The sequence below is a fragment of the Streptomyces sp. NBC_01244 genome (genome assembly GCF_035987325.1).
Classification (GTDB): domain Bacteria; phylum Actinomycetota; class Actinomycetes; order Streptomycetales; family Streptomycetaceae; genus Streptomyces.
The window spans coordinates 3,826,166-3,941,508 of the sequence record NZ_CP108488.1 but is presented as its reverse complement, the minus strand read 5'-3'; the positions used below and the strand labels follow the sequence as shown (position 1 = coordinate 3,941,508).

94 protein-coding genes, 2 tRNA genes, 1 pseudogene and 1 riboswitch (2 of these 98 running past the window's edge) are annotated in these 115,343 nt (G+C 71.7%); of the genes and pseudogenes, 60 read left to right on the top strand and 37 right to left on the bottom strand.

Annotated features, from left to right (window positions below; translation table 11 throughout):
* A protein-coding gene (locus OG247_RS17440) for an outer membrane protein assembly factor BamB family protein (RefSeq protein ID WP_327253111.1) crosses the window boundary here: on the top strand, nt 1–611 show its end. The gene continues 1,117 nt to the left of window position 1, outside the view; 611 of the gene's 1,728 nt are visible here — the last part of the coding sequence; its start codon lies off the left edge, out of view; the stop codon is at nt 609–611.
* Between the two features lie 116 nt (nt 612–727).
* Here the strand turns inward: OG247_RS17440 and OG247_RS17435 are convergent, their stop codons facing one another.
* Complete coding sequence (locus OG247_RS17435; protein ID WP_442813242.1) at nt 728–1,957, bottom strand: IS30 family transposase; 1,230 nt, start codon at nt 1,955–1,957, stop codon at nt 728–730.
* A gap of 138 nt (nt 1,958–2,095) precedes the next feature.
* Here OG247_RS17435 and OG247_RS17430 point away from each other — a divergent pair, with 138 nt between their 5' ends.
* The 3 genes from OG247_RS17430 to OG247_RS17420 all read left to right on the top strand — a co-directional run bounded on the left by OG247_RS17430 (nt 2,096) and on the right by OG247_RS17420 (nt 5,129).
* On the top strand, nt 2,096–2,785 hold the full coding sequence (locus OG247_RS17430; protein ID WP_327257511.1) for a response regulator transcription factor: 690 nt from the start codon (nt 2,096–2,098) through the stop codon (nt 2,783–2,785).
* A gap of 97 nt (nt 2,786–2,882) precedes the next feature.
* Entirely contained in the window at nt 2,883–3,866 is a 984-nt protein-coding gene (galE, locus tag OG247_RS17425; RefSeq protein WP_327253110.1) for a UDP-glucose 4-epimerase GalE, read from the top strand.
* A gap of 477 nt (nt 3,867–4,343) precedes the next feature.
* Nucleotides 4,344–5,129, top strand: coding sequence for a response regulator transcription factor (locus tag OG247_RS17420; RefSeq protein WP_327253109.1), 786 nt, complete (start codon nt 4,344–4,346; stop codon nt 5,127–5,129).
* On the opposite strand, the gene OG247_RS17415 is transcribed toward OG247_RS17420, so the two are convergent.
* Entirely contained in the window at nt 5,088–5,585 is a 498-nt protein-coding gene (locus OG247_RS17415; protein WP_254385882.1) for a MarR family winged helix-turn-helix transcriptional regulator, read from the bottom strand. The two genes, OG247_RS17420 and OG247_RS17415, sit on opposite strands and share 42 nt — an antisense overlap.
* Before the next feature lie 161 nt (nt 5,586–5,746).
* Between OG247_RS17415 and OG247_RS17410 the strand changes: the two genes are divergently transcribed.
* Nucleotides 5,747–6,649, top strand: coding sequence for a trans-aconitate 2-methyltransferase (locus OG247_RS17410; protein ID WP_327253108.1), 903 nt, complete (start codon nt 5,747–5,749; stop codon nt 6,647–6,649).
* 2 nt (nt 6,650–6,651) lie between these two features.
* On the top strand, nt 6,652–7,047 hold the full coding sequence (locus OG247_RS17405; protein WP_327253107.1) for a VOC family protein: 396 nt from the start codon (nt 6,652–6,654) through the stop codon (nt 7,045–7,047).
* A gap of 75 nt (nt 7,048–7,122) precedes the next feature.
* On the opposite strand, the gene OG247_RS17400 is transcribed toward OG247_RS17405, so the two are convergent.
* From OG247_RS17400 to OG247_RS17390, 3 genes are all read right to left on the bottom strand, one after another.
* Complete coding sequence (locus tag OG247_RS17400) at nt 7,123–8,838, bottom strand: FG-GAP repeat domain-containing protein (protein ID WP_327257510.1); 1,716 nt, start codon at nt 8,836–8,838, stop codon at nt 7,123–7,125.
* Between the two features lie 255 nt (nt 8,839–9,093).
* On the bottom strand, nt 9,094–9,768 hold the full coding sequence (locus OG247_RS17395; RefSeq protein WP_383947427.1) for a TetR family transcriptional regulator: 675 nt from the start codon (nt 9,766–9,768) through the stop codon (nt 9,094–9,096).
* Nucleotides 9,765–10,745, bottom strand: a complete 981-nt coding sequence (locus tag OG247_RS17390; RefSeq protein WP_327253106.1) for an acyl-CoA desaturase — start codon at nt 10,743–10,745, stop codon at nt 9,765–9,767. The genes OG247_RS17395 and OG247_RS17390 overlap by 4 nt, the downstream gene beginning before the upstream one ends.
* A gap of 363 nt (nt 10,746–11,108) precedes the next feature.
* Here OG247_RS17390 and ppc point away from each other — a divergent pair, with 363 nt between their 5' ends.
* Complete coding sequence (ppc, locus tag OG247_RS17385; RefSeq protein ID WP_442813316.1) at nt 11,109–13,874, top strand: phosphoenolpyruvate carboxylase; 2,766 nt, start codon at nt 11,109–11,111, stop codon at nt 13,872–13,874.
* Between the two features lie 93 nt (nt 13,875–13,967).
* Here the strand turns inward: ppc and pth are convergent, their stop codons facing one another.
* The 5 genes from pth to OG247_RS17360 form a co-directional block, all read right to left on the bottom strand.
* Nucleotides 13,968–14,558, bottom strand: coding sequence for an aminoacyl-tRNA hydrolase (pth, locus tag OG247_RS17380; RefSeq protein WP_327253105.1), 591 nt, complete (start codon nt 14,556–14,558; stop codon nt 13,968–13,970).
* A 91-nt stretch (nt 14,559–14,649) separates the two neighbouring features.
* Complete coding sequence (locus tag OG247_RS17375; RefSeq protein WP_327253104.1) at nt 14,650–15,225, bottom strand: 50S ribosomal protein L25/general stress protein Ctc; 576 nt, start codon at nt 15,223–15,225, stop codon at nt 14,650–14,652.
* Between the two features lie 208 nt (nt 15,226–15,433).
* The gene (locus OG247_RS17370; protein ID WP_112451977.1) at nt 15,434–16,411 is read right to left on the bottom strand and encodes a ribose-phosphate diphosphokinase; all 978 of its coding nucleotides are present in this window, start codon (nt 16,409–16,411) and stop codon (nt 15,434–15,436) included.
* Between the two features lie 133 nt (nt 16,412–16,544).
* Nucleotides 16,545–17,993, bottom strand: coding sequence for a bifunctional UDP-N-acetylglucosamine diphosphorylase/glucosamine-1-phosphate N-acetyltransferase GlmU (glmU, locus tag OG247_RS17365; RefSeq protein ID WP_327253103.1), 1,449 nt, complete (start codon nt 17,991–17,993; stop codon nt 16,545–16,547).
* Between the two features lie 108 nt (nt 17,994–18,101).
* A tRNA-Gln gene (locus OG247_RS17360) sits at nt 18,102–18,173 on the bottom strand.
* Nucleotides 18,174–18,327: 154 nt separating this feature from the next.
* Between OG247_RS17360 and OG247_RS17355 the strand changes: the two genes are divergently transcribed.
* A complete protein-coding gene (locus OG247_RS17355; protein ID WP_327253102.1) occupies nt 18,328–19,605 on the top strand; it encodes a sensor histidine kinase in 1,278 nt (425 codons plus the stop codon).
* On the top strand, nt 19,602–20,153 hold the full coding sequence (locus OG247_RS17350; RefSeq protein ID WP_327253101.1) for a hypothetical protein: 552 nt from the start codon (nt 19,602–19,604) through the stop codon (nt 20,151–20,153). Before OG247_RS17355 ends, OG247_RS17350 begins: the two co-directional genes overlap by 4 nt.
* Before the next feature lie 29 nt (nt 20,154–20,182).
* Here OG247_RS17350 and OG247_RS17345 read toward each other — a convergent pair whose 3' ends face one another.
* Both OG247_RS17345 and OG247_RS17340 read right to left on the bottom strand, forming a co-directional pair.
* Nucleotides 20,183–20,707: an SUKH-3 domain-containing protein gene (locus OG247_RS17345; protein WP_327253100.1), complete on the bottom strand. Its 525-nt coding sequence runs from the start codon at nt 20,705–20,707 to the stop codon at nt 20,183–20,185.
* Between the two features lie 5 nt (nt 20,708–20,712).
* Nucleotides 20,713–21,384: a YwqJ-related putative deaminase gene (locus OG247_RS17340; RefSeq protein ID WP_442813315.1), complete on the bottom strand. Its 672-nt coding sequence runs from the start codon at nt 21,382–21,384 to the stop codon at nt 20,713–20,715.
* A 229-nt stretch (nt 21,385–21,613) separates the two neighbouring features.
* Between OG247_RS17340 and OG247_RS17335 the strand changes: the two genes are divergently transcribed.
* The 3 genes from OG247_RS17335 to OG247_RS17325 all read left to right on the top strand — a co-directional run bounded on the left by OG247_RS17335 (nt 21,614) and on the right by OG247_RS17325 (nt 26,231).
* A complete protein-coding gene (locus OG247_RS17335) occupies nt 21,614–22,687 on the top strand; it encodes an SMI1/KNR4 family protein (protein ID WP_327253099.1) in 1,074 nt (357 codons plus the stop codon).
* Nucleotides 22,688–22,694: 7 nt separating this feature from the next.
* A complete protein-coding gene (locus OG247_RS17330) occupies nt 22,695–25,199 on the top strand; it encodes an SUKH-4 family immunity protein (protein WP_327253098.1) in 2,505 nt (834 codons plus the stop codon).
* Between the two features lie 159 nt (nt 25,200–25,358).
* Nucleotides 25,359–26,231 (top strand): DivIVA domain-containing protein, encoded by an 873-nt coding sequence (locus OG247_RS17325; RefSeq protein ID WP_327253097.1) that lies wholly within the window; start codon nt 25,359–25,361, stop codon nt 26,229–26,231.
* Between the two features lie 294 nt (nt 26,232–26,525).
* Here the strand turns inward: OG247_RS17325 and OG247_RS17320 are convergent, their stop codons facing one another.
* Both OG247_RS17320 and OG247_RS17315 read right to left on the bottom strand, forming a co-directional pair.
* Complete coding sequence (locus tag OG247_RS17320) at nt 26,526–27,410, bottom strand: hypothetical protein (RefSeq protein ID WP_327253096.1); 885 nt, start codon at nt 27,408–27,410, stop codon at nt 26,526–26,528.
* A 76-nt stretch (nt 27,411–27,486) separates the two neighbouring features.
* Nucleotides 27,487–29,076 carry an MFS transporter gene (locus OG247_RS17315; protein WP_327253095.1) on the bottom strand — a complete coding sequence of 530 codons (1,590 nt, stop codon included), beginning with the start codon at nt 29,074–29,076 and terminating at the stop codon, nt 27,487–27,489.
* A 353-nt stretch (nt 29,077–29,429) separates the two neighbouring features.
* Here OG247_RS17315 and OG247_RS17310 point away from each other — a divergent pair, with 353 nt between their 5' ends.
* The 3 genes from OG247_RS17310 to mfd all read left to right on the top strand — a co-directional run bounded on the left by OG247_RS17310 (nt 29,430) and on the right by mfd (nt 36,593).
* Entirely contained in the window at nt 29,430–30,206 is a 777-nt protein-coding gene (locus OG247_RS17310) for an ABC transporter ATP-binding protein (protein ID WP_279345861.1), read from the top strand.
* Nucleotides 30,203–32,776 carry an ABC transporter permease gene (locus OG247_RS17305; protein ID WP_327253094.1) on the top strand — a complete coding sequence of 858 codons (2,574 nt, stop codon included), beginning with the start codon at nt 30,203–30,205 and terminating at the stop codon, nt 32,774–32,776. Before OG247_RS17310 ends, OG247_RS17305 begins: the two co-directional genes overlap by 4 nt.
* A 256-nt stretch (nt 32,777–33,032) precedes the next feature.
* Entirely contained in the window at nt 33,033–36,593 is a 3,561-nt protein-coding gene (mfd, locus tag OG247_RS17300) for a transcription-repair coupling factor (RefSeq protein WP_327253093.1), read from the top strand.
* A 120-nt stretch (nt 36,594–36,713) separates the two neighbouring features.
* Here the strand turns inward: mfd and OG247_RS17295 are convergent, their stop codons facing one another.
* Nucleotides 36,714–36,875, bottom strand: coding sequence for an Rv0909 family putative TA system antitoxin (locus OG247_RS17295; RefSeq protein ID WP_327253092.1), 162 nt, complete (start codon nt 36,873–36,875; stop codon nt 36,714–36,716).
* A gap of 110 nt (nt 36,876–36,985) precedes the next feature.
* On the opposite strand from OG247_RS17295, the gene OG247_RS17290 reads away from it, so the two are divergent.
* On the top strand, nt 36,986–37,702 hold the full coding sequence (locus tag OG247_RS17290; RefSeq protein WP_327253091.1) for an HNH endonuclease family protein: 717 nt from the start codon (nt 36,986–36,988) through the stop codon (nt 37,700–37,702).
* A 129-nt stretch (nt 37,703–37,831) separates the two neighbouring features.
* On the opposite strand, the gene OG247_RS17285 is transcribed toward OG247_RS17290, so the two are convergent.
* Nucleotides 37,832–38,533, bottom strand: a complete 702-nt coding sequence (locus OG247_RS17285; protein ID WP_327253090.1) for a hypothetical protein — start codon at nt 38,531–38,533, stop codon at nt 37,832–37,834.
* A gap of 144 nt (nt 38,534–38,677) precedes the next feature.
* On the opposite strand from OG247_RS17285, the gene OG247_RS17280 reads away from it, so the two are divergent.
* The 3 genes from OG247_RS17280 (at nt 38,678) to OG247_RS17270 (ending at nt 43,156) form a co-directional block, all read left to right on the top strand.
* The gene (locus OG247_RS17280) at nt 38,678–40,840 is read left to right on the top strand and encodes an N-6 DNA methylase (RefSeq protein WP_327253089.1); all 2,163 of its coding nucleotides are present in this window, start codon (nt 38,678–38,680) and stop codon (nt 40,838–40,840) included.
* A gap of 172 nt (nt 40,841–41,012) precedes the next feature.
* The gene (locus tag OG247_RS17275) at nt 41,013–41,651 is read left to right on the top strand and encodes a hypothetical protein (protein WP_327253088.1); all 639 of its coding nucleotides are present in this window, start codon (nt 41,013–41,015) and stop codon (nt 41,649–41,651) included.
* The gene (locus OG247_RS17270) at nt 41,648–43,156 is read left to right on the top strand and encodes a serine/threonine-protein kinase (RefSeq protein ID WP_327253087.1); all 1,509 of its coding nucleotides are present in this window, start codon (nt 41,648–41,650) and stop codon (nt 43,154–43,156) included. The genes OG247_RS17275 and OG247_RS17270 overlap by 4 nt, the downstream gene beginning before the upstream one ends.
* A gap of 93 nt (nt 43,157–43,249) precedes the next feature.
* Here OG247_RS17270 and OG247_RS17265 read toward each other — a convergent pair whose 3' ends face one another.
* Nucleotides 43,250–45,625 (bottom strand): YfhO family protein, encoded by a 2,376-nt coding sequence (locus OG247_RS17265; RefSeq protein ID WP_327253086.1) that lies wholly within the window; start codon nt 45,623–45,625, stop codon nt 43,250–43,252.
* Nucleotides 45,626–45,801: 176 nt separating this feature from the next.
* Between OG247_RS17265 and OG247_RS17260 the strand changes: the two genes are divergently transcribed.
* Together OG247_RS17260 and OG247_RS17255 are read left to right on the top strand one after the other, a co-directional pair.
* Complete coding sequence (locus OG247_RS17260; RefSeq protein WP_327253085.1) at nt 45,802–46,422, top strand: SurA N-terminal domain-containing protein; 621 nt, start codon at nt 45,802–45,804, stop codon at nt 46,420–46,422.
* Between the two features lie 30 nt (nt 46,423–46,452).
* Complete coding sequence (locus OG247_RS17255; RefSeq protein WP_442813314.1) at nt 46,453–47,442, top strand: nucleoside triphosphate pyrophosphohydrolase; 990 nt, start codon at nt 46,453–46,455, stop codon at nt 47,440–47,442.
* 48 nt (nt 47,443–47,490) lie between these two features.
* Here OG247_RS17255 and OG247_RS17250 read toward each other — a convergent pair whose 3' ends face one another.
* Entirely contained in the window at nt 47,491–48,675 is a 1,185-nt protein-coding gene (locus OG247_RS17250; protein ID WP_327253084.1) for a globin domain-containing protein, read from the bottom strand.
* 199 nt (nt 48,676–48,874) lie between these two features.
* Here OG247_RS17250 and OG247_RS17245 point away from each other — a divergent pair, with 199 nt between their 5' ends.
* From OG247_RS17245 to OG247_RS17205, 9 genes and pseudogenes are all read left to right on the top strand, one after another.
* Nucleotides 48,875–50,152, top strand: a complete 1,278-nt coding sequence (locus tag OG247_RS17245; protein ID WP_327257505.1) for a cytochrome P450 family protein — start codon at nt 48,875–48,877, stop codon at nt 50,150–50,152.
* Nucleotides 50,153–50,335: 183 nt separating this feature from the next.
* On the top strand, nt 50,336–52,018 hold the full coding sequence (locus tag OG247_RS17240) for a recombinase family protein (protein ID WP_327253083.1): 1,683 nt from the start codon (nt 50,336–50,338) through the stop codon (nt 52,016–52,018).
* Nucleotides 51,988–52,146, top strand: a pseudogene (locus OG247_RS17235) (cytochrome P450); the annotation flags it as partial. The gene OG247_RS17240 and the pseudogene OG247_RS17235, both read left to right, overlap by 31 nt.
* Nucleotides 52,147–52,289: 143 nt before the next feature.
* Nucleotides 52,290–53,447 (top strand): transglycosylase family protein, encoded by a 1,158-nt coding sequence (locus OG247_RS17230; RefSeq protein WP_327253082.1) that lies wholly within the window; start codon nt 52,290–52,292, stop codon nt 53,445–53,447.
* A 276-nt stretch (nt 53,448–53,723) separates the two neighbouring features.
* A riboswitch (cyclic di-AMP (ydaO/yuaA leader) is annotated at nt 53,724–53,895 on the top strand.
* A gap of 2 nt (nt 53,896–53,897) precedes the next feature.
* The gene (locus OG247_RS17225) at nt 53,898–54,593 is read left to right on the top strand and encodes a transglycosylase family protein (protein WP_327253081.1); all 696 of its coding nucleotides are present in this window, start codon (nt 53,898–53,900) and stop codon (nt 54,591–54,593) included.
* Between the two features lie 361 nt (nt 54,594–54,954).
* The gene (eno, locus tag OG247_RS17220; RefSeq protein ID WP_243335222.1) at nt 54,955–56,241 is read left to right on the top strand and encodes a phosphopyruvate hydratase; all 1,287 of its coding nucleotides are present in this window, start codon (nt 54,955–54,957) and stop codon (nt 56,239–56,241) included.
* Nucleotides 56,242–56,340: 99 nt separating this feature from the next.
* Nucleotides 56,341–56,829 carry an FtsB family cell division protein gene (locus OG247_RS17215; RefSeq protein WP_327253080.1) on the top strand — a complete coding sequence of 163 codons (489 nt, stop codon included), beginning with the start codon at nt 56,341–56,343 and terminating at the stop codon, nt 56,827–56,829.
* A gap of 40 nt (nt 56,830–56,869) precedes the next feature.
* A complete protein-coding gene (locus OG247_RS17210) occupies nt 56,870–57,460 on the top strand; it encodes a DUF501 domain-containing protein (RefSeq protein ID WP_327253079.1) in 591 nt (196 codons plus the stop codon).
* Nucleotides 57,457–58,398 (top strand): Ppx/GppA phosphatase family protein, encoded by a 942-nt coding sequence (locus OG247_RS17205; RefSeq protein ID WP_327253078.1) that lies wholly within the window; start codon nt 57,457–57,459, stop codon nt 58,396–58,398. Before OG247_RS17210 ends, OG247_RS17205 begins: the two co-directional genes overlap by 4 nt.
* Nucleotides 58,399–58,467: 69 nt before the next feature.
* Here OG247_RS17205 and OG247_RS17200 read toward each other — a convergent pair whose 3' ends face one another.
* From OG247_RS17200 to OG247_RS17190, 3 genes are read right to left on the bottom strand one after another with little or no spacing between them, the layout of a single operon-like run.
* On the bottom strand, nt 58,468–58,869 hold the full coding sequence (locus tag OG247_RS17200; protein WP_442813313.1) for a hypothetical protein: 402 nt from the start codon (nt 58,867–58,869) through the stop codon (nt 58,468–58,470).
* 26 nt (nt 58,870–58,895) lie between these two features.
* Entirely contained in the window at nt 58,896–59,165 is a 270-nt protein-coding gene (locus tag OG247_RS17195; RefSeq protein ID WP_327253077.1) for a type II toxin-antitoxin system RelE family toxin, read from the bottom strand.
* Complete coding sequence (locus OG247_RS17190; protein WP_327253076.1) at nt 59,162–59,434, bottom strand: type II toxin-antitoxin system Phd/YefM family antitoxin; 273 nt, start codon at nt 59,432–59,434, stop codon at nt 59,162–59,164. Before OG247_RS17190 ends, OG247_RS17195 begins: the two co-directional genes overlap by 4 nt.
* 539 nt (nt 59,435–59,973) lie before the next feature.
* On the opposite strand from OG247_RS17190, the gene OG247_RS17185 reads away from it, so the two are divergent.
* Both OG247_RS17185 and OG247_RS17180 read left to right on the top strand, forming a co-directional pair.
* Nucleotides 59,974–61,362 (top strand): NAD(P)/FAD-dependent oxidoreductase, encoded by a 1,389-nt coding sequence (locus OG247_RS17185; protein ID WP_327253075.1) that lies wholly within the window; start codon nt 59,974–59,976, stop codon nt 61,360–61,362.
* A 197-nt stretch (nt 61,363–61,559) separates the two neighbouring features.
* Nucleotides 61,560–62,900: a cyclopropane-fatty-acyl-phospholipid synthase family protein gene (locus tag OG247_RS17180; RefSeq protein ID WP_327253074.1), complete on the top strand. Its 1,341-nt coding sequence runs from the start codon at nt 61,560–61,562 to the stop codon at nt 62,898–62,900.
* A gap of 107 nt (nt 62,901–63,007) precedes the next feature.
* On the opposite strand, the gene OG247_RS17175 is transcribed toward OG247_RS17180, so the two are convergent.
* Nucleotides 63,008–65,560, bottom strand: a complete 2,553-nt coding sequence (locus OG247_RS17175) for an ABC transporter permease (RefSeq protein WP_327253073.1) — start codon at nt 65,558–65,560, stop codon at nt 63,008–63,010.
* Between the two features lie 55 nt (nt 65,561–65,615).
* Nucleotides 65,616–66,380 carry an ABC transporter ATP-binding protein gene (locus OG247_RS17170; RefSeq protein WP_327257504.1) on the bottom strand — a complete coding sequence of 255 codons (765 nt, stop codon included), beginning with the start codon at nt 66,378–66,380 and terminating at the stop codon, nt 65,616–65,618.
* 566 nt (nt 66,381–66,946) lie between these two features.
* Between OG247_RS17170 and OG247_RS17165 the strand changes: the two genes are divergently transcribed.
* Nucleotides 66,947–67,028: transfer RNA gene (locus tag OG247_RS17165), tRNA-Leu, on the top strand.
* Nucleotides 67,029–67,209: 181 nt separating this feature from the next.
* Nucleotides 67,210–68,067 (top strand): Bax inhibitor-1/YccA family protein, encoded by an 858-nt coding sequence (locus tag OG247_RS17160; protein WP_327253072.1) that lies wholly within the window; start codon nt 67,210–67,212, stop codon nt 68,065–68,067.
* A 127-nt stretch (nt 68,068–68,194) separates the two neighbouring features.
* Here the strand turns inward: OG247_RS17160 and OG247_RS17155 are convergent, their stop codons facing one another.
* Nucleotides 68,195–68,425, bottom strand: coding sequence for a DUF4287 domain-containing protein (locus OG247_RS17155; RefSeq protein ID WP_250736957.1), 231 nt, complete (start codon nt 68,423–68,425; stop codon nt 68,195–68,197).
* Between the two features lie 106 nt (nt 68,426–68,531).
* Between OG247_RS17155 and OG247_RS17150 the strand changes: the two genes are divergently transcribed.
* Nucleotides 68,532–68,942, top strand: coding sequence for a hypothetical protein (locus tag OG247_RS17150; RefSeq protein ID WP_327253071.1), 411 nt, complete (start codon nt 68,532–68,534; stop codon nt 68,940–68,942).
* Nucleotides 68,943–68,961: 19 nt separating this feature from the next.
* On the opposite strand, the gene OG247_RS17145 is transcribed toward OG247_RS17150, so the two are convergent.
* From OG247_RS17145 to OG247_RS17135, 3 genes are all read right to left on the bottom strand, one after another.
* Entirely contained in the window at nt 68,962–69,771 is an 810-nt protein-coding gene (locus tag OG247_RS17145; protein WP_327257503.1) for a hypothetical protein, read from the bottom strand.
* A gap of 314 nt (nt 69,772–70,085) precedes the next feature.
* Nucleotides 70,086–71,306 carry an acetyl-CoA C-acetyltransferase gene (locus OG247_RS17140; protein ID WP_266878111.1) on the bottom strand — a complete coding sequence of 407 codons (1,221 nt, stop codon included), beginning with the start codon at nt 71,304–71,306 and terminating at the stop codon, nt 70,086–70,088.
* A 67-nt stretch (nt 71,307–71,373) separates the two neighbouring features.
* On the bottom strand, nt 71,374–72,459 hold the full coding sequence (locus OG247_RS17135) for an SGNH/GDSL hydrolase family protein (RefSeq protein ID WP_327253070.1): 1,086 nt from the start codon (nt 72,457–72,459) through the stop codon (nt 71,374–71,376).
* Nucleotides 72,460–72,625: 166 nt separating this feature from the next.
* Between OG247_RS17135 and OG247_RS17130 the strand changes: the two genes are divergently transcribed.
* Entirely contained in the window at nt 72,626–74,011 is a 1,386-nt protein-coding gene (locus tag OG247_RS17130; protein ID WP_327257502.1) for a cystathionine beta-synthase, read from the top strand.
* Between the two features lie 358 nt (nt 74,012–74,369).
* On the opposite strand, the gene OG247_RS17125 is transcribed toward OG247_RS17130, so the two are convergent.
* On the bottom strand, nt 74,370–74,759 hold the full coding sequence (locus OG247_RS17125) for a hypothetical protein (RefSeq protein ID WP_327253069.1): 390 nt from the start codon (nt 74,757–74,759) through the stop codon (nt 74,370–74,372).
* 363 nt (nt 74,760–75,122) lie between these two features.
* Between OG247_RS17125 and OG247_RS17120 the strand changes: the two genes are divergently transcribed.
* Nucleotides 75,123–76,052 carry an RNA-guided endonuclease InsQ/TnpB family protein gene (locus OG247_RS17120; protein ID WP_442813312.1) on the top strand — a complete coding sequence of 310 codons (930 nt, stop codon included), beginning with the start codon at nt 75,123–75,125 and terminating at the stop codon, nt 76,050–76,052.
* Between the two features lie 42 nt (nt 76,053–76,094).
* Here the strand turns inward: OG247_RS17120 and OG247_RS17115 are convergent, their stop codons facing one another.
* Nucleotides 76,095–77,426 carry an MFS transporter gene (locus OG247_RS17115; RefSeq protein ID WP_327253068.1) on the bottom strand — a complete coding sequence of 444 codons (1,332 nt, stop codon included), beginning with the start codon at nt 77,424–77,426 and terminating at the stop codon, nt 76,095–76,097.
* 316 nt (nt 77,427–77,742) lie between these two features.
* On the opposite strand from OG247_RS17115, the gene OG247_RS17110 reads away from it, so the two are divergent.
* Nucleotides 77,743–78,585 carry a MurR/RpiR family transcriptional regulator gene (locus OG247_RS17110; protein ID WP_327253067.1) on the top strand — a complete coding sequence of 281 codons (843 nt, stop codon included), beginning with the start codon at nt 77,743–77,745 and terminating at the stop codon, nt 78,583–78,585.
* 58 nt (nt 78,586–78,643) lie between these two features.
* On the opposite strand, the gene OG247_RS17105 is transcribed toward OG247_RS17110, so the two are convergent.
* Nucleotides 78,644–80,053: a diaminopimelate decarboxylase gene (locus tag OG247_RS17105; protein ID WP_327253066.1), complete on the bottom strand. Its 1,410-nt coding sequence runs from the start codon at nt 80,051–80,053 to the stop codon at nt 78,644–78,646.
* A 104-nt stretch (nt 80,054–80,157) separates the two neighbouring features.
* Here OG247_RS17105 and hutU point away from each other — a divergent pair, with 104 nt between their 5' ends.
* The 10 genes from hutU (at nt 80,158) to tnpB (ending at nt 92,579) form a co-directional block, all read left to right on the top strand.
* On the top strand, nt 80,158–81,822 hold the full coding sequence (hutU, locus tag OG247_RS17100; RefSeq protein ID WP_327253065.1) for a urocanate hydratase: 1,665 nt from the start codon (nt 80,158–80,160) through the stop codon (nt 81,820–81,822).
* Nucleotides 81,823–81,857: 35 nt separating this feature from the next.
* Nucleotides 81,858–83,063, top strand: coding sequence for an allantoate amidohydrolase (locus tag OG247_RS17095; RefSeq protein ID WP_327257501.1), 1,206 nt, complete (start codon nt 81,858–81,860; stop codon nt 83,061–83,063).
* The gene (locus OG247_RS17090) at nt 83,054–84,394 is read left to right on the top strand and encodes a formimidoylglutamate deiminase (protein WP_327253064.1); all 1,341 of its coding nucleotides are present in this window, start codon (nt 83,054–83,056) and stop codon (nt 84,392–84,394) included. The genes OG247_RS17095 and OG247_RS17090 overlap by 10 nt, the downstream gene beginning before the upstream one ends.
* 353 nt (nt 84,395–84,747) lie before the next feature.
* The gene (hutI, locus tag OG247_RS17085) at nt 84,748–85,926 is read left to right on the top strand and encodes an imidazolonepropionase (protein WP_327253063.1); all 1,179 of its coding nucleotides are present in this window, start codon (nt 84,748–84,750) and stop codon (nt 85,924–85,926) included.
* A gap of 177 nt (nt 85,927–86,103) precedes the next feature.
* Nucleotides 86,104–86,787 carry an LPXTG cell wall anchor domain-containing protein gene (locus OG247_RS17080; protein ID WP_327253062.1) on the top strand — a complete coding sequence of 228 codons (684 nt, stop codon included), beginning with the start codon at nt 86,104–86,106 and terminating at the stop codon, nt 86,785–86,787.
* A 17-nt stretch (nt 86,788–86,804) separates the two neighbouring features.
* Nucleotides 86,805–87,854 carry a hypothetical protein gene (locus OG247_RS17075; protein WP_327253061.1) on the top strand — a complete coding sequence of 350 codons (1,050 nt, stop codon included), beginning with the start codon at nt 86,805–86,807 and terminating at the stop codon, nt 87,852–87,854.
* Nucleotides 87,855–87,931: 77 nt separating this feature from the next.
* Nucleotides 87,932–89,110: a hypothetical protein gene (locus OG247_RS17070; protein WP_442813625.1), complete on the top strand. Its 1,179-nt coding sequence runs from the start codon at nt 87,932–87,934 to the stop codon at nt 89,108–89,110.
* Entirely contained in the window at nt 89,107–90,411 is a 1,305-nt protein-coding gene (locus tag OG247_RS17065) for a hypothetical protein (protein ID WP_327253059.1), read from the top strand. The genes OG247_RS17070 and OG247_RS17065 overlap by 4 nt, the downstream gene beginning before the upstream one ends.
* Before the next feature lie 135 nt (nt 90,412–90,546).
* Entirely contained in the window at nt 90,547–91,125 is a 579-nt protein-coding gene (locus OG247_RS17060; protein WP_327253058.1) for an IS607 family transposase, read from the top strand.
* The gene (gene tnpB, locus OG247_RS17055) at nt 91,122–92,579 is read left to right on the top strand and encodes an IS607 family element RNA-guided endonuclease TnpB (protein ID WP_327253057.1); all 1,458 of its coding nucleotides are present in this window, start codon (nt 91,122–91,124) and stop codon (nt 92,577–92,579) included. Before OG247_RS17060 ends, tnpB begins: the two co-directional genes overlap by 4 nt.
* A gap of 70 nt (nt 92,580–92,649) precedes the next feature.
* On the opposite strand, the gene OG247_RS17050 is transcribed toward tnpB, so the two are convergent.
* Entirely contained in the window at nt 92,650–94,146 is a 1,497-nt protein-coding gene (locus OG247_RS17050) for a peptide MFS transporter (protein ID WP_327253056.1), read from the bottom strand.
* Nucleotides 94,147–94,646: 500 nt separating this feature from the next.
* Between OG247_RS17050 and OG247_RS17045 the strand changes: the two genes are divergently transcribed.
* Nucleotides 94,647–95,324, top strand: a complete 678-nt coding sequence (locus OG247_RS17045) for a response regulator transcription factor (RefSeq protein ID WP_243335168.1) — start codon at nt 94,647–94,649, stop codon at nt 95,322–95,324.
* Nucleotides 95,325–95,363: 39 nt separating this feature from the next.
* Nucleotides 95,364–96,629 carry an ATP-binding protein gene (locus tag OG247_RS17040; protein ID WP_327253055.1) on the top strand — a complete coding sequence of 422 codons (1,266 nt, stop codon included), beginning with the start codon at nt 95,364–95,366 and terminating at the stop codon, nt 96,627–96,629.
* A 46-nt stretch (nt 96,630–96,675) separates the two neighbouring features.
* On the opposite strand, the gene OG247_RS17035 is transcribed toward OG247_RS17040, so the two are convergent.
* Nucleotides 96,676–97,224, bottom strand: a complete 549-nt coding sequence (locus OG247_RS17035; protein ID WP_327253054.1) for a GtrA family protein — start codon at nt 97,222–97,224, stop codon at nt 96,676–96,678.
* Between the two features lie 241 nt (nt 97,225–97,465).
* Between OG247_RS17035 and OG247_RS17030 the strand changes: the two genes are divergently transcribed.
* The 4 genes from OG247_RS17030 to OG247_RS17015 all read left to right on the top strand — a co-directional run bounded on the left by OG247_RS17030 (nt 97,466) and on the right by OG247_RS17015 (nt 101,607).
* Nucleotides 97,466–98,584 (top strand): 5-(carboxyamino)imidazole ribonucleotide synthase, encoded by a 1,119-nt coding sequence (locus tag OG247_RS17030; protein WP_327257500.1) that lies wholly within the window; start codon nt 97,466–97,468, stop codon nt 98,582–98,584.
* The gene (purE, locus tag OG247_RS17025; protein WP_250736839.1) at nt 98,581–99,117 is read left to right on the top strand and encodes a 5-(carboxyamino)imidazole ribonucleotide mutase; all 537 of its coding nucleotides are present in this window, start codon (nt 98,581–98,583) and stop codon (nt 99,115–99,117) included. The genes OG247_RS17030 and purE overlap by 4 nt, the downstream gene beginning before the upstream one ends.
* Nucleotides 99,114–100,325 carry a dipeptidase gene (locus tag OG247_RS17020; RefSeq protein ID WP_327253053.1) on the top strand — a complete coding sequence of 404 codons (1,212 nt, stop codon included), beginning with the start codon at nt 99,114–99,116 and terminating at the stop codon, nt 100,323–100,325. The genes purE and OG247_RS17020 overlap by 4 nt, the downstream gene beginning before the upstream one ends.
* A gap of 205 nt (nt 100,326–100,530) precedes the next feature.
* The gene (locus tag OG247_RS17015) at nt 100,531–101,607 is read left to right on the top strand and encodes a membrane dipeptidase (RefSeq protein WP_327253052.1); all 1,077 of its coding nucleotides are present in this window, start codon (nt 100,531–100,533) and stop codon (nt 101,605–101,607) included.
* A 7-nt stretch (nt 101,608–101,614) separates the two neighbouring features.
* Here OG247_RS17015 and OG247_RS17010 read toward each other — a convergent pair whose 3' ends face one another.
* Nucleotides 101,615–102,919 carry a glycosyltransferase family 87 protein gene (locus OG247_RS17010; RefSeq protein ID WP_327253051.1) on the bottom strand — a complete coding sequence of 435 codons (1,305 nt, stop codon included), beginning with the start codon at nt 102,917–102,919 and terminating at the stop codon, nt 101,615–101,617.
* Nucleotides 102,920–103,032: 113 nt separating this feature from the next.
* The gene (locus OG247_RS17005) at nt 103,033–104,385 is read right to left on the bottom strand and encodes a UDP-glucose dehydrogenase family protein (RefSeq protein ID WP_327253050.1); all 1,353 of its coding nucleotides are present in this window, start codon (nt 104,383–104,385) and stop codon (nt 103,033–103,035) included.
* A 274-nt stretch (nt 104,386–104,659) separates the two neighbouring features.
* On the opposite strand from OG247_RS17005, the gene OG247_RS17000 reads away from it, so the two are divergent.
* From OG247_RS17000 to OG247_RS16990, 3 genes are all read left to right on the top strand, one after another.
* On the top strand, nt 104,660–105,832 hold the full coding sequence (locus OG247_RS17000) for an acyl-CoA dehydrogenase family protein (protein WP_327253049.1): 1,173 nt from the start codon (nt 104,660–104,662) through the stop codon (nt 105,830–105,832).
* A gap of 137 nt (nt 105,833–105,969) precedes the next feature.
* Nucleotides 105,970–106,620, top strand: a complete 651-nt coding sequence (locus OG247_RS16995; protein WP_327253048.1) for a hypothetical protein — start codon at nt 105,970–105,972, stop codon at nt 106,618–106,620.
* Between the two features lie 114 nt (nt 106,621–106,734).
* A complete protein-coding gene (locus OG247_RS16990) occupies nt 106,735–107,817 on the top strand; it encodes an NDP-sugar synthase (protein ID WP_327253047.1) in 1,083 nt (360 codons plus the stop codon).
* A gap of 63 nt (nt 107,818–107,880) precedes the next feature.
* Here the strand turns inward: OG247_RS16990 and OG247_RS16985 are convergent, their stop codons facing one another.
* Nucleotides 107,881–109,242 (bottom strand): LCP family protein, encoded by a 1,362-nt coding sequence (locus OG247_RS16985; RefSeq protein WP_327253046.1) that lies wholly within the window; start codon nt 109,240–109,242, stop codon nt 107,881–107,883.
* A 187-nt stretch (nt 109,243–109,429) separates the two neighbouring features.
* Here OG247_RS16985 and OG247_RS16980 point away from each other — a divergent pair, with 187 nt between their 5' ends.
* Nucleotides 109,430–109,972 carry an acyl-CoA thioesterase gene (locus OG247_RS16980; RefSeq protein ID WP_327253045.1) on the top strand — a complete coding sequence of 181 codons (543 nt, stop codon included), beginning with the start codon at nt 109,430–109,432 and terminating at the stop codon, nt 109,970–109,972.
* Nucleotides 109,973–110,066: 94 nt separating this feature from the next.
* Nucleotides 110,067–110,879 carry an SGNH/GDSL hydrolase family protein gene (locus OG247_RS16975; protein WP_327253044.1) on the top strand — a complete coding sequence of 271 codons (813 nt, stop codon included), beginning with the start codon at nt 110,067–110,069 and terminating at the stop codon, nt 110,877–110,879.
* Nucleotides 110,880–110,933: 54 nt separating this feature from the next.
* Here the strand turns inward: OG247_RS16975 and OG247_RS16970 are convergent, their stop codons facing one another.
* A complete protein-coding gene (locus OG247_RS16970; RefSeq protein WP_327253043.1) occupies nt 110,934–112,463 on the bottom strand; it encodes an LCP family protein in 1,530 nt (509 codons plus the stop codon).
* 141 nt (nt 112,464–112,604) lie between these two features.
* Between OG247_RS16970 and OG247_RS16965 the strand changes: the two genes are divergently transcribed.
* A complete protein-coding gene (locus OG247_RS16965) occupies nt 112,605–113,630 on the top strand; it encodes a glycosyltransferase family 2 protein (RefSeq protein ID WP_327253042.1) in 1,026 nt (341 codons plus the stop codon).
* Nucleotides 113,631–113,704: 74 nt separating this feature from the next.
* Here the strand turns inward: OG247_RS16965 and OG247_RS16960 are convergent, their stop codons facing one another.
* Nucleotides 113,705–115,343 carry the 3' portion of an LCP family protein gene (locus tag OG247_RS16960; RefSeq protein WP_327253041.1) on the bottom strand. Its footprint extends 59 nt past the window's final position, so only the last 1,639 of its 1,698 coding nucleotides appear in the window; its start codon lies beyond the right edge, outside the window — the gene reads right to left on this strand; the stop codon is at nt 113,705–113,707.

Sequence of the window (115,343 nt, the reverse complement as noted above, 5' to 3'; positions counted from 1 at the left end):
TCGTCTCCACCAAGCCGCTGATCGTCGCGGCGGACGTCAACGACACCTCCAAGAACGCCACCGGCGTCAGCGACCTCTTCGTCCTCGACGACGCGGGCCAGCTCAAGACGCGCATCCCGCTCACCTCGGGCAACTACAACCCCGAGTGCGGGGCCACCGAGGTCGAGGACTGCACCAACATGGTCGTCGGCAACGGCAAGCTCTACCTGCCGACCGAGGAGCACAAGGGCACGACCGAATACGGCCGCACCAACGAGATCGTCTCCTTCGACCTGGAGACCGGCAAGCTGACCACCGACCGCGCCGACGCCGGCGAGCGCTACACCGTCTACCCGCTGCGCATGGACGGCTCCAACCTCATCGCCTACAAGGTCCCGCCCTACGACGGCGGCGGCCAGGTCGTCTCCATCGACGGCAAGACGATGAAGGAGACCGTGCTCATGCAGAACCCGGCGAACAAGGAGTCGCAGCGCGCCGAGACCCAGTTCCTGCCGGACTCCGGCGAATTCCGCTACGGCAACGGGAAGTTCTTCATCGCCCGCACCGCCGTGATGAGCAGGTCCTCGGGCTCCGACCCGTACTACACCTTCGTCTCCTTCACGACGGGCTGACCCGCGGCGCCAGACGCCCAGACCCCCCACCCCCCCCCAAGAACCCCCAGAACCCCCGGAAGCCCCCGGAAGGTCCGGGTGAATTCGAGGGGTCGTTGCAACACGTGGTCGGTTGATCAGGCCGCGAGCAGTTTAGACAGGCGCTCGGCTGGGGTTTCCCAGCCGAGCGTTTTGCGTGGGCGCCCGTTGAGTTCGGCGGCGACGGTGGCCAGGTCCTGGGGCGTGTGCCGGGACAGGTCGGTGCCCTTGGGGAAGTACTGCCGCAGCAGGCCGTTCGTGTTCTCGTTGGAGCCGCGCTGCCAGGGACTGGCCGGGTTGCAGAAGTAGACCGGGATGTTCGTGGCGACGGTGAATGCCTGGTGGGCGGCCATCTCCACGCCCTGGTCCCAGGTCAGGGATCGCCGCAGGTGGGGCGGGAGAGTCTTCACCGTCTCCACGAGCGCGTCCCGGGTGCTGGCCGCCGTGTGGTCGAAGGGCAGGTGGGCGAGCATCACGTAGCGGGTGGTGCGTTCGACGAGGGTGCCGATCGCGGACTTGCCGTCCTTTCCGATGATGAGATCGCCTTCCCAGTGGCCGGGGACGGCCCTGTCGGCGGCCTCGGCAGGCCGGTCGCTGATCATCACCATGTTCGGTATGGCGCGCGGCTTGCGCTTGTAGGACTGGCGGTGTGGCCGGCGGCGGGACCGGCCCGTCCGCAGGGCGCGGGTGAGTTCGCGGCGGAGCTCTCCGCGGCCCTGGACGTAGAGAGCCTGGTAGATCGTCTCGTGGGCCACGTGCATCTCCGGCCGGGCGGGGAACCGTGCCTGCAGAGCCTGGCAGATCTGTTCCGGACTCCATCGGAGTGTGAGGTGGGCCTGGATGAACTGGCGTAGTTCGGCGCTCCGGCGGATCTTGCCGGGCTTGGGGCGGGGGCGCCGTTGCTCGGCGCGGCGGTGGGCTGCGTGGGGCCGGTAGGCCCAGCAGGACGAGTCGCCGCGTGAGGGAATGCCGTTGCGGCGGATCTCCCTGCTGATGGTGGAGGGGCTGCGGCCCAGCTCGGCGGCGATGGTGCGGATCGACGCCTTCTCGCGCAGTCGGTCGGCTATGTGGATGCGGTCCTCTTCGCGGAGGTACCTGGATACGCCAGAAGCCGAAGCCTCCACGGTGATCGGAGGCTTCGGCTTCCCAGACGGCGGCGAGTGCCAACCGTTGCGCCATCTCTTGCCGGTCCGCAGGTTGATACCGACGATCCGGCAGGCTTCTCTGTTGCTGTAGCCCTGCTGCATGAGCCGGGAGTATGCCTCCCGCTCACGCGTCAGACGGCCACCGCCCCCTGGTCCCCGGTTCTCCCGGATCTTGAAATCCATCGCATCCCCTGAGCTGGGGTGTTGCGACGACCACTAGAACTCAAGCCGTCCTTCCGGGGGCTTCTGCGCGGTATCCGCACCGCGCCGTCGAACAAGCGTGTAGCTTGCCGGGTCAGAAGGGCGGGGGTGGGTGTCCCAATGGGCGTACGGGTCATGGTGGTCGACGAGCACCGGCTGCTGGCCGAGGCGCTCGCCTCGGCCCTGAAACTGCGCGGCCACCGGGTGCTGGCGGCCGCCGCCCCGGCCGCGGGCGCCGCCGAACTGGTCATCAGCCGGGCCCCGGAGGTCTGCCTGCTGGGCACCGCCACGCCCGCCGAGCCCGGAGTCTTCGAGCCGATCGTCCGGATCAAGCGGGAGCGTCCGCAGATCGCCGTGGTCGTCCTGGGACCGGTGCCGAGCCCGCGCGGGATCGCCGCCGCCTTCGCGGCCGGCGCCTCGGGGTACGTACGCCACGACGAGCGCATCGAAGGCGTGGAGCGGGCCCTGGCCAAGGCCCGGGCGGGGGAAGTGGCCATCGCGCCGCAGCTGTTGCAGGCAGCCTTCGCCGAGCTGCTCAACCCCGCCGCGCAGCCCGACGACGAGGGCAGCCGGCTGCTGCGGCTGCTCACCCCGCGCGAGGTGGAGGTGCTGGTCCGGGTCGCCGAGGGCGAGGACACCCGGCTCATCGCCGCCGGCATGGCCATCGCGCCGAGCACCGCGCGCACGCACGTCCAGCGGGTGCTGATGAAGCTGGGCGTGGGCTCGCGGCTGGAGGCGGCCGCGCTGGCCGCCCGTACGGGTCTGCTGGACCGGGCCGGACCGCCGCCGTCCGGGGGCGCCCGGCCCTGATCCGGGCCCGGGATTTCCCCGGCGGCGCGGATTCGGGTATGCCGGTGACCAGCACGCGTTCGGTGCGTGCGTTCCCCCGGCGAGAGGCAGCAGGCACGTGAGCGAGACGGCGTCTTCCAAGGATTCCAAATACCTGGTCACCGGCGGAGCCGGATACGTGGGCGGGGTGGTCGTGGCCCACCTCCTGGAGGAGGGCCACGAGGTCACCGTCCTCGACGACCTCTCCACCGGCTTCCGTTCCGGGGTGCCGTCGGGCGCCGAGTTCATCGAGGGCCGGATCCAGGACGCCGCCGAGTACCTGGACCCGTCCTACGACGGGGTCCTGCACTTCGCGGCCTCCTCGCAGGTCGGCGAATCCGTGGTGAACCCCGGCAAGTACTGGGAGAACAACGTCGGCGGCACCCTGGCCCTGCTGGCCGCGATGCGCGGGGCGGGCGTGCGCCGACTGGTGTTCTCCTCCACCGCGGCCACCTATGGGGAGCCCGGCGACGGGCCGTTGACCGAGTCCTCGGTGACCGCCCCCACCAACCCGTACGGGGCCTCGAAGCTCGCCGTCGACCACATGATCGCGGGGGAGTGCGCGGCGCACGGCCTCGCGGCGGTCTCGCTGCGCTACTTCAACGTGGCCGGGGCGTACGGGCGGTTCGGCGAGCTGCACGACCCCGAGACCCACCTGATCCCGCTGGTGCTGCAAGTGGCCCTCGGCGAGCGGGAGTCGATCTCCGTGTTCGGCGAGGACTACCCGACCCCGGACGGCACCTGCGTACGGGACTACATCCACGTCGCCGACCTCGCGGAGGCCCACCTGGCGGCGCTGCGGGTCGCCGCCGGGGGCGAGCACCTGGTGTGCAACCTCGGCAACGGCAGCGGGTTTTCGGTCCGCGAGGTCATCGAGACGGTCCGCAAGGTCACCGGGAAGGAGATTCCCGAGATCGTGGCCCCCCGCCGGGACGGCGATCCGGCCTTCCTCGTCGCCTCCGCCCGCACGGCCCACGAGCGCCTCGGCTGGACCCCGACCCGCTCGGACCTCACGGGCATCGTGACGGACGCCTGGAACTTCACCCGCGCCCGGCGCGGCTGAGCCCTCAGGCGCCCCCGGCCCACCCCTGCCACGCGCGCGCCCCCGCCCCCACCAGGGCGGGGGCGTGCGTGCGTTCCGGGCGCGCCCTCGCCGGGCGCTGCACGCGGGCGCCCGGCGTGCGCACGCCGAGTGAAATACCCCCCGTGCAACTGCCCATGGCACACGACCGGACGGAACGGGCCTTACCCGGGCAGGAAGCAGGCGATTTCAAGCCACCCCGGAGCCCCTCCGGAAGCGCCTCGCCGGAAAATCGCTCGAAAAACTTCTGCAATTCGGCCAACCACGAGTCGACCCCGGCCCTACGCTGATGCGTGACACCGGTGGGGGCCGGTGTTGATTCAGGGGTCGAGACAAGTCGGGTACGACGTCCGGTCCGGGGTAGTGCAGAGATGTCACGGCGGCGGCCGCGGCGCCTGCGGATCACCCGGTCCGGGCGTCGTACCCGCAGCCGTCCGTTCCCCGACCCTTGGGGGTTTTGTGGTCCGTATCCGGGTACTCGTGGTCGACGATCACCGCATCTTCGCCGAATCTCTCGCCGCCGCGCTCGCGGCCGAACCGGACGTGGACGTCTCCGCGGCCGGCAGTGGCCCCGCCGCGCTGCGCTGCCTCGAACGCGCGGTGGCCGAGGGCCGCCGCTTCGACGTTCTGCTCGTCGATTCCGACCTGGCCGCCGTCCCCGCGGGCGTTCCCGCCCAGCGGGAGTCCGCCTCCGTCCCGCCCGCCGCCGACGGGATCGCGCTGGTGGCAGGCGTACGGGTGTCCCATCCCGATGTCCGTACGGTCGTGCTCGCCGAGCGCGACGACGCACGCCGGGCCGCCCTCGCGCTCCAGGCGGGAGCATCGGGCTGGGTGGCCAAGGACTGCTCGCTCTCACGGCTCCTGGCCGTCATCCGCGGAGTCCTGCGCGAGGAGACGCACCTTCCGCCCGCGCTGCTCACGGGAGTGCTCCGCGAGCTGACCGCGGCGCGCAAGCACCGTACCGACAGCGAACGGCTGGTGGAGTCCCTCACGCCCAGGGAACACGAGGTGCTGCGCTGCATGGTGGCGGGGCTGGGCCGCAAGGACGTGGCCGCGCGGCTGTTCCTCTCCCCGCACACCGTCCGCACCCACATGCAGAACGTGCTGGGCAAGCTGGGCGTGCACTCCACGCTCGCGGCGGTCGCCCTGGCCCGGCGGGCCGGGGTACGTCCCGCCGACCTGCCGGGACTGCCGGGGCAGGGACTAGCCGGGGATGTTGTCGAACGGAGCGGTCAACTGGCGTAGCAAGCCGGCGAGATCGGCGCGCTGCGTCCGCGAGAGCTGGGCCAGGATCGCTCGTTCCTGGGCCAGCAGCCCGGCGAGCGCCTGGTCGGCGCGGTCGCGGCCTTCGGGGCTGAGGCGCACCAGGACCCCGCGGCGGTCGTTGGGGTCCGGCAGCCGTTCGACGAGGCCCTTCTTGGCGAGCCGGTCGATGCGGTTGGTCATGGTCCCGGAGGTCACCAGGGTCTGCGTCAACAGCTGGCCGGGGGAGAGCTGGTAGGGCGCGCCCGCTCGCCGCAGCGAGGTCAGGACGTCGAACTCCCACGGCTCCAGGCCGTGCTCGGAGAAGGCCAGCCGTCGGGCGCGGTCGAGATGCCGCGCGAGCCTGCTGACGCGGCTGAGCACCTCGAGTGGTTCCACGTCGAGGTCAGGGCGTTCGCGCCGCCATGCCGCGACCAGTCGGTCGACCTCGTCCTCCATGCGGATCAGTGTAAAGGGTCTGTCGACGTGAAGTCTCTTTAAATCGAGTATCTCGAACTCAAGTATCTTGACATCGAGATATATTTTTCGCCACCATGGGGCATGGAGGGGGCCGGAGCAGCTTCCGATTCCGACCGCACCGCCAGCAGGGAGGCTCGAACATGCATTCCGATACCGCGCCGGCCAGGATTCCGGCGTCGACCACGGGCGACGCGCCCACCGCGCCGACCACCCCCACCACCCCCACTGCCCCCACCGCCCCCACATGGGACCCGCAGCAGTACCTCCGGCACGCCGGCCACCGGGCCAGGCCCTTCCTCGACCTTCTGGCCCGGATACCCGAGCTCCCCTCCCGGGCCGCCCGCATCGCCGACCTCGGCTGCGGCCCCGGCAACGTCACCGCGCTCCTCGCGGACCGCTGGCCCGAAGCCCACATCACCGGCTACGACCTTTCCCCCGAGATGCTCCACCGCGCCGATGCCGAATACGCCGGTTCCACCGGCGGCGGAGGCAAGCTCGACTTCCGCCACGGCAACCTCGCCGACTGGCTCCCGGAGGAGCCCTACGACCTGATCGTCTCCAACGCCGCCTTCCAGTGGGTCCCCGGCCACGCCGGCTCCTTCGCCCCCTGGATCAACGGACTGCGCCCCGGCGGCACCTTCGCCTTCCAGATCCCCGGCAACTTCACCGCCCCCAGTCACCGGATCCTCGCCGAGCTGTGCGACACCCCGCGCTGGCGGTCCCGGCTCGCCGGACACGGAGCCCGCTACATCCACATCCTCGAACCCTCCGGATACCTGGAGCGGTTCACCGAGCTCGGCTGCGCCGCCGACGTATGGGAGACCACCTACCACCAGCTGCTCGAGGGCCCCGACCCGGTACTGGACTGGGTCAAGGGCACCGCACTGCGGCCCGTGCTCACCGCGCTGGCCGACGACGAGGAGGCCGCCGAGGCCTTCCTCGCCGAGTACCGCACCCTGCTCCGCGCGGCCTACCCCACGGGCCCCCGGGGCACCGTGTTCCCGTTCCGCCGGATCTTCGCCGTCGCCCGCAGGGAGGCCTGAACATGCTCGCCGGAGTCGACCACGTCCAGCTCGCCGCCCCGCCCGGCTCGGAGGACCGGCTGCGGGCCTATTACACCGAGGTGCTCGGCATGACCGAGATCCCCAAGCCGCCGGTGCTCGCGGCGCGCGGCGGCTGCTGGTTCGCCGCCGGTCCGGTCCGGCTCCACCTCGGCATCGAGGAGGACTTCCACCCCGCCCGCAAGGCGCACCCGGGGCTCAGGGTGGATGGCATCGAGGCCTACGCGAGCAGACTTCGGGAGCGGGGCGCGAAGGTCGTCTGGGACGACGCCCTCCCGGGCCACCACCGCTTCTACTCCGAGGATCCGGTGGGCAACCGGCTGGAGTTCTTGGAACCGCACGGCCCGGAACGGCACACCCCGCGGCGCGTCGGCCGCTGAACCGCCACGGCGCATACGAAGGCGCCCCGCCACCGGAGATCCGGTGACGGGGCGCCTTCGTACGGGCGGAACCGATCAGAACAGTTCCACGTAGGTGTTCCAGCCGCCACCGATGGAGGTGTTGCCCTGGAAGGTGTTCAGGCCCTTGAGGCCCGTCGCCTTGTACACGAACGCGGTGCCGGCGGAGTTGACGCCGACGAGGTCGGTGCGGCCGTCACCGGTGATGTCGCCGACCGCGGCCAGCTTCTTCAGGCCGTTCCAGCCGCTGGCGCCGATCTTGACGCGGTCGCCGAAGCCGGCCGTGCCGTTGCCCGGGTAGACCCACAGCGTGCCGTCGGTACCGCGGGCGAGCAGGTCCGCGCGGCCGTCGCCGGTCACGTCGCCGGCGCCGAGGAGCTTGTTGTAGATGCCCCAGCCGGCGCCGAGGCGGACGCGGTCGCGGAACTGGTAGCCGTTGCCCCAGCTCGGGTAGAGCCACAGCACGTTGGACTTGTCGCGGGCCAGCAGGTCGCCGTAGCCGTCGCCGTTGATGTCGCCCACGCCGGTGAGGGAGTTGTAGATGTCCCAGCCGGCGCCCAGGTAGTGGTCGCCGATGTAGAGCTTGCCGCCGCCCCACATGAGCCACTGGGCGTCGTTCGTGGCGTTGAAGGAGGAGGCCAGGGCAATGCCGACCTGGTTGACCGGCGCCTCGCCGTTGCCCAGGACCATCTGACGGTCGGCGAAGCCGCCGTTCATCCTGCCGCTGTACCAGTAGAGGGCGCCTGCCCCGGTGCGGCCGCCCACCTCGGCGCGGCCGTGCGCGGGCACGCCGCCCTGGCCGGAGATCAGGTTCTCGTACTCCCAGCCGGTACCCATCAGCTGGCGGTCGCCGAAGCGGCCGGCGCCGTTCGACGGGTAGGTCCACGTCTTGCCGCTCGTGTCGCGGCCCACGAGCCAGTTGCCGCCGGAGTTGTTGGTCAGCACCAGGAGCTGGTTGTACATGTTCCAGCCGGTGCCGCTCTTGATCCGGTCGCCGAAGCCGCCGCCGGCCTTGCCCGGGTACACGTAGAGCGTGCCGCCGGGCGTGGCCGCCAGCAGGTCGGCACGGCCGTCGGCGTTGAAGTCGCCGCCGCCGCCGACGATCTGGGAGAAGCCGTTCCAGCCGCCGCCGAGGGAGATGCGGGCGCCGTACGGGCTGCCCGAGCCGGCCGTGCCGTTGCCCGGGTACAGGTACAGGGAGCCCGCGTACGTGCGGGCCAGCAGGTCCGCGTTGCCGTCGCCGGTCACGTCGCCGACACCGACGACCTTGTTGTAGATGTTCCAGCCGTTGCCGGACCAGCCGGTGCGGTAGGTACCGCCGGTGTTCGCCGACAGGAGGGACAGCTTGCCGGCGACGGAGAGCGTCAGCAGCTCGGGCTGCCCGTCGCGGTTGAGGTCGCCGGCGGGGACGACGTCCTTGAAGTCCCCGTCGTAGCCCGCGCCATCGACGTAGTACTCCGGGTCGGGCTTACCGTCGAAGGTCTTCAGGTACGACGAGTCGTTGAGCCCGCGGTACAGGATGTCGGACCAGCCGTCACCGTCCGCGTCGAACAGCGGCGTCAGCGAGGCCGCCGCCGCCGTACGGGCCGCGGCCTTGGACGACGGGGCCTTCGGCCGGACGCCCGTGGCGCGGTCGTCGGTCTTGGGCCGCTCGACCTTCGGCGTGGGGATCGGCTTCTCGGCGGCCGAGGCCGAGGTGCCGGAAAGGAGCATGCCCGCCGCGAGGGCGAGGGCGGTGCAGGCCGCGATGCGGCCGGAGCGCGAGGAGCGCATGAAAGACAAGAGGTCTCCCTGGTAGTCAGGCGAAACCGGGCTGAACGATCTCGTCCACGGCGCGCGGCAGTGCTGCGCTGCACGTGAGACGGCATTCCCCCCCGGGAGTTACCGAAGACTACCTGTGTGACGCGTGTTGTCTAGACATTAAGCGCGCTATTTTGATCACGTTCAGAACGCAGCGGTGCCCGGGGCCTCGGGCCCCGGGCACCAGGTGCGACGTCCCGCTCACGCACCGCGAACGGGCGGGCGCGCTCACTTCTTGCGGTGGCCCACCAGCCGCGGCTTCGCCTCCAGGTTCTCCAGTCCGTGCCAGGACAGGTTCACCAGGTGCGCCGCCACCTCGGCCTTCTTCGGCTGGCGCGTCTCCAGCCACCACTGCCCGGTCAGCGCGACCATCCCGACCAGCGCCTGCGCGTACAGCGGGGCCAGCTTCGGGTCGAAGCCGCGGGCCTTGAACTCAAGACCGAGGATGTCCTCGACCTGCGTGGCGATATCGCTGATCAGCGAGGCGAAGGTGCCCGTCGACTGGGCCACGGGGGAGTCACGGACCAGGATCCGGAAACCGTCCGTGTAGTTCTCGATGTAGTCCAGCAGCGCGAACGCCGCCTGCTCCAGCAGTTCCCGCGGGTGCCCGGCCGTCAGCGCGCCCGTCACCCCGTCCAGCAGCTGGCGCATCTCGCGGTCCACGACGACCGCGTAGAGGCCCTCCTTGCCGCCGAAGTGCTCGTAGACCACCGGCTTGGAGACTCCGGCCTTCGCCGCGATCTCCTCCACCGACGTGCCCTCGAACCCCTTCTCGGCGAACAGGGTGCGGCCGATGTCCAGCAGTTGCTGACGCCGTTCGGCGCCCGTCATCCGGACCCGGCGGCTGCGCCTGGGCTTCTCGCTGCTGGAACTGCTGCCGTCGTTTCCCACGTCCCCCATCATGCCGCGTTCGACACTTCTTCCTTGCGTCGGGCGTCGATGCGGGCCTCGGACGGCCAGCGGACGTCGGACGCCCAGCCCAGCTGTTCGAACCAGCGGATCAGCCGTGCGCTGGAGTCGACCTGGCCGCGCAGCACACCGTGCCGGGCGGACGTCGGGTCGGCGTGGTGCAGGTTGTGCCAGGACTCGCCGCAGGACAGCACCGCCAGCCACCACACGTTGCCGGAGCGGTCGCGCGACTTGAACGGGCGCTTGCCGACCGCGTGGCAGATCGAGTTGATCGACCACGTCACGTGGTGCAGCAGCGCGACCCGGACCAGGGAGCCCCAGAAGAACGCCGTGAAGGCGCCCCACCACGACATCGTCACCAGACCGCCCACCAGCGGCGGCAGCGCCAGCGAGAACATCGTCCAGAAGACGAAGTCGCGCGAGATGCGGCGGATCGCCGGGTCCTTGATCAGGTCCGGGGCGTACTTCTGCTGGTCGGTCTGCTCCTCGTCGAAGAGCCATCCGATGTGCGCCCACCACAGGCCCTTCATCAGGGCCGGCACCGTCTCGCCGAAGCGCCACGGCGAATGCGGGTCGCCCTCGTGGTCGGAGTACTTGTGGTGCTTGCGGTGGTCGGCCACCCAGCGCACCAGGGGTCCCTCGACCGCCATCGAGCCCATGATCGCCAGGGCGATGCGCAGCGGCCGCTTCGCCTTGAAGGAACCGTGCGTGAAGTAGCGGTGGAAGCCGATGGTGATGCCGTGGCAGGCCAGGAAGTACATGAAGACCATCAGGCCCACGTCCAGCCAGCTCACCCCCCAGCCCCAGGCGAGCGGAAGCGCCACCAGCAGTGCGAGGAAGGGGACGGTGATGAACAGCAGCAGCGCGATCTGCTCCACGGACCGCTTGCTCTCACCGCCGAGGGTCGCGGACGGCACGGACGCGCCGGAAGACGCCGAGGCGTCCTCGATCACGTCGGGACTGATGGTCATAGGTGTGTCCCCTGAGGGTGAGGGAGTCGGCAGGCGCGCCGCCCGGCCACACATCCCTACGGGTGCGTAACCTACGGCAACGTAAGTATGGCAAAGGTCCCCCGCGGGGCAAGAGGAGCGCGCCCGCAGCCGGGTCCATCGGCCCGGGCCGCGGGGCCGTCGTCCCGCCTGGTGACACACGGGCCTGGTCACCGGTACGGGCCACCTATCCTGGTGTCGTCGGACAGCGCGGTCCGCACGGGCAGCCCGAGCTGCGCATCAGGAAGCGGTGGCACCGCCGGACCCAGGTCCGGGCGGGCACCACCGCGCGTATCCGGGGCCCACCTCCCAGTAGCGCTCGAAACACTGCAAGGAGCCGCACCTGTGAGCAGTGCCGACCAGGCCCACTCGACCACCGCCTCGGCGACGTCCTCCGCCGGCGCCGCCAACGCCGAACTGCGCGCGGACATCCGCCGCCTCGGCGACCTCCTCGGCGAGACCCTCGTACGTCAGGAGGGCCAGGACCTCCTCGACCTGGTCGAACGCGTCCGAGCCCTCACCCGCACCGACGGCATCGCGGCCGCCGAGCTGCTCGGCGACACCGACCTGGAGACCGCCGCCAAGCTGGTGCGCGCCTTCTCCACCTACTTCCACCTCGCCAACGTCACCGAGCAGGTGCACCGCGGCAAGGAGCTGCGCGCCCACCGCGCCGCCGAGGGGGGCCTGCTGGCCCGCACCGCCGACATGCTCAAGGACGCGGACCCCGAGCACCTGCGCGAGACGGTCAAGAACCTCAACGTCCGCCCCGTCTTCACCGCGCACCCCACCGAGGCGGCCCGCCGCAGCGTCCTCAACAAGCTGCGCCGCATCGCGGCCCTCCTGGAGGAGCCCGTCGCGGGCGCCGGCGAGCGCCGCCGCCACGACCTGCGCCTCGCGGAGAACATCGACCTCGTCTGGCAGACCGACGAACTGCGCGTGGTCCGCCCGGAGCCCGCCGACGAGGCGCGCAACGCCATCTACTACCTCGACGAGCTGCACGCCGGCGCCGTCGGCGACGTCCTCGAAGACCTCGCCGCCGAGCTCCAGCGCGTCGGCATCGAGATCCCGGCCGGCACCCGCCCGCTCACCTTCGGCACCTGGATCGGCGGCGACCGCGACGGCAACCCCAACGTCACCCCCGACGTGACGCGGGACGTGCTGATCCTCCAGCACGAGCACGGCATCACCGACGCCCTGGAACTCATCGACTTCCTGCGCGGACTGCTGTCGAACTCCATCCGCTACACCGGCGCCACCGAGGAACTCCTCACCTCCCTCCAGGCCGACCTGGAGCGCCTCCCGGAGATCAGCCCGCGCTACAAGCGGCTGAACGCCGAGGAGCCGTACCGCCTCAAGGCCACCTGCGTCCGGCAGAAGCTTCTCAACACCCGCGAGCGCCTCGCCAAGGGAACCCCGCACGAGGAAGGCCGCGACTACCTCGGCACCGCCGAGCTGCTCACCGACCTCACCCTCATCCAGACCTCCCTGCGCGAGCACCGCGGCGCGCTCTTCGCCGACGGCCGCATGGACCGCACCATCCGCACGCTGGCCGCCTTCGGCCTCCAGCTCGCCACGATGGACGTACGCGAGCACGCGGACGCCCACCACCACGCGCTGGGCCAGCTCTTCGACCGGCTCGGCGAGGAGTCCTGGCGCTACGCGGACATGCCCCGCGACTACCGCGGCCGGCTCCTGGCCAAGGAGCTGCGCTCGCGCCGTCCGCTGGCGCCCACCCCGGCCCCGCTCGACGCGGCCGGCCAGAAGACGCTCGGCGTGTTCGGCGCCATCAAGGACGCCTTCGAGAAGTTCGGCCCCGAGGTCATCGAGTCCTACGTCATCTCGATGTGCCAGGGCGCCGACGACGTCTTCGCCGCCGCCGTCCTCGCCCGCGAGGCCGGTCTCATCGACCTGCACGGCGGCTGGGCCAAGATCGGCATCGTCCCGCTCCTGGAGACCACGGACGAGCTCAAGGCCGCCGACGTCATCCTCGACGAGATGCTCGCCGACCCCTCCTACCGGCGCCTGGTCTCGCTGCGCGGCGACGTCCAGGAGGTCATGCTCGGCTACTCCGACTCCTCCAAGTTCGGCGGCATCACCACCTCCCAGTGGGAGATCCACCGAGCCCAGCGCCGGCTGCGCGACGTGGCCCACCGCTACGGCGTGCGCCTGCGCCTCTTCCACGGCCGCGGCGGCACCGTCGGCCGCGGTGGCGGCCCCTCGCACGACGCGATCCTCGCGCAGCCCTGGGGCACCCTGGAGGGCGAGATCAAGGTCACCGAGCAGGGCGAGGTCATCTCCGACAAGTACCTCGTCCCCTCGCTGGCCCGCGAGAACCTGGAGCTGACCGTAGCGGCCACCCTCCAGGCCTCCGCCCTGCACACCGCCCCGCGCCAGTCCGATGAGGACCTGGCCCGCTGGGACGCGGCCATGGACACCGTCTCGGACGCCGCGCACGACGCGTACCGCGAGCTCGTCGAGGACCCGGACCTGCCGGCGTACTTCTTCGCCGCCACCCCCGTGGACCAGCTCGCCGACCTGCACCTGGGCTCGCGGCCCTCGCGCCGCCCCGACTCCGGCGCCGGCCTCGACGGCCTGCGCGCCATCCCGTGGGTGTTCGGCTGGACCCAGTCCCGCCAGATCGTCCCCGGCTGGTACGGGGTCGGCTCGGGCCTGAAGGCCCTGCGCGAGGCCGGCCAGGGCGACGCGCTGGCCGAGATGGGCGAGCGCTGGCACTTCTTCCGCAACTTCCTGTCCAACGTCGAGATGACGCTGGCCAAGACGGACCTGCGGATCGCCCGCCACTACGTCGACACCCTGGTGCCCGACGAGCTCAAGCACGTGTTCGCCCGCATCGAGGCCGAGCACGAGCTCACGGTCCGCGAGGTCCTGCGGATCACCGGGGGCGAGAAGCTCCTCGACTCCAACCCGGTCCTCCAGCAGACCTTCTCGGTCCGCGACGCCTACCTGGACCCGATCTCCTACCTCCAGGTCTCGCTGCTGGCCCGCCAGCGCGCGGCCGCCGAGCGCGGCGAGGAAGCGGACCCGATCCTGTCCCGGGCGCTGCTCCTCACCGTCAACGGCGTCGCGGCCGGTCTGCGCAACACCGGCTGAGGTTTCGTACGGCACGGCAGAGGGCCCGCACACCGGACGGTGTGCGGGCCCTCTTGCGCGTCCAACTGTTGGCCCCTCCAACTGTTGGCCCCTCTAACTGTTGTACGTGGACTGCGCGCGCTCCAGGCCCTCCTGGATCAGGCACTCCACGGCGTCCGCCGAACGGTCGACGAACCAGTCCAGCTCCTTGCGCTCCGTGGAGGAGAAGTCCTTCAGGACGAAGTCGGCGACCTGCATCCGGCCGGGCGGTCGGCCGATGCCGCAGCGCACCCGGTGGTAGTCCGGGCCCATCGACTTGGTCATCGACTTCAGGCCGTTGTGGCCGTTGTCCCCGCCGCCCAGCTTCAGCCGCAGCGTCGGGTAGTCGATGTCCAGCTCGTCGTGGACCGCGATGATCCGGTCCAGCGGCACCTTGTAGAAGTCCCGCAGCGCCGTCACCGGGCCGCCGGACAGGTTCATGAACGACATGGGCTTGGCCAGCACCACGCGCCGGTTCAGCGGTCCCGGCGGGCCCATCCGGCCCTCGACCACCTGGGCGCGCGCCTTGTGCGCCTTGAACTTGCCGCGCATCCGCTCCGCCAGCAGGTCGGCCACCATGAAACCGATGTTGTGGCGGTTGCCCGCGTACTCCGCACCCGGGTTCCCGAGACCCACGATCAGCCAGGGCGCCGCGTCGTCCGACATCAAAAGCTCCTTATACGAAGACGACCGCCGTCCCGCTCCAGTGGAGCCGGACGGCGGTCGTTCAGCAAGTGCTGAGGGGGAGGCGCGAGGCTCAGGCCTCGGTGCCCTCGGCGGCCGGCTCCTCGGCGCCCGCGCCGATGACCTGCAGGACGGCGATGTCGCCGTCGACGGCCAGCGTGGTGCCGGCCGGCAGGACCAGGTCGGAGGCGGTGATGGTGGCACCGGCCTCCAGGCCCGCGATCGAGACGGTGACCTCGGTCGGGATGTGCGTGGCCTCGGCCTCGACGGAGATGGTGTTCTGGAGGGTCTCCAGCATGTTGCCGCCCGGGGCCAGCTCGCCCTCGGTGACGATCGCGACGTCGACGGTGACCTTCTCGCCCTTCTTGACGATCAGGAAGTCGACGTGGGAGATCGAACGCTTCAGCGGGTGCTTCTGAACGGCCTTCGGGATGACCAGCTCGGTGCCGGCGCCCTCGATGTCCAGGGAGAGCAGGACGTTCGGGGTGCGCAGCGCCAGCTGGAGGGCGTGGGCGTCCACGTTGACGTGCTTCGGGTCGGTGCCGTGGCCGTAGATGACCGCGGGGGTCAGGGCGTCACGGCGGGCCTGGCGGGCAGAGCCCTTGCCGAAGTTTTCGCGGACCTTCGCGGCAAGCTTGATCTCGGACATGCTCACTCCTCGTGGGGTGACGGAAATGGACGACAGTCACCCGGCCGGAACACGGCCTGCTACGAAGAGCGCGTCGATAACGGAGCATCCACACCTGTGGAAAACAGGTACGGCCTCCCTCGCCGAGCAACTCAAGGAGTGTACCCGGCGGGGAGGCCGTACCCAAAAATGATCTGACCCCAAAGGAGTCAGCACAGTGCGGAGGTGCTTACTGCTGCTCTTCGAACAGGCTGGTGACCGAGCCGTCCTCGAAGACCTCGCGCACGGCGCGGGCGATCATCGGGGCGATGGAGAGCACCGTGATCTTGTCGAGCTCCAGGTCGGACGGGTCCGGCAGGGTGTTCGTGAACACGAACTCGCTGACCTTGGAGTTCTTCAGGCGGTCGGCGGCCGGGCCCGACAGGATGCCGTGCGTGGCCGTCACGATGACGTCCTCCGCGCCGTGCGCGAAGAGCGCGTCGGCGGCGGCGCAGATGGTGCCACCCGTGTCGATCATGTCGTCGACCAGGACGCAGACGCGGCCCTTGACCTCACCGACGACCTCGTGGACGGTCACCTGGTTGGCGACGTCCTTGTCACGGCGCTTGTGGACGATCGCCAGCGGCGCGTCCAGACGGTCGCACCAGCGGTCGGCGACGCGTACGCGGCCGGCGTCCGGGGAGACGATCGTCAGCTTGGAGCGGTCGACCTTGGCGCCGACGTAGTCCGCGAGGACCGACAGGGCCGAAAGGTGGTCGACCGGGCCGTCGAAGAAGCCCTGGATCTGGTCGGTGTGCAGATCGACCGTGAGGATGCGGTCCGCACCCGCGGTCTTCAGCAGGTCCGCGACCAGGCGGGCCGAGATCGGCTCGCGGCCCTTGTGCTTCTTGTCCTGGCGGGCGTACCCGTAGGACGGGACGATCACGGTGATGGAGCGTGCCGACGCGCGCTTGAGCGCGTCGATCATGATCAGCTGCTCCATGATCCACTTGTTGATCGGAGCCGTGTGGCTCTGGATCAGGAAGCAGTCCGCGCCACGCGCCGACTCCTGGAATCGGACGTAGATCTCGCCGTTCGCGAAGTCGAAAGCCTTGGTCGGCACGAGGCCGACACCGAGCTGGTGCGCGACCTCCTCGGCCAGCTCGGGGTGGGCGCGGCCGGAGAAGAGCATCAGCTTCTTCTCGCCGGTCGTCTTGATCCCGGTCACAGCACTGTCTCCTCAGACGTGGGAAAGCTGCTCGCCCCCATGTGCGTCCGTCCCGCACACGGTGAGCCAGCCGAATTGCGTTCACGTATCACGGTACGCCGTCTCGGGCGTAGCCGTTTCCGGTCAGTTCACCTCAGCGTTCGGCGGAGTCCTCGTGGACCGCCGACTGGGCCGCGGTCGCGGCCGCGCTTCCCGGACGCTTGCGGGCCACCCAGCCCTCGATATTCCGCTGCTGGCCACGGGCCACGGCCAGGGCGCCGGGCGGCACGTCCTTGGTGATCACGGAGCCGGCGGCCGTGTAGGCGCCGTCCCCGATGGTGACGGGAGCCACAAACATGTTGTCCGAACCCGTCTTGCAGTGTGAGCCGACGGTCGTGTGGTGCTTGTGCTCGCCGTCGTAGTTGACGAACACGCTGGCGGCGCCGATGTTCGTGTACTCGCCGATCGTCGCGTCGCCGACGTAGGACAGGTGCGGGACCTTGGTGCCCTCGCCGATCGTGGCGTTCTTCATCTCCACGTACGTGCCGGCCTTGGCCTTCGCGCCCAGGTTCGTGCCCGGACGCAGGTACGCGAAGGGGCCGACGCTCGCCGAGGCGCCGACGACGGCGGTGTCCGCCACCGTGTTGTCCACGCGGGCGCCCGCGCCCACGTGCGTGTCCTTCAGGCGGGTGTTGGGGCCGACCTCGGCCCGCTCGGCGATGTGCGTGGTGCCGAGCAGCTGGGTGCCGGGGTGCACGATCGCGTCCTGGCCGAAAGTCACCGTCACGTCGACGAGGGTGCTCGCCGGGTCGACGATCGTCACGCCGGCGAGCATGGCGCGCTCCAGCAGGCGGGCGTTCAGCAGTGCGCGGGCCTCGGCGAGCTGGACCCGGTTGTTGATCCCGAGGATCTGCCGGTGGTCCGCGCCCACGGCCGCGCCGACGCGGTGGCCGGCCTCGCGCAGGATGCCGAGCACGTCGGTGAGGTACTCCTCGCCCTGGCTGTTGTCGGTGCGGACCTTGCCGAGGGCGTCGACAAGGAGGGCGCCGTCGAAGGCGAAGACCCCGGAGTTGATCTCGCGGATGGCGCGCTGGGCGTCGGTCGCGTCCTTGTGCTCGACGATGGCGGTGACCGCGCCGTCGGCGCCGCGGATGATCCGGCCGTACCCGGTGGAGTCGGGGACCTCGGCGGTCAGCACGGTGACGGCGTTGCCGTCGGCCTCGTGCGTGGCCGTCAGCGCGGCCAGGGTCTCGCCGGTCAGCAGCGGCGTGTCGCCGCAGACGACGACCACGGTGCCGGCGGGCCGGTCGGCGGCGAGCTCTTCGAGGGCCATCCGGACGGCGTGCCCGGTGCCGTTCTGCTCGTACTGGACTGCCGTGCGGACGTCGGCGTCGATCGCGGCGAGGTGCGCGGTGACCTGCTCGCGGGCGTGCCCGACGACGACGACGAGGTGGGTGGGGTCCAGCTCGCGGGAGGCGGCGACGACGTGACCGACGAGCGAGCGCCCGCTGATCTCGTGCAGAACCTTGGGTGTGGCCGACTTCATGCGGGTGCCTTCACCCGCTGCGAGTACGACGACGGCTGCCGGGCGGTTGGCGCTCACGGGTGTGCCCTTCGGCTTCGGGTGGTGGACCCGTGAAGGATACCGGTGGGTTTAAGGCCCTAAACGAGGGTGGGTCCCGACTGTGAAAGTCAGGACCCGGACCGTGCGCTCCCCTGTCAGGACTCGAACCCGAACATAAGGCACCAAAAGCCTCAGTGCTGCCAATTACACCACAGGGGATTAGCCGACCAAACCGGACATTGCGCCCCGATGGTTGAGTCGACGGGACCTACTATGCCGCACCAGGCGCCCTGAATGCGACGGTACAAATCCGAGCCCTTCAGCGGGATTTCCGGTCGCCTCCGGACCGGGGCCGCTGCGTAGGCTGGACCGCATGACCAGTACGGGGGAAGAGCAGGGAGAGGCGGGGGCCGGGCGGGACGGGCCTCTGTGGTGGGAGCGGCGCAGGTCGGCCGTGCTGGACGCGGGGCTCGGCGTGGTGTCCGCCGCCGAGTGCGGGGTGGAGGGCGTCTGGTTCGCCCACGAGGCCGGGATCCCGGTCTTCGCCGGGGTGCTGTTCGGGGTGCTGGTCGGGTCGGTGCTCGTGCTGCGGCGGCGCTGGCCGATCGTCGTGGTGCTGGTCGGCATCGCGGTGGCGCCGGCGGCCATGGGGTTCCTGCTCGGGCTGGTCGGGCTGTACACGCTGGCCGCCTCCGAGGTGCCCCGGCGGATCACCGCGACCCTGGCGTCGATGTCGCTGGCCGCGACCTATGTGGCGATGTACATGCGGACCCGGAACGACCCCGAGATCACCCTCACCTTCGCCGTCACCCTGTCCGTGTTCGTGGCGGTGGCGCTCACCGTGCCGCCGGTGCTCTTCGGCCTGTACACGGCGGCCCGCAGGCGGCTGATGGAGAGCCTGCAGGAGCGGGCGGACTCGCTGGAGCGGGAGCTGTCGCTGCTCGCGGACCGGGCCGAGGAACGCGCCGAGTGGGCCCGTACGGAGGAGCGGACCCGGATCGCACGGGAGATGCACGACGTCGTGGCCCACCGGGTGTCGCTCATGGTCGTGCACGCGGCGGCGGTCCAGGCGATCGCCGCCAAGGACCCGGTGAAGGCGGCGAAGAACGCGGCGCTGGTCGGGGACATGGGACGCCAGGCGCTGACGGAGCTGCGCGAGATGCTCGGCGTGCTGCGGGCGCAGGCGCCGAAGCCGGCGGTCGTGGCCACGCCGGTGGCCCTCGTGGGGAGCTTCGAGGACGGACCGACGCTGAGCGAGCTGGAGGCGCTGGTGGGACAGTCGCGGGCGGCCGGGATGCTCGTGGAGCTGGACGTGCACGGCGAGTACTCCGCGTACGTGGCGGAGGTGGAGCAGACCGCCTACCGGGTCGTGCAGGAGGCGCTGACCAACTGCCACAAGCACGCCGCGGGCGCGCGGGTCGTCGTACGGCTGGCGCACCGGGAGGGAGAGGTGGCCATGCAGGTGGAGAACGGCCCCTGCGACGGCAAGGCGACCGAGCCGGGGCTGCCCAGTGGCGGGAACGGCCTGGTGGGGATGCGCGAGCGGGTGCTCGGACTGGGCGGGGTGTTCGTGTCCGGCCCGACGGACGAGGGCGGCTTCAAGGTCTCGGCGGTCCTGCCGGGCGAGCGGAAAGGGGGAGAGCCGGGATGACCGGGATGACGGTGGGCTGGGATCCGGTGGCGGAGCTGACGGAGGAGGACCGGAAGCTGTTCCAGGGGCGGTGGGAGAAGCGGCTCTGGCTGAACGTGCCGGGGCCGTTCTACACGGGCGAGACGGACACGTGCTGGACCGGGCGGCTGAACGCGCCCGGAAACGTGATGTACGCGGCGAGCACCGAGGGCGCCCTCGAGTACGTCTTCCGGCAGCCGCGGAGCCCGGCCGAAGTGCGCGAGGTGGTCGACGCGGCGGACGAGGAGCCCTTCCAGGAGTACGCGTACGACGGGGACCGCTGGTGGACCCCGGAGACGGTGCGCCGGTGGTGGGCCGGGCGGGGCCGGGTCGAGGAGCACCTGGAGCTCACGCTGGCCGAGTACGCGGACAGCGTCCATCCCGCCGACCGGGACGCCGCCGCGGGGGCGCGGGAGTTCCGGGCGTACCTGGAGGGCGGGCTCGCCGCCGATCTGCGGGCGTACCTCTTCCGGCTGGAGGAGGGCCGCTACCCGGGGGAAGGGGAGCGGCTTCCCGGGCTGGAGGGCTAGGGCCGTCTTGGGCTCGCGGCGTCCGGTGCTCAGCCCGTCGTCAGGCGGGTCGGCTGGAGGCCCGTCAGGAGGAGGGTGAGGGCCTCGTCGAGGCTCGAGCCGAGGTACCAGTCGCCGGTGTGGTCCACGCAGTAGACGCGGCCCTCGCGGTCGAGGGCGAAGTGGGAGCCTCCCCCGGCCGGGTCCGTGTCGGCCTCGACGCCGAGCGGGCAGAGCTGGGTGGAGAGGGCGCGGCCGAGGTCCGCGAAGGTACGGGCGAGGTGCAGGCCGGTGAGCGGGTCCAGGCGTATCGCGGTGGGCGCGATCTGGCGGCCGGGGCCCGGGGCGGTGACGGTGAGGTTCCCGAACTCCGCCCAGGCCTCGACGGCTGCCGGAAACACGGTGTGCCGGTGCCCGGCGGGGGTGGTGTGGTCGCGCAGGGCGTCGGCCCAGTACTCGGCCTGCTTGATGTCCCAGCGGCCCGGCTCCCAGCCGGCGGTGCGCAGGGCGGAGTCCACGGCGACGGGGAAGCGGGTCGCGGAGGAGCGGGCGTACGAAGCGGAGGTGGTCGTCATGGCGGCTACTCGGGGTGAGTGAGGTCGACGGGGCGTACGCCGAAGTGGGCGAGGAGGGCCTCGCAGGAGCGGCAGGGCGGTGCGTAGCTGCCGTGGAGCGGGTCGCCGTCCTCGCGGATGCGGCGAGCGGTGATCTTGGAGTGCTTCAGCGAGCGGCGCGCCTCGCTGGGCGCCAGGGGCTTGCGCGAGGCGCGCTTGCTGCGGGCGCCCTCGACGGCGGCGAGGTGGCGGGAGAGCAGGATCGCCTCCGGACATCGGCCGGTGAAACGTTCGCGTTGGCCGCTCGTGAGGGTGTCGAGGAAGTCCTGTACGAGGGCGTGCAGGACGGGGGACAGGTCGGCCTTGCCGGCGGTCCCGGTGAGGGTTTCGCCGCGTACGGACAGGGCGGCGGCCACGGTGGGCAGGATCCCGTCGCGGCGGAAGCGGAGCGTGGGCACGGCGGGGCGGCCGTCCCCTCCGCCCCAGCGCAGCCGGGGGTCGCCGGGGCCCTGGTCGGCCGCCGCGCGGGCCTGCGCCGGGACGACCGCCGGGCCACCGGATCCCGTGGGACCGGGCGGGTCCGCCGGTCCGCGGGAGTCCGTGGGGCCCGCGGATCCCGAGGATCGCGCGGATCCCAGGGCTCCCGCGCCTCCTGAGTGGGCGTCGGCCGCGTCTGTACGTGTTGCCGTGTTCTGCATGGTGCGCATTCCCTCCCGTGGCCGCGGTGCTGACCGCTGTCGCGCACGCCCCCGTGCTGTGGGGACAGCCTGTCAAATGTCCCGTGGCATGTGGAAGCGGGGTCGAATATTCGTATCAATTCGGATCTTCCCGGCCGTCCCGCGGGGTCCCCGCACACGTGCGGGTGACGTCCTTGCCGGAGCACATAGGCTGTGGTGAACCAGCCAGATCCAGCAGGGGGCTACCGCCATGACGACAGGTCGGCTCGGGCATCAGGCCGCGCCACCCAACGCCGCTTATTCGGGGCAGGTCGTGCATTTCCCGGACCCCGTCCGGGCCGCGCGCCATCCCCACGGAGTCCGCATCGACGCGAACGGGCACCCCGACTTCGCGCCGTACGCCCGTGCGGCCGTCGAGATCGCCGAGCCCCCGGAGGGCTTCGGCGTGGACGAGCTGCGCCTGACGGACTGCGTGTCCGCGAACGCGGCCATGCGGGCGACCGGCCACGAACTGTGGGACACGGTCGGCCCGGTGTCGACCCCGCACGGCTGGACCTGGCACCACGTGTCCGGCACGCGCCGCATGGAGCTGGTCCCGGTCGAGGTGAAGTCGCTGCTGAGGCACCACGCCGGTCTGGCAACGGCGGCGGTGGACCACGACAAGCGCGGGACGCGGCCCTTGCAGGAAGTGCGCCCGGTGCACCTGGGGCTGCCCAAGACGGTGGTATCGGTGTCCGAGCAGCAGGTCCAGGGCGTCGAGGAGGACCTCGGCTACCGGCTCCCGGAGGCGTACCGCTCCTTCCTGAAGGCGGCGGGCGGCTGCGCGCCGGTGGGCACCGGCCTCGACGTGGAGCTGGGACTGCTGGTGGACCAGCCGTTCTTCACGGTGCGCGAGGAGGCGGCGGTCAACGACCTCGTCTACGTCAACAAGTGCCTGCGGGACCACCTGACGAAGGACTACCTGTGCGTGGCCTTCGCGCAGGGCGGGCTGCTCGCGGTGAAGGTGCGCGGGGAGTCCTCGGCGGGCGGAGTCGGTTCGGTCTGGTTCTCCCCGTTCGACGATGCGCGCGACCAGGACGGCTGGTCGGTCCAGGAACGCGTGGAGCGGTTGCTGCTGCCGTGCGGTGCGGATTTCGACGCCTTCCTGGAACGGCTGGCGGGCAATCCGCCGGAACTGGAAACGGTGGCCGGTCTGATGGTGGACGGCGGATTCGCGCGCTCGGTTCCCGTGTCGGGAGCGGGTTCGGGAGCAGGGCCGGGCTCCGGGTCGGCAGAACGTTCGGTTCCGGGTGCCGGTCCGGCATCGGCACCGGTGGAAGGGTGACGGCGCGATGGTGACGTTTGCGCAGGCGCAGGAGCGCGCCGAGGAATGGATCAACGGGGACGTGCCCGCGTACCAGCACCGCGAGGTGCGCGTACGGGAGTTCGGACTCGGTTTCGTCGTGTGGGCGGAGGACCGCGCTGCGGGCCCCGTGTCGGGGGCCGGCCGGCAGCGGCTCGTCATCGCGCGGGACAGCGGGGAGGTGACGCTCTGGCCCGGCCTGCCGGTGGGTGAGGTGATCCGCCGTTACGAGGAGGAGTACGGGGCGTCCGCCGCGCAGGCCGAGGCTTCGGTGCCGGTGCCGCGCATCGACTCGGAACAGACCTCGTTCATGCTGAGTCCGCCCGAGTGGCTCCAGGAGGCGGCGGACCGGGCGGGGATCCCGGCGGCTCCGGTGGCCCCGGCGGCGCCCGCCGCTCCGGAAGCGCCGGTGGCCCCTTCGGTGCCGGTCGGGCAGGCGGCTCCGGCCGCTCCTTCCGATGCGGGCCCTCCGGATCCGCAGCCGGTGCCGTTGCGGCGCGGGGGAGAGGTCCCGTACGAGCCGACCGCCAACGACGGGATGCCCGCCGCGGTGCCGACCGGGGCCACGCCCTGGGCCGGTACCGACGTGAACCCCGGTGCGGACTCCGTGTCCGTACCGCTACCGGCGACGGTGTTCGCGCCGCCGCTGTCCGGAACGGACCTGGACGACGCCCCGGCATCGTCGGGGCCGGGCCCGGAGGCGCGCACGACCCTGATGCCCAGGGGCAGTGAGCTGCCGAAGACGGCCGTCGTGCCCGCGCTGGACCCGGAGTCCTCGAGGCAGGGGCAGGGGCAGGGCTCCGGCTCCGCCGCCGGTTCCGGCGGGGTGTCCCGTGGGGACATCGCCGACGCGCCGACGAGCAAGGCCCGGGTCAACCGGCCCGGGGCCCCCGCGCCCGTGACTCCGCCGGGTCCGCCCGGTGCGCCCGGCGGCGGTGCCGGGTCGCCTGCGTACGCCGCCACCATGCTCGCGGGCCCCGGCGGTCCGCAGCAGCCCGTGCCGCCCGGCCCGCCCGGTGCTCCGGGTGCGCCCGGCGCTCCCGGTGGCGGGCTGGACCATGCCGCGACGATGCTGGCGGGTCCGGCCGTGACCGGGCAGCCCGCGCCTCCCGGTCCGCCGGGGGCTCCCGGGTCGTCCGGCGGGCGCGGAGACGCCTACGCCGCCACCATGCTGGCCGGCCCCGGCGTACCCCAGCCGCCCGGCCCGCCCGGGGTTCCGTCGGGCGCCGGGCAGCCGCCCGCGCCTCCCGGTCCCCCCGGAGCGCCCGGTGGTGGCGCGCACCACGCGGCCACGATGCTGGCCGGTCCCGGCGTACCCCAGCCGCCCGGTCCGCCGGGGGCCCCCGGTGCTCCGGGTGCGCCCGGCGCTCCCGGTGGCGGGCTGGACCATGCCGCGACGATGCTGGCCGGTCCGGCCGTGACCGGGCAGCCCGCGCCGCCCGGCCCTCCCGGTCCCGCGCCGCAGTCACCCGTACACGCGCCGCAGGCACCCGCGCCGCAGGCCCCCGCTTCCGGGGCGCCCACGGTCGGCCCCGGCTACCAGGCCGTACTGCGCTACCGGGCTCCCGACGGCTCCGAGCAGCAGCTCATCCGCCGTTCCGCGCCCGGCACCCCGCACCCGGAGTGGCAGATCCTGTACGAGCTGCGGGCCATGAACGTGCCTCCGCAGCAGGTGCTGGAACTGCACACCGAGCTGGCCTCGTGCGAACTGCCCGGCGGCTACTGCGCGCGCATGATCCGGGAGACCTGGCCTCAGGTCCGGATCACGAGCGTGGCTCCGTACGGCACGGACCACGCGGGCCGGCAGCAGGGCGTGCGGCACCTGCTGACCCACCAGGGCGAACTGCACCAGGTGGCGGACGGCCCGGCGCGCCCCGCGCCGGTGCGCGCACCGCTGCAGCAGGTGCCGTTGCAGCCGGCGATCCCGCTGGACGCGATCGCGCAGGAGCTGGCGGGGGCGTTCGGGCCGCAGGGCGTGTTCCGCTTCGAGCAGCGCGCGGTGTCCCGGCAGGGTGTGCCGGAGATCGTGGCGCAGACGCTGATGTGGTCGGGTCTGCCCGTCGATTTCGGGCCGTTCTTCTGGGCCCAGGCCGTACCGGGTGCCCCGTTGCCGACGCTGGCCGAGCTGGCGGCGCAGCGGCAGGTGCAGCCGGCCTCGGACGCGGGCTCGTACCTGGTGGTGGGCAGCGACTTCGGCAAGGCGCTGTGCGTGCAGTACGGGACCGCGCACATCGTGGCGGTGCCGGTGGAGAGCGGTCCGGGCGGGGCGCCGGTGCCCCCGCAGTTCGTCAACTCCTCGCTGCCGCAGTTCGTACGGTCGCTGGCGATGCTGGGTCACATGTGGCGACTGCGCCAGCATCTGACGCCGGAGCAGGCGGGCCGCTGGACCGTCGATTTCCAGGCGAACCTGGCGGGGCTGGACAGTGCGGCGCTCGCGTCGCCGGAGAACTGGTGGTCGGTGCTGCTGGAGCAGATGTGGGACGGGCTCCTCTGACCGGTTTCTGCTGATCTCGAGCGGATCCTCCGAGGATCCTCAGCTCATCCGGATGGCCGGGTCGTGACCCTCGAACAGGGTCTCGGCCCGGCCATTCGGGCTTCTGGGAGCAAATGACGCATCCTTGGCAAGAATCCCCGCGAGAGAGGCGCTTCCAGGATGAGTGCACCCTTTACGACCGTGCGTGGCCGTGGCTACCGGGCCGAAGAGGTGGACCGGTACCTCGCCCGGCTGTCGGGGAGCCGGGACGAGGCCTGGGAGCGGGTGGCCCGGCTGACCGTGCTGGCCAAGCAGATGGAGGCGGAGGCGGAGCGGCTGCGCGTGGAGGTCTCCGGACTGGCCCCGCAGACGTACGAGGAGCTCGGCGAGCGCGCCCGCCGGATCCTGCTGCTGGCCGAGGAGGAGTCCGAGACGCTGCGGGGCGACGCGCGGGCGGACGCGCTGGCGGCGGCGGGCGCCGCCGAGGCACACGCCGAGCGGGTCACGGAGCTGGCGCGCGGCGACGCCCAGGCGGTGCGGGATCAGACCGAGGTCCGGGCCCGGCAGGGGCTGCTGCGGGCGGGGCGCGAGGCGGACGACGCGCGGACCGAGGCGCGGGACGACGCGGCGGCGTGGCGGGCGGAAGCGCAGGCGGTGCTGGCGGACACGGCCCGCCGGGCGGACGCGCTGCTCGCGGAACGCGAACAGGAACACGCGGAGCGCTGGGACGCGGCGGAGCGGGAGCTGGCGGCGCGGGAGGCGGAGCTGGAGTCCCGACACGCCGAGCTCGAGCGGTACGCGGAGTCCCGGCTGTCGGAGGCGAAGCGGGCCTTCGCGCAGGCCCAGGAGACGGCCCGGCACGGCCAGGAGGACGCGGAGGCGAAGGCGGCGGAGCTGATCGCGGAGGCCCGGGTGCGGGAGGAGCGGGTCGGGCGGGAGACGGAGCGGATCCTGCGGGAGCACGGGGAGTCCCAGGACGAGATGCGGGCCCACATGAACCACGTCCGCTCCAGCCTGGCGGCCCTGACGGGGCGCGCGCCTGCCGAGGGGTGAGGCCGGGCTGCGGGTGGGGGTCGGTGCCGGGGGCGGGGTGGGGTGTCGGCCTGGACTGCATGATTTAGGCGCCCTCGGCTCTGCTTCGACAGCCGTGGGGTGTGTCTGCGCCACACATCACGCTTTACGTCCCGGCCAACCCCACCCCGCCCCCGTCCCCGACCCGGGCCGCAAGCCTCCGACCGGGTATTTCAGCCGTCCGGCGTTTGAGGACCGGGGCCTGGGGCGGAGCCCCAGGGGTTCGGGCGCAGCCCGGGACCCCGCTTTCAGCCCGTCCGGCGTTTGAGGACCGGGTCAGGGCCGGGCCCTGGGAACGGTGGAAGGGCGGGTAGGGGACTCCGCCCCGCGCAGCGGATCCGTCGGGGCGGGGTCGGACGGCGGGGCGTAGGGGGCCGGGTCGCTGCGGAGGCCGTGGGTGGTGACCACCACGTCGAAGGCGGGCGGCGCCGTCGCGGGGAGGGACGCGCTGAGGGCTCCGTCCGGGGCGACCGTGGTCGGCAGCGGCGTGCCGTCCACCTCGACCCGCGGGTTGTCACCGAAGCCGCCGCCCGCGACGGTCAGCAGACCGTCCGTCACGGAGACCCCGGTGATCACCGGGACGCCCCGCACCGCCACCTTGTTCAACAGGTACGCCCCGGCCGGCGCCCCGGTCAGCGCCCACATCTCCGCGGGCAGCCTCGGTAGTCCGCCGCCCACGTCCGTCAGGAAGAACGCCACCACGTACAGCATCGTGACCGCGCTCAGGGCCACGTACTGCAGGTCGACCAGGTCGGTCCGCCCGCCGTCGTTCGAGATCAGGTCGTGCACCGGGCGCCGCTTCGTGCCCTTCGGCGCCGGTTTGGCCATGGAGCCCCGCTCCACCCGCATGCCGACCACCGCCTTCGCCGCGATCAGGGCGGCGTACGGGCCCCCGAGCAGCGGGAGGTAGACGGTCGTCAGGGAGGACAGGGGGCCCTCGGGGCCCTGGAACCAGTCGACGCCGCCGCCCGCGGTGAGCCCGTAGCCGAGGGTCGCCAGGAGCAGCCACACCAGGATCACCGTCCAGGCCAGGGCGAGCGTGATCGAGGTGGAGAGGCGCCCGTCGCGGCCGGTGACGAAGCCGGGGTGGCGCCTGAGGCGCAGGGCGATCGGGCCCGCCAGGGCGGCGAGTAAGGCGAGTGCGAAGAGCGCGGACGTCATGTGTGGTCCCCCCGGGAGTGCGGCGTCTCCCAAGAGGGTTACCGTCTCAGCCCGAGCATGACAAGTCGCCCCGCCCTCACCCCTCCCGCTGCTCCGGCAGCAGCGGGAACCGCCGCGGCGCCACCAGCAGCAGCACCAGTGCCGACGCGACCGCCGCCAGGGTCGCTCCGAGGAAGATGTGGTCCCCGGCGGCGGCGACGGCCCGGCGCAGGTAATCGTCGGCCTCCTGGGACAGGAGGCCGGGTTGGGTCAGGGCCTTGGAGACGTCGTCCAGGGTCGCGGGGAGTCCGGGCACCGGAGCCTGCGCCAGCCGGCCGGCGATGGTCGCGTTGGCCACGGCCCCCAGCAGCGCCGCTCCGACGCTCTGCCCGACGTTGCGGCAGAACAGCACCGAGGCCGTCGTGGTCCCGCGCTCCTCCCAGCCCACCGTGGACTGGACTCCGACGATCAGCGGGAGCTGGAAGAGTCCGAGGGCCCCGCCCAGCAGCAGCATGATCAGTACGGGCTGCCAGACCGGCGCGGGGTAGGGGAGCAGGGTGAAGGAGCCGAGGATGAGGGCGGCCAGGGCGACTCCGGTGGCGGCGGTGTTGCGGAAGCCGATGCGCCGGTAGACGTGCTGGGCGCAGGCGGCGCTGATCGGCCAGCTCAGGGTCATCGCGGAGGTGACCAGGCCGGCGCCGGTGGGGCCGAGGCCGAGTACGGACTGGGCGTACGTCGGCATGAACACCATCGGCGCGACCATCAGCAGGCCGAGCCCGGCCATGGCCAGGTTGACGGCGGCGATGGTGCGCCGGCGCCACACCCAGCCGGGCAGGATGGGCTGCTCGGCCCGGCGTTCGACCCAGACGACGAGCACGCCCAGCGCGGCGGCGGCCGCGAACAGGCCCAGCGAGGGCGCCGACAGCCAGGGCCAGGCGACCCCGCCCTGCACCAGTGCGAAGAGCAGCAGCCCCCCGCAGGCGAAGACGGCGAGGGCTCCCGCCCAGTCGACCGGGCCGGTACGGCCGGGGGCCCGGGTGGGCTCGACCAGATGACGGTTGATGACCCACAGGGCGGCGGCGGCCAGCGGCAGGTTGATCAGGAAGATCCAGCGCCAGCCGGTGTACGTGGCGATCAGCCCGCCGAGCGCGGGGCCGGCCAGCGCCGAGGTGGCCCAGACCGCGGACATCCGGGCCTGGATGCGCGGCCGGTCCTTGAGCGGGTAGAGATCGGCGGCCAGGGTCTGGACGGTTCCCTGCAGGGCGCCGCCTCCCAGGCCCTGGAGGATCCGGAAGGCGATGAGGGCGGCCATGTTCCAGGCCGCCGCGCACAGCAGCGAGCCGAGCAGGAAGAGGCTGATGCCGAGGAGCAGGACGGGCTTGCGGCCGTAGGTGTCGGAGAGCTTGCCGTAGACGGGCAGGGTGACCGTTCCGGCCAGGATGTAGCCCGAGAAGATCCAGGAGAAGGCGGCGAAGCCGCCGAGGTCGCCGACGATCTGCGGGACGGCGGTGGCGACGACGGCGCTGTCGAGGGCGACGAGGCCCATGGTCAGCATCAGGGCGGCGACGACGGCCGTCCGGGGGCGCGGCTTGGCGGAGGCTTGGGCTGCGGGTCTCGCCGGGTCGCTCCCGGGTATGCCTCCGGCACTGTCGTCGGTACTCGCGCCCGTGCTCTCCCCTGAGCCCATGAAAAACCCTTCCCCCCGTGCGTACCTGCGCGGACACCTTCTCACTGCGGCATGACGGGGTGGTATCCCCGCAGAGCGCCTCGTCCCAACGGGCGAGATCCCCTAGGGGTTGCTCCTCATAAGGATCCAGGGACGGTTCGTCCCGGGGGAGGAGGAGGAAAGGCCGCGGGGCTCCTTAACTGGTTACTACAGGGCGGGAGTCCGGGGGGTAGGGGTAGCACCCCTATGGATACGGCGATTGGCACCAGCGCGCCGCGGCACCCCCGCCCAGCAGACTTCGAATGAAGCGCGTCACAGCGCGCGAACCGACGAGCAGACGCATCGACACGAGGGGAAACACCGTGACAACGGCTATGACCGAAACCAGGCACGGGGGTACTGGAGGGCATGAGGCCGTCGCGGCGCGGGCGCGGAAGGTCGTCAAGGCCTACGGCTCCGGCGAGACGCGGGTCGTCGCCCTCGACGCGGTGGACGTGGACATCCAGCGCGGCCAGTTCACCGCGATCATGGGGCCCTCGGGCTCCGGCAAGTCCACGCTGATGCACTGCCTGGCCGGTCTGGACACGGTCACGAGCGGCCAGATCTTCCTGGACGACACGGAGATCACCGGTCTGAAGGACAAGAAGCTCACGCAGCTGCGCCGCGACCGGATCGGCTTCATCTTCCAGGCCTTCAACCTGCTGCCGACGCTCAACGCCCTGGAGAACATCACGCTCCCCATGGACATCGCCGGCCGCAAGGCCGACGCGGAGTGGCTGAACCGGGTCGTGGAGACCGTGGGTCTGGCGGGCCGCCTCAAGCACCGTCCGACCGAGCTCTCCGGCGGCCAGCAGCAGCGCGTGGCGGTCGCCCGCGCCCTGGCGTCCCGGCCCCAGATCATCTTCGGCGACGAGCCCACCGGAAACCTCGACTCCCGGGCCGGCGCGGAGGTCCTCGGCTTCCTGCGTCGTTCGGTGAACGAGCTGGGCCAGACCATCGTCATGGTCACCCACGACCCGGTCGCCGCCTCCTACGCGGACCGCGTCATCTTCCTCGCCGACGGCCGGATCGTGGACGAGATGCACAGGCCCACCGCCGACCAGGTCCTGGACCGCATGAAGGACTTCGACGCCCGTGGGCGGACGTCATGACCGTCATGAAGACCGCGCGGCGCAACTTCCTCGCGCACAAGGGGCGGATGGCGCTCTCCGCCGTGGCCGTCCTGCTCTCCGTGGCCTTCGTCTGCGGGACGCTGGTGTTCACGGACACCATGAACACCACCTTCGACAAGCTGTTCGCGGTCACCAACGCCAACGTCACGGTCACTCCGAAGGAGGCCGAGACCACCGGGGAGACCCCCGACACCGGCAAGCCGCAGGCGCTGCCGGGCTCGGTCGTCGAGCAGGTGAAGAAGGCCGAGGGCGTGAAGTCCGCCGAGGGCGGCGTGTCCTCGATGGCGGTCACCGTCGTCAACTCCAAGAACGAGAACCTCGGCTCGACCACGGGAGCCCCGACCTTCGCGGGCAACTGGACCGAGAACGAACTGAGGTCGATGAAGATCATCGAGGGGCAGGCCCCGCGCGGCCCCACCGACGTGATGATCGACGGAGACACGGCGAAGAAGCACCACCTCAAACTCGGTGACGACATCCGCACCATCGCCGTCACCGGCGACATCCGCTCCAAGATCACCGGTATCGCCGCCTTCACCGTGACCAACCCCGGCGCGACCGTCGTCTACTTCGACACCGCCACCGCGCAGCAGAAGCTGCTCGGCGCCCCGGACGCCTTCACGCACGTGAACGTCACCGCCAAGGACGGGGTGAGCGACACCCGGCTCAAGCAGAACGTCGCTGCCGCAGTCGGCGCCGACACCTACAAGCTGCAGACCGCCAAGGAAGCCGCGGACGCCAACCGCAAGAGCATGGACTTCCTCGACATCATGAAGTGGGTGATGCTCGGCTTCGCCGCGATCGCCTTCCTCGTCGGGATCTTCCTGATCTTCAACACCTTCTCCATGCTGGTCGCCCAGCGCACCCGTGAGATCGGCCTGATGCGCGCCATCGGCGCCGACAGCGGCCAGGTCCTCAAGTCGGTGGTCATCGAGGCCCTGCTGCTCGGTGTGGTCGGCTCGATCCTCGGCGTCGCCGCCGGCATCGGCCTGGCCGTCGGCCTGATGCAGCTCATGAGCGGGCTCGGCATGAGCCTGTCCACCGAGGACCTCACCATCGCCTGGACCACCCCGGTCATCGGGATCGTCCTCGGCGTCGTCGTCACCGTCGTCTCCGCCTTCATACCGGCCCGCCGGGCCGGCAAGGTCTCCCCGATGGCCGCCCTGCGCGAGTCCGGCACCCCCGGCGACAAGAAGGCCGGCCGGATCCGCGCCGCCCTGGGCCTGGGCCTCACCGGCATCGGCGCCGCGGCCCTCTACCTCGCCGGCACCGCCGACGCCGCCGGCACCGGAGCGCAGTGGCTGGGGCTGGGCGTGCTGTTCAGCCTCATCGGGTTCATCGTGATCGGCCCGCTCCTCGCGGGCGTCGTGGTCCGGGCCCTGTCCGCCCCGGTGCTGCGGCCCTTCGGCTCCATAGGCCGCCTCGCCGAGCGCAACGCGCTGCGCAACCCGCGGCGCACCGGCGCCACCGCCGCCGCGCTGATGATCGGCCTCGCGCTGGTCGCCTGCCTGTCGGTGGTCGGCTCCTCGATGGTCGCCTCGGCCACCGACGAGCTCGACAAGTCGGTCGGCGCGGACTTCATCGTCCAGTCCCAGACCGGGCAGCCGGTCGTACCGCAGGCCGAACAAGCGCTGCGCCGGACGCAGGGCCTGGCGCACGTCACCGCCTACCGGGAGGTCGACGCCAAGATCACCGCCCCCGACGGCACCACCGAGAGCGACGGCCTCGGGGTCCAGGACCCCACCTACGCCCAGGACGTCCGCCGCAAGACGACGGCCGGCGAGCACGCGGACGCCTACAAGCCGGGCTCGATGTCGGTGGGCTCCGAATACGCCACCAAGCACCGGGTCAAGCTCGGTGACGAGCTGACGGTCGCCTTCACCGGAGGCAAGACCGCCAAGCTCAAGGTCGCGGCGATCACCAGCGACGAGGGCAACCTCGACAAGGGCATGAAGTACGTCAGCACCGCCGTCGCCGAGGCGAACCTGCCCGCCGACAAGATGCCCAGGCCCTTCATGGTGCTGGCCACCGCGAAGGACGGCCAGGACGACGCCGCCTACGCGGCCGTCAAGTCGGCGCTGGCCGAGTACCCGCAGTACCAGGTGCTCAACCAGACGGACTACAAGCAGGCGCTGAAGGACCAGGTCGGCCAGTTGCTGAACGTGGTCTACGCACTCCTCGCCCTCGCGATCATCGTCGCGGTCCTGGGCGTGGTGAACACCCTGGCCCTCTCGGTGGTCGAGCGGACCCGCGAGATCGGCCTGATGCGCGCCATCGGCCTCTCCCGCCGCCAGCTGCGCCGCATGATCCGCCTGGAGTCGGTGGTCATCGCCCTCTTCGGAGCCCTGCTGGGCCTCGGGCTCGGCATGGGCTGGGGCGCCACCGCCCACCGGCTCCTCGCACTGGAGGGCATGAAGATCCTCGAGATCCCGTGGCCCACCATCCTCGGCGTGTTCGCCGGTTCCGCCCTGGTCGGCCTGCTGGCCGCACTGGTCCCGGCTTTCCGGGCGGGCCGGATGAACGTCCTGAACGCGATCGCCAGCGAGTAGTCGCCGGCCGGTCGTACGGGGGAGCGCCCCGGCCCCGTCTCACCCGTTCGGGTGGGGCGGGGCCGGGGTCGTTCGCGGCAGGACCGGGTGTCCCGCCGCCACGGCCACGAGCGGCCCGAATCCCGCCCGGATCCCACGCGCGGCTGTCGGACCCGCGTCGTAGGGTGGGAACCCCCGGCCCGTTCGACGTGTCGGGTCCTTCGCGTTGCCGCCCCGCGGGAACTCGCCGCACCTCACCGGACGGAAAGCCGCCTTCATGAGCCTGCACGGACTGCTCGACGCCGTCACCCGGGACCCCGCACTCGCCGAGGCGGTCACCGCGGCCGGGGACGGCAACCGCATGCACGTGGACCTCGTCGGCCCGGCCGCGGCGCGGCCCTTCGCCATCGCCGCGCTGGCCGCCCGTACCGGGCGCACCGTGCTCGCGGTCACCGCCACCGGGCGGGAGGCGGAGGACCTGGCCGCCGCGCTGCGCTCGATGCTCAACCCCGACGAGGTCGCGGAGTACCCGTCCTGGGAGACGCTCCCGCACGAGCGCCTGAGCCCGCGCAGCGACACCGTCGGCCGCCGCATCGCCGTACTGCGCCGTCTGGCGCACCCGAGCAAGGACGACCCCGCCGCGGGCCCGGTCTCCGTGGTCGTCGCGCCGATCCGGTCCGTGCTCCAGCCGCAGGTCAAGGGGCTCGGGGACCTGGTCCCGGTGAGCCTTCGCCAGGGCGAGAGCGTGGACCTCGGCGCGGTGACGCAGGCACTCGCCGCCGCCGCGTACTCCCGGGTGGAGCTCGTCGAGAAGCGCGGGGAGTTCGCGGTGCGCGGCGGCATCCTCGACGTGTTCCCGCCCACGGAGGAGCACCCGCTGCGCGTGGAGTTCTGGGGCGACGAGGTCGAGGAGATCCGTTACTTCAAGGTCGCCGACCAGCGCTCCCTGGAGATCGCCCAGCACGGCCTGTGGGCCCCGCCCTGCCGGGAGCTGCTCCTCACCGACCAGGTGCGCGAGCGCGCCGCAGCCCTCGCCGAGCTCCACCCGGAGCTCGGCGAACTGCTGCACAAGATCGCCGAGGGGATCGCGGTCGAGGGCATGGAGTCCCTGGCCCCGGTCCTGGTCGACGACATGGAGCTGCTGATCGACGTACTGCCGGCCGGTTCGATGGCCGTCGTGTGCGATCCGGAGCGGGTGCGGACGCGGGCCTCGGACCTGGTGGCGACCTCGCAGGAGTTTCTGATGGCCTCCTGGGCGGCCACCGCCGGCGGTGGCGAGGCCCCCATCGACGTGGGCGCGGCCTCGCTCCGCGGGATCGCCGACGTACGGGAGCACGCGCGCGAGCTCGGCATGATGTGGTGGTCGGTGTCCCCGTTCGCGGCGGATGAAACGCTGACCTATGCCGCTGACGCGGCGGGGGCGGTCGGCCGCGACACCCTCACCCTCGGCATGCACGCCCCCGAGGCCTACCGCGGCGACACCGCCCGCGCGCTCGCCGACACCAAGGCCTGGCTCGCCGACGGCTGGCGCACCGTCTTCCTGACCGAGGGCCACGGCCCGGCCGCCCGTACCGTCGAGGTGCTCGGCGGCGAGGGCATCGCGGCCCGGCTGGAGGCGGACGTCACCGTCCTGGAGCCCTCGCTGGTCCACGTCTCGTGCGGCTCCCTCGACAACGGCTTCGTCGACCCGGTCCTCAAGCTCGCCGTCCTGACCGAGACCGACCTGACCGGCCAGCGCACCGCCACCAAGGACCTCGGCCGGATGCCGACCCGGCGCCGCAAGACGATCGACCCCCTCACCCTGGAGGTCGGCGACTACATCGTCCACGAGCAGCACGGCGTCGGCCGCTACATCGAGATGGTGCAGCGCACCGTGCAGGGCGCCACCCGCGAGTACCTGCTCGTCGAGTACGCGCCGGCCAAGCGCGGCCAGCCCGGCGACCGCCTCTACATCCCCACGGACCAGTTGGAGCAGGTCACCAAGTACGTCGGCGGCGAGGCCCCGACCCTGCACCGGCTCGGCGGCGCCGACTGGACGAAGACCAAGGCGCGGGCGAAGAAGGCGGTCAAGGAGATCGCCGCCGACCTGATCAAGCTGTACAGCGCCCGCATGGCGGCCCCCGGCCACACCTTCGGCCCCGACACCCCCTGGCAGCGCGAGCTGGAGGACGCCTTCCCGTACGCGGAGACCCCCGACCAGCTCACCACCATCGCCGAGGTCAAGGAGGACATGGAGAAGTCGGTCCCGATGGACCGGCTGATCTGTGGCGACGTCGGCTACGGAAAGACCGAGATCGCGGTCCGCGCCGCCTTCAAGGCCGTCCAGGACGGCAAGCAGGTCGCCGTCCTCGTCCCCACCACACTGCTGGTGCAGCAGCACTTCGGGACCTTCTCCGAGCGGTACGCGCAGTTCCCGGTCAAGGTGAAGCCGCTGTCGCGCTTCCAGAGCGAGGGCGAGTCGAAGGCGACGCTGGAGGGGCTGCGCGAGGGCTCCGTCGACATCGTCATCGGCACGCACCGGCTGTTCTCGCAGGAGACCAAGTTCAAGGACCTGGGCCTGGTCATCGTCGACGAGGAGCAGCGGTTCGGAGTCGAGCACAAGGAGCAGCTGAAGAAGCTGCGCGCCAACGTCGACGTGCTGACGATGTCCGCGACCCCCATCCCGCGCACCCTGGAGATGGCGGTGACCGGCATCCGCGAGATGTCCACGATCACCACCCCGCCCGAGGAGCGCCACCCGGTCCTGACCTTCGTCGGCCCCTACGAGGAGAAGCAGATCGGCGCCGCGATCCGCCGCGAGCTGCTCCGCGAGGGCCAGTGCTTCTACATCCACAACCGGGTCGAGTCCATCGACCGGGCGGCCGCCAAGCTCCGCGAGATCGTGCCCGAGGCGCGCATCGCGACGGCGCACGGCCAGATGTCCGAACAGGCCCTGGAACAGGTCGTGGTGGACTTCTGGGAGAAGAAGTTCGACGTCCTCGTCTCCACGACGATCGTCGAATCCGGCATCGACATCTCCAACGCCAACACCCTCATCGTCGAGCGCGGCGACAACTTCGGCCTCTCCCAGCTCCACCAGCTGCGCGGCCGCGTGGGCCGCGGCCGCGAGCGCGGGTACGCCTACTTCCTGTACCCGCCGGAGAAGCCGCTGACCGAGACCGCGCACGAGCGGCTCGCGACGATCGCCCAGCACACCGAGATGGGCGCGGGCATGTACGTGGCGATGAAGGACCTGGAGATCCGCGGCGCGGGCAACCTGCTCGGCGGCGAGCAGTCCGGGCACATCGCGGGCGTCGGCTTCGACCTCTACATCCGGATGGTCGGCGAGGCCGTGGCCGACTACCGGGCCGCGATCGACGGCGGCGTGGAGGAAGAGCCGCCGCTGGAGGTCAAGATCGAGCTGCCGGTCGACGCGCACGTCCCGCACGACTACGCGCCGGGGGAGCGGCTGCGCCTCCAGGCGTACCGGTCCATCGCGTCGGCCAACTCCGAGGAGGACGTCAAGGCGGTCCGCGAGGAGCTCACCGACCGCTACGGCAAGCTGCCGGAGCCGGTGGAGAACCTGCTGCTGGTGGCCGGACTGCGGATGCTCGCCCGCGCCTGCGGGGTCGGCGACATCACCCTCCAGGGCCCCAACATCCGCTTCGGGCCGGTGGAGTTGCGCGAATCGCAGGAACTGCGGCTGAAGCGGCTCTACCCGGGCTCGGTGATCAAGCCGGCCGCCTCGCAGGTGCTGGTGCCGCGGCCGAAGACGGCCCGGGTGGGCGGGAAGCCGCTGGTCGGGCGGGAACTGCTGGGCTGGACCGGGGAGTTCCTCGCCACGATCCTCGGCTCGTAGACGCGGCGTACACAAGCGCGGGCGCGGGCGCAAGCGCGGGCGCAGGCGCAGGTAGGCACGGCGACGGCCGCGACGGGACCTTCCGGTCCCCGGTCGCGGCCGTTCGCGTTCCCGCGGGGGTTACTTGTTCGGGTCGTCGTCGATGCCGAGCTTCTCTTCCATCTGCTGCTGGGCCTTGTCGATCTGGTCGGCGTACTTGTTGCCGGTCTTCTCGTTGGCCTCTTGTTCGAGGTTGTCCGAGATGTCCTTGCCCTTGTCCTTGAACCTGTCGAAAATCCCCATGCTCGGGCTCCTTCCGTAATCCCGTTTGCGACGCTACGCCCGTTTGGGGTGGTTCGCCCGCTGGAGAGTCGGAACGCCCCGTAAAGCCATGGAGTTTATGATCTTGTCCTATGCGTCCCCGCCTGCTGCTTCCCGCCCTCCTGCTCGCCCCGGCCGTCGCGCTCTCCGGCTGTACGGGGATCCCCGGACCCGGCGCCGGTGCGGGTGCGAACGCCCGCGGCCCGGCGAACGGGCCGGTGGCCCTGGCCTCGGTGGACGGGCTCGCGGTCAAGGGGCGGGCACCGAAGACGGGGTACGCGCGCGAGCGGTTCGGCAAGGGCTGGCTGGACACGGACGGCAGCGGCTGCGGTACCCGCGAGGACATCCTCAAGCGGGACTTGGCCCGGACCACCTTCAAGGACGGCTGCAAGGTGCTGACCGGGGTGCTGGAGAAGGACCCTTACACCGGGGCCCGCATCACGCACGAGCGGGGCCGCACCGGCGTGGACATCGATCACGTCGTGGCCCTCTCCGACGCCTGGCAGAAAGGGGCCGGCGGCTGGGACAAGGGCAAGCGGATCGCCTTCGCCAATGATCCGCTGAACCTGCTGGCGGTCGACGCCGCGGCCAACCGCAAGAAGGGGGACGGTGACGCGGCCACCTGGCTTCCGCCGGACCGCGGGTACCGCTGCCGCTACGTCGCGTCCCAGATCGCGGTCAAGCGGAAGTACGGTCTGTGGGTCACGGCCGGTGAACGCGACGCGATGAAGCGGGTGCTGACCGGCTGTCCCGGGGAGCGCCTGCCGACCGGGGGCAACCCCACCCGCCCGCCGGAGCGGCTGCGCTGATCCACCCGCTGGGTCGGGTCCCGGGCCGCCGTTTCGGCCGGGCCCCGGACCACCCCCTTCGTCAGGTCCTGGGGCACCCTGTGCCGGGCCCCGGACCACCCCCTGCAATTCCCTGCGTCAGGGCTTTGATCAGCCCTTCTTCCAGTCCTGGCAGTCGGCGGTCTTGAAGAAGCCGTCCCCGGCGGCGATCGTCACGACGGCCTGCCCCTCGGGGTTGTCGTTGGCGATGATCGTTTCGGTGCTGCCGGTCGCATCCTTGGTGCGCTCCCAGTAGCAGCCGCTGCCGTCCTCGGTGGAGCCGGCGGACTTGTAGGTGCCCGGGGCGACGTCGACGCCGACCTTGAGCATGCCGGCCTCGCCGGAGATCTCGGCCTTCGGGGTGCCCTTGGCCTTCGGGTCCACGAGCTCCCAGCCCTTGCAGCCCTCGGTCTTGAAGATCTTGTCGGTGGCGGCGATGGCCACGTAAGTGGAGCCGACGGCGTTGTCGTTGTCGATGGTCGAGTCGGCCTCGCCCTTGGAGTCCTTGGCGCGCTCCCAGTAGCAGTTGGCGTCGGCCGTGTTGCCCGTCGAGCGGTAGAGGCCCGGCTGGACGTCGGAGCCGACCTGGAAGGTGCCGGTGCCCTTGATGGCCGACTTGGCCTTGCCCGCGTCGGCGGCCGGGGCGCTGCTCGACTTGGCCGGCTTCGAGGCGGCCGCGTCGGCGCCCTTGTCGGTGGTGGTGTCGGCGCCGCCGCACGCGCTGAGCGTCACCAGGGCGATGGCCGCGCCGCAGCCCGTCAGGACCTTGTGGGCGTTTCGGGCGGTCCAACTGCTGCGCGTGGTATGGGACATGTGTGTGGCTCCTGCCTCATCTGACGACCTGTTCGATGTGGTCATCACAGCAGAGCCTGTGAACCGAGTCAACAAGTTCCTGAGAGATTGTTAAATTCACACTGTGAATGGGTCTCTCCTCTTTGCAGCGGTATGCTCGCGCACATGCCGGAGCAGAAGCCCCCCACCGAGGCCCCAGCCACCCCCTCCACCCCCGACGCACCCTCCACCCCCACCGACACCACCGAAGCCGCGTCCTCCGAAGCCGCCACCCCCGAAGTCACCGCCGCCGAGATCGCCCGCCTCGCGGGAGTCGGCCGCGCCGCCGTGAGCAACTGGCGCCGCCGGCACGCCGACTTCCCCCGTCCCGTCGGCGGCACCGACACCAGCCCCTCCTTCGCCCTGGCGGAGGTCACCGGCTGGCTCCGGGCCCAGGGCAAGCTCGCCGAAGTCCCGCTGCGCGAACGCGTCTGGCAGTACGTCGCCTCCCACCCCGGCGGCTCCGTGGCCGCGCTCGTCAAAGCCGGGAGCGCGCTGCTCCTCGTACGGGACCGGCCCATGGAGTGGCTGGAGGCCTCGGCCGTCTCCGACGCGCGGATGGCCACCCTGCTGGCACCCGCCGTCGACCGGGTGCTCGCCCTGCGGTTCGGGCCCGCGCACCCGCTCGGAGCCACCGGCCCCCTGCGGCCCACCGCGATGCCCTTCCTGCGGGCCGCCGCCGAACTCGCCGCCGAACTCGGCACCAGGGGAGCCTTCGAGTTCCTGCTCGGCCGCCACCTCGAAGCCAACCCCCGGCAGTACACGCTCACTCCGGACGGCCTCGCCACCCTCATGGCCGCCCTCGCCGGCCCCTCGGCCCGGACCGTCCTGGACCCGGCCTGCGGCACCGGCAGCCTGCTGCGGGCCGTCCCCGGAGCCACCGCCCGCTACGTGCAGGACAGTTCGCCCGAGCTCGCCTCGCTCGCCGCCCTGCGCCTCGCCCTGCAGTCGGACGCGCCGGTCCGCGCGGCCGCCGCCGACAGCCTGCGCGCCGACGCCTTCGCGCGCCCCGCCGCCGAACCGGTCGACGCCGTGCTCTGCCACCCGCCGTTCAACGAACGCAACTGGGGCCACGAGGAGCTGGCCTACGACCCGCGCTGGGAGTACGGGCTGCCCGCCCGCGCCGAATCCGAACTCGCCTGGGTCCAGCACGCCCTCGCCCACCTGCGCGAGGGCGGCACCGCCGTCCTGCTCATGCCGCCCGCCGCCGCCGCCCGCCGCTCGGGCCGCCGCATCCGGGCCGACCTGCTGCGCCGGGGCGCGCTGCGGGCCGTCGTGGCCCTTCCGGCCGGCGCCGCGCCTCCGTACGGGATCCCGCTGCACCTGTGGGTGCTGCGCAGGCCCGCCCCCCACGCGGCGGCCCCCGCCGGGCTGCTCCTCGTGGACACCACCGCACTCGCCGACGGTCCCGGACCGGGTCCGGGGCGGGCCGGCTGGGCCGCCGTGCACGGCGCGGTCGAGGAGGCCTGGACGGCGTACGAGCGCGGCGGCCCGGCCCCCGACGTCCCGGACCTCCCGGGCGTGCGCCGCGTGGTGCCCGTAGTGGAACTGCTCGACGACGATGTGGACCTGACCCCGGCCCGCCACCTGCCGCCGCCCGCCGCGGGCGGCGGCGTGGCCGAGCTGACCGCCGTACGGGACCGGCTGGACTCGACGCTGACCCGCGCGGCCCGGCTCACCCCGCCCGCCCCGCCCGCCGCCCCACCGGACCGGCCCGCCGCGGCGCCGGCCCGGCTGCCGATGACCACCGTCGGCGAACTCGCCCGCGCCGGAGCCCTGCTCCTCTCCACGGGCACCGGCGCCGGCGCGGGCCGGGCCCCCGTCCTGACCGAGTACGACGTGAGCGCCGGCACCGGACCCACCGGCACCCTGGCCGCCGCCGCGGAGGCGCCGCTGCTCACCGCACCGGGCGACGTGGTCGTCCCGCTCACCGGAGGCGCGGGCGTGGCCCGCGTGGTCGACGCGGCCACCGCCGGGGCGGCGCTCGGCCGGGGCCTGCAGTTGCTGCGGCCCGATCCGGCCGCGCTGGACCCCTGGTTCCTGGCCGGCTTCCTGCGCGCCACCGCAAACAACCGCCGTGCCAGCAGCCACGCCTCCACCACGACCCGGCTCGACGTGCGCCGCCTCGAACTGCCCCGGCTGCCACGGACCGAGCAGGAGGTCTACGGGGCGCGGTTCCGGGCGCTGGCCGAGTTCGAGGACGCCCTGCGGCTGGCGGCCCGGCTCGGGGAGCAGCTCGTACAGGGGCTGTACGACGGGCTGTCGGACGGTACGGTCCGGCCGGAGTGAGCGCGCGGGCCGGCGTCGCGGCCCGGCCGGGCTGCGACCGTACAACGGTTGAGCGCATCCCCTCACTCCCGGCCGGGAACGCTGTATACCCTCAGACCCGGAATCCTCCGCACTTCTCAGTCCTTCTCGCCCTTCCTCCACCCTTCCTCCGCACGGCCCGTCAGGAGCAGCGATGCACGGCCCCGGCACCCCGCCGCCCCACGGTCACCAGCCCAGTACCGGGGGCGTGGTGGCGCTCCGCGTGCTGTTCGCGCTGCTGCCCATCCTGAGCTGCGGGTTCCTCGCCTGGGGGACGATGCTGCGGCTCGCGCTGGTCACCCGCAAACCCCGGGACTGGTGGCTGTTCGGGGCCTCCTGCGCGGCCGAGGTCCTCTCGCTGGCGCTGATCGGCGCGGACCCGACCCCGGACGCCAGCGCCTGGCAGGGCAACGCGGGGGCCTTCGGCACGCTCCTGAACGGCCTCGTGGTGTGCATCTACTACCTGGTCGCCGAGATCCGGCATTTCGAGGCGCTCAAGGCCGGGCCCGCCGCGGCCGGCTGGTACCCGCCGCCCGCCTCCCCCTACGTACCGCCCCAGCAGCAGGCCGGGCCCGCCTACGGATACCCGCCGGCGGCCCAGACCGCCCCGCGGCAGCCGCAGCCGCAGCAGCCGCAGCACCAGCCCCAGCAGCCCGCCCCGCAGCAGGCCCCCGAGTCCGCGCCCGCCCCGACGCCGCCCCCGCGCATCGGGCAGGTCCGCGCCGAACTCGACGAGCTCAGCGAGCTCCTGCGCCGCCAGCAGCCGCCCCACAACGAGGGCCCCCGCCCGTGACGGACCGGCTCATCGGCGACCGCTACCAGCTCGCCACCATCCTCGGCCAGGGCGGCATGGGCCAGGTCTGGACGGCCTACGACCGGCGCCTGGACCGCCGCGTCGCGGTCAAACTGCTGCGCCCCGACAAGGTGGCCGGCCCCGGCTCCGTGGCCGAGGAGCTGCGCCGCCGCTTCGTGCGCGAATGCCGGGTCACCGCGCAGGTGGACCACCCCGGGCTGGTCACCGTGCACGACGCGGGCAGCGACGGGGACGAGCTGTACCTCGTCATGCAGTACGTGGAGGGCGCCGACCTCGCCGACCACCTCGCCGAGCACGACCCGTACCCGTGGCCCTGGGCGGTGTCGGTCATCGCGCAGCTGTGCTCGGTGCTGTCGGCCGTGCACGCGGTGCCGATCGTCCACCGGGACCTGAAGCCGCGCAACGTCATGGTCCGCCCGGACGGGACCGTGCTCGTCCTGGACCTCGGTGTCGCCTCCGTGATGGACACCGACACCACCCGCCTCACCAGCACCGGTTCGCCGATCGGCAGCCCCGCGTACATGGCCCCCGAACAGGCCATGGGCGGGGCCGTCGGCCCGCACACCGACCTCTACGCGCTCGGCGTGGTCCTGTACGAGCTGCTGTCCGGCAACGTCCCCTTCGCGGGCTCCACCGCGCTCGGGGTGCTCCACCGCCACCTGTACGAGCCCCCGCTCCCGGTGCGCCAGTTGCGCCCCGAGGTCCCGCAGCAGTTGGAAGCCGTACTCCTGAACCTGCTGGCCAAGGACCCGCAGGACCGGCCCGCCTCCGCTCAGGCGGTGTACGCCTCCCTCGCGCCGCTGCTGCCCCACCACGGCTCGGGCGCCCCCACCGGCCCCCTCGACCCGACCCGGCCCTTCCTGCGCCCGCAGGCCCCCTGGCCCGACCGCGCCCACGTGATTCCGCCCCGGCCGGCGACTCCGCCCCAGCCGCCGCGGCCGGACGTCCCGGCGGCCGTCGAGGAGGCCAAGAAGCTCCTCGACCAGGGCATGCTCACCCAGGCGGTGGACATCCTCGGCGGCATCCTCCCGGCGGCGGCCGAGCAGCACGGCGCGCACTCGCCGGTGGTCCGCTCCCTGCGCAAGCAGTACGCGGCCACCCTGATGGACGACGGCCAGTACCGCCGCGCCCTGCCCGAACTGCGCCGGCTCGCGGAGGAGTTCCCGGCCGGCGACCCGCAGTCCCTGCGCTTCCGCTACGACGCGGCCCAGTGCCTGGAACAGCTCGGCGAACCGGCGGCCGCCCTCGCCGAGTACCGCGCGCTGCTGCCGCTCTTCGAGAACCACTACGCGAACCCGGACCCGGGCCTCCCGCTGGAGGTGCGCCGCCGGATAGCGCACCTGCTGCTCTCCCTCGGCGACCGCCCGGCGGCCCACGACACCCTGGCCCGCCTCCTCTTCGACGGGGAACGCCTGCACGGCCCGAACCACCCCTTCACCGAGGAGGTCCGCCGGACCCTGCTCTGGCTGGGCCAGGTCCGCTGACGCTCAGGCCGGTGCACTTGCTCTGACGCTCCGGCGGGTGCAGGTCGCTCTGACGCTCCGGCGGGTGCAGGTCGTGCTTTCGCCCTCGCCGGGTCAGGTCCGGCGACGCCGCCGGACCGACGCGAGCGGCCCGGGCCGGCCGGGCGGCCCGAGCAGGGCGAGCAGGCCCAGCAGGGCCGTCACGGCGACCGCCGCGCCCGGGACGAGGCCCGGGGGCCGGAAGGTGCAGTCGATGCCGGTGGTGTGGCCGTCCAGCGGGATCGCGATCAGGCCCAGCCGGGCGGCGGCGGGGCGGCCGTTGCAGGTCCAGCCCGCGATCGCGGGGGCGGAGAGCACCGCCGTGCCCGTGCTGCCCGGCGGGAGCACCGCGCGGACGCCCGAGGAGCCGACCCGTACGGAGACCGCCGCCGTGGCGCGCATCCGGCCGACGGCCGCCGCCAGCAGGGAGCGGTCCAGGCAGGCCAGCTGCCGGTGCGCCGGAGCGGCCTGCTCGAAGACCAGCGCCGAGGCAGGGCCGCGGGAGATCCCCAGGGGCTGCAGGGCGGCCCTGTTGCGCGGCGGGTTGGCGTTCAGCCGGAAGGCCGGTCCGTCCGCCAGCCGGGCCGTCCCGTTGTACTCCGGGGCCCACAGGAAGGCCTCCGTCCCCGCCCGGCAGACCCCGGGGGAGAGCGGATCCTCGTAGACCCGCGCGCCCAGCAGCAGCTCCTGGTTGGCGAAGGGAGAGGCCCCGTACGCCGGTTCCGGGCCCGGCGGGCGGACCGTGACCAGTGGCGGGACCTCGGCGCGGGTCACCGTGCCGTCGGGCCGCAGCCGGGCCCCGACGGAGAACACGGCGTCCGTCACCGGATTGTCGAGGCTCTGCACATTGCGGCCGCGCGAGGTCCAGCCCGCCCCGAGGGCCACCATGGTCCGCGTGAACAGGTCCGGGGTGTGGCTGCTGTAGTACGCGCCGCCCTCCCCGCCCAGCAGCATCGGGTCGTTGCCGGTCAGCGCCGGCCGCCCGGCGTCCGTGCGGTACGCGGGCCACCCCTCGGCTCCCGCCAGGGCCCCGGCGCGCGCGGTGTGCGCCGCGCCCCACACCGGGTAGTCGTCCAGGCCCGCCAGCTTGCCCCGCTGGCCGTTGGCGGTGGTCGCCGCCGCCTGGGCCAGCAGCACCAGCGCCAGCACGGCCGCCGCGGGCAGCACCAGGCGCCGGTGGCGCAGCGCCCACCAGGCGGCGCCCGCCAGGGCCAGGCCGCCGCCGAAGAGGGCGAGCCCCCACGGGGTCGCGAGCCCGCTCCCGCTCGCCGCGAGCAGCACCACCGCCAAGGCCGCCGCCCCGCCCGCCAGCGCCCGCGCCCCCGGCGGGCCGGCCGCGAGCCCCGCCCAGGCGGCCATCACCACGATCCCGGCCAGCACGAAGGTCTGCCGGTACGGGCTGCCGTTGGGCGTCGCGAAGAGGTGCCAGGCCAGGTGCGTCGGCATCCACTGGAAGGACAGCAGCACCAGCAGGACGAGCCCCGTCCACACCAGCCGCTCCCGCCCGGCCACGGCCCGGTGGAAGGGCAGGGCCGCCGCGAGCAGCAGGGTCCCGGTGCCGATGAACAGGGCGGGGGAGGAGAAGGAGTAGGTGGCGGGCAGCAGCCGGGCCAGCATGTCCTCGGTCGCCACCGGCACGAACGGCTTGAACCACCCCGGGTAGGCCTGCTTCGAGCTGAGGAAGAGGGGGACGAGCACCGGCGCCGACAGGGCGACGCCCAGCGTGGTGGTCAGCGCCGCCCGCGCAAGGCCCCGTAGCCGGTCCTTCACGCCCTCCCGGGTGAGCAGTAGCCGGACCAGCAGCACCAGGACCGCGCCCAGCGTCGCCATGTAGGCGGTGTAGAAGTTCGCCGTCCAGCAGAGCGCCACCACCACGACGGCCGCCACCGGCCGGCGCGAGCGCAGCGCCCACTCACCCGTCAGACACAGGAGCGGGAAGGCGATCAGCCCGTCCATCCACATCGGGTTGTACGAGGCCTCGATCACCGACCAGCCGCACAGCGCGTACGAGGCCCCGAGCAGCCCCGCCGCCCACGCCGGCCCGCGCCGCTGGGTGCGCAGCAGCCAGGCCATCGCCGCCGCGGCGGCCGCCGCCTTGAGCACGGTGACCACGTACACCGCGAGGTCGATGTCCTGGCGCGGGAACAGCCCCACCAGGACCGCGAACGGGCTGGTCAGGTAGGTCCCGAAGTCGGGCAGGAAGCTGGTCCCGTACCCGGACTGCCAGTTCAGCAGCAGTCCGCCCGGGGCGCGCCCGTGCAGCAGGTCCCACAGGTGCGCGTGGAAGGGCACGAACTGATTGCCGAGGTCGTTGATGCTGCGGTGGCGCGGCCCGTACGGGAAGACGCGCGCCACGGCGTCTCCGGCGCACACGGCCACTGTCGTGACCAGGGCGGCGAGCGCCGAGCCGAGCAGGGAGCGGCGGCGCGGGGAGCGGTGCGGTGTCGACATGGTGGGCCGACCGTGGCACTCCCGGTGGGCCGAAGGGTGGCCATCGGTGGACGCGAACCCCAACACCCCCGGAATCGTTGGTCGAACCAGTGGCTCTGACCACCCCGACTGCATAACATCGATCACCGCACGGCCCTTGTGCACCGAAGCACAATCTCCCGGCCCTGGAGGCTCCTTTGCACCGTCGCACAGCGCTCTCCGTTTCCGCCGCCCTGCTCCTGGCGGCCCCTCTGCTGTCCGCGTGCTCGGGCGAAGCCCGCCCCGGCACCGCGGCCGTGATCGGCGGCGAACGGATCACCACCTCCGCGCTCCAGGCCCAGGTGAACGACGTCCGCACCGCACAGAACCGCTCCGAACACGCGGCCGAGCTCATCGCGGCCGTCCCGCAGCTCGACCGGGTCAAGCTCAGCACCATGCTGCAGAGCCGGATCCTGGACCGGATGGCGAAGGACGCCGGGATCACCGTCACCCCCAAGGAGCTCCAGGAGGCCCGCAAGGCCTACGACGAGGGCAACCGCGGGGCCGCGGCGTTCGAGGAGGCGATCTTGCAGAAGGCCGCCGTCGCCCCCGACCAGATCGAGCGCTGGGTCCGGGACCAGGTGCTCTTCGAGAAGCTGAACGCCAAGTTCGGCGAGGGCAAGCTCGCCGAGCCCGCCGCGAAGGCCGCGGCCGGGCTCGGCATCGAGGTCAACCCGCGCTACGGCGTCTGGGACCCCCAGCGGGTCACCCTCGGCGAGCACTCCACCCCGTGGATCACCCAGGTCACCCGGCCCGAGCAGCCCCCGGCCGGCGCCTGAGCGGTCGTGCCGGGGAGGTAGGTTCGGAGGGTGACTGACGACGTGTCCTCCGAGCCCACCGGCCGCATCGTGCTGCTGACCACGAGCCACCGGGTGGCCCCCGGCGTGCTGTCCTGGCCGGCCTGGCAGACCCTGCAGGCCGCGGACCGGGTGCTGTGCGCCGACCCGGGCCACGTCCAGCTCCCCTACCTCCGCGACGCGGGCGTCGAGGTGGCCCTGGAGACCCCCGACGCCCAGGCGCTGATCGAGGAGTGCGCCGGCGGGCGCACGGTCGTCGTCCTGCTGAGCGGCGAGGGAGACCGGCGGCTCACCGACGGACTGGCCCGCTTCGCCGGCTCGGGCCGGGTCGCCGTACCGGACCTGGAGCTGCTGCCGGGCTCGTACGATCTGCCGGGCGCACGCCTCCTCGACCTCGTCCAGGTCATGGACCGGGTCCGGCGCGAATGCCCCTGGACCTCGGAACAGACGCACGAGGGACTGGCGAAGTACGCCATCGAAGAGGCCTACGAGCTGGTCGAGGCCATCGAGGACGGGGACCGCGAGGAACTGCGCGAGGAGCTCGGGGACGTCCTGCTCCAGGTGGTCTTCCACGCGCGCATCGCGGAGGAGGGCGGCCCCGGTGAAGAGGACGAGCCGTTCTCCATCGACGACGTGGCAGGGGCCCTCGTCGAGAAGCTGATCCACCGGCACCCGCACGTCTTCGGCGACGCGACCGCGGAAACCCCGCAGGACGTGCACGCACACTGGCAGCGCACCAAGCAGGTGGAGAAGCAGCGGGAGTCGGTGACCGACGGGATCCCGCTCGGCCAGCCCGGTCTCGCGCTCGCGGCCAAGCTGGCGGGCCGCGCCCGCGCGGGGGCGGTGCCCGTGGAACTGCCCCGCGGAGAGGGCGTCGGGTACGAACTGCTGGATCTGGCGGCGCGTGCCGAGGCGGCGGGGACCGACCCCGAGACCGCTCTGCGCGCGGCGGCCCGGACCTACCGGGACGCGATCCGTGCGGCCGAGGGCGTCGGCGAGTAGCCCTCGGCAGCGGGAGGCATCCCGCAACGGTGTCAGGCAGCGATGTTCTCAATACCCCCGGGGCGCGCGGCCCGACGGGTTGTGCCAGTGCGGGTCGGGGCGGTTCAGGAACCACTCGCCGAAGCCCGTCGGGCGGCTTCCGTCCTCGTGGCTCTTGCCACCGGCAGGTACGGAGTCGTAGAAGATCCGGTCGGGGCGCGCGCCGAGCTCCTCCAGGAGGTACGAGGTCTCCCGGATGAACTGCGGCGGACCGCTGAGGTAGACGTCCTGGTCGGGCCAGAGCCCGCGGTTGCTGAGCGCGGTCGCCAGCCGGTCGGTGGCCTGGTTGCGGTGCCGGCCGGGGGCGGGGGTGATGTAGGTGACGCTCAGCCAGCCGAGGGAGGCCGCGAACGCGTCGATGAGCGGGCGGTCGTAGAGGTGGGCGGCGTCGCGTGCGACCACGAAGAGCCGCACGTCCTGATCGGGAGGGTGTTCCGCCAGGTCCTCCAGCATGGCGCGGACGGGTGCCCAGCCGGTGCCGGCGGCTATGAAGCTGACCGGGCGGTCCTCGCGGCGGAAGGTCATCTGCCCGCCGGCCGCGCCGAGCCGCAGCACGTCCCCGGGCTGCGTCTCGCGGATCAGGGCGGTGCTGACGCGGCCCCCCTCGATCCGGCTGACGTGCAGGTCGAGCGTCCCGTCGGCGCGGGGCGCGTTCCCCAGGGAGTACGTGCGCCAGGTCGTCGGCACCCGGTCGCTGCTCACGCTCGCGTACTGGCCGGGAAGATGGGGGAAGTGCGCGTGCGGGCGGAGGGTGAGGACGCCGATGTCCTCCCCGTACAGCAGGTGGCGTACGACCTCCGCGTCCCACCAGGGTGGGTCCTCGCTGTCGGCGGCGCCGGCCATCATCGCGTCGGCGATCATCTGATACGCCTCTGACCAGGCCTTTTCCGTCTGGGGGTGCCAGGCGGACCCGGAGGCCTCGGCGAGCGCGGCGATGAGGCTGGTGCCCACGGCCGCGTAGTGCTCGGGCCCCGCCAGGAACTTGCGGTGGTCGCGGCCGAGGTCGCGGAGATAGGGGACGAGCGTTTCGTTCTCCAGGTGGGCGATCACATGGGTGAGCGCGGCGAAGAGCCGGTCCCGCTGTCGTTCCATGTCTTCGAAGGAGGCCGGGAAGAGATCACGGACTCCGGGGTTGTGCCAGAACAGGTGGGAGTAGAAGAACTTGACCGCGTGCTCGGCCCGTCTCTCCACCACCGCGAAGCTGCTTTTCAAGATCCTCACATCCACAAAACCGAAAGTAGGAACGCCGGAGAACGTGAGGTCAAGCCAGAGCCGATCTACGGACAGCCGCGACAACCACCCCATATGGGGTGATGGGCGGCGGGCGGGATACGGTCTCCGGGTGCACGAGCAGACCCCCGCAGCCCCCGAAGAGCCCGCCGCCGACCAGTCCGTGGACGGATCCGCGGACGCGTCCGCCCCACCGCCGACCCTGTTCGACTGGGAGTTCGCGACCGACCCGTACCCGGCGTACGCCTGGCTGCGCGAGCACGCGCCCGTGCACCGCACGACCCTCCCCAGCGGGGTCGAGGCCTGGCTCGTCACCCGGTACGCCGACGCCCGCCAGGCCCTCGCCGACCAGCGGCTCAGCAAGAACCCGGCCCACCACGAAGGCTCCGCGCACGCCAAGGGGCGGACCGGAATCCCGGGGGAGCGCAAGGCCGAGCTGATGACCCACCTCCTCAACATCGACCCGCCCGACCACACCCGGCTGCGCCGCCTGGTGTCGAAGGCGTTCACCCCGCGCAGGGTCGCCGAGTTCACCCCGCGGGTGCAGGAACTGACCGACCACCTCATCGACCGGTTCTGTGAGAAGGGTGAAGCCGACCTCATCCACGAGTTCGCCTTCCCGCTCCCCATCTACGCCATCTGCGAGATGCTCGGCGTACCACGGGAGGACCAGGACGACTTCCGCGACTGGGCGGGCATGATGATCCGCCACAGCGGCGGGCCGCGCGGCGGGGTGGCTCGCGCGGTCAAGCAGATTCGCAGCTACCTCGTCGAGCTGATCCACCGCAAGCGCGACGATCTGGGCGACGACCTGATCTCCGGACTGATCCGGGCGAGCGACCACGGCGAACACCTCACCGAGAACGAGGCCGCCGCGATGTGCTTCGTGCTTCTTTTCGCCGGCTTTGAAACGACGATCAACCTCATCGGCAATGGGGCCTATGCCCTGCTGCAGCACCCGGAGCAGCGTGAACGACTCCAGGCCTCGCTCGCTGCCGGAGAGACGGACCTGCTGGAAACGGGCATCGAAGAGCTGTTGCGCTACGACGGCCCTGTGGAAATGGCCACCTGGCGGTACGCGACGGAGGCGCTGACTCTGGGTGGCCAGGACATTCCCGCTGGCGACCCGGTCCTCGTCGTGCTCGCGGCTGCCGACCGCGACCCGGAACGGTTCAGCGATCCTGACACGCTCGACCTTGCCAGGAGCGACAACCAGCATCTCGGGCTCGGCCACGGCATTCACTACTGCCTGGGAGCCCCCCTGGCCCGCCTCGAGGGCCAGACAGCCCTCGCTGAGCTGCTGACCCGGCTGCCCGATCTGGAACTGGCCGTGGACCCCTCGGAGCTGCGCTGGCGCGGCGGGCTCATCATGCGGGGCCTGCGCACCCTGCCGGTCCGCTTCGCCCCGAGCCCTGCCCTGGAAACGAGGAGCGGCTCCTGACGGATTCTTGCTGAGCCGCTGGTCGGCGGCAGCCCGGCGGGCATCGGCGTACCGGGCGGGCGAAGGACCGAATTTCCCGCACGGACACCCTGCGAGGCGCCTACGCTTTGGAAACGCCAAGACCCCGGAGCGTCCCGCTAAGAAGGCTCCAGGGTCTGACTTGCCAGTCGGGAAGGACTGACCGTGCGTGATTCAACCCTGCTCAAGAAGAGCAAGGCAAGTGGAATCAAGGTCGACAAGGCCGGGAAAGGCGCCCTTCAGGTCGTCATCTACCTTCGGGTGTCGACGAGGGCGCAGATCACGAGGTCCGGACTCCAGCAGCAGGAGAAGGACTGCCGGTCATGGCTCGATACCTACCTCCGAGACACCCCCTACGAGATCGTCGGCGTGTTTGCGGACGACGGCGTCTCCGGGAAGCTCGATCAGCGCGATGACAAGGCGCTCATCGAACGGCTTGTCCGGGCCGGGAAGGTCGACCTGGCAATCGCGCAGAAACTCGACCGGTACGGCCGCACCGCCCGGATCATCAGCAACTGGGTTCGGGAGATGGTCGACAAGGGGACTCGCGTAGTCACCTCGGACGGCCGGATCGACTCGGACGATGACCTCCAGTTCAAGGTCGCCATGCCGACCTTGGCGTACCTCGCCGAGTTGGAACACGAACTGATCTTCTCCAGGACCTGGAGCGGCCGGGAGTGGAAGCTCCAAGCGGGCGGCTGGGCAGGTGGGCCCCCGCCGTACGGCTTCGAGCTGCTGAACAAGGGACGGAGCGGGTCGAGCATCGTTCTGTGCGAGGAGGAAGTCCGGACTCTGGTCATGGCAGCCCATTGCCTCATCGATCTCGAGCTGAACTACTCGGAGACCTGCGAGCACCTGAACGGCAAACGCAGGTTCACTCGGAGCGGGCGCCCCTGGACGGTCGGGAACCTCACGAAGCGCCTCGGAAGCGAACCCGTCCTCGAGCTCTGCGTCACCTATCGGAAAGAAGGCGGCAAGACGGCGGTGGGCGAGGACGGAAGCCGCAAGTACGGAGAACCCGTCAAGATCCCCATGCCGGAGGTCTTCGATGCGGCACGTCGGGCTCAGCTTCGTTCCGCCATGGAGGAACTCAGTGTCGGCTCTCGTCGCGCGAACTCCGTGTACCCCCTCTCCACTCGGATCAAGGGCGACTGCGGCGAGGCCTACACCGGCGGAGGCGTTCGCGACGGTGGGATGCGCCTATACCGCTGCAGGGGAAACACGGGCGGGTGTGACGACGTCTACCTGCACGCAGACGAGGTCGAGAGCGAGGTCTGGGAGCGGCTCGCGAAGTTCCTCGGCGATGGGGACGTGCAGGAGCGTGTTCTCCGTACGAGGCTGCGCCTGGGCGCTCCAGGCTTGGAGGGGAAGGAGGAACTGTTCAGGCTGTTCGATGTCCAGGTCGAGGTTGAGAACCACCGCTTCAAGAAGAAGCCCGGTGTGCGCTGCCAGGTGACGCAATGGCACGTGGCAACGAAGCAGGAGGTACCGGCTGACGTGACGGAGGAAGAGTGGGCCGGCGTGCGGAGCGTCCTGGAGGCGGTCTACCCGCCCGCTTCGTTCACCAAGACCAAGATCGACCTGCGGTTGGCGTTGAACGGCATGCTGCACCGTTTGCGCACGGGGATCACCTGGAAGGAGATCCCCGCGGAGTTCGGGCCGGCGCAGCGCATCCGGGAGCGGCAGCTCTCCTGGTGGCAGCAGGGGGCATGGCCACTGCTGGTGACGTGGCTGAACGGTCAACGTGCGGGGACGTCGGTGTACGTCCACCCGATGATCCCGCCGCTGCGAGTGACGGTGCGTAGGGCGGGGACTCTGAGGGCGCTCTCCGGCTCGCGACCCTGCTGACCCGGCTGCCCGATCTGGAACTTGCCGTGGACCCCCCGGAGCTGCGCTGGCGCGGCGGGCTCATCATGCGGGGGCTGCGGACGCTTCCGGTCCGCTTCACCGCCGAATCAAAAGCCCAAAACATCTGAAACCGGGCTGACCGGAAGTCAGTTGGCTGTCGAAACTTGTGACTGGCGTTCGAAGGCCGCTAGGTTCTGCCGTTACCCCGCCGTTATGCGAAAGGTGCAGCCTCATGCGTTCCGGGAACGGCCGCCACAGACGCCCCCGACAAGTGCCCGCACTTGTCGTCACCGCCGGAGTCACCGGCACCGCACTCGCCCTGCCCCTGCTCGCCGCCACCGGCGCGAGCGCCGCGGAGACCTCCACATGGGACAAGGTCGCCGAGTGCGAGAGCGGCGGTACATGGAGCGCCAACTTCGGCGGTGGCGCGTACGGCGGGCTGCAGTTCAGCCAGGAGCAGTGGAAGAGCGCCGGCGGACTGGACTTCGCCGAGCGCGCCGACCTCGCCAGCCGCTCCCAGCAGATCGCCGTGGCCGAACGGGTCCTGGCTTCCCAGGGCCCCCAGGCGTGGCCGCTGTGCGGGGTGCAGGCCGGTCTGACGCAGGACGCGCCCGCCGCCGAGGTGGACCCGGGCCTGCCCGGCGGTTCCGGATCCGTCGCCCCGGCTCCGTCCCGCCCGGACGCCTCCGTGCCCCACACCGGCTCGGGCGGGCAGTCCACGGACTTCGGGGCCCCGACGCAGAAGGGCCCGACCCCGTCGGCCTCGGTGCTGCCCGACTATCCGATCGGTGTGCCGGGCGAACTGCCCGTCATGCCGCTGCCGGAGCCGGAGACGCCGCCTCCCGGCCTCCCGGGCGCCCCGACGGCTCCGACGAGCCCCGCGGACCCGACCGCCCCCGTGGGCCCCACCACTCCGGTGAGCCCCACCACTCCGGTGGACCCCACTACTCCGGTGGACCCCACCACTCCCGCACCGCCGTCCGTGGATCCGACGCTGCCGGTGGGCCCGACGCTGCCGGTCGACCCGACGGCTCCGGTGACTCCGTCCGACCCGGCGAACCCGGCGAACCCGGCGAACCCGGGAAATCCGGCGAACCCGACCCTTCCGGCCAACCCGGTTGATCCCACGGCCCCGACGACTCCGGCCGCACCCGGTGAGTCCGCCTCCCCGACCGCTCCGGCGGCCTCCGGTGCGAGCGAGGGCGGCGGCAAGCACCGCGGCCCGGCCGCCGTCGAGACGCCCGCGGCGCCTGACGCCGCGTCGGACCCCACGTACACGGTCAAGGAAGGCGACAGCCTGATCGAGATCGCGGACGCCAACGGGGTGAAGGGCGGCTGGAAGGGTCTCTATGAGGCCAACGAGCAGGTCATCGGCGGCGATGCGGACCTGATCAAGCCCGGTCAGAACCTGGATCTAACGCATCAATAAGGACACTTGAAGCGCCCGGAACCAGCTGATTGTCCGTTTTCTGTAAGTGAGACATGTGTCTCTTCAGGTCAACTGGCGTGTCCGGCCCGGAGGGTTCCGCAAACCCCGCCCTCACCTGCGCAAACACCCTTCCGGGGAGCGCAAGTAGGCACCGTTTCCCCCCGATGTCGCTCGTTGAACATCGGGGGGAGACCTGTCTACCTTCTGAATCGCTCGCCACCGCGGGCTCCTTCGACCGCATCGCCGAATCCTGCCGGCGGACGGAGGGAACACTCGTCGCGTAAAGCGCCGAAGGCAGGAGCGGGGGAACCAAGGTAGGCGCCGGTAGCGGCCGTTGAGAGACGGTCACATCGCCGGCTAGGGGTTAAGCCAAGCGCTAGGTCGCTCGGCCGGGCACTCACTCGCCCGAACCCGACAGCTCACCTCGTAGGCGTCGGTGAGGAGAACTCCATGCTGCTTTCGGGCAAGGGCAAGCACCGTCGCGGTTCCAAGGCCGTCCGCATCGTCACGCTCGCCGGCGTCGCCGGTGTCGCCGTGGCCGCGCCGCTGATGGCCGCGGGCACCGCCTCGGCCGCGACCGCTTCCGAGTGGGACCGCGTCGCCTCGTGCGAGTCCGGCGGCAACTGGTCCATCAACACGGGCAACGGCTACTACGGCGGCCTGCAGTTCTCGTCCTCCACGTGGGCCGCGTACGGCGGCAAGGCGTACGCCGCGCAGGCCAACCAGGCCTCCAAGTCGCAGCAGATAGCCATCGCCGAGAAGGTCCTCAAGGGCCAGGGCAAGGGCGCCTGGCCGTCCTGTGGCGTGGGCCTGTCGAACTCCTCCTACACCGGTGGCTCGGCCAAGACCCCCGCCAAGCCGAAGACGCAGCCGAAGCCCGCGCCGAAGCAGGAGCAGAAGGCCGCGCCGAAGCAGGAGACCAAGCGCGTCGAGGCTCCGACCACCCGCTCCGAGCGTCCGGCCGCGAAGACCGAGGCCCCCAAGACGGGCAACGGCTCCTACGCGGTCAAGTCCGGCGACACGCTGGGTGCGATCGCCGACGCGAACAACGTGTCCGGTGGCTGGGAGAAGCTCTTCGAGCTCAACAAGGACATCGTCACGGACGCCGACCTGATCTTCCCGGGTCAGAAGCTCAAGCTCAGCTGAAGCAGGAGCTGAAGCAGGAGCTGAAGCCGAAGCTGAACCTGAACCTCGGCTGAAACCTGTGAGAACGGTCGTGTCCGCTTTCGCGACACGCAGTAGTTCCACCGCGTAATTCCACCGCCCGGCGCGCAACCCCCTTCGCGCCGGGCGGTGCTGTGTGCGGATGTCCCCGGCCTGACGGGGCCTCCGGAAGGGCGATGATCAAGGGTCCTATGTCCTGTAAGAGGGGCATTCAGGCCCTTTTTCGTCCCAGCCCCCGGGCGGTCGGCTGGCCGAGTGCCCAGAGGCGGTTAGGCTCTAAGCGGCAAGGCCATCCCACGGCCTGACATGCCACCGCACACCCAGCGTCACATCCCAGAAGGAGATGCTCGTGCCGTCCATCGACGTCGTCGTAGCCCGGGAAATCCTGGACTCCCGAGGCAATCCCACGGTCGAGGTCGAGGTGGGCCTCGACGATGGCAGCACCGGCCGTGCTGCAGTCCCGTCCGGCGCCTCCACCGGAGCGTTCGAAGCCGTAGAGCTCCGTGACGGTGACCCCAACCGCTACATGGGCAAGGGCGTAGAGAAGGCCGTCCTCGCCGTCATCGAGCAGCTCGGCCCGGAGCTCGTCGGCTACGACGCCACCGAGCAGCGCCTGATCGACCAGGCGATGATCGACCTGGACGCCACCGAGAACAAGGGCTCCCTCGGCGCCAACGCCATCCTCGGCGTCTCCCTCGCCGTCGCGCACGCCGCGTCCGAGGCCTCGGACCTGCCGCTCTTCCGCTACCTGGGCGGTCCGAACGCGCACCTGCTGCCCGTTCCGATGATGAACATCCTGAACGGTGGGTCGCACGCCGACTCCAACGTCGACATCCAGGAGTTCATGATCGCCCCGATCGGCGCGGAGTCCTTCTCCGAGGCCCTTCGCTGGGGTGCCGAGGTCTACCACACCCTCAAGAAGGTCCTGCACACCAAGGGCCTCTCCACCGGTCTGGGCGACGAGGGCGGCTTCGCGCCGAACCTGGAGTCGAACCGCGCCGCGCTCGACCTCATCGTCGAGGCCATCAAGCAGGCCGGCTACGTCCCGGGCACCCAGATCGCGCTCGCGCTCGACGTCGCCGCGTCCGAGTTCTACAAGGACGGCAACTACGAGTTCGAGGGCAAGTCCCGCTCGGCCGCCGAGATGACCGACTACTACGCCGAGCTCGTCGAGGCGTACCCGCTCGTCTCCATCGAGGACCCGCTGTTCGAGGACGACTGGGCGGGCTGGAAGACCCTCACCGACCGCCTGGGCTCCAAGGTCCAGATCGTCGGCGACGACCTCTTCGTCACCAACCCCGAGCGTCTCGCCCGCGGCATCGAAGAGGGCTCGGCGAACGCCCTGCTCGTCAAGGTGAACCAGATCGGTTCGCTGACCGAGACCCTGGACGCCGTCGAGATGGCCCAGCGCAACGGTTTCAAGTGCATGATGTCGCACCGCTCCGGTGAGACCGAGGACGTCACCATCGCCGACCTCGCGGTCGCCGTGAACTGCGGCCAGATCAAGACCGGCGCCCCGGCCCGCTCGGACCGTGTCGCCAAGTACAACCAGCTCCTGCGCATCGAGGAGATCCTCGACGACGCGGCCGTGTACGCGGGTCGCAGCGCGTTCCCGCGCTTCAAGGGCTGATCAGTCCTTTAGGGCGCAAGCCTCCCTACGTCCCCGCACTCGGTCCCGTACCGTGTGCGGGGACGTAGTGCGTCGTGTGCATATAGGGGAGGCGGATCAATGGCCGGGAACCGGGACCGGTTCGCCACGTTCTCGACCGCGACCAGGCTCAAGCAGCTCGGTGAGCGGACCGCGGCGCACGTGTACCGCTCTCAGTCCCGCCGGCAGGTCCGCCGCAGCCGGCTCACCGGCCGGGCCGCCCTGCTCGTGCTGGTCCTCTGTACCCTGGTCGTCGCCCTCGCGTATCCGATGCGCCAGTACGTGTCCCAGCGCTCGGAGATCGCGAAGCAGCAGAAGGACGCCGTCTCCGCGCGGGACCGGCTGGAACGGCTGCGCGACGAGAAGGCCCGCTGGCAGGACAACGCGTACGCCGAGCAGCAGGCGCGCAAGCACCTGCACTTCGTCCGGCCGGGGGAGATCAGCTACATCATGACCGACCCCGGTGCCGGCGGCGCCGAGCAGCGCCGCGGCGGACAGACCGCCACCGACCGGCCCTGGTACTCCAACGTCTGGGACGGCGTCGACAAGGCCGACCGCCCGGGCGACTGAGTCCCACCCATCCACGAGAACGAAAAGACTTCCTCCAGGCATGCAGACGCCCCCGCCCCAGACCGACCGGACCGAGCCGACCGCCGCCGACATCGAGGCGTTCGAACAGCAGCTCGGCCGCCCCCCGCGCGGGCTGCGCGCCATCGCGCACCGCTGCCCCTGCGGGCAGCCGGACGTGGTGGAGACCGCCCCGCGGCTCCCCGACGGCACCCCCTTCCCGACGCTGTACTACCTGACCTGCCCGCGGGCCGCCGGTGCGATCGGCACGCTGGAGGCCAACGGCGTGATGAAGGAGATGCAGGCCCGCCTCGCCGTGGACCCGGAGCTGGCCGCCGCCTACCGGGCCGCCCACGAGGACTACATCACCCGCCGCGACGCCATCGAGGTGCTCCAGGGCTTCCCGAGCGCCGGCGGCATGCCGGACCGGGTCAAGTGCCTGCACGTGCTGGTCGGCCACTCCCTGGCCGCGGGCCCGGGCGTGAACCCGTTCGGCGACGAGGCCCTGGCGATGCTGCCCGAGTGGTGGGCCAAGGGCGCCTGCGTCACCCCGTGCGGCGAGAAGAAGGCCGAAGAGAAGAAGGCCGAAGAGAAGAAGGCCGACGAGAACGCGGCGGCGGAGGCGGGCGCGTGACCCGGGTCGCGGCCGTCGACTGCGGTACGAACTCCATCCGGCTCCTCGTCGCGGACCTCGACCGCGCCACAGGCGAGCTGATCGAGCTGGACCGCCGGATGATCGTCGTCCGGCTCGGCCAGGGCGTCGACAAGACGGGCCGACTGGCCCCGGAGGCCCTGGAGCGCACCTTCGCGGCCTGCCGCGAGTACGCGGCGGTCATCAAGGAGCTCGGCGCCGAGCGGATCCGCTTCGTGGCGACCTCGGCCTCGCGGGACGCGGAGAACCGCGACGAGTTCGTCCGGGGCGTCCTGGACATCCTGGGCGTGGAGCCCGAGGTGATCAGCGGCGACCAGGAGGCCGAGTTCTCCTTCACCGGCGCCACCGGTGAGCTGACCGGCCACACGGACGTGGAGCGCCCCTTCCTGGTGGTGGACATCGGCGGCGGTTCCACGGAGTTCGTGGTCGGCACCGGGCACGTCCGGGCGGCCCGCTCCGTCGACGTGGGCTGTGTCCGGATGACCGAGCGCCACCTGACGGTGGACGGGGTCGTCACGGACCCGCCGACCGGGGAACAGGTGTCCGCGATACGGGCCGACATCGAGGCGGCGCTGGACCTGGCCGGCGAGAGCGTCCCGCTGGCCGAGGCGCGCACCCTGGTGGGGCTGGCCGGTTCGGTGACCACGGTCGCCGCGATCGCGCTGGGCCTGGAGGCGTACGACTCGGCGCGGATCCACCACTCCCGGATCCCGTACGAGACGGTCCGCGAGGTCAGCGAGCGGATGCTGACGCTGACGCACGCCGAGCGCGCGGCCATCCCGGTGATGCACCCGGGCCGGGTCGACGTGATCGGCGCGGGCGCCCTGGTCCTGCTCGCGATCATGGAGCGGATCGGCGCCTCGGAGGTCCTGGTCTCGGAGCACGACATCCTCGACGGCATCGCCTGGTCCATCGCCTGACGACCGATTCGAGCGCACGTGACGGTGCCCCCGGCGGATCCCGCCGGGGGCACCGTCACGTCCGAACCATCACCCGTCCAGCCGGACCGGCATCAGGAGAGAGAAGGACTCCTCGTCGTCGGGGCGGCGGATCACCACGGGGGCCTTGGGGGCGCCGAGCTCCAGGATCAGCCGGTCCCGGGCCCCGGCGGCGAGCGCGTCCAGCAGGAACGCGCGGTTCAGGCCCACGTCGGCCGGGTCGTCGTCGCCGTCGGCGCCGAGGGACAGCGCGCCCCCGGCGGTCACCCTGAGCACGCTGACGACGGGGACGCGGCGCCCCGCGGGCAGGCTGACCAGGCGGCGGTAGTCGGGGAACTCGTGGTCCAGCCAGCGGCCGGCCGCCTGGCGGTCCGCCGACTCCGTCTCCAGGGCCACGCGGTCGCCGTCGATGGTGAGTAGGACCGGGGCGTCGTCGCTCAGCAGCGCCCGCATCGCGTCCGCGAGCGGGGCGGGACTTCTCAGATGTCCCGGTAGACGTCTCGACGGTTGCCGACCCTGACGGCCAGGATGACGAGCTCGCCGTCCAGCACCTGGTAGGCGATCCGGTAGCTGCCGACCCGGAGCCGGTAGAGACCGGACGGGCCGGTGAGCTTCTTGATGTCAGCGTCCTCGCGGTACGGGTCGTCGCCGAGCGCGGTCAGTGCCGCGAGAATGCGCATTGCGGCAGGCCGATCGATAGCCCGGAGCTGCCGTTGTGCCGCAGTGGTGAACCGGAAGGCGTACTTCACGCCGCTCCCTCGCCGCGCTCGGTGAACAGATCCGCCAGCAGCTCGGCCATGGTCACGGTCGGGCCGCCTTCAGCCAGGACTGCCTCCGCCTCGCGCGCGAGCAGCTCGTCCGCCGCTTCTTCCAGCGCGTTGAAGTCGGCGATGGGGACGAGGGCGGCCACCGGAGCGCCGTTCCGCGTAATTATGGTCGGGGCGCCCTGCTCGGCACGGTTGATGTGGTCCGCGAGGTGGGCTCGGGCTTCGCGCACGGTCACAGCGTTCTCACTCATACAACGAGCGTACGCGCAATTGTGTACACGCGGATGTTCTGTGCCGCAGGCGTGGTGCGGGTTCGCGGGAGGGCCCCGAGGGAGTCGCTTGCAACACCGGTCCCTCGATCAGGTCGCGAGGGTCAAACAGCGGGGTCGGCAGGGGCCAACAGCGGTCCCGGGGGGCCGCTCGGGGGCCTTGGGTCCCGTCGTCCACATGAACTTCGTGAAGTTCTTCACAAGGAAAAGGTGCCTATGAGGGCCCTGGAGGAGCCTTTTGGGCGAGTCCGGAGCCTCATGGACCTTCTTTTTGCTCGCGTTCGTGCGATTGCCGGACCTCGCACACCCCTGGCGGTAGGTATCCACGAAGCCGGTGGTCTACTCCGCTTGAGGGCTTGGAGGCCAGGTCGGGACTGGTGTTCAACGACTCCCGTTACACCCTGGTTCCCGCTTCGCGCCATGACCTCGGTCACGTGGGCGGCGGAGTGTAGCAGAGGGTCTTCAGGTCCTTGTGAAGGGGCTCACGAGCGTCACCCCTTGGGGTGCTGGATACTCGTTCCATGAGCACCACGGAGCGTCCCAGGATCCTCGTTGTAGGAGGTGGGTACGTAGGCCTGTACGCAGCCAAGCGCATCATGAAGAAGATGCGTTACGGCGAGGCGACCGTCACCGTCGTCGACCCGCGCTCGTACATGACCTACCAGCCCTTCCTCCCCGAAGTGGCCGCAGGCAGCATCTCGCCTCGGCACGTCGTCGTACCGCTGCGACGCGTGCTGCCCAAGGCTGAGGTTCTCACCGGCCGGGTCACGAACATCGACCAGGACCGCAAGGTCGCCGTCGTCACGCCGCTGGTCGGCGAGGCGTACGAGCTGCCCTTCGACTACCTGGTGATCGCGCTCGGCGCCATCTCCCGCACCTTCCCGATCCCCGGCCTCGCCGAACAGGGCATCGGCATGAAGGGCGTGGAAGAGGGCATCGGCCTGCGCAACCACGTACTCGAGCAGCTCGACAAGGCCGAGTCCACGACGGACGAGGACGTCCGCCGCAAGGCCCTCACCTTCGTCTTCGTCGGCGGCGGCTTCGCCGGCGCCGAGACGATCGGCGAGGTCGAGGACATGGCCCGCGACGCCGCGAAGTACTACACCAGCATCAAGCGCGAGGACATGCGCTTCATCCTGGTCGACGCGGCCGACAAGATCCTTCCCGAGGTCGGGCCCAAGCTCGGCACCTGGGGCAAGGAGCACCTCGAGTCGCGCGGCATCGAGATCTACCTGAACACCTCCATGGACTCCTGCGTGGACGGCCACGTGGTGCTGAAGAACGGCCTCGAGGTCGACTCCAACACCCTCGTGTGGACCGCCGGCGTCAAGCCCAACCCGGTGCTGGCCCGCTACGGCCTGCCGCTGGGCCCCCGCGGCCACGTGGACGCCGAGCCGACCCTCCAGGTCAAGGGCACGGACTACATCTGGACCGCCGGCGACAACGCCCAGGTGCCCGACCTCGCCGCCCGCAAGGCCGGCGTGGAGAACGCCTGGTGCCCGCCGAACGCCCAGCACGCGCTGCGCCAGGCCAAGGTCCTCGGCGACAACGTCATCTCCGGGATGCGCGGCTTCCCGCAGAAGGAGTACGCGCACTCCAACAAGGGCGCGGTGGCGGGCCTCGGCCTCCACAAGGGCGTGGCGATGATCGTCATGGGCAAGATGAAGATCAAGCTCAAGGGCCGGCTCGCCTGGTACATGCACCGTGGCTACCACGGCATGGCCATGCCGACCTGGAACCGCAAGATCCGCGTCTTCGCCGACTGGACCCTCGCGATGTTCCTCAAGCGCGAGGTCGTTTCCCTCGGCGCCCTGGAGAGCCCCCGCGAGGAGTTCTACGAGGCCGCCAAGCCGGCGCCGGCTCCGGCCGCCGTCGTCACGGCCCCGGCCGAGAAGGCCAAGGCCTCCTGACCCCGTAGGGCCGGCAGGTCCCGCAGGACCAGTACGACCAGTACGACCAGTACGACCCAGCGTGTCCCGAAGGGGCCGCCCGCCATCCGTGGTGCGGGCGGCCCCTTCGGCATATTCGGGCCCGGATCCGGGTATGCCGTGCGGTCGGAACTTGTCTGAGCTAGTCGATGTAGTCGGATTTCGTTGGAGGGTCCCGCATGAACGACGCCGCGCCGCGGCTGGCCGCTTTAGCCGAAACCCTGATGGGAGCCCCTCTCCCCGTCCGCATCCGGGCCTGGGACGGCAGCGAGGCCGGCCCGCTCGGCGGACCCGTCCTGGTCCTGCACAACCGGCGCGCCCTGCGCCGCATCCTGTGGAAGCCGGGCGAGCTCGGGCTGGCCCGCGCCTGGGTGGCCGGGGACCTCACCGCCGACGGGGACCTGTTCGAGCTGCTGGACCGGGTCGGCGGGCTGCTCTGGGAGCGGGACCGCGAGCCCGAGCCGGCCGCCGCCGCGCACACCGGGCACACCGGGCCCGCCGCCCTGCTGCGCGATCCCGGCGCCCGGGCCGCCGTACGGGGCCTCGTGGGCCTGGCGCGGCCGTGGACCAAGCCGGCCCCGCCGCCCGAGGAGGCCGTCCGCCGCGGCGGGCCCCGTCAACCCCGGCAACCCCGGCATACCAGGGGCAGCGACCGGCGGGCCATCAGCCACCACTACGACGTGGGCAACACCTTCTACGAGCGGGTGCTCGGCCCGTCGATGGTGTACTCCTGCGCCTACTGGACCCCCGGCGGGAGCCTGGAGGACGCCCAGCGGGACAAGCTGGACCTGGTCTGCCGCAAGCTCGCCCTGGGCCCCGGGGACCGGCTCCTGGACGTCGGCTGCGGCTGGGGCTCGATGGCCCTGCACGCGGCCCGGGAGTACGGGGCCAAGGTCACCGGGATCACCCTCTCGCGCGAACAGGCCGCCTACGCCCGCAAGCGGGTCGCGGAGGAGGGCCTGGCCGACCTCGTCGAGATCCGGGTCCAGGACTACCGGGACGTCAAGGACGGCCCGTACGACGCCATTTCCTCCATCGGGATGGCCGAACACGTCGGCGCCGACCGCTACCGGACGTACGCCCGGAGCCTGTACGGACTGCTGCGGCCGGGCGGGAGGCTGCTGAACCACCAGATCGCGCGGCGCCCCGAGCCCGACGAGGAGGCCTACCGGATCAACGCGTTCATAGACGCCTACGTCTTCCCCGACGGGGAGCTGTCCCCGCTGGGCACCACCGTCGGCGAGCTGGAACGCGCCGGCTTCGAGGTCCGCGACGTGGAGGCGCTGCGCGAGCACTACGCGCTCACCCTTCGGGCCTGGGTGGCCCGGCTGGAGGAGCACTGGGAGGAGGCCGTACGGCTGACCTCGCCCGGCCGGGCCCGGGTCTGGCAGCTGTACATGGCTGCCTCGGCGCTCGCCTTCGAGCACAACCGGCTCGGGGTCAACCAGGTGCTCGCGGTGCGCACCGGGACCCGGTCGGCCTCCGGGCTGCCGCTGCGCGCCCGGGAGTGGCCGCGGTAGCCGGTACCGGGTGAGGGAACGCCGCAGGGCCCCGCGACGGGATGTCGCGGGGCCCTGCGGCTTCGTAAGGAGGCGCTCGTACGCAGGCGCTCGTACGGCTGCTCCGGCTACTCCGTCTTGATCGCGGTCAGCATGTTCAGCCGGGCCGCGCTGCGGGCGGGCCACATGGCCGCCAGGGCGCCCACGATGCCGGCCAGCAGCATGAAGATCGCGATCCGGTCGAAGGGGATCACCAGGGCGTAGCTCGGGATCGAGCCCTTGATGGTCTCGCCGACGGCCCAGGCGATGAAGGTGCCGAGGGCCACGCCGATGACCGCGCCGAAGAGCGAGATCACGATGGCTTCCAGCCGGATCATGTTCTTGACCCGGCCGCGGTCCAGGCCGATGGCCCGCAGCATGCCGATCTCCTGCGTCCGCTCGTACACGGACATCGCCAGGGTGTTGACGACACCGAGGACCGAGATGATCAGCGCCATGGCGAGCAGGCCGTACATGATGTTCAGGGCGGTGTTGATCATGCCGCCCATCTCGTTGCGGATGTCCTGCTGGGTGGCGAAGGTGATCGCCGGGTTCTTGCCGAGGGCGTCGACGAGGGCCTGCTCGCCCTTGGCCGAGGGGCCGCCGTCCATCTTGACGAGGACCTCGCGCAGGTACGGCTTCTCGCTGTGCTTGTCGAGGATGCCGGAGTCGATCACGTAGGGGGAGAGCATGCCCTCCATGTCCTTGTAGACCGCGCCGACCTTCAGGTTCGCCTTCTTGTTGTCCAGGAAGGTGACCTTCAGGGTGGAGCCGACCGACAGGCCCTCCTCCTTCGCGGTCTTCTCGGCGACCGCCACCTCGCCCTTCGCGAGGCTGGTGAGCTGCCCGCTGAGCACGTCGAAGTTGAGGAGCTTGCCGATGGTCGCCGGGTTGACCCCGGAGACGGAACGGTAGGAGTCGCCGTCGCCGACCCGGAAGTCACCGGCCTGCTGCGGGGAGACCGCCGTGACGCCCGGGGCCTTCTCCAGGGCCGGGATCACGGAGGCGTCCAGGCTGCCGAAGCTCTGGCCCATGGAGACCGTGTAGTCGGCCCTGAGGTTGTCCGTGGTCATCCGGTCGATGGCCTTGCCCATCGTGATGCCGAGTACGGACAGGGCGGTCACCAGGGTCAGGCCGATGGCCAGCGAGGCGGCGGTGACGGCGGTGCGGCGCGGGTTGCGGACCGCGTTCTGCGCGGCCAGCTTGCCGGCGACGCCGAAGACCTTCTCCAGCAGCGGGCGGACCGCCGCGATGACCGGGCGGGAGAGGGCCGGCAGCAGGATGATGATGCCGATCATGGTGAGGAAGGCGCCGGCGCCGATGAGCATCTTGCCCTCCTTGCCCGTCATCGCGCCGCCGAGGATGCCCAGCAGACCGAGCAGGGTGACGGCGCCGCCGATGCTGTTGCGCAGCACCAGGGACTTGGCGGAGGCCGGCAGGTGGGCGCTGCCCATGGCGGCGACCGGGGAGATCTTGGCCGTACGGCGCGCGGGCAGCCAGGCGGCGAGCATCGTGACGACGATGCCGATGCCGATCGCCGCGGCGATGGTGGCCGGGGCGACGACCAGCGGACCGGCCGGGATCTTGACGTCGAAGGCGTTCATCGCGGAGCGCATGCCGACGGCGAGTCCGACGCCGGCGATCAGGCCGATGGCGGAGGAGATCACGCCGACGACCAGGGCCTCGGCCAGGACCGAGCGCTTGACCTGGCCGCGGTTGGCGCCGACGGCGCGCAGCAGGGCCAGCTCCTTCGTGCGCTGGGCGACCAGCATGGTGAAGGTGTTGTAGATCAGGAAGATGCCGACGAAGAGCGAGATCAGCGCGAAGGTCAGCAGCATCTGGTTCATGCTGCCCATGCCGGCCTCGATGTCCTTGGCCTGCTCGGCGGCGAGCTGCGCGCCGGTCTGGGCCTTGGCGTCCTTGCCGACGATCGGCTTGATCTCGGTGAGCAGCCGGTCGGCGGAGGCGCCGGCCTTGGCGCTGACCGCGAGCTCGTCGTAGTAGCCGGGCTGCAGGTAGAGCTGCTGGGCGGTCGGGGTGTCGAACAGGACGAGCGAGCCGCCCGCGTTGACCGCGCCGTCCTCGGTGGTGAAGACGCCGGCGAGCGTGTACTCCTTGGCCGGGCCGTTGTCGGCCACCCGGACCTTGTCGCCCACCTTGTACTTGCCGCGCTTGGCCGTCTCCTTGTCGAGGGCGATCTCGCCGGCCCCGGCCGGGCCGTTGCCCTCGGTGAAGGCGTAGCGGGGGTCCTTGCCGTCCTTGAGGGGGACGAAGTTGGCGCCGGTGTTGGACCAGCCGTTGCCGATCAGCTTTCCGTCCTGGTCGCCCACGGCGGCGAAGCCGTGGACGCGGCCGGAGGCGCTGTCGACGCCGCTCAGCGCCTTGACCTTGTCGAGGGACCGCTGGCTGATGCCCGGCTCGCCCTCCTTGACGCCCTCGTCGTTGCGGGAGGGGCCGTAGGAGGTGACCGAGACGGCCACGCCGTCGAAGCTCTTGGCGGACTGGTTCGACATCGCCTTGCCGACGGTGTCGGTGAAGACGAGCGTGCCGGAGACGAAGGCGACGCCGAGGACGACGGCGAGCACCGTCATCAGCAGCCGGGCCTTGTGCGCGAGCACGTTGCGCAAAGCGGTACGGAACATGGTGGAGGAGTCCAGGTCTAAGGGGTCAGCGGGGACGGGGGGCGAGGGGCGTCCCTCAGCTGGTGCGGCCCTTGGCGTCGAAGGCCTTCATGCGGTCGAGCACGCCGTCCGCGGTGGGCTGGATCATCTCGTCGACGATGCGGCCGTCGGCGAGGAAGATGACGCGGTCCGCGTAGGAGGCGGCCACCGGGTCGTGGGTGACCATGACGACGGTCTGGCCGAGCTCGCGCACGGAGTTGCGCAGGAAGCCGAGGACCTCGGCGCCGGAGCGCGAGTCGAGGTTTCCGGTGGGCTCGTCACCGAAGATGATCTCGGGGCGGGAGGCCAGGGCGCGGGCCACGGCCACGCGCTGCTGCTGGCCGCCGGAGAGCTGGGTGGGGCGGTGCGAGAGGCGGTCGGAGAGGCCGACCATGGTGATGACCGAGTCCAGCCACTGCTTGTCGGGCTTGCGGCCGGCGATGTCCATGGGGAGCGTGATGTTCTCCAGGGCCGTCAGGGTCGGCAGCAGGTTGAAGGCCTGGAAGATGAAGCCGATCTTGTCCCGGCGCAACTGCGTGAGCTGCTTGTCCTTCAGGGTGGACAGCTCGGTCTCGCCGATGCGGACGGATCCGGCGGAGAAGGTGTCCAGGCCGGCGACGCAGTGCATCAGCGTGGACTTGCCGGAGCCGGAGGGGCCCATGATCGCGGTGAACTGGCCCTGTGCGAAGTCCACGGAGACGTTGTCCAGAGCGACCACCTGGGTCTCGCCCTGGCCGTACACCTTGGAGAGGCCGGTGGCGCGCGCGGCGACGGCCTGGGTGGTGTGCGGGGCGTAGTTCATGGTGGTCACGGGGGCTGCTCCTGTCAGGGGCGGGGCGGGCGGACCGGGCTCACGGTCCGCGGCTGGCGGGACCCTTCCATCGTCGTGGCGCCCACCCCCGTTCCGGATCAGCCGTGATGCCCCTTCTCCGGTCCACTGGAGGCTGACCACGGAGGGCCGCGTCTCCTCCTTTGGTATGACGGCAGCCCGGAGGGACGTACGGGGAGGCCGTCGGCCCACCGGCCCCGGCCGCCCCGGAGTCGGGCGGCGAAGCCCGAGGCGGAGGCCGGAGCGGAGGCCGCGGCGGGGGCGGAGCCGGAGGTGGAACGGGAGCGGAAACAGGGCCGGGCCGAGGGGGTGGCGCACGGGGTGGCGTGCGGGGTGGCGCGGGCCATCGAAATCCCGTCAATCCCGTGGCGGCCATGATCGACGCCCGGAACGTGCCGACCGTGGCTTCTGTCCCCTGACGGGGCATCAAGCGCCAATAAAATCAGACAACATCGGCGAGACGCCCAGGTGAGGGCGCAAGTGTTCCGGATAGGCTCGGCGCAGCGTTCAAGGCTTTTCCTACGGGGCCGCTACGCCCTGCCCGGATGGTGGAATGCAGACACGGCGAGCTTAAACCTCGCTGGCCCTCGGGCCGTGCCGGTTCAAGTCCGGCTTCGGGCACGATGACGTTCCGTTTCAGGCCGGAACGTGTGGAGGGCGGGGGCACACGCGTACCCCCGCCCGTCCCGCCCGGCGGGCCCGTACCAGCGGGGAAAGATCCTCCTCCAGCAGTAGGGCGATTTCTTTGCGTTCGCATTACTCTTGACTCCAAGGCCGCGCACGGTGGCCATGGAGGAGTGAGATGAGGAGCAGCAACCCGGTCTTCTCGCGACGGGGGTTCAGCCGCGACAACGGTGCTTATGCGGGCTTCGGCACGCAGCAGCCCCAGGCCCAGGCCGGGACCGCCACCAACCCGTACGCGACCAACCCCTACGCGACCGACCCGGCCACGGGTATGCCGCAGGCGCCGGTCCGCGGCAACGCGATGACCATCGACGACGTCGTGAGCCGTACGGCTCTGACGCTCGGCACGGTCATCCTGACGGCGGCGATCTCCTGGATCGTTCTTCCGGTCGACCCGGCCAACATCAACAAGTCGTACGGCATCGCCATCGGCGCCGCGCTCATCGCGTTCGTCTTCGCGATGATCCAGTCGTTCAAGGCCAAGCCGGTCCCGGCGCTGATCCTGGCCTACGCGGCGTTCGAGGGTGTCTTCCTCGGCGTCATCAGCTCGGCCGTGAGCACCTACATCAGTCCCGGTACCGTCGTCCAGGCCGTCATGGGCACGATGTGCGTCTTCGCCGGCGTGCTGTTCGCGTACAAGATGCGCTGGATCAGGGTGAACCGGCGCTTCGTCGGCTTCGTGATGGCCGCCGCCATGGGCTTCATGCTCCTGATGGTCGTCAACCTGCTGTTCTCCGTCTTCGCGGGCGGCGACGGCCTCGGCTTCCGCAGCGGCGGCCTCGGCATCCTCTTCGGTGTCATCGGCATCCTGCTCGGTGCCGCCTTCCTCGCCATGGACTTCAAGATGGTCGAGGACGGCGTGGCCTACGGCGCCCCCCGCGAGGAGTCCTGGCTGGCGGCCTTCGGCCTCACCATGACCCTGGTGTGGATCTACATGGAGATGCTGCGCCTGATCTCCATCCTCAAGGGCGACTAGTACCGGTACCCCGCTTTGAGCAGAGGAAGGCCCCGCGAGCACACGCTCGCGGGGCCTTCCCGCATGTCGGGGGTCAGCGGATCGGGTGATCGGGAGTCGGGGGCTGTGGACGGGGGCAGGGGCCGGCTCAGCCGAACTTGCGGGCGGCCCTGCGCAGGTCGTACTCGTGGATGATCGCCTTGGCCTGGCCGTACGACAGCTCGTGCGCGCCGAGCAGCCAGCTGACCTTCTCTTCGAACCGGACGAGGGAGGGGCCGTCGTCCACGGCCCTGAGCCAGTCGGAGAGCTCACGACCGGTGGTCTGGGGGATTCTGTCGATCATGTTGCGGTGCGTCTGCTCGGAGAACTCTACGGACATGGGCGCCTCCGGAGGTATCGCCTTGCTGTGCTGTTCTCTTCACGCCACCGTGCCGGAGAGTTCGGCCGTTGGCAATGGCGCCGGGGCGGCGCGTAAGGTCGGCCGGGTGCTCGATACCTCACCCCTGACCGCCGCTGTGGAACGTTTCGCCGACCGGCTGCGGGCGGCTCCGCAGAGCCGCCTCCAGCAGGGTGCCGCCCAGGTGGCGCTGGACCTGGCCCGGGAGCTCTCGCTGCGGGCGCAGCGGCTGGAGGCGGCCTCCGCGGACGGTACGGCCGCCGGGGACGGCACGGGGGCGGCTCCGGCGCGGACGATGCCGGACGCCGGGATCTTCGTCGTCGGCGACCAGCTGGCCGTGGCGGGGCTGGACCTCGCGGAGGCCCTGCACGCCGCGGCGGCGGGCCCGGTGGCGGGCACCGCGGCGGGACCGGGTCCGGATGCGGCGAAGGCCCCGTCCGAGATGCTGGACGAGGCCGTTCGACTGGTGGATCAGGCGGAAGCCGGGGCGCTGCGGTGACTCGGGGAGCCGCGCTGCCTCAGAGCGATGCGATGACGCGGTCGGCGAGGATGTAGACGTTGCCGTCCGGATCCTCGGAGTCGCCGCAGGAGAAGGTCAGGGCGTAGGCGCCGGAGATGCCCGAGCCGCCCAGCAGGACCGGTGCGCTGCCCGAGCGCAGGGCGTCGGCGAGCCGCTCGGCGGTCTCCCGGTGGCCCGGGGTCATGCAGAGCGTGGTGCCGTCGGTGAAGACGTACACGTCCAGGGTGCCCAGCGGGCCGGGGCGGACGTCCGCGAGGGCCGTACGGGCCTCCGCGAGCTCCTCCAGGCGGTTGACCGTGCGCTCGTGGTCGGCGCCGGGGTGCGAGGCCTGCACGGGGACGAAGTCGGGGTGCGAGGGGTGGCGCCGGCGGGCGGCGGCCAGCTCGGCCGAGTCCTCCGGGTAACCCTGGTAGTCCTCGGCGTCGTCGCCCAGGAGCGGCTCCAGACCCACCATGTCCGCCTGCCGGGGCAGGAAGACGGGGCTCTCCTCGCCGAGGCCGGACAGGCCGCCCAGCAGCGAGGGGGCGTCGGCGGCGTCACGGGCCTCCTGAGCGGCCCAGAAGGCACGCGCCTCGGCGAGCTCGCGCTCGCGCTCCTCGGCCAGGGCCTCGGCGACGGCGGCTCGTATCTCGGCGGCGGGGGACTCCACGGCGCTGCGGGCGTGCGGGACGGTGACACCACGGGGGTGCGAAGCCGTCAGCTCACCGCGCAGTGCGGTGACCTGCTTGCGCAGGCCGTGGACGGCGTGCAGCGCAGCAGCGCCGACGGCCGTGGCAGCGGCCGTGGTCAGCAGTAGGGCAAGAGACATGGCGCTCACTGACTAACTCCTGATTGATTCGATCCCCCGACTTCCTACATCAGCTTGTCCCGTCCTGGGAATGGGCAGCAGTGCATTACGTCATGAATTGGACAGGCCTTTCGTCCCGATCTCCCCGCCGAGAAACGGCCTGACCTGCGAAAACAATGATCCCCCAGGACTAAGGTCACATCCTGGGGGACATTTGGTCACAGAATGGCCGCGACAGGATTAGATTCGATGTCAGTACGGCGTATGGGATCAAGGCGGATCCCTTACGGCGTCTGGCCTCGGCTCTTGATCCCGACGGCCCCGCCCGCTCCGGACTAGCTGAGACGCTCGATGATCATGGCCATGCCCTGACCGCCGCCGACGCACATGGTTTCGAGGCCGAACTGCTTGTCGTGGAACTGCAGGCTGTTGATCAGCGTGCCCGTGATGCGCGCGCCGGTCATCCCGAACGGGTGACCGATGGCGATGGCCCCGCCGTTGACGTTCAGCTTCTCCAGCGGGATCTCCAGGTCCCGGTAGGAGGGGATCACCTGGGCCGCGAAGGCCTCGTTGATCTCGAACAGGTCGATGTCGCCGACGGTCAGGCCCGCCCGCTTCAGCGCCTGCTTGGAGGCCTCGACCGGGCCCAGGCCCATGATCTCGGGGGAGAGGCCGGTGACACCGGTGGAGACGATCCGGGCCAGCGGGGTCAGGCCCAGCTCGCGCGCCTTGGTGTCGCTCATGACGACCAGCGCCGCGGCGCCGTCGTTCAGCGGGCAGCAGTTGCCGGCCGTGATCAGGCCGTCGGGGCGGAAGACGGGCTTGAGGCCCTGGACGGCCTCCAGGGTGACCCCGGCGCGCGGGCCGTCGTCCTGCGAGACGACCGTGCCGTCCGGGGTGGTGACCGGGGTGATCTCGCGGGCCCAGAAGCCGTTCTTGATGGCTTCCTCGGCCAGGTTCTGCGAGCGCACGCCGAACTCGTCCATGTCGGCGCGGGTCACGCCCTTGAGCCGGGCCAGGTTCTCCGCGGTCTGCCCCATCCCGATGTACGCGTCGGGGGTGCGGCCGTCCTCGCGCGGGTCGTGCCAGGAGGAGCCCGTGGACTCGGCGACCTCCTTGGTGCGGGCCTCGGACTCGGCGAAGAGCGGGTTGTGCGTGCCCGGGATGCCGTCGGAGGAGCCGTTCACGGACCGGGAGACCATCTCGACGCCCGCGGAGATGAAGACGTCGCCCTCGCCCGCCTTGATGGCGTGCAGCGCCATCCGGGAGGTCTGGAGCGAGGAGGCGCAGTAGCGGGTGATCGTGGTGGCCGGCAGGTGGTCCATGCCCATCTGCACCGCGACGATCCGGCCGAGGTTGTGGCCCTGCTCGCCGCCCGGGAGACCGCAGCCCAGCATCAGGTCGTCGATCTCGCGCGGGTCCAGCCCGGGGACCTTGGCGAGGGCGGCCTGGATGACCGTGGCCGTCAGATCGTCCGGGCGGACGTCCTTGAGGGATCCCTTGAAGGCGCGCCCGATCGGCGAACGGGCGGTGGAAACGATGACGGCTTCGGGCATCGGGGCTCCAAGGGAGGTGGTGTCGTACCGGGACCGCATGCGAAGTTACCGCCCCGTACCGTCGAGGTCACTGTCCATGCGATGTGACTCCGGTCGCTCTGGACGCCCCCGCCGGGCCGCCCGACGTGCCGCCCGACGTGGCGGCCGGTGCGGCGGCGCCTCCGATCTCCTCCGCGAGCTCCTCGCCCGGCACCCGGCGCCTGCGCCGGTACTTGAGCAGGGCCCACGCGCCGCGGGCCCCGGTCACCTCCGTGCCGGCCTGCCCCGCCGCCGCCGAGGCGGCCTTGGCCAGCGGGAGCATGTCCTCGTTGCGCGAGACGTCCAGCCGGTCCGATTCGGGCCAGACGCCCAGGGCCGCGCACAGGGTCGGCAGTATGGCCATCGCCGCGGTGGCGTACCCCTCCGCCGACGGGTGGTAGGAGTCCGGTCCGAACATCTCGCGGGGGTTCGCCGCGAACTCCGTCCCCATCAGGTCGCCGATGGAGACGGTACGGGCGCCCAGCGCGAGCACCCCGATCGTCTGGGCGGCCGCCAGCTGGCGCGAGACCCTGCGGGCCAGCCACCGCAGCGGCTGGTACACCGGCTCGATGGTGCCCAGGTCCGGACAGGTGCCGACCACCACCTCGGAGCCCGCCAGCCGCAGCCGGCGTACGGCCGCGGTCAGCAGCCGCACCGACTGGGTGGGCGGCATCCGGCGGGTCACGTCATTGGCGCCGATCATGATCACGCACACGTCGGGGGGCGGGCCGTCACCGTCCAGCAGCAGCCCCGTCTGGCGGTCCAGGTCGTCCGACATGGCACCCGAGAGCGCCACGTTGCGCAGCTCCACCGGCCGCTCGGCCACCGCCGCCAGCCCCGAGGCCAGCAGGGCGCCCGGAGTCTGTCTGGCCCGCCGCACCCCCAGTCCGGCGGCCGTGGAATCGCCCAGCACGCCGAACCGCAGCGGGCCCGGACTCAGCTCGGGGCCGCCGAATTCGCTCCCGTACAGCCCGTCCGCGCGCGGCGGATCCGGCAAACCGGTGCCGACCGTGCGCTTCGCGAACTGCATCTCCGCCACTACCAGCCCGACCGCGGCGGCTCCGACGAGCCCGAGCCCGCCACCGCCGTACGCCGCCCCCGCCGCGATGCGGCGGGCCGTCCTCGCCCTGGACACCCTTCAAGCCACCTTCTCGGTCCTTGGCCGGATCCCTGTGCCGTCCCTGCAGACCCCGCCGTCCTGTTGACCTACCTGCCCCGTACGGCCGGTCGGCCAATCCCTTTCCGCATAGTCTGGCGGTGCCTCCCGGAGAACCCGTGGAGTCCCCTCCTTGGAGAACATGGTGCAATTCCACGACTCGATGATCAGCCTCGTCGGCAATACCCCGCTGGTGAAGCTCAACCGTGTGTCCGAAGGCCTCCAGGCCACCGTCCTGGCCAAGGTCGAGTACTTCAATCCCGGCGGATCCGTGAAGGACCGGATCGCCGTGCGGATGATCGAGGCCGCCGAACAGAGCGGAGCACTCAAGCCCGGCGGCACCATCGTGGAGCCCACGAGCGGCAACACGGGTGTAGGACTCGCCATCGTGGCCCAGCAGAAGGGTTACAAGTGCATCTTCGTCTGCCCTGACAAGGTCTCGATGGACAAGATCAACGTCATGCGCGCGTACGGCGCCGAGGTCGTGGTCTGCCCGACCGCCGTCGACCCCGAGCACCCGGACTCGTACTACAACGTGTCCGACCGCCTCGTGCGCGAGACCCCGGGCGCCTGGAAGCCCGACCAGTACAGCAACCCGAACAACTCGCGCTCGCACTACGAGACCACCGGTCCCGAGCTCTGGGAGCAGACGGCCGGGAAGATCACCCACTTCGTCGCCGGCGTCGGCACGGGCGGCACGATCTCGGGCACCGGCCGGTACCTCAAGGAGGCCTCCGGCGGCAGCGTGAAGGTCATCGGCGCGGACCCCGAGGGCTCGGTCTACTCCGGCGGCTCGGGCCGCCCGTACCTCGTCGAGGGCGTCGGCGAGGACTTCTGGCCCACCGCCTACGACCCCACCGTGACCGACGAGATCATCGCGGTGTCCGACAAGGACTCCTTCCAGATGACCCGCCGCCTCGCCAAGGAGGAGGGCCTGCTCGTCGGCGGCTCCTGCGGCATGGCGGTCGTCGCCGCGCTGAAGGCGGCCGAGGGCCTCGGCCCGGACGACGTGGTCGTCGTCCTGCTCCCGGACAGCGGGCGCGGCTACATCAGCAAGATCTTCAACGACGAGTGGATGGCCGGACACGGCTTCCTCGAGGACGCGGGCCCCTCGGCCCGCATCCGCGACGTGCTCGCGGACAAGGCGGGCGGCATCCCCTCCCTGGTCCACATGCACCCCGAGGAGACCGTCGGCGAGGCCATCGAGGTGCTGCGCGAGTACGGCGTCTCGCAGATGCCGATCGTCAAGCCGGGCGCCGGTCACCCCGACGTCATGGCGGCCGAGGTCATCGGCTCCGTGGTCGAGAAGGAGCTGCTGGCGGCGCTGTTCGCCCAGCGCGCCTCCCTCGGCGACCCGCTGGAGAAGCACATGAGCGCGCCGCTGCCGCAGGTCGGCTCGGGCGAACCGGTCTCCGAATTGATGGCGGTGCTCGGCGAGGCCGACGCGGCGATCGTGCTGGTCGAGGGCAAGCCGACCGGTGTGGTGAGCCGTCAGGACCTGCTGGCGTTCCTGGCCAAGGGCGCCAAGTAGCGCTCACGGAGCCGCTCACGGGGCTGTTCACACGGCTGAGTGCGGACGACGCGCAAACGGTACGGGCCCGTCACGTGACGGCAGCACCGGCTTAACACGGCTCCGGCACAGTGGTGGTTGTCGGCAGGGAAGCCCGGGAAACCGGGACCCGGCCGGCAACACGAACGGCGTCGACGCACCTCCGGAGCGGCTCCCGGACCGCGTTGGACGCCACGGACGCGCGGACGGCCCTGACCCGGCCCGTGTCCTGCGCGGGGACCGCCGTCGTCCCGCCCCCGGGAAACCGGGGTGCGGCGGTCCCCGCGCATATTCGTGCCCACGAGCGCCCCGCCGGCGCTACCGCCCTACTGCCCGACCGTCAGTCCAGCGGATCGGGACGGCGCTCGCCCAGGTGGAGCCGGCGGAACTTCGCCGCGTGGACGTAGTTGACGCCCAGGATGCCGAGCCAGGCGACGACCAGACCGCTGAGGCCGGCCTGTGCCGCGCCGATCGCGGAGAGCGGGATCGCCAGCACCAGGGTGATGATCGCGAAGCCGAAGCGCTCGCCGAAGTTCCCGTCCGGGGACTCGGCCGCACCCGGGTGGGTACCCCGGGCGGCGGAGAGCCGCTCCTCCGCGAGGCGCCGGCGGACCTGCGTGTCGACCTTCTCCACGAACGAGTCCACCAGCGCGGCCTCGTACTCCGCCCCCAGCTCCCGCCGGGCGTCGAGCGTGGCGGAGAGTTCCTTCTTTAGCTCTTGGGACTCCATAGGGGCACCCTATGAACTGTCGCCCGCACTGGCACTGGGGGTAGCCCCCGTATCGCGCCGGGTGGGCCTGCGGACGGCCCCGGGGGTCGATGGGACCTGATTCGTAACGCAAAGCGATGATGGGGTCGCGCTCGTGAAGCTGGTCGTGCAGGTGAAGCTACTGCCGGAGGCTGGCCAGGCCCCGTACTTTCGGAGACTTTGCGCGCGGTCAATCGAGCCGCGAACTGGGTGTCTTCCGTGGCGTTCGAGCGCGGTGTTCCGCGCGAGTACGAGCTGCGCAAGCACACGTACTCGGAGTTGAAGGCGCAGGGGCTGGGGGCGTAGGCGGCTCAGCACACGATCAAGAAAGTTCGCGACGCCTACGTGGCGTTGAAGGCGAACATCAAGGCGGGCAACCTCGGAAGGCCGGGTAGCGAGAGGCGGACGAAAGCCGAGGGCAAGCCGATCGCTTTCCGCCCGGAGGCGGCCCACCCGTTCGATGACCGGTGCCTTTCCTGGCAGTACGACGCGCAAACCGTCTCTATTTGGACTACCGCCGGGCGCATCAGGAAGGTTCGCTTCGCCTGCTCCGTCGACGCGTTCAAGATGCTCCGCCAGTACCGCAAGGGTGAGTCCGATCTGGTCGAACGAGATGGCGTGCTCTACCTGGTCGCCGTCTGCGAGATCCCCGAGACTCCGGTCGATGGGAACCCGGACGGGTTCATCGGCGTAGACCTCGGCATCGTCAACATCGCCACCACGTCGACCGGTTACCGGGCCGCAGGACGCGGCCTGAACCGCTACCGCAAGCGGCAGCTCGAGCTCCGGCAGAAGTTGCAGGCCAAGGGGACCAAGTCCGCCAAGCGTCTGCTCAAGCGTCGGCGTCGCAAAGAGCAGCGGCACGTTGCCAACCAGAATCACGTCATCGCCAAAAAGATCGTCATCACCGCTGAACGCACCGGCTGTGGGATCGCACTCGAAGACCTGAGTGGAATCCGTGACCGGGTACGGCTCCGCAAGGACCAGCGGCCGCAACTGCACGCGTGGAGCTTCCACCAGCTCGCCGGCTTCCTGGAGTACAAGGCGAAGCGGGTTGGGGTGCCGCAGGTGTATGTCGATCCGGCGTACACCAGTCAACGGTGCTCCGAGTGCGGTTACATCGACCGGAAGAGCCGAGTCGATCAAGCGACGTTCGCCTGTCGGTCCTGCGGGGCCCTCATGCACGCGGACGACAATGCGTCCCGCTATGTCGCCCGCAAGGGGCAGGCCGTGTGGGCTGCGGGGCGTGAGTCACGCGTCCCAGCCACTGGCTAGGTGGCAGGACGGAGGAGGTCGCGCCACAGCCAGTGGTGCGTCCTACCTCCGAGTCCGGTCCTTGGGGTCCGGATCAAGTTGACCTCTTGGGACTCCGTGCGGCTTCTGGGAGCCCTCGGCTCCGCCGGCACTGGGGCTAGCCCCCGTATCGCGCCGGACCAGGGTGCGGACGGGGCGTACGAGGACGAGGGCGAGGGCGCAGCCGAGGCCGATGGCGGCGCCTGCCAGGAGGAGGGGGCGGACGCCGAAGAGGGCGCTGGCGGGGCCGGCGAGGACCTGGCCGAAGGGGATGGCGAGGATCGAGCCGCCGACCTCGTACGCGGTCACCCGGTTGAGCCGGTCCCGCGGTATCCGGGTCTGCACCGTGGTGGACCACTGGACGCCCCAGAACGCCCAGCCCACGCCGCTGACCGCGTAGCCGAGCATCAGCAGCGGCAGGTCGGGGACCAGGGCCGCCGCCAGCGGCATCATCGGGAACGCGAACATCGCGACGGCCCCGCCGAGCAGCGGGCGGGCCGGGCGGATCCGGATCGCGACGAGGCCGCCGAGGACGCAGCCGGCCCCGAAGGCCCCCTCCGCGTACCCGAAGGCCGCCTTGCCGTGCTCGGCGATGATCGAGGCCGCGCCGAGCGGGGTGAGCGGACCCCAGACGCAGACCCCGAGGACCCACCAGATCAGGATGACCGCCCACAGCCAGGACCGGGAGCGGAACTCCTGCCAGCCCTCCCGGAGGTTGGCGAGGGTGGACTCCTGGCGGCCGGAGGTGAAGCGCGGCAGCCGCAGCGCCAGCGCCAGCAGGCAGATCCCGCTGATCGCGAAGGTGGCCGCGTCGATGGCGAACACCCAGGCCGTCGAGGTGGTGGCGACGAGCACGCCGGCGATGGCCGGACCGGCCATCGTGGACGCGCCCTCGCTGACCCGCAGCACGCCGTTGGCCTGGGTGGGGTCGGCGGAGACCTGCGGGACGAGGCCGGCGGTGCCCGGCTGGAACATCGCGGTCGCGATGCCGCCGAGCACCGATCCGCCGATGACGAACCACAGCGTCGGGTGGCCGAGCCAGAGGTACAGGGCGAAGGAGCCCTGGGCCGCGCAGCGGACCGCGTCCGCGCCGATCATCTGCGGCAGGGGGTGGAAGCGGTCCGCGAACACCCCGCCGAACACCACGAAGAGGGCGAAGGAGCCCATCCACGCACCGAGCGCGTACCCGATGCCGCTCACCCCGTAGCCGAGCGAGATCATGGCCACCGCCAGGGCGACCGGCATCATCGTGTCGCCCAGCATCGAGACGACGCGGGCGGTGAAGTAGAGGCCGAAGTTCCCGGTCCAGAGGCGGGAACGGGGCCTGGGTGGGGCGGAGATGGGCGAGGACACCATGGGAGGGCAGCCAATTCGCTTGGATGTGGGGGGTATTGGCCGGTGGATCTCGGCGCGGCCGCCCTTGAGGATCAAGGGCCGGTCGTCGGGCGGTCAAGCGAATTGACCTGGGGCGGGGGAGGTGCGGGGGAGGCCGGGCGCACGTCCCGGGGGGAGCCGTGCCAAGGCCGCGGGGAGGCCGCGCCAGGGTCCCCGGAGGGTCTCGGATCGCGGGCGCGGGTTGCCGTCCTGCATAACCGCATGCAGAGTGCTCGGTGACTGAATATCCCGTTGGCGGCCGCCCGGCCGCCCGGCGGACGGGACGGAGGGGAACGGGATGAGCGAGAGCCCTGCGGCCCGGCTGCAGAAGCTGTTCGAGGGGCACCGGCTGACGCCGACCCAGCGGCGCATCGCGCACTGCATGGTGCGCGGGGCGGCGGAGGTGCCGTTCCTGTCGAGCGTGGAGCTCGCCGAGCTGGCCGGGGTGAGTCAGCCCTCGGTGACCCGGTTCGCGGTGGCGCTGGGCTTCGACGGCTATCCCGCGCTGCGCCGGCACCTGCGGGAGGTGGCACCCACCGAGCGGGCCGGGAGCGGGGACGAGGACGCGTACAACGAGTACCAGCAGGCCGTGCAGGGCGAGATCGAGAACCTGCGGCAGCTCTCCGCGATGCTCGCCGACCCGGCGCCGGTACGGGAGGCCGGGCGGCTGCTGGCCGGGTCGAGCCCGCTGCCCGTACTGGGGCTGCGCGCGGCGTCCTCGCAGGCGCGCGGGTTCGCGTACTTCGCCGCGAAGGTCCACCCCGACGTACGGCTGCTCGACGAGGGCGGCTCGATGCTCGCCGACCGGATCGACGCGGCCGCGGGCGCCGGAGCCTCGGCCCTGCTGTGCTTCGCGCTGCCCCGCCATCCGAAGGAGGTCGCGGAGGCCCTGGAGCACGCGCGGGGGGCCGGGCTGGCCGTGGTGACGGTCGCCGACTCGGCCTTCGCGCCGGTGGCCCGCCACTCCGATCTGCTGATCCCCGCGCCCGTCGGCACCGGCCTGGCCTTCGACACGGCGTGCGCGCCGATGCTGCTGGGGCGGGTGCTGCTGGAGGCGATGGCGGACGCGCTGCCGGACGCCCAGGCTCGGCTGGAGGCCTTCGACGCGCGGGCCGCGGCGCGCGGGCTGTTCGTGGAGTAGCCGTCCGGTGGAGTGGGCCTAGCGGTGGTTCAGCTGCGCCGGCTCGGCGGCCGGGGTGTCAGAGGAGGGCGTTCGGGGTGGCCGCGCCGGCCTCTGCGGGGATCGTGGAGAGGGGCTGGGCCGCGCGGGCCAGGGCGAAGCGGACCCCGCCCGAGGGGTCCACCGTGAAGCCGTGCACCGCCGGGCGCGGCAGGCTGTTGTACCCGTAGTGCGCGGTGAAGGCGTACGCCCCCGTGTCGGGCACGCACACCAGGTCCCCGGGGGCCAGCAGCGGCAGCTCCCGCGCGGCCGCCAGCAGGTCACCCGCGAAGCACGCCGGCCCGGCGATGTCCTGGACGACGAGCGGCCCCGTCAGCGGAGTCCCCTTCGCGGAGTAGGGGAGGATGCGCAGCGGCCAGGCCGCCGGGGCGTACACCGTTCGGGTGGCCAGCTGGACGCCCGCGTGCGTGAGTGCGATCGCCCGCCCGCCGGTGGTCTTCGTGTACTCGACGCGGGTCAGCACCAGCCCGTGCTTGGCCGTCAGGGACCGCCCGAACTCCGTGACCAGCCCGTACGCCCCCGAGAAGAGCCCGGGGGCGGCCGAGCGCAGGGCGCTCACGTATTCCGCGTAGCTGGGGGTGGCGGTGTCGGAGGTGAAGTTCACCGGCAGCCCGCCGCCGATGTCCAGGGTGTCGACCTGCCGCCGCCCGGCCGCAGCGTTGATCTCCTCGGCCAGCGCGTACAGCTCCCGTACCCCCTCGGCGATGAGCGCCAGGGGTACTCCCTGGGACCCGGAGTGGGTGTGCAGCCGGGTGAGCCAGGGCCGGTCCAGGTACGCCCGTACGAGCCACTCGCGCGCGCCCGGATCGCGCAGCGCGATGCCGAACTTCGAGGTGGCCGTGGCGGTGGAGAGGGCGTCGATGCTGCCCGCGCCGGTCTGCGGGTTGATCCGTACGCCGATCGGGGAGGCGATGGGTGCGGGGCCCGCCGCCCGGACGAGTGCGTCGAGCCGGGCCAGCTCCTGGGGGTTGTCGGCGTTCACCGCGACGCCCAGGGCGAGGGCCTCCCGCAGTTCGGCGGCCGTTTTCGCGGGGGAGTCGAGGACGATGTGCTCCGGCGCGATCCCCGCCGCGCGGGCCAGGGCCAGCTCGCCGGGGCTGGCCACCTCGCAGCCGAGCCCGGCGTCGGCGAGCAGCCGCAGCACCGGCACGAGCGGGGCCGCCTTGACGGCGAAGGCGTGCAGGACGGGGGTGCCGGGGGCGAGGGCCCGGGCGAAGGCGCTGGTCAGGGCGGCGGCGGAGGCGCGGATGCCGGCCGTGTCGAGCAGGCAGAGGAGGGGCGAGTCCTCGTCGATCAGGCCCTGCTCCACGGCGGCCCGTACGGCCAGGTCCCGTCGCCAGGCGGAGTCCGTGGCGGAGTCCGTGGCGGAGCCCGATCCGGAGCCCGCGGCGGCGTCCCCGGCGGCGTGCGCGTGTGCGTCGGCTGCCATGTCCTCCATCCCATCATCCGGCGCGGCCGCCCGCAGCTGTTGACTGAATCTATTCAGGGGGTAAAGATGTGAATAGATTGACCAACAACGGAGGAGGCACCGCCATGTCAGGACCCCGCCCCGTACGGGCCGCACGAGGTACCGAGCTGAGCACCCTGGGATGGCAGCAGGAGGCCGCGCTGCGGATGCTCCAGAACAACCTCGACCCCGAGGTCGCCGAGCACCCCGACAAGCTCGTCGTCTACGGCGGCACCGGCAAGGCCGCCCGCGACTGGCGCTCGTACGACGCGATGGTCCGCACCCTCCAGACCCTCAAGCAGGACGAGACGATGCTCGTCCAGTCCGGCCGCCCGGTCGGCGTCATGCAGACGCACGAATGGGCGCCGCGCGTCCTGCTCGCGAACTCCAACCTGGTCGGCGACTGGGCCAACTGGGAGGAGTTCCGCCGCCTGGAGAACCTGGGCCTGACCATGTACGGCCAGATGACGGCCGGTTCGTGGATCTACATCGGCACCCAGGGCATCCTCCAGGGGACCTACGAGACCTTCGCGGCCGTCGCCGCCAAGAAGTTCAACGGGACCCTGGCCGGCACCATCACCCTCACCGCCGGCCTCGGCGGCATGGGCGGCGCCCAGCCGCTGGCCGTGACGATGAACGACGGCGTCGCCATCTGCATCGACGTCGACCCGCGCGCCATCGACCGCCGCATCGAGCACCGCTACCTCGACGTCAAGGCGAACGACCTGCGCCACGCGCTGCAGCTCGCCGTCGAGGCCCGCGACGCCCGCAAGCCGCTCTCCATCGGCCTGCTCGGCAACGCGGCCGACCTCCTCCCGCAGATGCTCGCCGAGGGCGCGCCCATCGACATCGTGACGGACCAGACCTCCGCCCACGACCCGCTCGCCTACCTGCCGGTCGGCGTCGACTTCGACGACATGGCCGACTACGCGGCCAAGGACCCGGCGGGCTTCACCACCCGCGCCCGCGAGTCGATGGCCACGCACGTCGAGGCCATGGTCGGCTTCATGGACGCGGGCGCCGAGGTCTTCGACTACGGCAACTCCATCCGCGGCGAGGCCCAGCTGGCCGGCTACGAGCGCGCCTTCGCCTTCCCCGGCTTCGTCCCCGCCTACATCCGCCCCCTGTTCTGCGAGGGCAAGGGCCCCTTCCGCTGGGCGGCTCTGTCCGGCGAGGCCTCGGACATCCACAAGACCGACAAGGCGATGCTGGAGCTCTTCCCCGAGAACGAGTCCCTGCACCGCTGGATCAAGATGGCCGGCGAGCGCGTCCACTTCCAGGGACTGCCCGCCCGCATCTGCTGGCTCGGCTACGGCGAGCGCGACAAGGCCGGCGAGCGCTTCAACGAGATGGTCGCCGACGGCACCCTGGCCGCCCCGCTGGTCATCGGCCGCGACCACCTGGACTGCGGTTCGGTGGCCTCCCCGTACCGCGAGACCGAGGCCATGCTCGACGGCTCCGACGCGATCGCCGACTGGCCGCTGCTCAACGCCATGGTCAACGTGGCCTCCGGCGCCTCCTGGGTCTCCATCCACCACGGCGGCGGCGTCGGCATGGGCCGCTCCATCCACGCGGGCCAGGTCACGGTCGCCGACGGCACCAAGCTCGCGGGCGAGAAGATCCGCCGCGTCCTGACCAACGACCCCGGCATGGGCGTCATCCGCCACGTCGACGCCGGCTACGACATCGCCGACACGGTCGCCGACGAGCGCGGCGTCCGCATCCCGATGCGCGAAGGCGACTCGGCGTGACCCAGGAAGCCGCGGCCGGAGCCTCGTTCCACGACATGTGGGCCGAGCTCCGGCCCATCGGCCGGGACGCGGGCAGCGGTGGCTACCGCCGCTACGCGTGGACCGGCGCCGATGCCGACTGCCGGACCTGGTTCCAGGCGCAGGCCGAGGCCCGCGGCCTCGCGTACGAGACCGACCGCAACGGCAACCAGTGGGCCTGGCTCGGCGCTGAGACGTACAAGGACGTCTCGGCCGGTGACGCCGTCGTCACCGGCTCCCACCTGGACTCCGTCCCCGACGGCGGTGCCTTCGACGGCCCCCTCGGGGTGGTGTCCTCCTTCGCGGCCCTGGACGAACTCCGCAGGAGGGGCGCGGAGTTCTCCAGGCCACTTGCCATCACCAACTTCGGTGACGAGGAAGGGGCCCGCTTCGGCCTCGCCTGCGTCGGCTCCCGGCTGGCCGCCGGACAGCTGACCAAGGAGAAGGCGTACGAGCTCCGCGACGCGGACGGCGTCAGCCTGCCCCGCGCCATGGAGGCGGCCGGGTACGACCCCGAGACCATCGGCGCCGACCCCGAACGCCTCGCTCGCATCGGCGCCTTCGTCGAACTGCACGTGGAACAGGGCCGCGCCCTCGACCTGTCCGGGGACCGGGTCGGCATCGCCTCCGCGATCTGGCCGCACGGCCGCTGGCGCTTCGACTTCCGGGGCGAGGCCAACCACGCCGGCACCACCCGGCTGGCCGACCGCCGCGACCCGATGCTCACCTACGCGCAGACCGTGCTCGCGGCCCGCGCCGAGGCGGCCCTCGCCGGGGCCGTGGCCACCTTCGGGAAGATCTCCGTCGAGCCCAACGGGGTCAACGCCATCCCCTCCCTCGTACGCGGCTGGCTCGACTCCCGCGCCGCCGACCAGGCCACCCTCGACACGGTCGTGACCGCCATCGAGAAGGCCGCCCGCGAGCGAGCGGACCAGGAGGGCATCGACCTGGACGTGGTCCGGGAGTCCTTCACCCCGGTCGTCGAGTTCGAGCACGCCCTGCGCGAGGAGATGAACCGGATCCTCGGCGGCTCCGTCCCCGTGCTCGGCACGGGCGCGGGACACGACGCCGGAATCCTCTCGGCGGCCGTCCCGACCGCCATGCTGTTCGTACGCAACCCCACCGGGGTCTCCCACTCCCCGCGGGAGTTCGCCGCCGAGGACGACTGCGTGGCAGGCGTCCTCGCCCTCGCCGACGTACTGGAAGGCCTCGCGTGCCGCTGAAGACGTACTGGCTGGAGCACGCCTGGCTCGGCACCCATGTCGAGCCGGGCGTTGCCCTGGACGTAACTGACGACGGGCGGATCTCCGCCCTGCGGACCGGGGCCGAGAGCCCGCCCCCGGGAGCGGAGGTCCTGCGCGGCCTGACGGTCCCGGGCCTGGCCAACGCGCACAGCCACGCCTTCCACCGGGCCCTGCGCTCCACCGTGCAGGTCGGCAGCGGCACCTTCTGGACCTGGCGCGACTTCATGTACAAGGTCGCCCAGAACCTCACCCCCGACAGCTACTTCGCGCTCGCGCGGGCCGTCTACGCCGAGATGGCGCTGGCCGGCATCACGGCCGTGGGCGAGTTCCACTACGTCCACCACGCCCCCGGCGGAGTCCCGTACGCCGACCCGAACGCCATGGGCGAGGCCCTGATCGCGGCCGCCGCCGAGGCCGGCATCCGCGTCACCCTGCTGGACACGGCGTACCTGTCGGCGGGCTTCGGGGAAGCACCCAACCCCCACCAGCTGCGCTTCTCCGACGGCACCGCGGACGCCTGGGCGGAGCGGGTCTCGGCCCTCAAGCCCCGCGAACACGCCCTGATCGGCGCCGCGATCCACTCGGTCCGCGCGGTACCGGCGGGGCAGCTCGCCACCGTCGCCGCCTGGGCGTCCGAACGCCGGGCCCCGCTCCACGTCCACCTCTCGGAGCAGACCGCCGAGAACGACGCCTGCCTCGCGGCCCACGGCCGCACCCCGACACAGCTGCTCGCCGACCACGGGGTGCTCGGCCCGCGCACCACCGGGGTGCACAACACGCACCTCACCGACGGGGACATCGCCCTCCTGGGCTCCACCACCACCGGCACCTGCATGTGCCCCACCACCGAACGCGACCTCGCCGACGGCATCGGCCCGGCCGTACGCCTCCAGCGCGCGGGCAGTCCGCTCTCGCTGGGCAGCGACAGCCATGCGGTGATCGACCTGCTCGAAGAGGCGCGGGCGATGGAACTGAACGAGCGTCTGAGCAGCCGGACCCGTGGCCACTGGACGGCGAACGCCCTGCTCACCGCCGCCACGGCCGACGGTCACGCCGCCCTCGGCTGGTCGGAAGCGGGCCGCCTGGAAGCGGGCGCGCTCGCGGACTTCACCACCATCGCCCTGGACTCCGTCCGTACGGCCGGGGCGCTGCCCCGTCTCGGCGCGGAGACGGCCGTCTTCGCCGCGTCGGCCGCGGACGTCCGCCACACGGTGGTGGGCGGCCGCCACATCGTCCGCGACGGGTCGCACACCCTCGTCGAGGACGTCCCGACAACCCTCGCCCACACGATCGCAGCCCTCCGCGGCTGACAACCCCGCCCCACGACTCCGCCTGCGGCGGGCCTTCCCCCCACCCCGCCCCTTCCCGAAACCGGGGCCTGCGGCCCCGGGCCCCGCCCCGGGCCCCGCCCCGGGCCCCGCCCCGGGGCTCCGCCCCCGAACCCCCGCGCCTCAAACGCCGGCGGGGCTGGATTTACCCCGGCGAGGCCGATGCGCCCCGGCCGGGGCACATCCAGCCCGCGCGGCGTTTGAGCGCACCGGGCGCGCAGCGCCCGGAACGGGGCCGGGCGAAGCCCGTGCCCCGGCGGGGGCCGGGGCCGCAGGCCCCGGTTTCGGGAAGGGGCGGGGTGGGGGAACAAACCACTCGACGACCCCGAGGGATCATGACCACCACAGCCATCACCAACATCGGCAGCCTCGTCACCAACGACCCCGCCCTGGGCGACGGCACCCCCCTCGGCCTGATCCACAACGCCGCCGTCGTCATCGAGGGCGAAACCATCGCCTGGGTCGGCCCTGCCGACAAGGCCCCGCCCGCCGACGAGGCGTTCGACGCGCAGGGCCGGGCGCTCATCCCCGGCTTCGTCGACTCCCACTCCCACCTCGTCTTCGCGGGCGACCGCACCGCGGAGTTCAACGCCCGCATGTCCGGCCACAGCTACTCCGCCGGAGGCATCCGCACCACCGTCGCCGCCACCCGCGCCGCCTCCGACGCCGAGCTCGAAGCGAACCTGCTGCGCCACCTCCACGAGGCCCGCCGCCAGGGCACCACCACCTTCGAGACCAAGTCCGGCTACGGCCTCACGGTCCAGGACGAGGCACGGGCCCTGCGCATCGCCTCCGCGCACACCGAGGAGGTCACCTACCTCGGCGCGCACATCGTCTCCCCGGACTACGCCGACGACCCGGCGGGCTACGTGGACCTCGTCACCGGCGAGATGCTGACCGCCTGCGCCCCGTACGCCCGCTGGGTGGACGTGTTCTGCGAGAAGGGCGCCTTCGACGGCGAGCAGGCCCGTGCGATCCTCACCGCCGGCGCCGCCGCCGGGCTGATCCCGCGGGTCCACGCCAACCAGCTCTCCCACGGCCCCGGCGTCCAGCTCGCGGTCGAGCTGGAGGCGGCCTCCGCCGACCACTGCACCCACCTCACCGACGCCGACGTGGACGCCCTCGCCCAGGCGGCCGGGACGACCGTCGCCACGCTGCTGCCGGGTGCGGAGTTCTCCACCCGCGCGCAGTGGCCCGACGCCCGCCGCCTCCTCGACGCGGGGGTGACCGTGGCGCTGTCGACCGACTGCAACCCGGGCTCCTCCTACACGAGTTCGATGCCGTTCTGCATCGCCCTCGCCGTCCGTGACATGGGGATGACCCCGGACGAGGCCCTGTGGTCCGCCACCGCCGGCGGCGCCCGCGCCCTGCGCCGCGCCGACATCGGCATCGTCACCCCCGGCGCCCGGGCGGACCTCGCCCTGCTCGATGCCCCCAGCCACGTCCACCTCGCCTACCGGCCGGGCGTTCCGCTGGTCTCGGCCGTCTGGCAGAAGGGCCGCAAGACGGCCTGAAACAGCCGTAATCCGGACGCCTCAGACCGCCCCCGGGGGCGGTCTGAGGCCTATGTGCGGGCTGTTGATACGGCACTGTTCTTTGTCTTCCCTCCGTAAGGCCCCGGGCGTACCTTGAGCCACCAATCTGATGTGCCGTCAGTAACTTGTGGCCCAAGGTTCGAGGGGAAGACGAAGGTGTCCGACCGGAAACGCTCCACCGCGCTCGCGCTGGCCTCCGCGCTGGCGGGGGCGGCGGTACTGCTGGCCGCCCCCGCAGCCCATGCGGCCGTTGTCGACGTCCAGTACGACTGCAAGACCCCCATCGGGGACAAATCGGCGGTCTCGCCGATCGAGATCAAGGGAGTCAAGGAGGGCAGCGGGTACAAGCTGACGATGTCCTTCCAGAAGGGCGTCTCCTCCAGCCCCATCGAGCTCGGCAAGGGCGCGATGACGCCTAGTGCGGTGATCGTGGTCGGCGGCGCGGAGAAGGTGTCGGTACCGGTCTCCGGTCCGCCCAACCCCGAGGCCGTTCCGGCCAACACGCCCATCAAGATCAGCGACCTGTCGGGCACGTACACGCCCAAGAAGTCCGGCAAGGTCACGCTCACCGCGGGCGTGCTCACGATCAAGGCGATGGGTACGACCACCACTTGTACCCCGGGCAACAGCCCCAAGCCGTCCCTCGAACTCGATGTGACGGCCCCCGGCGGCGGCGCCACCGGATCGACCGGCTCCACCGGCTCCACCGGGGACAGCCTCCCGCAGACCGGCCCCGAGGACTCCGCCATCGCCCTCGGCACCCTCGGCGCCACCGTGATCCTCTCCGGCGCCGCCGGCGTGCTCTGGCTGACCCGGCGCGGCCAGCGGGCCCGGTCCTGAACGGAGCGCACCCGGTCATGCCCGTGCTCCACTCGCCCCGAAGGCCCGGCGGGTTCCTCCTCGCCACCGTCGCCGCCGTGGCCGCAGCCGTGCTCTCCTGCGCGGTGGCGGCCCCGGCGGGCGCCGACGGGCCCGGCTGGACCGCCGAGCCCGTCGCCGGGAGCGCTCCGGCGGCGGCGAAGGCCGGGGCCCGCCCGTACGTCGCCCGCCCGTTCTTCTACGTCGCGGGCCCCTCCGGCACGGTGCTGGAGGACCGCCTCGCCCTGGCCAACACCAGCGACCGGGAGCACACCATCACCCTGCGGGGCGCCGACGCCTACAACACGGCGGCCGGCGCCTTCGCCGTGCGCTCGGCGAAGGAGTCCACCGGCGCGGGCCTGTGGATCAGCTTCGGCTCGGGCGCCACGGTCAAGGTCCCGCCGCACACCCGCGCCGTGGTCCCCTTCACCGTCACCGTGCCGCCCGGCTCCCCGCCCGGCGACCACCCCGCCGCCGTCGTCGCCACCGAGGCCGGCCGCGAGGTGGGCGTACGGGTCCACCTGCGCGTCGGCGGCCCGGCACTGGCGGCGCTCACGGTCGAGGACGTCGCGGTACGGGGCAAGGGCGCGACCGCGCGCGTCGCGTACACCCTCGTCAACCGCGGCAACGTGGCCCTCGCCCCGGAACTCGTCATCAGTGCCGAGGGAGCCCTCGGCAAGGTCGCGGGCCGCAGCGCCCGCACCCTGCCGGTCGAGGTGCTGCCCGGTCAGCGCGTGGAGCTGACCGAACCCTGGCCCGGCGCCCCCGTGTTCGACCGGGTCGCCCTGACCCTCACCGTCACGGCCCCCGGCGGCGCCCGCGCCACGGGGAGCGCCTCCGCCTGGTTCGTGCCCTGGGGGATCGCCGGCGCGACCGCCCTCGGGCTGCTGGGCCTCGGCGCCGTCGCCGCGGCCGCCCTGCTCCTCGAACGCAAGCGGCGGATCCGGTCCGGCAGGTCTGGACCGGGGTCCGGGCCCGCGCCGCACGGGAGCGCCGTACCCGAAGAAGCCCCAGCGCCGGAACACGAGTTGACGGGAGCACCCAGGTGAGCGCCAAGGCCGGTGGGAGACACGGCGGCAAGGTCAGGGCCCTGGTCGCGGCGGGACGCGCGGGGCTGGCGGCAGGGCTGGTGGCGTGCGCGCTGGCGCTGTTCGCGGCGGCCCCGGCCGCCGCGGACGACGGGGCGAAACCCGCCGTGGCCCTCTCCCTCAAGGAGGCCGCCAAGGGCACGGAGATAGCCGTCACGGGCACGGGCTGGCGGCCCAAGACCATGGTGATGCTGCTGGTCTGCGGGCAGAACATGATCGGCGGCACCAACAGCTGTGCCAACGCCGACGGCGTGGCCGTCTCGGTCGCCGACGACGGGCACTTCTCCGCCCAGCTCCCGGTGGTCGCCCCGCCCAAGCCCTGCCCCTGCGTGGTCAACGTGACCTCCGTCAACGGGGACCAGTCCACCGTCGGGGCCCCGCTGAAGATCACCGACCACCCGGTGGCCGACCTGCCCGCGGAGGGCGGCACGGCCCGGCTCGCCCTGCTCACCGGGGTCCAGCTCAAGGGCGAGGACGGGGTGCTGACCTGGTTCGGGGCCCCGCCCGGCCGGAAGTTCACGGTCACCGTGGGCAATCTCGGCTCCGCCGCCGTCAAGGACCCGGTCTTCCAGCTCGGCACCGCCCACGGGGTGTTCGCACCGACCTGGGAAGAGGTCCGCTGGAAGGGCACCATCCCGCCCGGCGGCAAGGCGGAGGTCTCCCTCGACGCCACCCTGACCGCCGGGGCCCACGGGGACTACACCCTCTCCCTCAAGTACGGGGAGACGGTCCTGGCCACCCAGCCCTGGGGCGTGGCCCGCCCGTACGGGGTGCTGCTGTTCTGGGGCCTGCTCCTCCTGGTGATCCCGGCCGGGATCTTCCGGATCGGCATGGCCGTCGTCGACAAGGTCCGCCCGCGCGCGGGACTCCCGCTGGGCGGCGGCCGCCACCGGGGCCACCGCCCGCAGCCCGACCCGGCGGCGGCGGTGACCGCCCGGCTGCCGCGGATCCCGGCGGTACGGGGGCCCGCGCGGGGCCCCGTACGAGGAGGGCCGCCGGCCCGCTCCGCCCCGGCGGCCGAACCCCCACAGACCACCACGGCGGTACTGCCGTGGTTCACCCCGGACAGCGCGCCGGGGACGACCGCACCAGAGACAACCGAACCGCAGACAACGGAACCGCAGACAGCGGAACCGCGGACAACGGAACCGCAGACAACCGAACCACAGACGTCCGCACCGTCTGAGAACAGTCCGACGACGAAAGGACACTCGTGAAGACCCAACGGAGGGCGAGCGCGGCCGCGGTCGCGCTGCTGCTCGGCGGCGCGGGCATCGCCATGGGGGCCACGCCCGCCCAGGCGGACGTGATCGAAGTCGAGTACAACTGCAAGACCCCCATCGGGGACAAGTCGGCGGTCTCGCCGATCGACATCAAGGCCGTCAAGGAGGGCAGCGGGTACAAGCTGACGATGTCCTTCCAGAAGGGCGTCTCCTCCAGCCCCATCGCGCTCGACAAGGGCTCGATGACGCCCAGCGCCGAGATCGTGCTCGGGGGCGCCGACAGCGGCGCGGTCAAGGTCGACGGCCCGCCCAACCCCGAGAAGATCCCCGCCAACACCCCCATCAAGATCAGTGACCTCACGGGCGTCTACACACCCAAGAAGTCCGGCAAGGTCACCTTCACCGCCGGCGTCCTGCTGATCAAGGCGTTGGGTACCACCACCACCTGCACCCCGGGCAACAACCCCAAGCCGTCCCTCGAACTGGACGTGAAGGTCGGGGGTCCCACCCAGCCGCCGACGAGCCCGCCGCCGAGCAGTAAGCCGCCGACGAGCCCGCCGCCGAGCAGTCAGCCGCCGACGAGCGCCCCGCCGAGCAGTCAGCCGCCCACGAGCGCGCCGCCGAGCAGTCCCGCGCCCTCCCCGTCCAGCGGGGGCCAGAGCGACTTCCCGGGGCAGACCGTCGACGTCACCTTCGACTGCGGGGCCTTCATCCCCGGCGGCCCCCTCAAGGGCAAGGTGACGATCAACGCGAAGAAGAACGGCGGCAGCTACGACCTGACCGCCACGACCGCCAAGGGTGTGATGAACAGCCCCGCGGACCTTCCGGCGGGAGCGCTCCAGCCCGCGATGGACATCAAGCTCGGCGGCGCCGACAGCGGCATCGTCAAGGTCAGCGGCCCGGGCAACCCCGAGGCGATCAAGGGCGGCTCGCCGGTCAGCCTCAGTGACATGAAGGGCACCTACAAGCCCGGCAAGACCGGCAAGACCACGCTGACCCCGGACAAGCTGACCATCAACGTGGTCATGGCCCTGGGCGCCGCCCCGATCGTGGTGCCCTGCGCCGCGACGGCCAGCGCGGTGTCGCTCACCCTGGACACCGCCGCCCAGCCCGGCGGCTCCGGCACCTCCGGCACCTCGGGCAGTGCCTCCGGCACCGCGGGCGGCCTCGCCCAGACCGGAGCCTCGGACGGCGGCGGGGTCAAGGCCCTGGCCCTGGTCGCCGGCACGGTCATGCTGCTCGGCGCGGCGGTCTTCACCTTCACCCCGTGGCGCCGCCTGCGCGGCCAGAGGTAAGTCCCACCCGGAACGACAGGCGAACGGCCCGGCACACCTTTCGGTGTGCCGGGCCGTTCGCGCTGTCGGGGAGTGAACGACAGTTCCTATTTCTCTCAGTGGATATCTGCCATCCTCAGTGAATAGCCTGACGGTGTGAAGCTTTCCGAGTGGGCAGTGCGCAACGGCGTGCACTACCAGACGGCGTGGACCTGGGCGAAAGAGGGCCGCATGCCGGTCCCGGTCGTCCAGACGCCGTCGGGTACATGGCTTGTGACGGAGCCCGCCCCTCCGGCTGCGGGACGGGTCGTGGTGTACTGCCGTGTCTGGTCCGGTGACCAGTCAGCGGATTTGGAGCGTCAGGTCGTCCGGGCTGTACAGGGCGCAACGGCCCAGGGACTCGCCGTCGCTGAGGTTGTGACAGAGGTTGACTCTGGCCTGAACGGACGGCGCCGTAAGCTGCAGCGCTTGCTCGCCGACCCGGGCGTGGGCGCAATCGTGGTCGAGCACCGCGACCGCATCGCCCCCTTCGGCGTCGAGCACCTCGAAGCCGCCCTCTCGGCCACGGGACGGCGCCTGGTCGTCCTCGACCCGGCGGAGTCCGCCGAGGACCTCGTGCGGGACATCACCGAGGTTTTGACCTCGATGTGCGCACGCCTGTACGGCCGTGGCTCCGCGAGCAACCGCGCCGCGCGGGCCGTCGCCGTCGCCACCGGCCCGGAGACGGCCGGATGAAGAAGTTCAGGGCGCAGCCGGGCTTCACCGTCCTCGCTCACAAGCTCGCGCTGGACCCGAGCGCAGCGGCCCACTGCCGCCTGCACTCGCACGCAGGAGCCGCGCGGGCCGCGTACAACTGGGCGGTCGCGTACGTCACCGCTGTGTGGTGGCAGCGTAAGGCCGAGCAGTCGTACGGCATCCGCGAGGACGAGCTGACTCCGTGGCGGTCGTGGTCGTTGCCCTCGCTGCGGAAGGCGTTCAACGAGGACAAGCGCACCAACCCGCGTTTCGCCGACTGGTGGGAGGAGAACTCCAAGGAGGCGTACAACACCGGCCTGGCCAACGCGTCAGCGGCGTTCGACAATTACGCGAAGTCGAAGAGCGGTAAGCGCAAGGGCCCAAGTATGGGTACCCCCCGTTTCAAGTGGAAACGGAAAGCGCGCCTGACCTGCCGGTTCACCACTGGCACGATCCGCGTCGAGCCTGACGGCCGGCACGTCACTCTGCCCAGGATCGGCACCGTCCGCCTCCACGAGAACCGAGCCGACCTGCGTGCCCTCATCGACGCGGGGAACATGCGGATCCTCTCCGCGACCGCATGTCTGGACCGGGGCCGCTGGTTCGTGTCCCTCCAGGTCGAGCAGAAGCACCAGTTGGTGAAGGTGGCCCGTCCGGACGCGGCGGTCGGTATCGACCTCGGCATCAAAACGCTGGCCGTCCTCGCGGACAGCGACGGCGTCCTCAGCGAGGAGCCGAACCCGCGCCACCTCGACCGCGCGCAGAAGCAGCTGCACCGCGCCAGCCGGATCGTCTCTCGCCGCCGCGGTCCCGACCAGCGCACCGGGCAGCGGCCGTCGAAGCGCTGGGAGAAGGCCAACCAGGCTCGAAACAAGATCCATCACCGGGTCGCGAACCTCCGCGAGGACACCCTCCACAAGATGACGACCCGCCTCGCCTGCGAGTACGGCACGATCGTCGTCGAAGACCTCAACGTCGCCGGCATGGGCCTTAATCGGCGCCTGTCCCGCCGGGTCGCGGATGCCGCGTTCGGCGAGATCCGACGCCACCTCACGTACAAGACCCGTCGGCACGGCACACGCCTCGTCGTGGCCGACCGCTGGTACCCCTCCTCGAAGACCTGCTCCCGCTGCGGTGTGGTGAAAGCCAAGCTGCCCCTCAGCGTGCGCGTCTTCGAGTGCGACAACTGCGGCCTGGTCCTTGACCGGGACACGAACGCGGGACATAACCTGGTCGCCCTCGCGGCCCGCACGACAGGTACCGGAGCGGCCGGAGACCTGGACCCCGTCAAGGCGGAGTCGAAGCCCCGTGGAGCCGACCGGAAGACCCGCACCACCCGCCCGCGCCGCAAGGCCGGGACGGGGCGGGCAGGTGGCGCGATCCCCAGCCCCCGGGCCGGGAAGGAAACGGGAGACCGTCAACGGGTCACCAGCGCGCAACTCGCGCTCTGGTGACCCGTTACGGACTATTCCGGTGGAAACACCGGGATTGCTGAGATCACGTGATGATCAAAGCATTGGTGCGTCAGTGCACGCCGCCCATGAGCGGCTGGACCTTCTTGCGGTACATGTAGATCGCGATGCCGGCGAGGACCGCGAGCACGCCCTGGGTGGCGAACCAGCCCTGGGTGTCCGTCGGGGCGCCGAGCAGCTGGAGCAGCGCGATCGTGGAGTCACCGGCGGTGACCGCGAGGAAGAAGACGCCCATCATCTGGGAGGCGTACTTCTGCGGCGCCAGCTTGGTGGTCAGCGACAGGCCGACGGGGGAGAGGGTGAGCTCGCCGACGGTCTGGATGAAGTAGACGCCGACCAGCCACATCGGGCTGACCTTCGTGTCACCGGTGGCCAGGCCCTGGGCGATCATCATGACGCCGAAGGAGACGCCGATCATGATCAGCGCGAAGGAGAACTTCGCCAGGGTGGTGGGCTCCTTGGAGCGACGGGCCAGCGCCACCCACAGCATCGCGAAGAGGGGCGCGAGCGCCATCACGAACAGCGGGTTGAGCGACTGGAACCAGCTCTCCGGGAAGTTGAAGCCGAACAGCGTGCTGTCCGTGCTGTCCTTCGCGAACAGGGCCAGCGTGGAGCCGGTCTGGTCGTAGATGGCCCAGAAGATCGCGGCGGCGGCGAAGAACCAGACGTACGCCGACATGCGCGAGCGCTCGACACCCGAGAGGTCCTTGTCGCGCTTGATGCGCAGGATCGCCCAGGCGGGGAGGATCAGACCGGCGATGGTCAGCGGCCACAGCGCGTAGTTGATCGTGAAGATGCCGGCCAGGCCGATGACCGCGTAGGCGGCGACGGCGACGCCGAGCCAGATCAGGCCCTTCTTGAGGACGGAGGACTTCTCGGCGGCGCTCAGCGGGCTCGGAACCGTGTTGGAGACCGGGTTCAGGTGGCGGAAGCCGAAGAAGTAGAAGGCGAGGCCCAGGGCCATGCCGACACCGGCCATGGCGAAGCCGAGGTGCCAGTTGATCTCCTGGCCGACGTAGCCGATGGTCAGCGGGGCGACGAAGGCACCGAGGTTGATGCCCATGTAGAAGATCGTGAAGCCACCGTCACGGCGGGGGTCGTTCTTGTCCGTGTACAGCTGGCCGACCATCGTGGAGATGTTGGCCTTGAGCACGCCGGAACCGGCGGCGATGAGCGCCAGGCCGATGAAGAACGAGATGGACGAGGGCACCGCCAGCAGGAAGTGACCCGTCATGATCACGACGCCGGCCACGGCCACGGCCTTGCGGGCGCCCCAGACGCGGTCACCGAGCCAGCCGCCCGGGAGGGCGAGCAGGTAGACCATCGCGTTGTAGACGGAGTAGATCGCGACCGCGGTCGCGTCGTTCATCCCGAGTCCGCCGTCGGCCACGTTGGTGGCCAGGAAGAGCACGAGCAGGGCGCGCATGCCGTAGAAGCTGTAGCGCTCCCACATCTCCGTCATGAAGAGGAAGGCGAGGCCGCTGGGGTGTCCGAGGAAGGTCTTCTCGGTGGACGGGTCCGCCGAGCCCTTCGTCAGGCTGGAAGCCATGGTCGATCCTTGCTTGCTCGGGACGCGCGGCTTCGTGAGCTCAACGGCGCCCGGGGAGGGGTGGCCGGTACCGGCTTCGGGTGTTCCGGACCCCACGCCCGGGGGTTCGCTCCGCGGGGGCGAAGACGAAGGAACATCCGACACCGGGATCCACGCCCTGCCGCGCTTCATCGCGCGAAGGGCCCGGCCCATAGGTCATTCACTGTCATCTGCACATCTGCCCCGAACGGGCGGTGCGACAACAATGCCTGCCCGATCAGGGCAGAAATAGAGACTTTCGGCTGGTTTTCGCTCGAAAGTCTCGTGGAGGTAGTGCATCAGGCGTCTCGACACCATACGACACGACAGTGCCGGATATGAAAGCACTTGAGATATGGATCACAGGTCGCGATGGAACCAACGGAGCATATTCGAAGGCGGTTGGCAGGTCGTGAGCCCAGATAGACAGGGCTCTGTATGCGGGCCTCTTCTTTCCCCCGCCGCGGACTACCATCACCCACATGACGCGTGTACTGCTCGCCGAGGACGACGCATCCATCTCGGAACCCCTGGCCCGCGCCCTGCGCCGGGAAGGGTACGAGGTCGAGGTCCGGGAGGACGGCCCCACCGCCCTGGACGCGGGACTGCAGGGCGGCATCGATCTCGTCGTCCTGGACCTGGGCCTGCCGGGCATGGACGGCCTGGAGGTGGCCCGCCGACTGCGCGCCGAAGGCCACGGCTTCCCGATCCTGGTCCTGACCGCCCGCGCCGACGAGGTCGACACGGTCGTGGGCCTGGACGCCGGCGCCGACGACTACGTGACCAAACCCTTCCGCCTCGCCGAGCTGCTCGCCCGCGTCCGGGCCCTGCTGCGGCGTGGAGCCACCGAGGCCTCCCAGGCCCCCGCCACCCACGGGGTGCGCATCGACGTCGAATCGCACCGCGCGTGGATGGGCGAGGAGGAGCTCCAGCTCACCGCGAAGGAGTTCGACCTGCTGCGGGTCCTCGTCCGCGACGCCGGCCGGGTCGTCACCCGCGACCAGCTGATGCGCGAGGTCTGGGACACCACCTGGTGGTCCTCCACCAAGACCCTCGACATGCACATCTCCTGGCTGCGAAAGAAGCTCGGCGACGACGCGGCCAACCCCCGCTACATCGCCACCGTCCGTGGAGTCGGCTTCCGCTTCGAGAAGAGCTGAAACCACCCCGGACCGCATATCTAGGGCATTCTCTGAGCCATGCGCCGCCGCCTGATCAACTCCACGCTCGCCGTGGTGCTCGTCGTCATCGCCGTCTTCGGGGTCTCCCTCGTCATCGTCGAGACCCGCACCATCACCAGCAGCGCCCAGGACCGCATCGAGTCCGAGGCGCTGCAGCTGGTGGGCATCGTCGAGAGCGACGTCGTGGAGAAGAGGCCGGTCGACCCCGGCGCGCTCGCCGAACTGCTCGACGAGGGCCGGTACGCCCGGATCACGATCCCCGGCCGGGAGCCCGTCGAGATCGGCACGCGCATCACGGACAGCGTCATCCGGGGCACCGCCCGCGGGGAGCAGGGCGAGACCGTGGTCGTGGAGGAGGCCCGCTCCACCGTCACCCGCGAGGTCGGCCGGACCCTGGCCGTGGTCGGAGCCGTCGCCCTGCTCGCCGTCGTGGCGGCCGTCCTGCTCGCCGTACGCCAGGCCAACCGGCTGGCCTCCCCGCTGACCGACCTCGCCGAGACGGCCGAGCGGCTGGGCTCGGGCGACCCGCGGCCCCGCCACAAGCGGTACGGGGTCCCCGAGCTGGACCGGGTCGCGGACGTACTGGACTCCAGCGCCGAGCGGATCGGCCGGATGCTCACCGCCGAGCGGCGCCTGGCCGCGGACGCCTCGCACCAGCTGCGCACCCCGCTCACCGCCCTGTCGATGCGGCTGGAGGAGATCACCGTCACCGACGACCTGGAGACCGTACGCGAGGAGGCGACGATCGCCCTCACCCAGGTGGAACGGCTCACGGACGTGGTCCAGCGGCTCCTGACGAACTCCAGGGACCCGCGCACGGGCTCCGCCGTCCCCTTCGACCTGGACGAGGTCGTCAAACAGCAGCTGGAGGAGTGGCGTCCCGCCTACCGCAGCGCCGGCCGGGCCGTCGTCCGCTCCGGGAAGACCGGCATCCGCGCCGTGGGCACCCCGGGCGCCGTCTCGCAGGTCCTGGCGACCCTGGTGGAGAACTCCCTCATGCACGGCGGCGGCACCGTGGCCCTGCGGACCCGCGTGATCGGCAACCAGGCCGTACTGGAGGTCACGGACGAGGGGCCGGGCGTCCCGCCCGACCTCGGCAACCGGATCTTCGAGCGGGCCATCAGCGGCCGCAACTCCACCGGCATCGGCCTCGCCGTCGCCCGGGACCTCGCGGAGGCCGACGGCGGCCGCCTGGAGCTGCTCCAGACCCGGCCGCCGGTGTTCGCCCTGTTCCTCAGCCGGACCGCGCCCACACCCACCGAACCGGAGCAGACGGTCCGCTGAGGACGGCCGAGCCCGAGGCCGAGACCGCGCCCGCCGGGCAGGGGCCTCAGTTCGCGGCGGTCTCCGGGGTCCGTGCCACCGGCGCCTGTGCGTCCGCCGCGGCCTGGCCGTCACGCTGCTCGACGACCAGGGAGGCCGTGGCCGGCGCGGGCAGGGCCTTGAAGACCCAGGTCCGGTAGGACCAGAAGCGGAACACCGTGGCGATGCCGATGCCGGTGAACTTGAAGAAGTTCGAGGCGAGCGGCCCGTCCCAGTGGAATCCGTACGTGGCCGTGAACAGGATGCCGTTCTCGATCACGAGCCCGATCGCGCTGAACGCGACGAACAGCCCGAGCTCACGGGTGCGGCCCGCACCGGTCCGGTCGGCCCGGTCCCGGTAGGCGAAGTAGCGGAAGCCCAGGTAGTTCGTGACGATGGCCACCAGGGTGGCTATCACGCTCGCGCGCACCACCTGGAGATCGGTGACCTGCCTGATCAGGTTGAAGACGCCCAGGTTGACCAGGACGCCCAGCCCGCCGACGGCCCCGAACCTGGCGATCTCGCGCGCGAGCCCGCGCACGCGGTCGAGGACGGATCCGCTCTCCGGCTTGCTCATATGAGGCTCAGTCCTGTCTTCGGGGCCCCCGTATGAGGCGTCACACGTTTTACACGTTCTAGCTGTGCGCGCCCATGCTAAGTGTCGCCCCATCGGTACGTCTGCGCCTTCGGACACCGTGCGACACACGGCACACCCGCCACCGGCGGGCAGCGGGTACCGGCCGGGGCCGTCCCCATGCGGGTCCGGATGGCGGAATACCGCCGGATACCCTGGAGGAGTGACGTTCCCGGTAGTCGGCATGGTCGGCGGCGGACAGCTCGCCCGCATGACCCACGAGGCGGGTATCCCCCTCGGCATCAGATTCAAGATCCTCAGTGACACCCCACAGGACTCGGCGGCCCAGGTCGTGAGCGACGTCGTCATCGGCGACTATCGCGATCTGGAGACCCTGCGCGCCTTCGCGCGCGGCTGTGACGTGATCACCTTCGACCACGAGCACGTGCCCATCGCGCACCTGCGGGCCCTGGAGGCCGACGGCATTCCCGTCCGCCCGGGACCCGACGCGCTGATGCACGCCGCGGACAAGGGGGTGATGCGCGCCAAGCTCGACGAGATCGGCGCGCCCAGTCCCCGCCACCGGATCGTGAGCGATCCGGCGGACGCGGCGGCCTTCGCCGAAGAGGTCGGCGGGTTCCCCGTCATCCTCAAGACGGTGCGCGGCGGGTACGACGGAAAGGGCGTGTGGTTCGTCCGTACGCAGGCGGACGCCGAGGCCCCGTTCAAGGCGGGCGTCCCGGTCCTGGCCGAGGAGAAGGTGGACTACGTCCGCGAGCTCGCGGCCAACGTCGTCCGCTCCCCGCACGGCCAGGCCGTGTCCTACCCCGTCGTGGAGTCGATCCAGGTGGACGGGGTCTGCGACACGGTCATCGCCCCCGCCCCGAACCTCTCGGAGGCGCTGGCCGGCGATGCCCAGGCCCTGGCCCTGCGCATCGCCAAGGAACTCGGCGTGACCGGCCACCTGGCCGTGGAGCTCTTCGAGACCACCGACGGCCGGATCCTGGTCAACGAACTGGCGATGCGCCCGCACAACAGCGGCCACTGGACCCAGGACGGTGCCATCACCTCCCAGTTCGCCAACCACGTACGGGCCGTCCTGGACCTGCCCCTCGGCGACCCGCGCCCCCGCGCCCGCTGGACGGTCATGGCGAACGTGCTCGGCGGGGACTACCCCGACATGTACGCGGCGTACCTGCACTGCATGGCCCACGACCCCCAGCTGAAGATCCACATGTACGGCAAGGACGTGAAACAGGGCCGCAAGGTCGGCCACGTCAACACCTACGGCGACGACCTGGACGATGTGCTGGAGCGCGCACGTCACGCAGCCGGCTACCTCAGAGGATCGATCACCGAATGAGCACCTCCGCAGCAGCTCCCGTCATCGGCATCGTCATGGGCTCGGACTCCGACTGGCCCGTCATGGAGGCCGCCGCCCAGGCCCTCGACGAGTTCGAGATCCCCTACGAGGTCGACGTGGTCTCCGCCCACCGGATGCCGCGCGAGATGATCGCGTACGGGGAGCGGGCCGACGGGCGCGGCCTCAAGGCGATCATCGCGGGCGCGGGCGGCGCCGCCCACCTGCCCGGCATGCTCGCCTCCGTCACCCCGCTGCCGGTCATCGGCGTACCGGTCCCGCTGAAGTACCTCGACGGCATGGACTCCCTGATGTCGATCGTCCAGATGCCGGCCGGAATCCCCGTCGCCACCGTCTCGATCGCCGGGGCCCGCAACGCCGGGCTGCTCGCCGTACGGATGCTGGCCGCGCACGACCCGGAGCTGCGCGCCCGCATGAACGACTTCCTGCACGACCTCAACGACCAGGCCACCGAGAAGGGCAAGCGGCTGCGCAACAAGGTCGCCGGCCAGGAGTCGTTCGGGTTCGGCAAGTGAGCGCGGCGGGCACGGCGGGCGGGACGGGCGCCGCCCGGCACCTGGACGCGGCGCGCGAACTGCTCGCCGAGCACCCGGTCGTCGACGGGCACAACGACCTGCCCTGGGCCCTGCGCGAGACCGTGCGCTACGACCTGGACCGGCGGGACGTCGGCCGTGACCAGAAGGGCCACCTGCACACCGACATCCCGCGGCTGCGCGCAGGCGGGGTCGGCGCGCAGTTCTGGTCGGTCTACGTGCGCTCCGACTACGCGGGGGACGACGCGGTCAGCGCCACCCTGGAGCAGATCGACGCCGTCGCCCAGCTGATCGACCGTTACCCGCGCGATCTGGTGCGGGCGCTGACGGCCGACGACATGGAGGCGGCGCGCGCCGAGGGCCGGATCGCCTCGCTGATGGGCGCCGAGGGCGGGCACTCCATCAACAACTCGCTCGCCACCCTGCGCGCCCTGCACCAGCTCGGTGTGCGGTACATGACGCTCACGCACAACGACACCATCGACTGGGCGGACTCGGCGACCGACGAGCCCCGGCACGGCGGCCTGAGCGAGTTCGGCCGCGAGGTCGTCCGCGAGATGAACCGCATCGGCATGCTCGTCGACCTCTCGCACGTGGCCGCGACCACGATGCGCGACGCGCTCGCGGTCACGGCCGCGCCGGTGGTCTTCTCGCACTCCTCGGCGCGGGCGGTCTGCGACCACGTGCGCAACATCCCCGACGACGTGCTGGCGCTGCTGCCGGCCAACGGCGGGATCGCGATGGCCACCTTCGTGCCCAAGTTCATCCTCCCGGCGGCCGTCGAGTGGACCCTGGCGGCCGATGAGAACCTGCGCGCGCACGGCCACCACCACCTCGACACCACCCCGGCGGCGATGGCCCTGCACCGGGCCTTCGAGGAGGCGCGCCCGCGCCCGGTGGCCACGGCCGCCACGGTCGCAGACCACCTCGACCACATGCGCGAGGTGGCCGGCGTCGACCACATCGGCATCGGCGGGGACTACGACGGCACCGCCTTCACCCCGTCCGGGCTGGACGACGTGGCCGGGTACCCCAACCTGGTCGCCGAGCTGCTGGCGCGCCGCTGGTCCAAGGCCGACCTGGCCAAGCTGACCTGGTCGAACGCGGTACGGACGCTGCGCGACGCCGAAGCGGTGGCGCGCGAGCAGTCGGCCTCCCGTGGTCCGTCCAACGCGGTGCTCCCGGTGTGAGACCGAGGAGTCCCACGGCTTCCTGACCGGCCCGCCCGGCGGATCCGGCGCACGGGCCGTGACCAGCGAACACCTGCCGGTTACACCCGAACGCCACATCCGCCGGGCGCCTCCGGCGTCCCACATGTCACGGTGGCACCATCTTCCCTGCTTCTCTCCCGCTGCTTTTCGCAACGACACAGCCGCCGAGACCGGAGCGCACGCCATGGCCGACCTGCAGGACGAACCGCACACGAACCCGGTGACCCCCGTGGGCCCCGGCTCCCTAGGAGCCGAGGATCCCACCGGCACGTTGCTCCCGGGCGCCCTGGACCGGGCCGCCGCACTGCTGAGCGTCCATCCCGTCGCGGATGGCTGCAACACCCTCGTCTGGACCCTTCGGACCAGTCCGTACCACGACATCGACACCTCGGACACGGGCGTCGACACCGACATCCCGCGGCTGCGCGCCGGGGGAGTGGGTGCCCAGTTCTGGTCCCTGCTGACCCCGTCCGAGGCAGCGGCCACCGACCAGGTGGTGTCCGACACCCTCGAACAGATCGACGGGGCACTGGCCCTGATGCGCCGCTACCCCGACAGCCTCTGCCTGGCGCTGACCGCCGACGACCTGGCGGACGCCCGCAACCGGGGCCGCATCGCCTCCTTCCTCGGCCCCGTGCCCGGCCGCACCCTGACGGACTCGCTGGGCGCGCTGCGCGCGTTCCACGCGCTGGGCGTACGGATCCTCGCGCCGGCCGGGGCCCCCTGGGCGATGGAGGGACTGACCGCCTTCGGCCACGAGGTGGTCAAGGAGATGAACCGGCTGGCGATGCTGCTGGACCTCACGGGCTGCCCGCCCGCGCCGGCCTGCCAGCTCGCCGCGGCCTCCAAGGCGCCCGTGATCATCTCGCACACCGGGGCGGCCGCCCTCAATCCGCACCCGGACAACGTGACCGACGAGGTGCTGCTCGCGCTGCGCGCGGCGAACGGTCTGGCGATGGTCACCTTCGACAGCGCGCTCACGGGGGACTCCCTGCACGCGGTCGCGGACCACGTGGAGCACGTACGAGCCGTCGCGGGCCCCCACTGCGTGGGCCTGGGCGCCGGCTTCGGCGCCGAGCCGGGCATCCCCCGGCCCGCGGGCCTGATGGACCCCTCGGGCTATCCGCGGCTGATCGCGGAACTGCTGGAGCGGGGCTGGCCGGAGACCGACCTGGCGCTGCTGACCTGGGGGAACGCCCAGCGGGTGGTGCGCGACGCGGAGTTCACGGCCCGCGCGGCGCAGCACCGTAGGGCCCCCTGAGCGGGATTCAGACGCGCGCCGGGACCTCGGATCCGGCCTTGGACGCCGGGGCCGCCGTGGGCCCGGCGTCCTTCCCGTTCCCGGCCCCGGTCGCGGGGACGGGGCTCACGCTCGCCCGCCACAGGCGCAGGCAGGACCAGACGGCGGCCCATCCCAGCAGGCCGTTGCGGAGCACCAGGAGGAACGTGCCGAAGCCGGTGCCCGGGAGGATCTCCGAGCCGTAGGTCAGCGGGTAGATCACGGTGCTGAGCGCGGTGGAGGCCACGATCAGCCAGGCCACCGGCCGCTGCGTGGTGTGCTTGCAGGTCAGGCAGACGGCCGCGAGGCCGACCAGCCAGATCAGGTACTGCGGGCTGAGCACGCGGCTGGTGATGGTGAAGACGAGGATGGCGCACAGCGCGGCGTCCAGCGGGGTCGCGGTGGTCCAGCGCCGGGCCTTCACCCGCCACAGCAGCAGCCAGGCGAACCCGGCGACCGTGAGGCCGACGGAGAGCAGGGCGACGCTGGAGACGTACGGGCCGAGGTACTCGTAGGCGCCGTAGCGGACCTCGATCTTCCCGGACCAGGCGCCGACGAGCTTGCCGAGCATCAGGGCGGAGCCGCCGAGGGACTCGACTTGGATGCCGCGGTTGCCCTGGTTGCCCAGGAAGCCGAGGGTGTCGCGGAAGAACAGCGCGAGCACGGCGAGCAGGACGGCCCCGGCCGCCACGGCCGAGAGGATCGCGTCGCGGGTGGTGCGGCCGCGCGGGGTGCCGATCAGCGTGAGCAGCGGCCAGACCTTGACCAGGGCGCCGATTCCGGCGAGGACGCCGCCGAGCTTGCGGCGGAAGCGCAGGCACAGCAGCGAGCCGACGGCGAGCAGGGTGACCTGGAGGTCGTAGCGGCCGAAGGGCAGCGACAGCAGCAGCGGCAGCGTGGTCAGCCACAGCACGGCGCCGGCCAGGCTGCCGTCGGCGCGGCGGGCGGCGCGGACCAGGCCGACGGCGATCAGCGCGTCGCAGATCACGGTCAGGGCGACGAAGGCCTGGAAGTAGCTGAGGAAGGGGAGCAGGTCGGGCGACAGGAAGATCGCCGCCGCGGCCGGCGGGTACTGCCACATGACGTCGTCGTGCGGCATCGTCCCCGTGACGAGGACGTCGTACCAGTTGTTGTAGGTCTGGGTGATCTCCACGCGCACCGAGGAGGTGCCGTGCAGGTTCACCACGAGGAGGACCACCATCAGGGTCCGGGTGGCCAGCCAGAAGCCCGCCATGGCCAGGCGGCCGGCGCGCCCCCGGAGTGCGGAGTCGATGGTCCTGCTCGTACTGGTCATCGGCCGTGAGTCTAGCGATCCGGGGGGTGCGGCCACGGTGGCTCTCGCCAACGATCCGGTGACGAGATGTGAAACCGTGTATTCCGCAACGAAGCGGATCGGGGGCCGCCGGTTCAGGCGCGCGGGCGGCCCATCGCGCGGTAGGTCCAGCCGGCCGCGCGCCACCGCTCGGGGTCGAGGGCGTTGCGGCCGTCGAGGACGAGCCGGTCGGTGACGACCTCGCCGAGGGCGGCGGGGTCCAGGTCGCGGAACTCCCGCCACTCGGTGAGGTGCAGCACGACCTCGGCGCCGCGGGCGGCGTCCAGGGCGGAGCCGGCGTACCCGAGGGTGGGGAAGACGCGGCGGGCGTTGTCCATGCCCTTGGGGTCGTAGACGGTGACCTGGCCGCCCTGGAGGTGGATCTGGCCGGCCACGTTCAGCGCGGGGGAGTCGCGGACGTCGTCGGAGTCCGGCTTGAAGGTGGCGCCGAGGACGGCGACGCGCTTGCCGAGGAAGGAACCGCCGACGGCGTCGCGGGCCAGCTCGACCATGTGGCCGCGGCGGCGCATGTTGATGGAGTCGACCTCGCGCAGGAAGGTCAGGGCCTGGTCGGCACCGAGCTCGCCGGCCCGCGCCATGAACGCGCGGATGTCCTTGGGCAGGCAGCCCCCGCCGAAACCGATGCCGGCGCGCAGGAACTTCTTCCCGATGCGCTCGTCGTGGCCGATGGCCTCGGCCAGCTTCACCACGTCGCCGCCGGCGGCCTCGCAGACCTCGGCCATCGCGTTGATGAAGGAGATCTTCGTGGCGAGGAAGGAGTTGGCGGCGGTCTTGACGAGTTCGGCGGTGGGGAAGTCGGTGACGACCAGCGGGGTTCCCTCGCCCATGGGGGTCGCGTAGACCTCCCGCAGGACCTTCTCGGCGCGTTCGCCGCGTTCGCCGTCGACCCCGATGACGATCCGGTCCGGGTGCAGGGTGTCCTGGACGGCGAAGCCCTCGCGCAGGAATTCCGGGTTCCAGGCGAGCTCGATCTCCTCGCCGGCCGGGGCGAGCGCGGTCAGCTTCGCGGCGAGGCGCTCGGCGGAGCCGACGGGCACGGTCGACTTGCCGACGACCAGGGCGGGCCGCGTCAGGTGCGGGGCGAGCGATTCCACGGCGGAGTCGACGTAACTCATGTCGCAGGCGTACTCGCCGTGCTTCTGCGGGGTGTTCACGCAGACGAAGTGGACGTCGCCGAAGGCGCCGACCTCCTCCCAGGAGGTCGTGAAGCGCAGCCGGCCCGTGGAGCCCGGCAGTCCGGCCACGTGCGCGGCCAGCAGATCCTCCAGCCCCGGCTCGTACATGGGGACGCGGCCGGCGGCCAGCATGGCGATCTTCTCCGGCACCACGTCCAGTCCGAGCACCTCGAACCCCAGCTCCGCCATTGCCGCGGCGTGCGTTGCGCCGAGGTATCCGGTGCCGATCACAGTGATCTTGAGGGGGGCCATGAGTGCTCCTGGAGGTGCTGGGCCGTTCGCGGCAACCGAGCATAGTCGGGCCGGTGGCCGGGGATGCATTCCGGCGTCCGTCACCCGCCCGCCGCCCGTCCGCCGCCCGTCCGTCACCGCGCGGCCCCCCGGTCGCCGCCCGCCCGGCGCCTCGCACCGGCCCCGCTGTCACGCAACTCACGTGCGACGCCCGTGTCGCGGTCGGCGGCCGGACACTAAGCTTGGGCTACTTAACGGTAGTTAACACCACGCACCACCTGGGGAGTGAGAGATCTTGGCGGGTTCTGCCGACTTCGACCTGTACCGCCCGGCCGAGGAGCACGACATGCTCCGCGAGTCCGTCCGCGCGCTCGCCGAGGCGAAGATCATGCCCTTCGCCGCCGCGGTCGACGAGGAGTCCCGCTTCCCGCAGGAGGCCCTGGACGCCCTCGTCGCCAGCGACCTGCACGCCGTCCACGTGCCCGAGAGCTACGGCGGCGCGGGCGCCGACGCCCTCGCCACCGTGATCGTGATCGAGGAGGTGGCCCGCGTCTGCGCGTCCTCCTCCCTCATCCCCGCGGTCAACAAGCTCGGTTCGCTCCCGGTGATCCTTTCCGGATCCGAGGAGCTCAAGGCCAAGTACCTCGGCCCGCTGGCCAAGGGCGACGCGATGTTCTCGTACGCCCTCTCCGAGCCCGACGCGGGCTCGGACGCCGCGGGCATGAAGACCCGCGCCGTGCGCGACGGGGACTTCTGGGTGCTCAACGGCGTCAAGCGCTGGATCACCAACGCCGGCGTCTCCGAGTACTACACGGTCATGGCCGTCACGGACCCGGAGAAGCGCTCCAAGGGCATCAGCGCCTTCGTCGTCGAGAAGTCGGACGAGGGCGTCTCCTTCGGTGCTCCGGAGAAGAAGCTCGGCATCAAGGGCTCCCCGACGCGCGAGGTCTACCTCGACAACGTCCGCATCCCCGCCGACCGCATGATCGGCGCCGAGGGCACCGGATTCGCCACCGCGATGAAGACCCTCGACCACACCCGCATCACCATCGCCGCCCAGGCGCTGGGCATCGCCCAGGGCGCCCTGGACTACGCCAAGGGCTACGTCCAGGAGCGCAAGCAGTTCGGCAAGCCGATCGGCGACTTCCAGGGCGTGCAGTTCATGCTCGCGGACATGGCCATGAAGATCGAGGCCGCCCGCCAGCTGACCTACGCGGCGGCGGCCCGCTCGGAGCGCGTCTCCGGCGGCGGCCCGCACGAGGACCTCACCTTCTTCGGCGCCGCGGCCAAGTGCTTCGCCTCGGACGTGGCCATGGAGGTCACCACGGACGCGGTCCAGCTCCTCGGCGGCTACGGCTACACCCGGGACTACCCGGTGGAGCGCATGATGCGCGACGCGAAGATCACCCAGATCTACGAGGGCACGAACCAGGTCCAGCGCATCGTCATGGCCCGCAACCTGCCGTAGGGGCCGGACCCCGCCGGACGCGGACGCGAGGTCTCCCGATCCATGCCCGGGGGACCTCGCGTCATCCGACCGGCGGCGCACCCCCTAGGCTGTGCGCCGGTCGGCCCCAGCGCGGGGTCGCGGGGGCGGGGAACAGGATGTCCGTAGAAGGTCACATAGCGGGGATGCTCCAGCAGATCGCCCGCCAGCAGGACATCGTCGAGATCGCCCCGCAGGGCACCGCGCAGAAGGCGGCCGCCCTGGCGCACGCGGCGGAGCAGTACGGCTACACGTACGGCATCGCCTACCGGACCGGGTTCAAGAACTCTCTCGTCCAGGTCCGGATGCACCGGGACCCGCGGCCGGACGCGCGCGTCCGCGAAGCGGCCACCATCACCGCCCATCCGCGGGCGGGCAACGGCGGGACGGTGCCGGGGCTGGGTCAGGGTTCGCTGAAGCCGCTCCCCGGGGCGGTCGGCGCCGTGGCCGTGCTCAGGGACCTCATCACCTTCGACGTGATGGCCATGTACATCGCCGACCGGAGCCTGAAGGTGAAGATCTACTCCGCCTGCGCGCTCCTGACCGGCCTCATGCTCATCGAAAAGCCGCCGGTCGAAGCGCTCGTCTCCGGCGCGGCGCTCGCGCTGCTCATCACCGTGGCGTTCAAAGTGGGCGTGGTCCGCCGCGAGAAGATCACACGGAGGCTGACGGCCGCCGGGTTCATCGTGGTGCACGACGAACAGGGCCGCCGGCGATTCCTGGGCCCCGGGCAGCAGTTGCCCGGCCACGCCAACCCGTTCGCCGCCTGAGGCCCTGGCCTGCGGCGAAGACGGTCGCACACATCGGGCACCTGCCCCCTGGGGATCCCCCGGATGGGCTAAATTTGGACCTTCGTACGCCGGAACCGGTTGGGGAGAACGCACATGACGGAAGCGATCCTGCTGGTCGGCGGACAGGGGACGCGGCTGCGCCCCGTCACGGTGAACACGCCGAAGCCGATGGTCCACACGGCAGGTGTTCCCTTCCTAGCCCACCAGATAGCCCGCGCCGCCGCCGCAGGCGTCACGCACATCGTGATGGCCACCTGCTACCTCGCCGAGGTCTTCGAGCCCTACTTCGGGGACGGGTCGGACTTCGGCGTCCACCTGGAGTACGTGGTCGAGGACGAGCCCCTCGGCACCGGCGGCGCCATCCGCAACGCGGCGCGGCTGCTCACCGGCGGCCCGGACTCCTCCGTGCTCGTCTTCAACGGGGACATCCTCACCGGCCTGGACATCGCCGGGCTCGTGGAATCGCACAAGGCGGCCGACGCCGACGTCTCCCTGCACCTGGTCCGGGTCGACGACCCGCGCGCCTTCGGCCTGGTCCCCACCGACGCCCAGGGGCGGGTGCTGGCCTTCACCGAGAAGCCGCAGACGCCCGAGGAGATCATCACCGACCAGATCAACGCCGGCTGCTACGTCTTCCGGCGCAGCGTGATCGACACGATCCCGGCCGGCCGGTCCGTTTCCGTGGAGCGCGAGACCTTCCCCGGTCTGCTCGCCTCCGGGGCCACCCTGCACGGGGTCACCGAGAACACGTACTGGATGGACCTCGGCAAGCCGGAGGCGATCATCCAGGCCTCCGCCGACCTGGTCCGCGGTGTCGTCCCCTCCCCGGCCGTCCCCGGACGCCGCGGCGAGTCCCTCGTCCTGCCCGGAGCCCACGTGGCGGCCGGGGCCAAGCTGTCGGGGGGCACCGTCGTGGGCGCCGGGGCCCGCGTCGAGGCGGGCGCGGTCGTCCAGGGCTCCATCGTGCTGGCGGACGCGGTCGTCGGCCCCGACGCCCAGGTGTCCGCCAGTCTGATCGGCGCCGGCGCCTCGGTGGGCGCGCGGACCGTGGTGGACGCCGCCGTCATCGGTGACGGAGCCGTCGTGGGCGCCGACAACGAGCTCCGCGCCGGAGCCCGGGTCTGGTGCGGGGCGCGGCTGCCCGACGCGGCGATCCGGTTCTCCTCCGACGCCTGAGCAGCGGCGGGCGCCCCTTGCCGGGGCCGGGGTGCCCCGGCAAGGGGCGCCCCGCCTCCGTGATCAGTTCCCGCGGACGGTGACCTTCTCGTCCTTCTGGATCTGCTGGACCAGCTGCTTCACCTTCGCCTTGTCCCAGACGAGGTTGCCGCCGCGCTGACCGGAGATCGGCATGTTCATGGACACGCCGTCACCGCCGCTGATGCCCTTCATCGCGAAGAACATCGACCCCATGTCGTACAGGCCCATGTCCTTGTCCACGATCAGCGTGTCCAGACCCGCGCCCAGCACCGGGTACAGCGAGAACGGGTTCAGGATCGTCGTCGGGGTCGCCGCCTGGCCGGCCAGCGCCGACAGGAACTTCTGCTGGTTCTTGGTCCGCTGCAGGTCCGACTCGGCGAAGGCGTAGCGGGTCCGTACGTAGGCCAGCGACTGCTCGCCGTTCAGCGTCTGGGTGCCCTCCTTGAAGTCGGCCCCGGACTTCTCGTCCTTGAACCCCTTCTCGATGTTCAGCTCCACCCCGCCCAGCGCGTCCACGATGTTCGCGAAGCCGGCGAAGCCGATCTCCGCGTAGTGGTCGATGCGCAGGCCGGTGTTGAACTCCACCGTCCGCACCAGCAGCTCCGGGCCGTCCTCGGCGTAGGCCGCGTTCAGCTTGGTCCGCTTGCCCTTGCCCGGGTACTTCGTGCCCGAATCCGAGCCGACGAAGGACGGGATCTCCACGTCCGAGTCGCGCGGCAGGGAGATCATCGTGTTCCCGCTGGAGCACTTCGCGAGGATCATCATCGAGTCGGTGCGCTTGCCCTCGGCCGAGCCGGTGTGGAGCTTCTTCTTGTCCTCGGCGGACATGCCCTCACGGCTGTCGGAGCCCACGATCAGGTAGGTCGTGCAGTCGCCTTCCTTCGGGCGCTCGATGACCTTGGAGAGGTCGACCTCGCGGCGCACGTTGGAGTCGGCCCAGAAGTACGTGCCGATGCCCGTCACGAGCAGGCCGGAGACCAGCACGATCGAGCCGATCTTGATCCGCCTGCGCCAGTCCGGGGCCGGTCCCGCGGGCCGGGCCGGGCCGCCGGGGCCACCCGGTCCGCGCCCGCGCGGCCCGGCGGGCGGGCGGCCGCTGCCGCCGCCGTAGACCTGGCCGGTGTTGTAGCCGCTGTCGAAGCCGCCGCCGGCGCCACCGCTGTACGAGCCGTCCTGCTGCGGAGGCACGTAAGGGGCCCCGGCCGGCGGCTGGGCCGGGCGGCGCGGGGGCTGCTGGGGCTGCACCGGCTGCTGCCGGGACGCCTGGGGGCCGGGACCGGGCCGCTGGACGTGCCTCATCCGCCGCGCGCCTTCCGGCTCCGCCTGGCCGCTGCCGCGGCCGTACCCGTCATCGCGGCGGCCGCGCTGGTCCTGCTCGCCGCTCCACCCGTCCCAGTCACTCATGTGCCCAAGAATGCCTGGCAGACAGGTACACGGAACACCCCCGGCGGCTCTTCGTACCGGTGCTGTTGCAGAGCTGATGCCCGCGGACCGCACTTGGGGCGTGTCTTTCGGATCAGGCCGGGCCCGCGGCACCGGACACCGCGGGCTGACCCGGCCTGATCCAAAAGGCACGCCCTAAGCTGTCTCCATGACAGAGATACCGGGCGAGCCGGTGGGAAAGCCGATCTCGGCTTCCCGCACCACCCTGAGCCACATCATGACCGCCAACGACACCAACCTCCTCGGCACGGTGCACGGCGGCGTGATCATGAAGCTGGTGGACGACGCGGCGGGCGCCGTGGCCGGCCGCCACTCCGGGGGCCCGGCCGTCACCGCCTCCATGGACGAGATGGCCTTCCTCGCCCCCGTCCGCGTCGGTGACCTCGTCCACGTCAAGGCCCAGTGCAACTGGACCGGCCGCTCCTCCATGGAGATCGGCGTACGGGTCCTCGCGGAGCGGTGGAACGAGTCCACCCCCGCCACCCAGGTCGGCAGCGCCTACCTCGTCTTCACCGCGGTCGACGCCGAGGGCAAGCCCCGTCAGGTCCCGCAGGTGATCCGGGAGACCGAGCGGGACGAGCGGCGCTACCAGGAGGCCCAGATCCGGCGCACCCACCGGCTCGCCCGCCGCCAAGCCATCCGCGACCTTCGGGAAGAACGGACCGCACAGGGGCTGGACGCCGACGTCTAGTCCGCCCCCGTCTCCCCGCGTTCCCCGTGTACCCCGCGTTCCCCGTGTTCCCCGTGTTCCCGCGCCCGCGCCGCCGCCCCACCCGGAAGGCCTCATGAATCGCCGCTCTGCCGTGTTCGCAGGCGTCGCCGGACTCGCAGGTCTCGCCGTGGCGGTCCCGCTGCTGACGGCGGCCTCCGACCAGAACCCCACCCCCGCGGTCCCGCCGTCCCCGACCGCCTCCCCCGAGGCCTCCTCCGGCACGCGCCCGCCCCGCACGGTCCGCGTCATGCCCCTCGGCGCCTCGACCACCGCGGGCGTGGGGAGCTCCGACTTCGGCGGCTACCGGCTGCCGCTGGGGCGCCTGGTCGCCGGCCACTCGGGGTACGCCATGGACTTCGTGGGATCCCGGGCACAGGGCCCCATGGACGACAACGAGCACGAAGGGCACCCCGGATACACCGTCGGCCGGATCCGGGCCGGCGTCGACCGGTGGATCGCGGCCGCCAAACCGGACGTGGTCCTGCTCCACATCGGCCTCAACAACCTGAACCGCGGCGGCGACCCCGACCGGGCCGCGGACGAGGCCGAGGACCTGGTCGACCGGATCTTCACCCTGCGCCCGGGGGCCACCGTCATCATGCAGGGCCTGGTCCCCTCGACCCCCGGCTCGAAGGACCAGGACATCTCCGAGCCGATCGCGGCCTACAACCGGCGCCTCAAGCAGATCGAGGCACGGGAGCAGGGGGCGGGCCGGCACTTCACGTTCGTCAAGGCTCCCTGGCTGACACCCGCGGAACGGGCGGACGCCTCCATGCCCGCCGAGCTCGCCGACGGCCTGCACCCGAACGACACCGGGTACGCGAAGGTGGCGGACGCCTTCTACGGAGCGATGGAGCGGGCCCACGCGGACGGCTGGTTCGGCTGAGGCCCGGCGGCTCCGGCTCCGGCTCCGGCTCCGGCCGCGGATGCGCAGGCCGGGTCAGCCGCCGCCGCAGACCACCTGGTCACCGGTGACCACACCGAACTCGCCCTGGTACGGATCCTCCGCGCGCACCGCCACCACCTTGCGGTAATCGGCGCCCGCGATCACCACGACGGTCCGCCCCTGCCCCCGCACGGCCCGCATCTCACTGCCGGGAAGCGCGGTGGACACCGTACGGGCCGACCGATCCCAGCGCGGGTCGTACGTGATCACCGTGCGCTTGACGTCCCGGCTCGCGCCGTTCCCCGGGGCCCGGGTGGTGTTGAAGCCGGTGGCGCGCAGCGCCGAGTCCACCCGGGTGCCCAGCCCGTCGATCCGGGTGCCGTTCTCCACCTGGACCCGGACCCGCCCCGGGGGCACGTCCACCGGCACCGCCGGCTGCCGGCGCACCGTCCGTCCGGGGGTCGCGGCCGGGGGCGGGGCCATCGGCCGGTCCTCGCGCAGCGCCTGGAAGAGCTTGGCGGCCTTCCCCTCGTCCCATTTCACGGTCGAGCCGATGCCCTTGACCGCGAAGGAGGGGTTGCCGACGGGCACGGAGGCGAACTCCGAGGAGGACGGGGTGAAATCGCGCATCGCCTGCCCGAGCGCCAGCATCTGCTCCGAGCCGAACCCCCTGTCGGCCCGGACCGAGCTCAGCAGGGTGGAGCTGACCTGCTTGAACTTGACGGGGTTGAGCAGCACCCCGCCGCCGGTGGCCTGCTTGATCAGCGCGGCGATGAACCGCTGCTGGCGCTGCATCCGGCCCAGGTCCGAGGCCCCGTCGACATGGCGCGAGCGCACGTACTGCAGGGCCTGGCCGCCACTGAGCCGGTGGGTGCCGGGGAGCAGGTCGAGGCCGGTGTTGGGGTCCTTCATGGTCTTGGCGGTGCAGATCTCCACGCCGCCCATGGCGTCGACCGTCTTCATGAAGCTGGTGAAGTCGACTTCCAGGTAGTGGTCGATCTTCACGCGGGTCATGTTCTCGACGGTGCGCACGGTCAGCTGGGGCCCGCCCTCGGCGTAGGCGGCGTTGAGCTTCACGGGGTGGGCCCCGTGCGGTTTGCCGCTGGAGCCGTCCACGTGCGCGGGCAGCTCCACGAAGCTGTCGCGGGGGAGGCTGACCACACTGGCCCGCGACCGGTCCGCCGAGAGGTGGACCAGCATGACGGTGTCGGTGCAGTGGCAGGGCGCGCCGCCCAGGCGGTACTCGCGCTTCTCCTCGGCGGTGATCTTGTCGCGGCCGTCGGTGCCGACGAGCAGGAAGTTCACCCCGTGCCCGGCCTGGGGGCGGTTCTTCATGTCCTTGAAGGGGTCCACGCGCTGGATCCCGGTGTCCAGCCCGGTCATCACGGCGTGCCCGAGGGCCCCCGATCCCAGGACGAGCACCGACAGCCCGGCGGCGATCCGGACCCCCCAGCGGGGTCTGTCCGCCGGCCGGCTCCCGCCGGCCCGCGCTCCGGCCGCACCGCCTGGCCGCGGCGCGCGCTGCGACGGCCGGGCGGACCGGGCGGGCAGGGCGGGTCGGGTGGGACGGTGCGGCTGGGGCACGGGGGACACCTCGCACGTTCGGCAGATTCGTCAGAACAGTAGGTCCATACGATCAGCCGTTGTCCGTACTGCTCATCCGGCGCGCACCCGGGTCCCCCGTACGCGGTAACGTGACACCGATACCCGACCTTGAAGGACCACATGCCCGCCCAGCAGCCCGCAGTCTCGGTGATCATGCCGGTACTCGACGAGGAGCGCCATCTGCGCGACTCGGTCCACCACATCCTCGGACAGGAGTACGGGGGTGAGATGGAAGTGGTGATCGCCCTCGGGCCCTCCAAGGACCGTACCGACGAGATCGCCGCCGAGCTGGTACGCGAAGACCCCAGGGTCCACACCGTCCCGAACCCCACCGGCCGTACCCCCGCCGCCCTCAACGCGGCCATCCAGGCCTCGCACCACCCGATCGTCGTGCGCGTCGACGGCCACGGCATGCTCTCCCCGAACTACATCGCCACCGCGGTCCGTCTCCTGGAGGAGACCGGCGCGCAGAACGTCGGCGGCATCATGCACGCCGAGGGCGAGAACCCCTGGGAGGACGCCGTCGCCGCCGCGATGACCTCGAAGATCGGCGTCGGCAACGCGGCCTTCCACACCGGCGGCAAGGCCGGCCCCGCCGACACCGTCTACCTCGGGGTGTTCCGGCGGGAGGCCCTGGAGGCCGCCGGCGGGTACAACGTGGAGTTCATCCGCGCCCAGGACTGGGAGCTGAACTTCCGCATCCGCGAGGCCGGCGGGCTGATCTGGTTCTCGCCGGAGCTGAAGGTCCAGTACCGACCGCGGCCCTCGGTGCGGGCGCTCGCCAAGCAGTACAAGGACTACGGGCGCTGGCGCCACGTGGTGGCCCGCTACCACTCGGGCTCCATCAACCTGCGCTACCTCGCCCCGCCCGCCGCCGTCTGCGCGATCGCCGCCGGTCTGGTCGTCGGAGCCGCCGTCACCCCGTGGGCCTTCCTCCTCCCGGCGGGCTACCTCGCGGCGATCACCGCCGGCTCCGTCCCGGCCGGAAAGGGGCTGTCGCCGGGGGCCCGGCTGCGGATCCCCGTCGCCCTGGCGACCATGCACATGTGCTGGGGCTACGGCTTCCTGACCAGCCCGCGCTCGCTCGCCGCCAAGGTCATCGCGAGCCGCCGCCCGTCGGTGAGCCGGGACGCCGCCGAGCTCTGAGCCCGCGTACACGAAAGGGGTGACCCGGTCCGACGAGGACCGGGTCACCCTTTTCGGTGTGTGGAGGCGTCAGATCACCAGCGGAACGGCTCGTAGATGTCCATGCAGCTGGTGTCCGTGCCGTTGAGCACGTCGGCCGACTCCGGGACGTCGCCGGCCTCGGGCGGCGCCTGCTGCGGGTAGACGGTGCCCTCGCGCCAGTCCGCGCCCACCAGCACCGTGATCTTGGCCGCCGTGGCCGACTTCTGCACGGAGGTGCCCGGGATCCCGAGCGCCGCGGCCACGCTCTGCGCGTCGGCCGCCTGGGCGTCCGTGGCATAGCGGACGACGGTCGCCTTCTCGGGGGTGAGCGCGCCGTCCGCCTTGGCCAGGGTGAACCCCTTGGCGACGAGCTGGCCCGCGATGGCCGTGGCCCGCTTGCCCACCGGCTGCGCCCCGACACCCGTGCCGTTGACCACCTGTACGGCGATCTTCGCGGGGGCGGAGGCCGGCGGCGCGGAGGACGGCTGCGGGGTCGGCGCGGGGGCCGACGGCGATCCGCTCGCGGCCGGCGCCGGGTCGCCGTTCTTGTCCATGGCGACGTCCTTGCGGAGCAGCTCCCACACCTTCGGGGCGTCCGTGGGGTTGACGATCAGCCGGTCCTTGTCCCAAGGGGCCGGCAGCACCGGGATCGTGGCCGTCGTGAGGCGGTTGACCGGCACCTCCTTGAGCAGCAGGGCGAGGTCGAGGAGCTTCTTGACCGACCCGATCTCCTCCGACACCTGCAGCGCCTTCGTCGCCGCCTCCGCCAGGCCGGTGAGGCGCGGGAGGTCGGTGAAGGCGTTCTGGCCCTTGAGGCCGCGCATCATCGAGTTCATGTACATGTGCTGCGCCTTGGCGCGGCCCATGTCACTGCCGAAGGCGTGCCGGGTGCGCAGCCACTGGAGCGCCTGCTTGCCCTGGATCCTGGTGGTGCCCGCCTCCAGCTTGAGGCCGGAACCGCCCGTCCCCGACCCCGGCTTCGACTGGTCGAAGACGTTCTGGTTGACGCAGACGTCGACGCCGCCGATCGCGTCGGCCATGCTCACGACACCGGTGAAGTCGATCGTCATCCAGTGGTCGATGTAGATGTTGGACAGCTTCTCCCAGGTGGCCAGGGTGCAGCCGGCACCCCCGCGCCCGAAGCTCTCGTTGATCATCGCCTTGACGGCCTTGAACTTCTCGCCCGTCTTGGGGTCGGTGCACTCCGGGATGTCCACGATGGTGTCGCGCGGAACGGAGGTCACCGAGGCGTTCTTCCGGTCGGCCGAGATGTGGATCAGCATCTGTACGTCGGCCCGTGCGGAGCCGACGCTGTCCGAGGCCCCGCCGAGTGCCTCGTTCTCCGGCTTGTCGCGGCTGTCGGAGCCGAGCATCAGGATGTTGATCGGGCGCCGGCCCGCGGCGTCGGCCTCGGTCCTGGCGACCCCGCTGTCGCCGCTCAGGCGCTGGCCGCTGCGGATGTTGCCGTTGAGGTGGCGGTAGTAGAGGTAACCGGCCGCCGCCGTCACGAGTATGAGCAGCGCCACGATGGAGGCCGCCCAGCGCAGTACGCGGCGTCGCCCCCGCCGGGTCGGCCGGTTGCCGCTGCCACTGCCGCTGGCACCGCCGCTCCCGCGACCGGCGCGGCGGTGACCGGAGCCCGACCTCGGCGCCGGTACGGCGCTGGTGGCCGTCGGACGGGTGCCGGCGCCG

Bases quoted from the DNA above. Each gene is read 5' to 3' on its own strand.
- OG247_RS16975 (WP_327253044.1), top strand. From the start codon at position 110,067: ATGAATCGCCGCTCTGCCGTGTTCGCAGGCGTCGCCGGACTCGCAGGT.
- OG247_RS16965 (WP_327253042.1), top strand. From the start codon at position 112,605: ATGCCCGCCCAGCAGCCCGCAGTCTCGGTGATCATGCCGGTACTCGAC.
- OG247_RS17155 (WP_250736957.1), bottom strand. From the start codon at position 68,425: ATGTCCGTAGAGTTCTCCGAGCAGACGCACCGCAACATGATCGACAGA.
- OG247_RS17005 (WP_327253050.1), bottom strand. From the start codon at position 104,385: ATGGCCCCCCTCAAGATCACTGTGATCGGCACCGGATACCTCGGCGCA.
- purE (WP_250736839.1), top strand. From the start codon at position 98,581: ATGAGCACCTCCGCAGCAGCTCCCGTCATCGGCATCGTCATGGGCTCG.
- OG247_RS17390 (WP_327253106.1), bottom strand. From the start codon at position 10,745: ATGACCATCAGTCCCGACGTGATCGAGGACGCCTCGGCGTCTTCCGGC.
- OG247_RS17105 (WP_327253066.1), bottom strand. From the start codon at position 80,053: ATGGCAGCCGACGCACACGCGCACGCCGCCGGGGACGCCGCCGCGGGC.
- OG247_RS17265 (WP_327253086.1), bottom strand. From the start codon at position 45,625: ATGTCGACACCGCACCGCTCCCCGCGCCGCCGCTCCCTGCTCGGCTCG.
- OG247_RS17125 (WP_327253069.1), bottom strand. From the start codon at position 74,759: ATGGAGTCCCAAGAGCTAAAGAAGGAACTCTCCGCCACGCTCGACGCC.
- OG247_RS17415 (WP_254385882.1), bottom strand. From the start codon at position 5,585: ATGGAGGACGAGGTCGACCGACTGGTCGCGGCATGGCGGCGCGAACGC.
- OG247_RS17375 (WP_327253104.1), bottom strand. From the start codon at position 15,225: ATGTCCGAGATCAAGCTTGCCGCGAAGGTCCGCGAAAACTTCGGCAAG.
- OG247_RS17225 (WP_327253081.1), top strand. From the start codon at position 53,898: ATGCTGCTTTCGGGCAAGGGCAAGCACCGTCGCGGTTCCAAGGCCGTC.
- OG247_RS17140 (WP_266878111.1), bottom strand. From the start codon at position 71,306: ATGCCCGAAGCCGTCATCGTTTCCACCGCCCGTTCGCCGATCGGGCGC.
- OG247_RS17010 (WP_327253051.1), bottom strand. From the start codon at position 102,919: ATGACCAGTACGAGCAGGACCATCGACTCCGCACTCCGGGGGCGCGCC.
- OG247_RS17015 (WP_327253052.1), top strand. From the start codon at position 100,531: ATGGCCGACCTGCAGGACGAACCGCACACGAACCCGGTGACCCCCGTG.
- OG247_RS17095 (WP_327257501.1), top strand. From the start codon at position 81,858: ATGTGGGCCGAGCTCCGGCCCATCGGCCGGGACGCGGGCAGCGGTGGC.
- OG247_RS17330 (WP_327253098.1), top strand. From the start codon at position 22,695: ATGGTGACGTTTGCGCAGGCGCAGGAGCGCGCCGAGGAATGGATCAAC.
- OG247_RS17435 (WP_442813242.1), bottom strand. From the start codon at position 1,957: ATGGATTTCAAGATCCGGGAGAACCGGGGACCAGGGGGCGGTGGCCGT.
- OG247_RS16980 (WP_327253045.1), top strand. From the start codon at position 109,430: ATGACAGAGATACCGGGCGAGCCGGTGGGAAAGCCGATCTCGGCTTCC.
- OG247_RS17200 (WP_442813313.1), bottom strand. From the start codon at position 58,869: ATGCGGGCGCTGCTGAGCGACGACGCCCCGGTCCTACTCACCATCGAC.
- mfd (WP_327253093.1), top strand. From the start codon at position 33,033: ATGAGCCTGCACGGACTGCTCGACGCCGTCACCCGGGACCCCGCACTC.
- OG247_RS16995 (WP_327253048.1), top strand. From the start codon at position 105,970: ATGTCCGTAGAAGGTCACATAGCGGGGATGCTCCAGCAGATCGCCCGC.
- OG247_RS17215 (WP_327253080.1), top strand. From the start codon at position 56,341: ATGGCCGGGAACCGGGACCGGTTCGCCACGTTCTCGACCGCGACCAGG.
- OG247_RS17160 (WP_327253072.1), top strand. From the start codon at position 67,210: ATGAGGAGCAGCAACCCGGTCTTCTCGCGACGGGGGTTCAGCCGCGAC.
- OG247_RS17290 (WP_327253091.1), top strand. From the start codon at position 36,986: ATGCGTCCCCGCCTGCTGCTTCCCGCCCTCCTGCTCGCCCCGGCCGTC.
- hutI (WP_327253063.1), top strand. From the start codon at position 84,748: ATGACCACCACAGCCATCACCAACATCGGCAGCCTCGTCACCAACGAC.
- OG247_RS16985 (WP_327253046.1), bottom strand. From the start codon at position 109,242: ATGAGTGACTGGGACGGGTGGAGCGGCGAGCAGGACCAGCGCGGCCGC.
- OG247_RS17325 (WP_327253097.1), top strand. From the start codon at position 25,359: ATGAGTGCACCCTTTACGACCGTGCGTGGCCGTGGCTACCGGGCCGAA.
- OG247_RS17430 (WP_327257511.1), top strand. From the start codon at position 2,096: ATGGGCGTACGGGTCATGGTGGTCGACGAGCACCGGCTGCTGGCCGAG.
- OG247_RS17400 (WP_327257510.1), bottom strand. From the start codon at position 8,838: ATGCGCTCCTCGCGCTCCGGCCGCATCGCGGCCTGCACCGCCCTCGCC.
- OG247_RS17280 (WP_327253089.1), top strand. From the start codon at position 38,678: ATGCCGGAGCAGAAGCCCCCCACCGAGGCCCCAGCCACCCCCTCCACC.
- OG247_RS17185 (WP_327253075.1), top strand. From the start codon at position 59,974: ATGAGCACCACGGAGCGTCCCAGGATCCTCGTTGTAGGAGGTGGGTAC.
- OG247_RS17175 (WP_327253073.1), bottom strand. From the start codon at position 65,560: ATGTTCCGTACCGCTTTGCGCAACGTGCTCGCGCACAAGGCCCGGCTG.
- OG247_RS17295 (WP_327253092.1), bottom strand. From the start codon at position 36,875: ATGGGGATTTTCGACAGGTTCAAGGACAAGGGCAAGGACATCTCGGAC.
- OG247_RS17395 (WP_383947427.1), bottom strand. From the start codon at position 9,768: ATGATGGGGGACGTGGGAAACGACGGCAGCAGTTCCAGCAGCGAGAAG.
- OG247_RS17345 (WP_327253100.1), bottom strand. From the start codon at position 20,707: ATGACGACCACCTCCGCTTCGTACGCCCGCTCCTCCGCGACCCGCTTC.
- OG247_RS16990 (WP_327253047.1), top strand. From the start codon at position 106,735: ATGACGGAAGCGATCCTGCTGGTCGGCGGACAGGGGACGCGGCTGCGC.
- OG247_RS17030 (WP_327257500.1), top strand. From the start codon at position 97,466: ATGGTCGGCGGCGGACAGCTCGCCCGCATGACCCACGAGGCGGGTATC.
- eno (WP_243335222.1), top strand. From the start codon at position 54,955: ATGCTCGTGCCGTCCATCGACGTCGTCGTAGCCCGGGAAATCCTGGAC.
- OG247_RS17305 (WP_327253094.1), top strand. From the start codon at position 30,203: ATGACCGTCATGAAGACCGCGCGGCGCAACTTCCTCGCGCACAAGGGG.
- OG247_RS17110 (WP_327253067.1), top strand. From the start codon at position 77,743: ATGAGCGAGAGCCCTGCGGCCCGGCTGCAGAAGCTGTTCGAGGGGCAC.
- OG247_RS17320 (WP_327253096.1), bottom strand. From the start codon at position 27,410: ATGACGTCCGCGCTCTTCGCACTCGCCTTACTCGCCGCCCTGGCGGGC.
- OG247_RS17170 (WP_327257504.1), bottom strand. From the start codon at position 66,380: ATGAACTACGCCCCGCACACCACCCAGGCCGTCGCCGCGCGCGCCACC.
- OG247_RS17310 (WP_279345861.1), top strand. From the start codon at position 29,430: ATGACCGAAACCAGGCACGGGGGTACTGGAGGGCATGAGGCCGTCGCG.
- OG247_RS17045 (WP_243335168.1), top strand. From the start codon at position 94,647: ATGACGCGTGTACTGCTCGCCGAGGACGACGCATCCATCTCGGAACCC.
- OG247_RS17315 (WP_327253095.1), bottom strand. From the start codon at position 29,076: ATGGGCTCAGGGGAGAGCACGGGCGCGAGTACCGACGACAGTGCCGGA.
- OG247_RS17340 (WP_442813315.1), bottom strand. From the start codon at position 21,384: ATGCAGAACACGGCAACACGTACAGACGCGGCCGACGCCCACTCAGGA.
- hutU (WP_327253065.1), top strand. From the start codon at position 80,158: ATGTCAGGACCCCGCCCCGTACGGGCCGCACGAGGTACCGAGCTGAGC.
- OG247_RS17210 (WP_327253079.1), top strand. From the start codon at position 56,870: ATGCAGACGCCCCCGCCCCAGACCGACCGGACCGAGCCGACCGCCGCC.
- OG247_RS17355 (WP_327253102.1), top strand. From the start codon at position 18,328: ATGACCAGTACGGGGGAAGAGCAGGGAGAGGCGGGGGCCGGGCGGGAC.
- pth (WP_327253105.1), bottom strand. From the start codon at position 14,558: ATGTCGGACGACGCGGCGCCCTGGCTGATCGTGGGTCTCGGGAACCCG.
- OG247_RS17075 (WP_327253061.1), top strand. From the start codon at position 86,805: ATGCCCGTGCTCCACTCGCCCCGAAGGCCCGGCGGGTTCCTCCTCGCC.
- OG247_RS17405 (WP_327253107.1), top strand. From the start codon at position 6,652: ATGCTCGCCGGAGTCGACCACGTCCAGCTCGCCGCCCCGCCCGGCTCG.
- OG247_RS17180 (WP_327253074.1), top strand. From the start codon at position 61,560: ATGAACGACGCCGCGCCGCGGCTGGCCGCTTTAGCCGAAACCCTGATG.
- OG247_RS17145 (WP_327257503.1), bottom strand. From the start codon at position 69,771: ATGTCTCTTGCCCTACTGCTGACCACGGCCGCTGCCACGGCCGTCGGC.
- OG247_RS17335 (WP_327253099.1), top strand. From the start codon at position 21,614: ATGACGACAGGTCGGCTCGGGCATCAGGCCGCGCCACCCAACGCCGCT.
- OG247_RS17275 (WP_327253088.1), top strand. From the start codon at position 41,013: ATGCACGGCCCCGGCACCCCGCCGCCCCACGGTCACCAGCCCAGTACC.
- tnpB (WP_327253057.1), top strand. From the start codon at position 91,122: ATGAAGAAGTTCAGGGCGCAGCCGGGCTTCACCGTCCTCGCTCACAAG.
- OG247_RS17040 (WP_327253055.1), top strand. From the start codon at position 95,364: ATGCGCCGCCGCCTGATCAACTCCACGCTCGCCGTGGTGCTCGTCGTC.
- OG247_RS17285 (WP_327253090.1), bottom strand. From the start codon at position 38,533: ATGTCCCATACCACGCGCAGCAGTTGGACCGCCCGAAACGCCCACAAG.
- OG247_RS17350 (WP_327253101.1), top strand. From the start codon at position 19,602: ATGACCGGGATGACGGTGGGCTGGGATCCGGTGGCGGAGCTGACGGAG.
- OG247_RS17035 (WP_327253054.1), bottom strand. From the start codon at position 97,224: ATGAGCAAGCCGGAGAGCGGATCCGTCCTCGACCGCGTGCGCGGGCTC.
- OG247_RS17190 (WP_327253076.1), bottom strand. From the start codon at position 59,434: ATGAGTGAGAACGCTGTGACCGTGCGCGAAGCCCGAGCCCACCTCGCG.
- OG247_RS17050 (WP_327253056.1), bottom strand. From the start codon at position 94,146: ATGGCTTCCAGCCTGACGAAGGGCTCGGCGGACCCGTCCACCGAGAAG.
- OG247_RS17115 (WP_327253068.1), bottom strand. From the start codon at position 77,426: ATGGTGTCCTCGCCCATCTCCGCCCCACCCAGGCCCCGTTCCCGCCTC.
- OG247_RS17410 (WP_327253108.1), top strand. From the start codon at position 5,747: ATGCATTCCGATACCGCGCCGGCCAGGATTCCGGCGTCGACCACGGGC.